Origin of the sequence: Streptomyces sp. PsTaAH-124, from assembly GCF_000373685.1 — a bacterium.
In the GTDB taxonomy this organism is placed as follows: domain Bacteria; phylum Actinomycetota; class Actinomycetes; order Streptomycetales; family Streptomycetaceae; genus Streptomyces; species Streptomyces andamanensis.
Genome location: NZ_KB892208.1, coordinates 1 through 115,343, shown reverse-complemented (window position 1 = coordinate 115,343; position 115,343 = coordinate 1). Strand labels below are relative to the sequence as shown.

The following is a 115,343-nucleotide window of genomic DNA, read 5'->3' as shown; positions in this document are numbered from 1 at the left end:
CGGAGCCTGCGGGCTCGCTGGGGACGGACGGCTTCATCGGGGCCTGCTTCTGGGGGTCGTGCGTGAGGGGGCGATCGATCGTTCCTGGGATGTTCATGCCGCAACCGGGTTCTTGCGCGGACGGCCACGGGGCCGCTTCCGGGCGACGACAACGCCCTGGACGAACAGCTCTCCACCCCAGACACCCCAGGGCTCGCGCCGCTCCTTGGCGCCCGCGAGGCAGGCTTCCATCAGCGGGCAGGTGCGGCACAGGGACTTGGCGTACTCCACGTCCGCCGGCGACTCGGCGAAGAAGACCTCCGGGTCGTAGGAGCGGCAGGGGACGGGCACGCCGAGGTTCTCGATGGCGTCGTCGAGCGCGGTGAGCGCGGTGAGGGGGATCAAGGCGGGGTCCTCCGTGAGACCAGGCTTGGGGATCGTGTCGGAAGGCGGTACGGACGGGGCGTGCGCTTCGAGTTGCACGGTTGGTGTTTCCTCGTCTGGTCGGTCCGGCCGGGTCGGCCGGGTGTCGGCTGGGTACCGGGTTCTTTTCTTGTCCCGAGGCCCCTTCGGTCCGTCGTCCCCGTTCGGGGAAAACAGAAGGGCCGCGGATCCCGGGTGGGGTTCCGCGGCCCTGAAGGCGCCGGCCTGATCGACGATCAGGCTGGATCACTCCAGGGTTCTGGCCCACGGAAGGCCCACATCTGGTGGTGGTGCGTCGTCTGCTTCCGGATACCGGCACCGGCCGCCGTAAAGGCATAGGCGCGGGCCTGTGCCACTACTGCTTCCAGTGCCTCGGTCGGTCGCTCATTGCCCTCGCGGACAGGGAGACCCGCGAGAGACAGGGAGGACGCCGGACGCGCGGCGCGAACGCCGGACACACCGGTGCCCTGGTCCGAGACGCCGAGCATGCACAGGGAAGCGACCGAGCGATCGGTCATTTTGGCGGTGCTGAAGAAGCTGCTCTTGATGCTGATCACTGGACTCGCCTCCTCTCGGCGTCTGGGGGACTGGGGTGAACCAGCCCGTACGGATATGCAAGTACAACACGGAATCAGGGCCTCAGGAAGGCCGCTGTCCCCGTGACCAAGAACCTATGGGGATTGCCGGGGCATGCGCAAACTATTTTTCCGACGAGTTCGTATCAGTTGTCGATCTCTTCGTCCGTGGGCTCCTGGCCTGCGCAGATGGCGAGAACATCGGCCCCGTGGCGGCGCAGCTTGCGCGTCCCCACACCGGGGATGCGCGCCAGCTCGCGCGCGTCCTCGGGCGCCGTCTCGGCGATCGCCATCAGCGTCCGGTCGGTGAAGACGCAGAAGGCGGGCTGCCCGCTGAGCCGCGCCTGCTCCTCCCGCCACTCGCGCAGCCGCTCGTACAGGCCCTCGTCCATGTCGGAGGGGCAGTCGTCGCAGCGCATCAGCTTCATCTCGCCGGCGTCGGTGAGGGTGCGGCCGCAGACCCGGCAGCGGGCCGGGACGCGCTGGGTGCGCCGGGGGACGGCGCCCGCCGCACGGGCCGCTCCCGCGGCCGGGGCGGTCCCGCGCTCGATCCCCCCGACGGCGCCCGCGGCGCCCTGCCCGGTCGCGCCGGCCGTGCCCGGACGCAGTCCGTCCAGGAAGCGGCTCGGGCGGCGGTTGGGGCGGCCGCCGGGAGTGCGGGTCAGCGACCAGGAGACGAACAGCCGCGCACGGGCGCGGGTGACGCCCACGTAGAGCAGGCGGCGCTCCTCCTCGATCTGCTCGTCGGTCCTGGCGTAGGTGATCGGCATCATGCCTTCGGCGACGCCGACCAGGAAGACGACGTCCCACTCCAGGCCCTTGGCCGAGTGCAGGGAGGCCAGGGTGACGCCCTCTACGGTGGGGGCGTGCTGGGCGTTGGCGCGCTCGTCCAGCTCGGCCACCAGGTCGCTCAGGGTGGCGCCGGGGCGGGCCGCGGCGAAGTCCCGCGCGAGGTTCACCAGCGCGGCCAGCGACTCCCAGCTCTCCCTGACGGCGCCCGAACCCGCCGGGGGCTGCGGGGTCCAGCCCTCCCCGGACAGCACGGCCCGCACCTGCGAGGGCAGGTCGACGGTGTCGTCGAGGAGCGCGTCGTTGCCGCCGAAGCGGGCGGCGGCCCGCAGGGCGATACCGGCCTTGCGGACCTCGGGGCGGTCGAAGAAGCGCTCGGCGCCGCGCAGCTGGTAGGGCACCCCGGCGTCCGCGAGGGCCTGCTCATAGGTCTCCGACTGGGCGTTCGTACGGAAGAGGATCGCGATCCCGCTCGCCGGGACGCCGGAGGCGATGAGGTCACGGATGCGGCGGGCCGCGCCCTCGGCCTCGGCGGGCTCGTCCGCGTACGCGGTGTACTCCGGCTCGGGGCCCGCGGGGCGCTGTGAGACCAGTTCCAGCCGGTGGTCGGCGGCGCGGCCCCGGGCCAGGGCGAGCAGTCCGTTGGCGAGGTGGACCACCTGAGGGGTGGAGCGGTAGTCGCGGACCAGCTTGACGACGGTGGCGCCGGGGTGGCGGGCACGGAAGTCGAGCAGGTGGTCGGGGGTTGCTCCCGTGAACGAATAAATCGTCTGGCTGGCGTCGCCGACGACGCACAGGCTGTCCCGCTCCCCCAGCCACAGCTCCAGCAGTCGCTGCTGGAGCGGGCTGACGTCCTGGTACTCGTCCACCACGAAGTGCTGGTACTGGGCGCGGATCTGTTCGGCGACGTCACGCCGGTCCTGGAGGATGGCGACGGTGAGCAGCAGGACGTCCTCGAAGTCGATGACCGAGCGGTCGCGCTTGAGGTCCTCGTAGACCGAGTACAGCTGGGCGAGCTCGGCGGCGTCGCGCGGGATGTCGCGGCCAGCCTTCGCGGCTGCGAGGGCGTAGTCGGCCGGGACGGTCTGGGTGACCTTGGCCCATTCGATCTCCGCGGCGGCGTCGCGCAGCTCGCCCCGGTCCAGCCGGACACGGCAGGCGGCGGCCGCGTCCGCGACGAGCTGGATCTTGCGGTCGACGAGGCGGGGCATGCTGCCGCCGACCGCTTTCGGCCAGAAGTACTGCAACTGCCGCAGGGCGGCGGAGTGGAAGGTGCGGGCCTGGACGCCCTGGGCGCCGAGCTGGCGCAGTCGGCCACGCATCTCGCCCGCGGCGCGGTTGGTGAAGGTGACGGCGAGCACGGTCGAGGGCTGGAGGATACCGGCGCGCACCCCATAGGCGATCCGGTGGGTGATCGCCCGGGTCTTTCCGGTGCCGGCGCCCGCCAGTACGCACACCGGACCGTGCAGCGCGGTGGCCACCTCGCGCTGCTCGGGGTCGAGCCCTTCGAGCACCGCGTCGGCAGAGTCCGGTACCTGCGGGAAGAGGGTGGAGTGCGTTGCTGCTGTCACACCGCCATGCTGCCAGGTCGCGGGAGACAGGTGAGCCGGTTGTCCACAGGCAGCCCCTCGCGGTCGTACTGATACGACCGGTGTCACGCCTGCGACCGGTGTCACGCTGATGCGACCCATGTCACGCCGAAGCGCTGTGCGCCCCGCCCCGATACCCCCGGTGGGAATGCCCGGTGTGCGACGCGCGTTCCCCCACTGCGACGATGACGTCCCCGACCCGCCGAAGGAGCACAAGAGACATGCCGGGCACTGTGACGATGTACAGCACCACGTGGTGCGGCTACTGCCGCCGCCTGAAGGGCCAGATGGACCGCGAAGGCATCGCGTACACCGAGATCAACATCGAGCATGACCCGGAGTCCGCGGCCTTCGTCGAGAAGGCGAACGGCGGCAACCAGACGGTGCCGACCGTGCTCTTCCAGGACGGCTCGACGCTGACGAACCCGTCGCTGGCGCAGGTCAAGCAGAAGATCGGCGTCTGAGCCCGGTCGTTGTCCCCGCGTCCGCCGGACGTGGAGCCGGACCGCGTCGGAAGGCGGCCCCCGAGTTCGCCGGGGGCCGCCTTCTCCTGTTTCCCGCGGTGCTCGCGGTGCTCGCGGTCAGACGACACTCCTGGTCGGCAAGGGCTTGCCGTACCAGAGTTCGATGAGGCGGGCCGCGATGGAGATGCCGTAGGGCGGCAGGACCTCGCCGGACTCGAAGGCCGTGCGCAGCTCCTCGCGGGAGAACCAGCGGGCCTCGTGGATCTCCTCGCCGTCGACGTCGATCTCGGTCGAGGTGGCATGGGCCATGAAGCCCAGCATGAGGCTGGAGGGGAAGGGCCACGGCTGGCTGGCGACGTACTCGACCTGGCCGACGGCGACGCCGACCTCCTCGTGGACCTCGCGGCGCACCGACTGCTCGATGGACTCGCCGGGCTCGACGAACCCGGCGAGCGTCGAGAAGCGGCCCTCGGGCCAGTGCACCTGGCGGCCGAGGAGGATGCGGTCCTCGTCGTCGGTGACCGCCATGATCACCGCCGGGTCGGTGCGCGGGTAGTGCTCGGCGCCGCAGGCCGGGCAGCGGCGGATGTGGCCGGCCGCGGCGATCACGGTGCGCTCCCCGCAGCGGGAGCAGAAGCGGTGCAGCCGCTGCCAGTTCTCCAGGGCCACGGCGTGCACCAGCAGGCCCGCGTCCCGGGGTGACAGCAGCAGGCCGGCCTCGCGCAGGCCCGCCGGGCGCGCGGACTGGTCCATGCGGCCGGGCAGCGAGTCCTTCTGGAGGGCGAAGTAGCTGACGCCGTCCTCGTCGGTGCCGAGGAAGTAGCGGTGCGCCTCGGTGAGGGGGGCCTCGAAGGACGGGGTCATCACCAGCTCGGTGCGGCCGTCGGGCGTCTCGTCGATCAGTGCCTGACCGCCGGAGACCACGAAGCAGCGGGTCGTGGGGTGGCTCCACGCCGCGGCGAGCCATGCCTCGTCGAGCCGGTGGTGGGCGGCCCGGTCGATGCCGCTGGGCGCGGTGAGCGAGACGGGTCGGTCTGCGGTGTGGTCGGTCCAGGTGGTCACGGGTGCTTCCAACTCCCCCGGTGCAACGGTTGATTCGGCGGCGGTTCAGCGGGACGGGCGGCAGGAGGGGACCGGTCCGAACGGGGTCCTCGCGGCGCGGGGCGGCGCTTCCAGTGTGCCCCGCGCGCGGCGGTGTCCCGGACGGCGGCGGCAGGTCAGGGCACCTCGCGCCAGTGCTCGGCGAGGTCGCCCCACAGATACGCGCTGGTCTCGACGCCCTTGAACAGAAGATCGAGCTCGACCTTCTCGTCGGGGGCGTGCCAGCCGTCGGAGGGGACGGAGATGCCCAGGAAGAGGACGGGTGCGCCGAGCACCTCCTGGAGGTCGGCGGCCGGTCCCGAGCCGCCCTCGCGGGTGAAGCGGACCGGGGTGCCGAAGGCCCGCTCCATGGCGCGGACGACGGACCTCAGGGCCGGGTGGTCCAGCGGGGTCAGGCAGGGACGCGTGGCCGCGCCGAACACCGTCTCGTGCCGGATCCCCTCGGGCACCTGTGCGTCGATCCAGGCGCGGACCGCCTTCTCGATGTGGTCGGGGTCCTGCCCGGCGACCAGGCGGAACGACAGCTTCACCATCGCGTCGGACGGGATGACCGTCTTGCTGCCGGGGCCCTGGTAGCCGCCGCCGATGCCGTTGACCTCGGCGGTGGGGCGGGCCCAGATGCGCTCCAGCGTGGTGTGCCCGGCCTCGCCGTGGGTGGCGTACGACTTCGCGGTGCGCAGCCACCGCTCCTCGTCGAAGGGCAGCTCGGCGAAGAGTTCGCGTTCACGGTCGGTCAGCTCGACCACGCCGTCGTAGAAGCCGGGGACGGCCACGCGCGCGTGCTCGTCGTGCAGGGCGGCCACGAGACGGGCGGCGGCGGTCGCCGGGTTCGGCACGGCGCCGCCGAAGGAGCCGGAGTGGATGTCCTGGTCCGGGCCAAACAGCCGGATCTCGCACTCGGCGAGCCCGCGCATGCCGGTGCACACCGTGGGGGTGTCCTCGGACCACATGCCGGTGTCGGAGACGATCACGGTGTCGGCGGCGAGCCGGTCTGCCCGCTCCTCGACCAGTGCCCGGAAGTGCGGGGAGCCGGACTCCTCCTCGCCCTCGATCAGCAGCTTGAGGTGGACGGCCGGCGCGGTGGCGCCGGTGGCCGCGAGGTGGGCGCGCACCCCGAGTGTGTGGAAGAACACCTGGCCCTTGTCGTCGGCCGCGCCGCGCGCGTAGAGCCGGTTGTCCCGGACGACCGGCTCGAAGGGCTCGCTGTGCCAGCCGTCCTCGCGGGCGGCGGGCTGTACGTCGTGGTGTCCGTAGACCAGGACCGTGGGGGCGGCCGGGTCGGCGGCGGGCCACTCGGCGAAGACGGCCGGGGCGCCCGGTGTCGGCCAGACCTCGGCGGTGGGGAAGCCGGTGTCCCGGAGCTTGGCGGCGAGCCAGTCGGCGCTGCGCCGTACATCGGGCGCGTGGTCGGGCTGGGCCGACACGGAGGGGATGCGCAGCCACTCGGCGAGGTCGTCGAGGAAGGCGGTGCGGTGCTGCTCGATGTACGTACGGACGACGCTGTCCGGGGTCTGGCTCATGCTCCCGAGCCTATCGGCACTCGGTGCCATCCCGTTCGGGCGGTTCGTCACACTGCGCCGGGACCTCGGTGCCGGTCCGGCTGCCCGTCCGCGGGGCCGCCGCCCGCGTACCCCTACCCGTCCTCGGGCTCGTCCAGCAGGAGTCGTTCCAGCGCGGCCCGGTCCGGCAGGTTCCGCGGTCTGACCACCTCACCGCTGCGGACGTACACGAACGCGGCTCCGACCCGCTCCAGGGGCAGTCCGTGCCGCTCGGCCCAGGCCAGCCGGTACACGGCGAGCTGGAGCGGGTCCGCGGTGTGCGAGTGGTGCGTCTTCCAGTCCACGATCTCGTACGCCGTCGCCTCGCCGTCGCCCTCCTTGTAGACGGCGTCGATCCGGCCGCGGACGACCCGGCCCGCGATCTCCAGCTGGAAGGGTGCCTCGACACGATGGGGGGTGCGGTGGGCGTACTCGGTGCGCTCGAAGGCCTCCTTGAGGGCTTCCAGGTCGCGTTCGTCGGCGATCTCGGTCTCCTCCGCGCCGGGCAGTTCCTCGGGCTCCAGCAGGGGCAGCGTGAGCGCCTCGAAGCGGGTCTCGATCCAGGCGTGGAAGCGGGTGCCCCGGCGTGCGGCGGGTTGCGGGGGGCGCGGCATGGGGCGCGCGAGTTCCGCCGCGAAGGCGTCCGGGTCGGCCGCCAGGCGCAGTAGTTGTGTGGCGGTCAGGGTGGTCGGCAGGAGGACGTCGGTGACGCTCTGCCGGGAACGCCGCAGCTCTCCGGCGAGCGCGTCGAGGTCGCGGTCCCAGGAGGTAACGGTGCGGGCCTCCTCCGGGGTGAGGCGCCGGGGCTGCGGGGGGCTCCCCTGGCCCGGGAGGGTTTCGGGGGCCGGTGCGGCGGTCGGGTGCGGGGGCGGCAGCGGTGCGGCGATGTGCTCGTCCACCGGTGTGACCTGGTGCGGGACGGTGGGGCGGTCCGTGCTCCAGGAGTCCCGGTCACCGGTGTCGCCGGTGTCACCGATTTCACCGGTGCCGCCGGGATCGCTGGGGTCCCCTGGCAGCCTGTAGCCGCCGGGGGCGTCCGCCGCGGGCACGTCCTCGTCGTAGGGCACGTCCTCGTCGTAGGGCGGTTTCTCGTCGTAGGGCGGTTCCTCGTCCTCCGGGGGCGGGGGCCAGTCCGGGTCGTCTGGGGAGTCCGGGTCGTGTACGGCGGCGGCCGGGTGGGCCGGGCCGTCCCCGTGGGCGGCGTCCGCGCGGGGGCCGTCCGCGGCGGCGGGACCGGCGAGACCGGCAAGGCTGTCCAAGTGAGCCAGTACGGTCGCCGCGGCGGCCCGGCGGCGGGCCAGGGCCGTCTCGTCCAGCGGCAGGGGCCACGCCTGGTCGGCGGCACCCTGGTGCAGCGCGGGGTTCTCCTCGTCCTCCCCCGGCTTCTCCGCCCAGACCTCGATCTCGCCGTGCCCGGCCGTGCAGTGGTCGTACAGCGCCTCCAGGAACGCGGAGGGACCGCGGGGCTTCTTCTGGCTCGGGCCCCACCAGTGGCCGGATCCGAGCAGCAGGGAGCGCGGCCGCGTGAAGGTGACGTAGCCGAGGCGCAGCTCCTCGGTGTGCTGGTGGTCCTTCATGGCCTCGTGGAAGGACTTCATGGACCGCGCGTCCCAGTCGTCCACGTCGGGCAGGGTGGCGGCGTCGCCGCGCAGGGCGTGCGGCAGCACCTTGCCCTGGCTGGTCCACTTCTCCCGGCCCTGGCTGCTGGGGAAGGCGCCGGTGACCAGGCCGGGGACCGCCACGACGTCCCACTCCAGGCCCTTGGACCGGTGGGCGGTGAGCACTTTGACGGTGTTCTCGCCGCCGGGCAGCGTGTTGTCGAGGCCCTTCTCGTACTGGGCGGCGGTGCGCAGGAAGCCGAGGAAGGCCAGCAGGGTGGCCTCGCTCTCCTGCGCGGCGAAGGAGGCGGCGACGTCCAGGAAGTTCGAGAGGGTCTCGCGGCGGCGGGCGGCCAGCGCGTGCGGGGACGCCGACAGCTCCACCTCCAGGCCGGTGACGGCCAGCACCCGGTGCAGGACGTCCATCAGCGGGTCGGACAGGGAACGGCGCAGGTCGCGCAGTTCGGCGGCGAGCCGGGCGAAGCGCACGCGCGCGTCCGGCGAGAACGGCAGCCCGTCGTCCTGGCCGTCCGGGGAGCCCTCCAGGAACGTGTCGAGCGCGTCGGCCAGGGAGACCACCTCGGCCGGGTCGACGCCTTCGACCGCCTCGGCGAGCCTGCGGTCCGGGTCGTCGTCGGCGTCCCCGCGCGCGTGGGCGACGAGCAGCCGCGCCCGGCGGCCGAGGAGGGCGAGATCGCGCGGGCCGATCCGCCAGCGCGGGCCGGTCAGCAGCCGCACCAGGGAGGCGTTGGCCCCCGGGTCCTGGAGGACTTCGCACACGGCGACGAGGTCGGCGATCTCGGGCAGGTGGAGCAGCCCGGACAGGCCGACCACCTCGACCGGGACGTCACGGGCGACCAGGGCGCCCTGGATCTCGGCGAAGTCGGTGGCCGTACGGCACAGGACGGCGATCTCGCCGGGTGCCTTCCCGGTGCGCACCAGATGGGCGATCGAGTCGGCGAGCCAGGCGATCTCCTCGGCGTGCGTGGCCAGCAGGGCGCAGCGGACCAGGCCGTCACGCTCGGCGCCGGGGGCCGGGCGGAGGGCTTCCACGCCCGCGTGCATGGCGCGCAGGGGCGCGGCGAGGCCGTTGGCGAGGTCGAGGAGGCGTCCGCCGCTGCGCCGGTTCTCGCTGAGGGCCTGCCGGGCGGCGGGCCGGCCGTCGGCGCGGGTGAAGTGCTCGGGGAAGTCGTCGAGGTTGGCGACGGAGGCTCCGCGCCAGCCGTAGATCGCCTGGCAGGGGTCGCCGACGGCGGTCACGGGGTGGCCGGTGCCCTCGCCGAACAGACCGGCCAGCAGGATGCGCTGGGCGACCGAGGTGTCCTGGTACTCGTCCAGGAGGACCACCCGGAACTCCTCGCGCAGGGCCCGGCCGACCTCCGGGAGACCGGCGAGCCGTGCGGCCAGGGCGATCTGGTCGCCGAAGTCGAGCAGGTCGCGTTCGCGTTTGGCGGCCCGGTAGCGCCCCACCAGTTCGGCCAGATCACGGCGGGCCGCGGCGGTCTCGGGCACCTTGCGCAGGTCGGCGTTGGTGAGCCTGGTGTCCTGGAGGGTGTGCAGCAGCTCCGCGTCCCAGGCGCGCAGGTCCTCGGGGCGTACGAGGTGTTCGGCCAGCTCGCCGTCGAGGGTGAGGAGGTCTCCCACCAGGTCGGGGAAGGAGCGGGTCAGGGCCGGGTAGGGGCCGGACGCCTCGCGCAGCACCCGGGCGGCGAGCTGGTAGCGGCCGGCGTCGGCGAGCAGACGTGTGGTGGGCTCCAGGCCGATGCGCAGGCCGTGGTCGGTCAGGAGGCGGCCCGCGAAGGCGTGGTACGTGGAGATCACCGGTTCGCCCGGCGGGTGGTCCGGGTCGATGGCGTCGGGATCGGTGACACCGGCGCGGACGAGTGCCTTGCGGACGCGCTCGGCCAGCTCACCGGCGGCCTTGTTGGTGAAGGTGAGGCCGAGCACCTGCTCGGGGGCGACCTGACCGGTGCCCACCAGCCAGACCACGCGGGCCGCCATCACGGTGGTCTTGCCCGATCCGGCTCCGGCCACGATCACCTGCGGGGCGGGCGGCGCCACGATGCAGGCCGTCTGCTCCGGGGTGAAGGGGATCCCGAGGAGCTCCTTGAGCTGCTCGGGATCGGTGATACGGGCGGGCACGTCGAAGAGGCTAGCGGCGACCACTGACAACCGTGGCCGCGGCCGCCCTCAGGGTCGGGGAAGCCGCAGGTCAGGCCGGGTGGTGCGATACGTCACCCGGGCACGGAGGAAGCCCCGGACCGGCGGGGTGCCGCCGAACGGGCGGAGTGCACCCGGACGGGCGGGGTGCGCCGGGCAGACGGAGCGCACCGGGCAGGCGGGCGGATCGTCCCGCTCACTCGACGACGTGCCGGCCCTCCGGGCGGGCGCTGCACGAGGCCCGGAAGGCGCAGTGCGCGCAGTGCTGGCCGGTCGTCGGGGTGAAGCGCTCGTCGAGCACCTTCCCGGCGGCGGTGGCCAGCAGGTCGCCGACCCACTCCCCCTCCAGCGGCTCCTGGGCCTGCACCTTGGGCAGGGTCTCGCCGCCGTCCCGCTTGGCCGCGCCCTGGCGGAGCTGGACCAGTTCGGCGCCGCCGGGCTCGGGCCGGGTGCCGTCGAAGGCGTCGTCCACGGCACCCTCGCGGACGGCGAGCTGGTAGACGGCGAGCTGGGGGTGGCGGGCCACCTCGGCTCCGGTGGGCGCCTGCTTGCCGGTCTTGAAGTCGACGACGTAGGCACGGCCGTCCCGGTCGGCCTCCACCCGGTCCATGGAGCCGCGGATGCGCACCTGGTGGTCGCCCGCGCCGAGCGTCACGTCGAAACCGTGCTCGCTGGCCACCGGGGTGCGTCCGGCACGGTCCAGGACGTGCCACTTCAGGAAGCGTTCGAGCGCCACGCGCGCATTGTCCCGTTCCTGCCGCGACTTCCAGGGGGCGTCGAAGGCGAGGGCGTTCCAGACGGTCTCCAGGCGTTCCATCAGGACGGCGAGGTCGGCGGGTGTCCGGCCGGAGGCCACCTCGTCGGCCAGGACGTGCACGACGTTGCCGAATCCCTGGGCGGCGCTGGCCGGTGCGTCGGCCTTCACCTCGCGGCCCAGGAACCACTGGAGGGCGCAGGTGTTGGCGAGCTGGTCGAGGGCGCTGCCGGAGAGCACGACGGGCTGGTCGCGGTCGCGCAGCGGCACCTCGCTCGCGGTCGGCTCGGCCATGCCCCACCAGCGGTAGGGGTGCGCGGAGGGGACCAGGGGGCGGCCGTCCTCGTCACTGAGGGCGGCGAGCCGGGCCAGCCGGTGCGCGGCGGCCTCCCTGAGGGCGTCGGACACGCGCGGGTCGACGGTGGTGGCGCGCAGTTCGGCGACCAGGGCCGCCACGGACAGGGGGCGGCGGGGGCGGCCGGTGACGTCCTTGGGTTCCACGCCGAGCTCGGTCAGGAAGCGCGAGGGCTGGTCGCCGTCGTCGGCGGGGGCCTTCACCGCGGTCACCACCAGCCGTTCACGCGCGCGTGTGGCGGCCACGTAGAAGAGGCGGCGCTCCTCCGCCAGCAGGGCGCCCGGGGGGAGCGGCGCGGCGAGGCCGTCGCGTCCGATGCGGTCGGCCTCCAGCAGGGAGCCGCGGCGCCGCAGGTCAGGCCACAGCCCCTCCTGGACGCCCGCGACGACGACCAGGCGCCACTGGAGGCCCTTGGAGCGGTGCGCCGTCATCAGACGCACCGCGTCGGGTCGTACGGCACGCCGGGTCAGCGTGTCGGCGGCGATGTCCTGGGCGTCGATCTCCTCCAGGAAGTTCAGCGCGCCCCGGCCGCCGGTGCGCTCCTCCGCGCGCGCGGCGGTCGCGAACAGCGCGCAGACGGCGTCCAGGTCCCGGTCGGCGTTGCGTCCCGCGGCGCCGCCGCGCCGGGCGGCCCGCTCCAGCCGCGTGGGCCACGGTGTGCCCTCCCACAGGTCCCACAGGGCCTCCTCGGCGGTGCCGCCGCCCGCGAGGCGCTCCCTGGCCTTCCTGAGCAGCGCGCCCAGGCGCTGGGCGCCACGCGCGTACGCGGGGTCGTGCGTCACCAGGCGCTCCGGTGCGGCCAGGGCGCGGGCGAGCAGTTCGTCCGAGGGCGGCGGCAGATGGTGTCCCGCGGCCCGCTCCTCGTCGCGCAGCGCGCGGCCGAGGCGGCGCAGGTCGGCGGTGTCCATACCGGCGAGCGGCGAGGCGAGCAGGGTCAGCGCGGTCTCGGTGTCCAGCCAGCAGGGCTCCGGGCCGTCCTCGTCCTGACCGCCGTCCGCCCGGCTCCGCCCGCCGTCCCGGTCCCGGCCGTGCTCCGCTGCCGAATCCGGTCCGGACTCCCGTCGGGCCGGGTCCGGGCGCGCCGCCGCTTCGGCCGCCGCCACCGCGCGCAGTGCGGTGAGCAGCGGGGCGACCGCCGGTTCATGGCGCAGCGGCAGGTCGTCGCCGTCGATGTCCAGGGGCACCCCGGCGGCCGTCAGGGCACGGCGCAGGGTCGGTATGGCGCGGGCACCGGCGCGGACCAGTACGGCCATGTCGCTCCACGGGACGCCGTCCTCCAGGTGGGCGCGGCGCAGGATGTCGGCGATGTTGTCCACCTCGGTGCCCGCGGTCGGGTACGTGTGGACCTCGACGCGCCCGCCCTCGTGGACGGGGAGCAGTTCCCGGTGGGCGCGGACCTTGTCGGCCGGGAGCCGGGTGAGGGGCATACGGCGGGTGAGCAGGCGGGTCGCGGTGAGCAGCGCGTCGGCGGAGCGGCGGGAGGTGCGCAGCACGGCGACGGGCGCCGGGCTGCCGTCCGCGCGCGGGAAGGTGTCCGGGAAGTCGAGGATGCCGTTCACGTCGGCGCCGCGGAACGCGTAGATCGACTGGTCGGGGTCGCCGAAGGCGAGCAGGGTGCGGCCGCCCCCCGCCAGGGCGTGCAGCAGCCGCACCTGGGCCGGGTCGGTGTCCTGGTACTCGTCGACGTAGACGATGTCGTACTGGCCGGCGAGCTGCCCGACGACCTCGGGGCGGGCGGCGAGGAGGACCGCGCGGTGGACGAGTTCGGCGTAGTCGAGGACGCCCTGGAGGTCGAGGACGTCGAGGTACTCGGCGAGGAAGGCGGCCGCGGCCTGCCAGTCGGGGCGGCCGGTGCGGCGCGCGAACGCCGCCAGGGCGTCGGGGCCGAGGCCCAGTTCGCGGCTGCGGGCGAGGACGGCGCGGACCTCGTCGGCGAAGCCGCGGGTGGTCAGGCAGGCGCGCAGTTCGTCGGGCCAGCGCACATGGGCCAGGCCCAGCCGCTCCAGGTCGACCTGCCCGGCCAGGAGGTCGCGGACGGTCACGTCCTGCTCGGGTCCGGACAGCAGCCGCAGCGGCTCGGCGAACAGATCGCTGTCCTGGTGGGCGCGGACGAGGGCGTAGCAGAACGAGTGGAAGGTGGTGGCCCGGGGCGCGCGGGCGGCTCCGGTGCGCTGCGCCATGCGGTCGCGCAGTTCCACGGCGGCCTTGCGGCTGAAGGTCAGGACCAGGACGCGTTCGGGGTCCTGGCCGCGGGCGATCCGCGCGGCGACGGACTCGACCAGGGTGGTGGTCTTGCCGGTGCCCGGACCGGCGAGGACGAGCAGCGGACCGCTCCGGTGGTCAACCACGGCACGCTGGGCGGCGTCCAGACGAGGGGGATCCGGTCGGGTGGGCGGGGTACGCACCAGTCGGTGAGCGCCACGGTTCCCCTGCCGCACCTGGGGGTGCGGCAGGCGCCTGGTGGAGGAAGAGGAGCTCACGTGGTTCGCCGGTCCTGGTGGGTGTGCTGGGTGGTGTCACGGACGGCGCGGGGCGCCGTGGCCGCGGGTGCGGCCCGCCGGTCGTGGCGGGCGGTGGCCTCGGGGTGAGGGGGACGCGCTGGGGCGACGCTACGCCCGCCACCGCCCTGGAGGCCGGGCTTCCGTTTCTTCCCGTACGCCTCACCGGGCACCGCGGGCACCGCCGTCACGGGTGTCCCCCACTGCACGAACGTACGGCATTGCCCGCCGGTGCCCGGATTCGCCCGTACGGGTTCCGGGCTCCCCACGGGCCCGCCGGATGGCGGAAGCTGTCAGGTGTGACCCTGCGCACGTCCACCGCTGTCGCCGTCCCAGCGGGCCCGCCTCATGTCGAGCCGGGGCAGGTGGCCCTCGGCCGCCCGGCCCGCCTCCCGCAGTGGTGTGCCCTCGGAGCGGTAGTGGGCGAGCGCGCGCAGTTCGTGGCCCGGGAGCAGGGTGCCGTCCGCGCGGACGACCCGCCACCAGGGGACGGCGCCGCCGTAGAGCGCCATGACGCGCCCCACCTGGCGGGGTCCGCCCTCCTCCAGCCACTCGGCGACGTCCCCGTACGTCATGACCCGGCCCGCCGGGATCCCCTCGGCGACCTCCAGGACCCGCTCGGCGTACTCGGGCAGCTCCTGTGGGCCGCCGGGCCCCTCGCCGCCGGGAAAGCTCACTTCGCTCATCCCAGCCATCCTGCCGCACACCACCGACAGCGCGGCGGGGTCCCCGCGAACCGGCCGCCTCGCTCGCGGGCGGCGCGTGGGGCAGACTGTCGGACCCGCATATGCACCCTGATGCCCCCGTGTGTCGGCGGGGCATGCCACCATCGTGCGGGCGGTGACCGGTGATACGAGACCAAGAAGAGACGATGAATCAGCAGGGTGTGCACCCCGACGACGCGGAGGGCACCTCTGGGGTCTCGTCGCGCCCGGACGCCGACCGTGCCGACCGTGCCGACCAAGTCAGCCGTGCCGAACATGCCGATCCCGCCGACCCCGCCGGTCACAAGGACTCCGCCGAGGACCCCGCGAAGGGAACGGACGCGGCGCAGGACCGGCCCGACGAGAGTGCCGACGTGGCCCACATCGACGAACTGGAGGGTGACGAGCCGCTGCTCCCCGCGCGCGTGCACCGTCCTTCGGACCTGATGCGGCTGCTCGTGGGCGTGCTCGCCATCGCCGTCCTGCTCGCCGTCGCCGCGTTCGCGCACGGCACCACCTCCGGCCTCGAACAGGACATCAACAAGGGCACGGGGCAGGCCCCCGACCTGCTCATCAAGATCGCCGGGCTGGTGTCCAGCATCGCGATCCTGCTGGTCCCGGTCGCCTTCGCGATCGAACGGCTGATCAAACGCGACGGACTGCGGATCGCGGACGGTGTCCTCGCGGCGGTCCTGGCACACGGGGTGACGCTCGCCACCGACCTGTGGGTGGCCAAGGCCGCCCCGGGCTCGATCCAGGACGCCCTCACCCAGCCCTCCCCCGGCAATCTGCACGCGCTGACCGACCCGGTCCACGGCTATCTCGCCCCGGTCATCGCGTACATGACGGCGGTCGGCATGTCCCGCAGGCCGCGCTGGCGTTCGGTGCTGTGGATCGTGCTGCTGCTCGACGCCTTCTCCATGCTGGTCACCGGGTACACGACACCGTTCTCGATCATCCTGACGGTGCTGATCGGCTGGTCCATCGCCTACGGCACGCTGTACGCGGTCGGCTCACCGAACGTCCGCCCCACCGGACGGACCCTGATGGCGGGGCTCCAGACCGTCGGCTTCCACCCGGTGAGCGCGGCCCGCCAGGAGGCCGCGGAGACCACCGCGGACAACGGCGACCGCGGCCGGCGCTACTTCGTCACCCTGGAGGACGGCCCGCCGCTGGACGTCACGGTCGTCGACCGCGAGCAGCAGGCGCAGGGCTTCTTCTACCGGCTGTGGCGCAACATCACCCTGCGCGGATTCGCGACCCGCAGCAGCCTCCAGTCGCTGCGCCAGGCGCTGGAGCAGGAGGCGCTCCTCGCCTACGCGGCCATCGCGGCCGGTGCCAACGCGCCCAAGCTGATCGCGACCTCCGAGCTGGGCCCCGACGCCGTGATGCTCGTCTACGAGCACACCGGCGGGCGCACCCTCGACTCGCTGCCCGACGAGAAGATCACCGACGAGCTGCTGCGCCTCGCCTGGCAGCAGGTGCGGGCCCTACAGTCCCGGCGCATCGCGCACCGCAGGCTGTCGGGTGACGCGATCGTGGTGGATCGTTCCGGCAAGGTGATCCTGACCGATCTGCGCGGCGGGGAGATCGCCGCGGGCGATCTGCTGCTGCGCATGGACGTCGCCCAGCTGGTGACGACGCTCGGCCTGCGGGTGGGCGCCGAGCGCGCCGTCGCCTCCGCGGTGGACGTCCTGGGGCCGGACGCGGTCGCCGACTGCCTGCCCATGCTCCAGCCCATCGCCCTGACCCGCTCCACCCGTGCCACCTTGCGCCGGCTCGCGCGGGAGCGCGCGCAGCGGGAGCGCGACGCGGTCCTGGAGGCGTCCCGGCAGGCCAAGCAGACCCGCCTGGAGCACGCCGCGCAGAGCGCCGACATCGGCGCCGACGCCGGGGCCCCGCCCGGTGTCGTCCTGGACAAGCCGGAGGCGGCGGACCGGAACAAGCCGGACAAGAAGCAGGACAAGCAGGGCAAGAAGGCCGAGCGTGCCGAGGCACGGGCGGAGAAGCGGGCCATCGAGGAGGCCATAGACGGGGCCCGCGAGGACGACCTGCTGACCCAGATCCGCCACCAGGTGCTGCGGATCAGGCCGCAGGCCCCGGTGGAGCCGGCCCGGCTGGAGCGCGTACGGCCGCGCACCCTGATCAGCTTCATCGCCGGTGCCATCGGCGCGTACTACCTGCTGACGCAGCTCACGCACATCGAGTTCAACACGCTCTTCGCGCACGCCCAGTGGGGCTGGCTGGCGGCGGCGGTGGCGTTCTCGGCGCTCAGCTATGTGGCGGCGGCGATGGCGCTGCTGGGGTTCGTGCCGGAGCGGGTGCCGTTCGTACGGACGGTGGCCGCCCAGGTCGCCGGGTCGTTCGTGAAGATCGTGGCACCAGCCGCGGTGGGCGGTGTGGCCCTGAACACGCGCTTCTTGCAGCGCGCGGGCGTACGCCCGGGGCTCGCGGTGGCGAGTGTGGGCGCGTCCCAGCTGTTCGGGCTCGGCTGCCACATCCTGATGCTGCTGTCCTTCGGCTATCTGACCGGTACGGAGAAGACACCGTCGCTGTCGCCGTCCCGGACGGTGATCGCCGGGCTGCTGACGGTCGCGGTGCTCGTACTGGTGGTCACCTCGGTGCCGTTCCTGCGGAAGTTCGTGGTCACGCGCGTGCGGTCGCTCTTCGCGGGGGTCGTGCCGCGCATGCTGGACGTGCTCCAGCGCCCGCAGAAGCTCGTCACCGGCATCGGCGGCATGCTGCTGCTCACCGCCTGCTTCGTGATGTGCCTGGACGCCTCCATCCGGGCGTTCGGCGACGAGTCGACCTCGCTCAGCATCGCGAGCGTGGCCGTGGTCTTCCTTGCCGGCAACGCCCTCGGCTCCGCCGCCCCGACGCCTGGCGGGGTGGGCGCGGTCGAGGCCACGCTCACCGTCGGTCTGATCGCGGTGGGGCTGCCCAAGGAGGTGGCCGCACCGGCGGTGCTGATGTTCCGGCTGCTGACGCTCTGGCTACCGGTGCTGCCGGGGTGGCTGGCCTTCAACCATCTGACGCGCAAGGGCGCCCTGTAGGGACGACACGCAGAGGCGCCCTGTAGGGACACGGCGGGCTCGCGGCCTCAGGGGTGTACGGCGGTGTGGCGGGACCCGGAGAGCGGTGTGGCGGGGCCCGGAGAAGGGTACGGCGGGGCCCGGGAGAAGTGTGGGTTCCGCCGTCACGGAAGGACTTCTTCCGGTGTGCGGGCCGCACATACCCCGGACGGCACACGCCCCGCGCGGGAGTGCGCCCGCGGCATGAGGATGGAGCCATGCCGAACCCGCGCGGGCCGCGTGCTGCCGCCCTGACCGCAACCGCCGTGCTGCTGGCCGCCCTGCTGGCGGGATGCGGCGACGAGAGACCAGGGAGCGGGGACCTGACCGCCCAGAAGCTCGACTGGACGGACTGTCCGGCCCCGGCCGTGTCCGAGGGCGGCGGCACGGCACCCTCCCCGCTGCCGGACGGCGGCACCTGGCAGTGCGCCACCATGAAGGCACCGCTGGACTGGAGCAGGCCCCGGGGGGACACGATCGGCATCGCGCTGATCCGCGCGCGGGCGGCCGGACCGGGCGAGCGCATCGGCTCACTGATCTTCAACTTCGGCGGCCCCGGCGGCTCCGGGGTGAGCACCCTGCCCTCGTTCGCGCAGGACTACGCCCCCCTGCGCACGCGATACGACCTGGTCAGCTTCGATCCGCGCGGGGTGGGGCGCAGCGCGGGTGTCCGATGCGAGAGCGACGCTCAGCTCGACCGGTACTTCCAGCAGGACGCGACACCGGACGACGCCGCCGAGCGCGCCACGTTCCTGAAGAACACCGAGCAGTTCAACGCGGCGTGCGAGAAGAACTCCGCGCGGGTCCTCCCGCATGTGCGCACGACCGACGCGGCCCGCGACATGGACCTCATGCGGCAGGTCCTGGGCGACGCCCGGCTGCACTACTTCGGCATCTCCTACGGCACCGAACTGGGCGGCGTCTACGCCCACCTCTTCCCCGGGCACGTGGGCCGGGCCGTCCTCGACGCGGTCGTCGACCCGACGCAGACGCCCGAGCAGAGTTCGCTCGGGCAGGCCAAGGGGTTCCAGCTGGCCATGGACAACTTCGCGCACGACTGCGTCACGAAGTCCAAGTGCCCCGTCGGCACCACCGCCCAGGACGTCGAGAACCGCGTCGCCGCCCTGCTCAAGAAGCTCGACGCCAAGCCGATCCCCGGCATCTTCCCGCGGCTGCTGACCCAGACGGCCGCGACCAACGGCATCGCCCAGGCCCTGTACTCCAAGGATCTGTGGGGGCCGCTCACCGAGGCCCTGGAGCAGGCCTACGCCGGTGACGGCAGGATCCTCATGCTGTTGTCCGACGCGATGAACGGCCGCACCGAGAACGGTGAGTACAGCAATCTCACCGCGGCGAACGTGGCCATCAACTGCTCCGACGAGAAGCAGCGCTACGACACGGCGTACGTGCAGCGCAAGCTGCCCGAGTTCCGGGCCGCCTCCCCGCTGTTCGGGGACTTCCTGGCCTGGGGCATGCTCAGTTGCGCCGACTGGCCGGTGCCCGGCGCCGCCGATCACCCGGACGTGAGCGCGCCCGGCTCGGCGCCGATCCTGGTCGTGGGCAACACCGGCGACCCGGCCACGCCGTACGAGGGCGCGCGGAAGATGGTGGAGGCGCTGGGGCGGGGCGTCGGCGTGGAGCTGACCTACAAGGGCCAGGGCCACGGCGCCTACAACAGCGGCGACAAGTGCGTGCAGAGCGCGGTGAACGGCTACCTGCTCGACGGCAGGGTACCGGCGGCCGGGACGGTCTGCGCCTAGCCGCCACCCTCGTCCCCGGATCGGAGAATCCCGGACCGTCAAGCCATAAAATCCCAGGTCAGAGCGTTATCCACAGGCTTCCCCCGGTTGATCTCGATCCGCCTACCATGGCCTGACTGCTTCCCGCGGGCCGATCCGCGGAAGTGCGTGGGAGCGCGTGGGTGCGCATGAGGGGGATGCGGCATGGGACGTCTGGCACGGTGGGCGGCGGCGGCCGCCGCCACGGCGCTGCTGGCCGGGTGCGGTGGACCGGACGGCGCGGGCGGGGACCCGGGCAAGGGACGGCCGGATCCACGAACCGGCGCCTCGTCAACGGCCGACGCGTCGTCACCGGGCACCTCCTCGGCAACAGGCGCGGGCGGGGCCGGGGACGCCTCGGCGCTGCCCTCCTCCCTGACGTCCCAGCAGCTCGTCTGGGGCCGCTGCGAGCCCACCGCCGGTTCCCCGGCGCCGGGCCGCGACTGGCAGTGCGCCACGCTCAGGGCGCCGCTGGACTGGTCCCGTCCCGGCGGCGAGACCATCGGCCTCGCCCTGATCCGCGCCGGGGCCACCGGCGAGCGCACCGGCTCCCTGCTGTTCAACTTCGGCGGCCCCGGCGGCTCGGGCGTACAGACGCTCCCGGCGTACGCCTCCACGGTGAGCACCCTCCGCCGACGGTACGACCTGGTGAGCTGGGACCCGCGCGGCGTCGGCGCCGACGAGGGCGTCCGCTGCCGCGACGACCGCGGGATCCAGGCCGCCGAGGCCATCGACACGACACCCGACACTCCGGCCGAGGAACAGGCGTACCTGCGGGACGCGGCCGACTTCGCCCGGGGCTGCGCCAAGGCGGCCGGAAAGCTCCTCGCGCATGTCTCGACGACCGACACGGCCCGCGACATGGACCTGATGCGCCAGGTCCTCGGCGACCGCCGGATGCACTACTTCGGCATCTCCTACGGCACCGAGCTGGGCGGCGTCTACGCCCATCTGTTCCCCGGGCACGTCGGGCGGATCGTGCTGGACGCGGTGGTCGACCCGACGGCCGACACGGTGGGCCACGCGCTGAACCAGACCCGGGGCTTCCAGCGGGCGCTGGACGACTATCTGAAGTCCACCGGCCAGGACCCCGCGCGGGGATCACGCCGGATCGCGGACCTGCTGGCGCGGATCGACGCGAAGCCGCTGCCCACCGCCTCGGGACGGAAGCTGACGCAGACGCTCGCCCTGACCGGCATCGTCCTGCCGCTGTACAGCAGGGACAGCTGGCCGAGGCTGACCGCTGCGCTCGCCGCCGCGCAGCGGGGCGACGGGACGGGACTGCTGGCGTCGGCCGACGCCTACAACGACCGCGACGCCTCGGGGCACTACGGCACGACGACCCATGCGCAACGGGTCATATCGTGCCTGGACGACAGGCAGCGGCCCACGCCGGAGGAGGCGAAGCGGCGGCTGCCCGAGTTCGAGCGGATCTCCCCCGTGTTCGGTGCCTTCATGAGCTGGGACACGGCGGGCTGGTGCCACGACTGGCCGGTGGCCGGGCAGTACGACACCCCGCGGGTCGGTGCGCCGGGCGCGGCGCCGATCCTCGTGGTCGGCAACACCGGCGACCCGGCGACCCCCTACGAGGGCGCCCGCAAGATGGCGGACGGACTCGGCAAGGGCGTCGGCGTGGAGCTGACCTGGAAGGGCGAGGGCCACGGCGCGTACGGCAGTGGCAGCGACTGCGTGGACTCGACGGTCGACGCCTATCTGCTGGAGGGCACGGTGCCGAGGGACGGCACGGTCTGCTCCTGACCGCGCTGCCCGCCGCGCGGTCCGCGGGGCGGGCGGCGGGGCGGGGAGCCGGGTGGAACGACACGAGCCCATGGCGCCCGCCGTGGGCGGGGGCCATGGGCTCGTACTGCCGGTCCGGTCGCCCGGAGTCCGGCTCAGTAGACCGGCTTGCTCGGTTCGATCTGGTTGACCCAGCCGATCACGCCGCCGCCGACGTGCACGGCGTCCGAGAAGCCCGCGGACTTCAGCACGGCGAGGACTTCCGCACTGCGGACACCCGTCTTGCAGTTCAGGACGATCTTCTTGTCCTGCGGCAGCCCCTCCAGGGCGGTGCCCATGAGGAACTCGTTCTTCGGGATCAGCCGGGCGCCGGGGATGGAGACGATCTCGAACTCGTTCGGCTCGCGCACATCGATGATCTCGATGTTCTCGCCGTCGTCGATCCACTCCTTGAGCTGCTTGGGAGTGATCGTGGAGTCGGCCGCCGCCGCCTGGGCCTCCTCGGAGACGACGCCGCAGAAGGCCTCGTAGTCGATGAGTTCCGTGACGGTCGGGTTCTCGCCGCAGACCGCGCAGTCGGGGTCCTTGCGGACCTTGACCTGGCGGTACTGCATCTCCAGGGCGTCGTAGATCATCAGTCGGCCGACCAGCGGCTCGCCGATGCCAGCGAGGAGCTTGATGGCCTCGTTGACCTGGATGGAGCCGATGGACGCGCACAGCACGCCCAGCACGCCGCCCTCGGCGCAGGAGGGGACCATGCCGGGGGGCGGGGGCTCCGGGTAGAGGCAGCGGTAGCAGGGACCGTGCTCGGACCAGAACACCGAGGCCTGGCCGTCGAAGCGGTAGATCGAACCCCACACGTACGGCTTGTTGAGCAGCACGCACGCGTCGTTGACCAGGTAGCGGGTCGCGAAGTTGTCCGTGCCGTCGACGATCAGGTCGTACTGGCTGAAGATGTCCATCACGTTGTCGGCCTCGAGCCGCTCCTGGTGAAGGACCACGTTCACGTACGGGTTGATGCCCTGGACGGTGTCACGCGCGGACTCGGCCTTGGAGCGGCCGATGTCGGCCTGGCTGTGGATGACCTGGCGTTGCAGGTTCGACTCGTCGACCTCGTCGAACTCCACGATGCCGAGCGTGCCGACGCCCGCGGCGGCCATGTACATCAGCGCCGGCGAGCCCAGGCCGCCGGCGCCCACACAGAGCACCTTGGCGTTCTTCAGCCGCTTCTGCCCGTCCATCCCCACATCGGGGATGATCAGGTGGCGGGAGTACCTGCGGACCTCGTCTACGGTGAGCTCAGGAGCTGGCTCGACCAGGGGTGGCAGCGACACGGGGACTCCGTTGGTCGGTCAATCACTACGGTTGTTCTCCCCGTAACACTGCCACGGCCTTCTTCATTCCGAGACACCTGTTCCGACCAGCGAGACAATATCGTCCCAGTAGCCGGGCAGGCCCTCCCAGGGGGCCCGTCGGCCGCCGTGGTCCGTGCGGTCGGTGAACCAGATCGTGGCCGCGCCCTGCCAGCGGGCGACGCGCAGCGCCTCGTCCAGATGACCGCGCGGAACACCGTGCACCAAGTGGCAGAACCGCTCGGGCGGATGGTCCGCGGTCCACTCGGCGGTCTGCGAGAAGCGGTAGTCGCTCCACGGCCCGTCGAAGGTCACCAACTGCTCGGCGTACTCGGCGTATCCGGGGTACGGAGGGGTGCCGTGCCCGAGGACGAGGTGGGCGTCGGCGCGCAGGGCCCGCAGCGAGGTGATCGTGCGGCGGGTCTCGGGCAGCCCCGCGCGGCTCGCGGGGCAGCGGTCCAGGAGGAAGCCGTCGACCTGGTACCACTCCAGGTACCGGTGCGCGTCGGCGATCAGTTCCCCCCGGGGCCGGGTGCCCCGGAGCAGGTCGAGGCGGCCGAGGACCCGGACGCCCGCGTTGCGCAGCCGCCCGGCCGCCTCCAGGCAGCGCGGGTCGGGCCGGACGCCGGGACCGTCGGCGACGTCGAGGACCGTCCAGTGCAGGGGCGTCCCGGGCCGGGTGAGCGCGTTCCACTCGGCGGGGGCGAGCAGGGGGTGCGCGCAGCCGGGGACACCGAGTCCTGCGCGGACCGCGGTCCGGGAGCCGCCTGCCGCAGTGCCGGTCAGATACGGCATGCGGCCTCCATCCAGATGTCGGCCAGCGACTCCTCCAGGCTGATCCGGGGGCGCCAGCCGAGCCGGTCGCGCGCGGTGCGCACATCGGCCTGCTGCCAGCCGCCGCAGCCGTCGGGGTACGGGTACGCGACCGGCGCCGGATGGTCGGGGTCGCTGCGCGGGTGGCCGATGGTGGGCCGCAGATGGCCGCCGGGCGGGCCGTCGAGTTCGTGGAGGGCGCCACCGTATCCGGCCACACGCGCCAGGACCGACGCGGCGTCCCGCAGCCGGACCGCGCGGCCGGAGCCGATGTTGATGACCCCCTGGGCGGCCGAGAGGGAGGCGGCGTGCACGGCGCGGGCCACGTCGCGGACGTCGACGAAGTCCCGCTGGGCGCCGAGGCCCGCGAGTTTGAGGTCGCCGTCGCCGGACTGCATGGCGCGGCGCATGGCCTCGGCGAGCCGGCCGAGCGGGGAGCCCGCCGGGGTACCGGGACCGGCGGGCGAGAAGACGCGGAGCACGACGGCGTCCAGGCCGGAGCCGAGGACGAGTTCGGTCGCGGCGAGTTTGCTGACCCCGTACGGGCCGCCGGGGCGGGGGACGGCGTCCTCGGCGGTGGAGGAACCGGGCTGGCTGGGGCCGTACTCGGCGCCGCAGCCGATCTGCACCAGACGGGCCCCGCACCCGCTGCGGCGCAGCGCCTCGCAGACGGTGGCGACCGCGACGGTGTTGTGCCGGGTGAGTTCGCGGGCACCGCCCCGGGTGGCACCGGCGCAGTTGACGACGACGCCCGGGTGGACGGCGTCCAGGAAGCGGGTGAGCGCTCCCGGGCTGCCCGTGGCGAGGTCGAAGCGGACGTCGGCGTCGTCGCCGCGGCCGAGTGCGGTGAGCTGGACGGCCGGGTCGGCGAGCAGGCGGTCGGCGACGAAGCGGCCGAGGTATCCGCCTGCTCCGATCAGCAGAACCCTCATCGGGCGGCTCCCGGGGTGTGCGCTCCGGTGGCTCCGGAAGCTCCGGACGCTCCGGATCGGGCGGTGGTCATCTGGTGTTCTCCTTCAGGGGGGTGGTGCGGTGGGCTCCGGCGGCGGGGCCGGACGCCCGTGGTCCGCGCGGGGCCGGATCCGCCTGCGGCTCCGGCCCGGTGCGGTCGCGTGCGGGGGTGCGCCGGTGGCGTACGGCGCCGATGTCCCGGCCACCGGGAGCGCGTCCGCCCGGGGACCGCTCGCCCGGGGACCGTGCGCCGGGCGCGGGATCGGCGGGCTTCCGCGTACCGGGCGCGGCTTCACCGGGGCTCAGGTGGCCGTGGGAGGGCGAGGCCCGCCCGGCGGTCCGTGGTCCGGGGCGGCGGGTGTCCGTCACGGCTGCTTCTCCGCCTGCGCGTGGGCCGAGGCCCTGGTCAGGGAGCGGGCCGCGTGGATGAGGAGGGCGAGGGCGGCGGCTCCGCAGGCGAGGGCCGGGATGCTGCCCGGCCCCCAGGCGGTCACGAGGGTGTCGACCGGGACGGCGAGCGGGTCGCAGCTGGGGAGGCGGCCGGCGAAGACGCTCGCCTGGGCCGTCGCCTCCGCCGTGGCCGCGGCTGCGAGGGCGGCGGCCGGGGCGTGGGTGGAGCCGTGCGTGGTGAGCAGCCGGGCGAGCAGCAGCAGGGCGCCGAGCGCGAGGGTCCGGACGATTGCGGCGGGCTCGTGCAGGACCCTGCCGCAGGCGGTGAGCAGGGCGGCGAGAGCGCCCAGGAAGAGGGTGAACACGACGAGGAGCAGGGGCCGTACGGAGGCGGCGAACTCGTGCAGGCCGCGGCTGGCCGTCAGCGCGCGCCGGGCGCGTACCGCGAAGAGGTGCGCGGCCCAGCACGCCGGTGCGCAGGCGAGCGCGAGCGCCAGCACGGGGACGGTCGCCAGCGGCCAGGGACCGGTCCGGGTGCCGTCGGGCAGTCCGTCGGGGCCGCCCGGGACCGCCGCGCCGAGCAGGCCGTCGCCGAGGACGGCGTAGGCGAGGAGCCAGTACGTCCAGGCGTGGGTGCCGGGGGTGCGCGGGCCGCCCCGGGGGTGTTCGCGCCTGCCGAGCGGGCCGCGGCGGAGCAGGACGTGCACGGCCAGGGCCAGGGCCGGCAGCCCGACCGCCGCCACCGCCGGACGGACCGGGCCCGTGGTCAGGCGCACTCCGGCGACCGTGGCCGCGCACAGGGCGCCGGGCAGCAGGGCGAGCAGGATCCAGCCGACACGCGCGCGGGGCGCGGTGTCGTCCCGGGGCGGCGCGGGTGCGGCGGTGTCGCGGGCGATACGGGCGTACATCTCCTCGGCCAGGGAGAAGACGTCGCGGTGGCGGTAGCGGGCGGCGGTGCGGTCGGTGACGCCGTGCGCCTCAAGACCGGCGGCGATCTCCAGTGGGTCGACCGCGCGTTCGCACAGTTCGCGGTGGCGGTGCAGCAGGGAGGTGACCGGGTCGGCCGCGCCTCGGCGCGGAGCGGCGGCGCGGGCCCGGTCGAGCACGGTGCCGCGTCCGCGCGCCCCGCCGCGCCCGCCGGTGCCGTCGGCCGCCGTCGGCCGCTCCGCCGGGCCCGCGCCCCAGGCGCCGGGGCTGGTCGGGGTCCTCGGGTGGTCGGATTCTCTCGGGGTGGTCATCGGGCGGCCTCCGTGGCCGGACGGCGGGTCGGGGTGCGGTCGGGGGCGGCGGCCGCCCAGCTGGGGGCGGTGCGGACCGGTGCGGCGGAGGAACCCGGGGAGGCGGCGGTGCCCGGGTGCCGGGCGGCCGGGCCGGTCCGGCGGTCGGGCGGGCCCGGGAATCCGGGCGGCCCGGCGAGGTGGGACTCGGCCGGGGCGGCGAACGGAAGGGGCTCGCCGGAGTCGTCCAGGACCACGCGCCGGACCGGGCACCGGGAGACGACCTCCAGGTAAATGCTGTGAAATGCCGCGATGTTCTGCTCGACGGTGAACAGTTCGAGCGCGCGGGCGCGGGCGGCGGCGCCCAGGCGCGCACGGCGCTCGGGGTCGCGCAGCAGCGCCACGCACGCCTCACCGAGCGCCCGCGGATTGCGCGGCGGCACGACGAGTCCCGTACCGCCGATGACCTCGACGACCGCGCCGACGTCCGTGGAGACGGTCGCGCACCCGGAGAACATCGCCTCCACCAGGCCGGACGGGAAGCCCTCGACGACGCTCGACAGGACGACCACGGCGCCCGCGGCGTAGGCGTCGGCGAGGGTCGGCGCCTCGGGGCCGCCCACCTCCTCGAAGGAGACCGGGTTCTCGCCGACGGTGTGCGGGCCCTCGGCCTCGTCCGGGAAGAGCTGGGCGGCCAGTGCCTTGCAGTGGGCCAGGTAGCCGGCGGCCTCGGGACCGTCCGGCGCCGCCGTCGTGGCCACGATCCTCAGCCGCGCCCCCGGGTGCGCCCAGCGGACCTCGGTGAAGGCGTGCAGCAGGGACACCAGGTCCTTGGCCGGTTCGACGCGGCCGGTCCACACCAGCGTGTCCGCGCCGTGCGCCCGCGTGCGAGCCCCGGCGCCGCCGCTCCCGCCGGTCGCACCGGCACCGCCGGTCGCTCCCACCCCACCCGTCTCGCCCGCCTCGGCGAACGGCGTGGCGTCCATGCCGGGAGGGACGGTGCGCAGCCTGGCGCGGTCGGCACCGCAGCGCTCCTGCCAGCGGCGGGTGTGGGCGTTGCCGTGGGTGATGACGGCGGCCTGCCGGTAGACCTCTGCGGCGAGCCGGGCGTGGAAGGCGGCGAGCAGGGACCGCACGGCCGGGGCGGTGCGGGCGGCGGTGGCGGCCAGGTGGTGCGCCCGCAGCGGCGCGCCGTACTCGGTCACCAGGAGGGGGACGTCGCAGAAGTGGCGCGCGAGCAGTCCGGGCAGGGCCGCGGTGCCGCCGCCCGCGGTGTGGCAGAGGTCGGCGGCCCCGAGGCCGTCGTCCCCGTACCAGTCCGGGGTCAGGGGGCGCAGGGCGTGTTCCACGTGCACGGCCACGCCGAGGAGATCCGGTACGCGCGCCTCACGCGCCTCGCGGTGGGCGCCGGGCGCGCGGCAGGCGCGTTCCAGCGCGCGGACAGCGCTCTCCGAGCGCAGCGCGCCCGCGAGGCCGCCGCCCGTGTCGCGGGCGAGTTCCGCGAGGCCGTACAGCGCGTAGGCGAAACGGTCCGCCTCGTCGTCCGAGCGGCTTACCGGAACCGCGCCGTCCTGCCCGGCCCACGCCGCTCGGCCGCCCTGCCCGGCCCACGCCGCTCGGCCGCCCTGCCCGCCCTGCCCGGCCCACGCGGTCTGCGCGGTCCGCCCGGCCGCCCCCGTCGCGCACAGCACGGCCGCCAGTTCCCCGTAGTACTCGGCGAAGCGGCGGCGCGCCCGGCGTCCGTGGCGCGCGCCGGTGTCCTCGGTCCCCCACAGGGGCGCCGTACGGACCCGGCCGACCTGCCGGGGCAGCGGGACCCAGCCGTCGTCCTCCTGCCGGCGGCTGCGGCTGAGCGCGTAGAGGTCGAACTCGTGCTGCCCGAGCCCGCGCACGAGCCGTTCGCACCAGAGCGTGCCGTCCCCGCTCGCATACGGGTAGCCGCCCTCCGTCACCAGTCCGATGCGCACGCGTGCACCCCCGTTCTCTCCCGTGTGGAGAGCCGCCGTCGCACCGGCGGCTCGCAGCGGGAAGAACGTATGCGGACAGACCGGTGGCGCGACGGACGGTTGTCCGTCGCGCCACCGGAAGGGGTGAACGGGCGTAACTTTCCCGGGCCGACGGCGTTCCGTCGCACCGGGAGATCACGTGGCTACGCGGCGTCAGGCCATGGCCAGCTCCCGGCGGGCGGCGCGGCGCCGGGCGGCGGCCTCCGGGTCGAGCGCCGGTACGGCGGCCAGGAGCTGCCTGGTGTAGGGGTCCCGGGGCGCGTCGTACACCTCGGCGGCCGGGCCCTCCTCGACGATCCGGCCCCGGCGCATCACCGCGACCCGGTCGCTGACCTGGCGCACCACCGCGAGGTCGTGGGCGACGAAGACCAGGGCGATACCGAGGTCCCGCTGCAACTCGCCGAGCAGGGCCACCACCTGCGCCTGCGTGGTGACGTCGAGCGCCGAGACGGGCTCGTCGCAGACGATCACCCGCGGGTCGGCGGCGAGCGCCCGCGCGATGCCCACGCGCTGACGCTGCCCGCCGCTGAACTCGTGCGGATAGCGGTCGTACTGCGCGCGTTCGAGCCCGACGCGCTCCAGCAGTCCGCCGACGCGCTCCCGGATGCGCTCCTCGCTCCGTTCGCCGCGTGCCCGCAGCGGGTCCGCGATGGACTCCCCCACGCTGCGGCGCGGGTTGAGGGAGGAGACCGGGTCCTGGAAGACCATCTGCACGGCCGGGTCCACCCCGGCCCTGGCCCGGCCCTCGAAGCGCACCTCGCCCGCGGTCGGCTCCAGCAGCCCGACGAGCATCCGGCCCAGCGTGGTCTTGCCGCTGCCGCTCTCGCCCACGATCCCCAGGGTCTCGCCGCGCCGCACGGTCAGCGAGACACCGTCCACGGCCGCCAGCGCCCGCCGGCCGCGCCCGAACTCGCGCCGCAGCCCGGACGCCTCCAGGACGACCTCGGCCCCGGCCTCGGCTCCGGCTCCGGTCCGCGAGGACCCGTGGCCCTCCGGTGCCTCCTCCCGTGCCTCCCGCGCCTCCCGCACCGGCGCCTCAGGCGCGTCCGGCACCTCAGGCGCGTCCGGCACCTCAGGCGCGTCCGGCACCTCAGGCACCTTCGGCGCGTCCCCGGACCCGTCGGTCGCCGTCCGCAGGCGTTCCAGGCGCGGCACCGCCGCCAGCAGTTCCCTGGTGTACGCCGCGCCGGGGGCACCCAGCACGTCCGCGACGGGACCGTGCTCGACAGCGCGGCCGTGCCGCATGACCAGCACCTCGTCGACGCTCTCGGCGGCGACGCCCACGTCGTGGGTGACCAGCAGCAGCCCCATCCCGGTCTCCTCCCGCAGCGTGTGCAGCAGGTCGAGGATCTGGGCCTGGACGGTCACGTCGAGCGCGGTGGTCGGCTCGTCGGCGATCAGCAGGTCGGGCGCGCACGCGAGCGCCATGGCGATCAGGGCGCGCTGGCGCATGCCGCCGCTGAACTCGTGCGGCCGGGAGCGGGAGCGCCGGGCCGCGTCGGGGATCCCGACCCGGTCCAGCACCTCCACGGCACGCGCGCGTGCCGCCCGGCGCGAGGCACGCGTGTGTGTGCGGTACACCTCGGCGATCTGGTCGCCGACCGCGTAGTACGGGTCGAGGGAGGACAGCGGGTCCTGGAAGACCATGGCGGCCGTCCCGCCGCGCAGCCGCCGCAGCTCCTCCTCGGAGGCGGACCGCACATCGGTGCCGGCCACCCGGACCGTGCCGCCCTCCCGCGCGCCGGTGCCGCGGTGCAGCCCCAGCAGGGCGGAGGCGACCGTGGACTTGCCCGAGCCGGACTCGCCGACCAGGGCGAGCGCGCCGCCGGGCGCGAGCCGGAAGGAGAGTCCGTCCACGGCGCGCAGCGCCCCGAACGCGACGGTCAGGTCCGCCACCTCGACGAGGCTCGCCGCGGCGGAACCGGTCGGATTCCTCAGGTTCTTCGGGCTCATGCGAGTACCACCCGTCGGTCGGCCACCGCGAACAGCACGTCCGCGACGGCGTTGGCGATGACCACGAAGAAGCCGATGACCAGGACCATGCCGACGACCACCGGCAGGTCCACGACGTTCACCGCGTGCACCAGTTCCTGGCCGATCCCGGGCAGGCCGAACAGGGTCTCGGTGAGGACCGCGCCGCCGACCGCCGAGCCGACGTTGTTGGCGTTCAGCGCGATGACGGGGGCGAGGGCGCCGCGCAGCGCGTGCCGCCCGACGATCGCCCGCTCCCCCACTCCGTACGCGCGGAAGGTGCGGATGTGGTCCTCGGCGAGGGTCTCCAGCATCGACGCCCTGGTCATCCGGGCGAAGGCGGCGGCCTCGATCAGGGCCAGCGAGAGCCACGGCAGGATCAGGTTCCACGCCCATTGCTCGGGGTCGTCGGTGAGGTTCACGTACTGCGGGAAGGGCAGCCACTGGAACTCGCCGCAGACGACGATCAGCAGGACCAGGCCGATGACGAACACCGGGGTGGCGGTGCCCGCGAGCGTGACGGCGGTGAGGACGCGTTCGGAGATCCGGCCGCGCCGCCAGGCGGAGAGCACGCCCGTGCCCACCCCGAGGATCAGCCAGAGCACCATCGCGCCGAACACCAGGGACAGGCTCACGGGGAGCTTGGTCAGGATGATGCTCAGGACCTGCCGACCGGACTGGTAGGAGACCCCGAGGCAGGGCGCGGAGCAGTGCTCGACGGAGGTGCCGGTCGAGTAGTCCTGGCCGGCCACGAGTCCTTCGAGGAAGTGCCAGTAGCGCACGTACAGCGGGTCGTCCAGGCGCAGTTGCTGGGCCACCTGGTGCACCTGCTCCGGCGAGCAGCGCGGGCCGCAGCTGATCTGCGCGACGTTGCCGGGGGTGGCGTAGAAGACGACGTAGACGATCACCGAGATGGCGAGGAGGGTGATCAGGGCGCCGAGGGCACGGCGCAGCACGAATCCTCCGAGTCCGCCGAAGGCGTTCACGCGGTGGCCTCCTTGTGTGCTTCCTGGGCCTGGGCCTGGTCCTGGTCCTGGGCCTGGGCCTGGGCCTGGTCCTGGGCCTGGGCCTGGGACGTCCCGTCGGCCGCCGCCGCACCGGGCTCCACCCCGGTCTTCGGACCGGCTTCCGTACCGGTCCCGGCCGCCGACTCGCGCCTGCGGCCGGTGCCGATGCGCAGGCGGGAGGCGGCGCGCGGGTCGAGGGCGGTGCGGACGCCGTCGCCGAGGACGGTCAGGGCGACCACGGTCACGAAGAGGGCACCCGCGGGCAGCATCAGGTACTGCGGCGCCGCCTGGTACCAGACGTCGGCCGCGGTGAGCATCTGCCCCCAGGACGGGGTGGGCGGCTTCACGCCGACGCCGAGGAAGGACAGCGCCGCCTCGACGGAGATGTTGGTGGGTACGAGCAGGGCGGCGTACGTGATGACGGGGGCCGCGAGGCCGGGCAGCAGTTCGCGGCGGACGATGCGCACGGTGCCCCAGCCGCTGAGCCGGGCGGCGGCGACATGGTCGAGGCCCTTGAGGGTGAGGGTCTGGGCGCGCACGATCTTGGCGATGTTGCCCCAGGCGATCAGGCCGATGACCAGGGTGACCAGCACCGGGCGCGGGAAGCTCGACGGGACGATGGCCAGCAGCGCCAGAGCCATGATCATCAGCGGCATCGAGACGATGATGTCGGTGGCCCGGCTGAGCAGCTGGTCGACCCAGCGGTTGCCGAGCGCGGCGGCGACGCCGACCGCGACCCCGATGGCGACCTGGATGAGCGTGGCGGCGAGCGCCACGCCCAGCGAGACCCGGGCGCCGTAGACCAGGCGGGCGAACAGGTCGCGGCCGGTCTGCGGTTCGACGCCCAGCCAGTGGTCGCCGCTCGCGCCGCCGAACGAGCCGATGGGCACGCCGCCGCGCGCGGAGTCGACCAGGCCGGGGTGGTAGGTGGTGGGGTCCTGGCCCTCCAGCGCGGTGAGCAGCGGCGCGGCGAGCGCGATCAGGACGAGCAGCGCGACGACGGCCGCCGCGACGAGGGCGGCGCGCTGCGCACGCAGCCGCCGCCAGAACCGGTGAGCCCCCGGGGCCACCGGGACGGGGATGTCCGTCCCGGCGGCCGGGGAGGCGGCAAGTGCCTCGCTCACGGCGTCACTTCACCGCGACCTGGGAGATGTCCAGCACACCGGTCCAGTCGCTGATCACGATGTTCTTGACGTCCTTGCCGTACAGGCGCTTGTAGACGGGGTGGAACAGCGGCACGGTCAGGGCCTGTTCGCCGATCTTCTTGTCCAGGGCGCCCCAGCGCGCGGCGGCGGCGTCGAGGTCGGTCAGCTTGTTGATCGCGTCGATCTCGTCGTTGACGGACGTGTCGTCGAGCTGGCCGCTGTTGAAGTTGGCGCCGTCCTCGACGATCTGGCGGCCGTCGAAGATCGGGGCCAGGAAGGGGCCGCCGGAGGGCCAGTCGGCACCCCAGTGGGCGAGGAAGAGGCCCGGCTCGGTCTTCACGTTCTGCGTCTTGTCGGAGTAGTCGTTCTTCTCCAGGCCCTGGAGCCTGACGGTGATGCCGGCCTTCTTGAGCGCGTCCTGGACGGCGGTGGCGATCTCCGGGCTGGTCTCGAAGTCCTTGCTGTTGGAGTGGGTGAGGGTGACGGTGATGCCGTCGGGGTGACCGGCCTGCTTCAGCAGTTCCCTGGCCTTGGCCGGGTCGCCCGAGGCGCCCGCCGGGAAGAGGTCGTAGGGGGTGTGGCCGAAGGACTTCTGGTTCGGCAGGAAGGTGGTGGCGGGCTCGGCGAGGGCGCTGCCGCCGGCCGCGTTGACGACCGAGGACCGGTCGATGGCGTAGGCGACGGCCTGGCGCACCTTGATGTCGTCGAACGGCTTCACCTTCGGGTTGAAGGCCAGGTAGTTGGTGTAACCGAAGTGGCCGGTGCCCACGCGCGCGGCCAGCGCCTTGTCACCGCTGACCTTGGCGAGTTCGGCCGGTCCGAGGTTGGTGTCCGTGGTGACGGCGGCGGCGTCGGGGCCCTGGGAGGCGGAGAGCCGCTGGTTGATGACGGACGAGTCGAGCCCGGACCGTACGTCGATCCGGTCCGGGTACGCCTTGCGCTCGGCGTCGGTGGCGGCGGACCAGTTCGGGTTGCGCTCCAGGACGAGGTGCTCGCCGTCGTTCTCGTTCTTGACGACCTTGTACGGGCCGGACGAGACCGGGTGCTCCTCGTACTTGGTGCCGGTGTCCTTGGCCTTGGGCACCGGCGTGAACTGGGTCTGCGTGGCCAGGTACGGGAACTCGCCCTCGGGCTTGTTCAGATGGAAGACGATCGTCCGGGCGTCCGGCGTCTCGATCGCGGCGAGGCCCTTCTTGTCCTTGTACGGCCCCTGGTAGCCGGCCGCGCCGACCAGCCAGTCCCGCAGGTAGGGGGCGCCGCCGGAGAGTTCGGGCGCGAAGGAGCGCTCGATGCCGTACTTGACGTCGGCCGAGGTGATCGGCGTGCCGTCCTCGTACTTCAGCCCCTCCTTGAGGGTGTACGTCCACACGGTCGCGTCCTTGCTGGGGCGCCCGGTGTCGGTGGCGAGGTCCGGGACGACCTTGGCACCGGCGGCGCCGTTCTCGCGGTTGCGGGTGGTGAGGGTGCGGAAGACGAGGGAGGGGACGTTGCCGCCGCCGGAGGTGTAGAGGCGCGCCGGGTCGAAGTCCTGCTGGGGCTGGGCGTTGAGGACGTTCAGGGTGCCGCCCTTGTGGGGCCGGGAGTCGCCGCCGGTGCTCTTGGCATCGTTGTCCTTCGGCCCGCAGGCGACGGCGCCCGCTGCCACGACCAGGCTGACGGATACCGCGGCCACGCGGCGGGCTGAGACGGACGGTTGGCGCATCGGAATGACGACCTCTCGGAAGGGATGTCCCGGACACGTCTCGGATCGCGAGACGGTCGGACGAGTAATGAGACGAATCTGAACAGACGTCTGCCTCGGCGACGGGTCGTCGGACCACCGGGGACCGTACTGCCGCGCGACGGCGCTCGGCGGGAGCGCACCAGGACGCGGAAGGTCAGGGCGAAGGGGAGAACGGGGCGACGCGCACGCCGGGGGCGGGCGTCAGCAACAGTGGATGTCGGCCACACAGAGGGCGGTCACGCCGAGGAGCGCCATCTCGATGGCGGCGCTGCTGACGGAGTGACGGGACCACATGCGCAGAAATATGAACGAACATTCGGCGCATTGTCAACATGATCGGAGGGCGGCGCGCGGCTCCTCCGCGGCCGCCCCGCACACCGTCCGTCAACTCTTCGGGTAGGGCCAGGAGTTCGGCAGGCAGTGAATTCCGTCATGGTCGAGGAACTTCGTCTGCTGCTGCATGACCGGCGCGAGCTCCCCGTCCTTCTCGCAGGTGACGTGGTTGTGGCCGAGCCGGTGGCCGACCTCGTGGTTGATCAGCATCTGCCGGTACGGGTAGATCCGGTCGCCGTAGGTCCTGGCGCCCTGCGCCCAGCGGTAGGCGTTGATCATCACGCGCGGGGTGGCGGCCGAGTCGCACGAGACGTTGTCCTCGGTGGTGTCCAGACCCGACTTCTCGCACCACACGGCGGTGGTGCCGGGGCTGGCGAGCGTGATCACGAAGTCGCTCTCGCCGGAGGAGACCCGCTCGAAGGTGCGCGCACCGCCGTGGGCCCAGCTACGGTCGTCGTTGAGCGTCTTCTGCACGGCGTCCGCGAAGAGCCGGCCGTCGAGCCCGAGGCCCTGCTCCACGTCGACCCGGTAGGTGAACTTGCGCCCGCGCCCCGGCGCCTTGGCGAAACCGGGGACCACGTCGAACCGGCCCGAACCCTTGAGCGCGGGGCTCAGCGGGTACTTCAGGTTCATCTTCTGCTCGTACGTCAGCGCGACCGTGCTGTGCGAGGGGGACGGACTCGTCTGCACGCCCCCGCCCAGCGCGGTCCGGGCGCCCTCGTCCTGGCCGCCGGCCGTCTGCGCCGCGCCCGCCTCGGAGCGGTCGTCGGCGACCTGCCCGGCCACGACGACCGCGAGCACGGTGGTGACGGCCGCGGCGGCGATACCGGTGAAGGTACGGCCCTTGCCGCCCTTGGTGCCCTTGGCGCTCTTGCCGCCGGGGGCCGCCTCGGCGGCGGGCGGCACGGAGCCGTCACCGCCGTCGCCGTCGTCACCACGGCCGCCACCGCCACCGCCACCGCTGCCCGCGCGCGGTCCGGCGCCCGCGACCGGGCTCGTGCCGGTACCGGCTGCGGTGGGTCCCGTGGGCGGGGCGAACTGGACCGGCACCGGGCGGGGCAGCGTGCCCCGGGAGGCGCCCCGGGAGGCGCCCCGGGAGGCGCCGCGGGAACGGGCGGTGGCGCCGGTCGCGCCGTCCTCGCCGCGCTCCGTACCGTCGCCGTCGCCGCTGTCGCCACCCCCTTCCGCCGCTCCGTCCCGGAACGCGTCGAGGTAGTCCTGCCGGGGTCCGGACCCCGGGGCCGACTGCCCCCGCCGCTGCCGCTGCCGCGGGATGGGGACGCCGGTGCCCGCGGCACCGGTGGGCTCCGCGGGACCCGCCGCCGAGGTCTCGCCGACGCCGGGCGCCGCGCCCGCTCCTCCGTCGCCGGAGCACCGGGCCCTCGACCTGAACTCCCCCCAGCCGCCTCCGGCTTCCCGCTGCTCGGGATGAGCACCACGAGCCTGCGGCACACCGTGAGCGGGGGTCCCGTCCGGGAAGCGGGGGACGCCATGGGCGGGCGTCCCGTCGGGCATACGCGGCACGCCGTGCGCGGGTGTCCCGTCGGGGAAACGCGGCACACCGTGAGCGGGAGTTCCATCGGGGAAGCGGGGCACGCCGCGCGCCGGTGTCCCGTCCGGCATACGCGGCACACCGTGCGCGGGCGTCCCGTTCGGCGCGGGCACGCGGGGGAACCCCTGTGCGGGAGTCCCGTCCGGAAGACGGGGTACGCCCTGCGCGGGAGTTCCGTCCGGGAAGTGCGGCGGGCCCGCCGGGCGCCTGCCCGGAGCCGGGGCCGGACCGGTGGGACCGGAGCCCGGCCAGGGAGCGGGACCGGCGGGACCGGGACCGGCGGGACCGGGACCGCGGCCCGGCGCGGCGGCCCCCGGACCCCGGCGCGGCGGCGGTGCCTGCGCCGGACCCGCTCCGGGGCCGGGCGGCGCCATCGGCGCTGCGGTCTGACCGGGGGAACCGGGCTGACCGGCCGGCCGGCCGCCGGGGACCGGTCCGCCCGGCCCCTCGGAGCCGTCCCGGTGGCCCCTGCGGTCCCGGCCCTGCCGGGCCGCGTCCGTACTCGCTGTCGTGCCCGCTGTGCCCGCGCTGTCGCCCTTCGGGGCGGGTCCGCGGCGGCTGTGGCGTCCCACCTGGTCCGTCAGCCTCCCATTTCCGCGTCGCGGGCGCCCTCGTCGGCGACCGCACCCCGGGAGCCTACGGCCTTCCCGCCCGGCGCCGCCCACGCCCCCGACTCCCGCGTTTCGGCCAGGAGTTCACGGAACGCGGTCGCCACCGTCTCCGGGTACTCCATCATCGCCACATGGCCCGCGTCGGGCAGGGTGAGCAGCCGGGAGTCGCGGAAGGCCCGTTCCGCGCGCCGGGCCATGCGGTATCCGACGAGCTGGTCCCGGCCGCCGTAGACCAGCAGGGTGGGCGCGAGGACCCGTTCGGCCTGCCGCCACAGACCGTGCTGACCACCCAGGGTGTACGCGTCGACGATCCCGCGCGCGGAACGCGCCATCGCGTCCCAGAAGTACGGCAGCCGCAGCCGCCGCTCCATCTCCTGCACGGCGGCGTGGAAACCCTCGGGGGTGACCCGGCCGGGATCGCCGTAGCAGAGGGCCATCACCCCGCGGACCCGCTGCTCGGCCGTCCACTCCCGGGTCAGCCGGGTGAAGAGCGCGCAGACGCCGGGCAGCGCGAGCAGCCCGGTCGGCAGGGCGCTGCGCTGCACCCGCAGTTCGGGCAGCGCGGGCGAGACCAGGGTGAGGGTGCGCACGAGGTCGGGGCGCAGCGCGGCCACGCGCGTGGAGACGGCACCGCCCAGGGAGTTGCCGAGAAGGTGGACCGGGCCGCGGTCCGCCGTGTCCAGGTAGCGGATCACCGCGCGCGCGTGGGCGGTGACCGAGTAGTTGCCGTCGTCCGGCGGCGGGGAGTCCCCGAAGCCCGGCAGGTCGAGCGCCTCGCCGTCCACGTCGGTGTCCAGGAGGGCCATCAGCGGCGTCCAGTTCTGCGAGGAACCGCCGAGCCCGTGCACGTACAGCGCGCGCGGCAGGCCCTCGCGCGCGGGCGGCCGGGAGCGCACCGTCAGGGTGATTCCCGGCAGTTCGACCGAGCGCAGCCGCTCCCCTTCCCCGGCCTCTCCGGCCCCGGACCCGGCGGGCGCCACCCTGGGCAGGACGTTCGCGGGCGGCACGGCGGGCAGGTCGGTCGAAGACATGCGGCAATGTTACGAGACGATCACGCCGCGATTCATGTGTTCGCCGTCACAGGATGAGGCGCGGGAGGCGGCACGGCGGACGGCGCGGAGAGCCGCCCCGGATCGCATGGCGCGGGAATCGGGTGTCTCCTACGCTCGTAGCGAGGGCACCCGCGTACAGTCCCGGCTTCCGCCGGGCAGGTACACGGACGTACATGACGTACACAAGGACATCCGCGGGGATGTCCACCGAAGGGAGCCCAGCATGGCAATCGATCCCAGCGACCCCGGGACGTTCGAGGACGCCGAGGACGACGGCGCCGCCGAGGACGGCACGGAGATCGACGTCGAGGCGCCCGAGGACGACGCGGCCGAGCAGCAGGCCGACATCGCGCCGGAGGGCGACGATCCGCTGACGGACGCGGATCCCGGCCGCGCGAACGAGGCCGATCTCGCCGAGCAGGCACGGGTCGTCTCCCTCGACGAGGACGACTACCGGTGACGGTGGCGGCGACGGACCGCCGCTGAGCAGCGGCGGCGCCCTCCTATGCCCGGACTGAGCCCGTTGGAAACCTTCTGTGCCGGTTTCCGCACCGTCCGGTCCGTGAAATTCTGCGCTCGCACCGCGCACAGTACGGTTACCGAAAAGTACGATGGCGGCGCGGCGCACACCGCACAGGGACGACTTTGGGAGGCGGCGTGACAGCCATCGAGCAGACAGAGGCAGCGCGCCCGCGGGGCACGCGCCTGCCGCGCCGTGCCCGGCGGAACCAGCTGCTGGGCGCCGCCCAGGAAGTCTTCGTGGCGCAGGGCTACCACGCGGCGGCCATGGACGACATCGCCGAGCGCGCCGGGGTCAGCAAGCCGGTGCTCTACCAGCACTTCCCCGGCAAGCTCGACCTCTATCTGGCCCTGCTCGACCAGCACTGCGAGGCGCTGATCCAGTCGGTGCGCAGCGCGCTGGCGTCGACCACCGACAACAAGCAGCGCGTCCGCGCCACCATGGACGCCTACTTCGCCTATGTCGAGGACGACGGCGGCGCCTTCCGGCTGGTCTTCGAGTCGGACCTGACCAACGAGCCCGCCGTGCGCGAGCGCGTGGACAAGGTCACCACCGAGTGCGCCGAGGCGATCTGCGAGGTCATCGCCGAGGACACCGGCCTCTCGCGCGCCGAGTCGATGCTGCTCGCCTCCGGCCTGGGCGGCCTCGCCCAGGTGGTGGCCCGCTCGTGGCTGCACAGCGACCGCAGCGTCCCGCGCGACCAGGCGGTTCAGCTGCTGACGTCGCTGGCCTGGCGCGGCATCGCCGGTTTCCCGCTGCACGGCAGCGAGCAGCACCACTGATCCGGTCAGTTGTTCCCGCGCGCCGTTCTGTTCCCGTGCGCTGTTCGCTCCTGGCGTGCACCGGCGGAGCGTGTCCGTCCCCTCACCGGGCTAATGTGTGCGGAGTACGGCGCGGAAGGTCGCGCACTTCACTGACCGTCGGAGGGACATAGCCGTGGAGGTCAAGATCGGCGTGCAGCACGCGCCCCGCGAGATCGTTCTGGAGAGCGGTCAGAGCCCCGAGGAGGTCGAGCGGGCGGTGGCCGAGGCACTGGCCGGCAAGTCGCAGCTGCTGACCCTCGTGGACGAGCACGGTCGCAAGGTGCTGGTCCCGGCCGAGCGCCTCGCGTACGTCGAGCTGGGTGAGGCGGCCCCGCGCAAGGTGGGCTTCGGGGCCCTGTAGCAGGGCACGCACGAACGAGGAGTGGGCCCGGCGGTCACCGACCGCCGGGCCCACTCTCGTGTCCGGCCCGGCCCCCGGCCATCCCACGCGCGGCCCACACCCATCGCCCGCCCGGCCCGCGCTCGAGCCCCGCTCGGCCCCTCCTCGCGCGCTTCACGCAGCGCACACAAACAGCTCACAGGGAGGGTTGCATTCCGCAGGTCAGGGGTATGACGGGGCTACGACCGTCAGCACCGGCCGCTCGTGTGGGAGGGACTGTGATGTTCTTGGAGGCCCTGGGATCCGCCGTGCTCGGCCTGCTGCTCGGCTGGGCGGTCTTCCACCGCCTGGCGCGCCGCCTGCCGTCGCGACCGCTGGTCCTGTCGACGGGGGTGGCGGGCGCCCTCCTCGGTGACTTCGTCACCCACAGCGCGCTCGGCTCGGCCCCCGTGCTCTCCAGTCTGCTCGGCGCGGCCGTCGTCTCGGCCGCCTCCGTCTCCCTGCTGCTGCGCCCGGCCGGCCGCCTGCGCCGACGATCCCTGACGGCGTAGCCGGTCGGTCCGGCCGCCGGGGCCGTCCGCCGGACCGACCGGCCGTACGGCCCGCGCGCGTCCGGCCCGACCCGGCTGACCCGGCCCCGGTGACCCGGCCCGGCCGACGACAGGGCGGCCGGGTCTCCCGCATCCGTGCTACGCGGCCAGTCCCAGCGCGGCCATCCGCTTGGTGTGCGCCTCGGTGATGCGGGTGAACATCCGGCCGACCTCGGCGAGGTCGAAGCCGTCCGCGACCCCGCCCACGAGCATCGTGGACAGCGCGTCGCGGTCGGCGACGACCCGCTGCGACTGCGACAGGGCCTCGCCCATCAGCCGCCGCGCCCACAGCGCGAGCCGCCCGCCCACGCGCGGGTCCGCGTCGATGGCCGCCCGGACCTTCTCCACCGCGAAACCGGCGTGCCCGGTGTCGTCGAGGACGGCCAGCACCAGTTCACGGGTGTCGGAGTCCAGCCGGGCCGCGACCTCCCGGTAGAAGTCACTGGCGATCGAGTCGCCGACGTACGCTTTGACGAGCCCTTCCAGCCAGTCCGAGGGCGCCGTCTGCCGGTGGAAGCCGTCGAGCGCGGCGACGAACGGGTCCATCGCCTCGGTCGGCTCGGCACCGATCTCCGTGAGCCGGTCGCGCAGCCGCTCGAAGTGGTGGAACTCGGCCGAGGCCATCTTCGCCAGCTCGGCCTTGTCCGCGAGGGTGGGCGCCAGCTTGGCGTCCTCCGCGAGCCGTTCGAACGCCGCGAGCTCCCCATAGGCGAGCGCGCCGAGCAGGTCCACGACGGCGGCGCGGTACTGCGGGTCGGCGGCGGCCGTCGCCCAGTCCTGGGCGGCGATCCCGGTGCGTTCGGCGGGGGCGTCGGGGGCCTGGTCGGGCGTGTCAGAGCTGGTCATGAAGCGCACAATAGCCCGCCCCCCGGGCCCTGGAGAGATCTTGCCGACCAGTGTGACGACGGCTACGTGACCAAATCGGCCATCGCGTGTGCACGATTCCGGGGTATGGTGGTAATGCGCCTGCTGGGTGGGCCGGGGTTCCCGGCCGTGCTTCGACAGGCCGCACGCATGAGGATGCCCGGTCGGTGGCCCGATCGGCTCCGACCCGACAGCCCTCCCTGACCGTACGGCACTGTGCGTACGACGATCGGAGGGACCCCCTCAGCGGTACGAGCGCTGGGCCCGCCCCGTGGGCAGGTCCGAGAGCGTCGGCAGAGGTCCCGCGCCACCCGGCCGGCCTGAGCGGCAAGACCGCACGGCCGCCGTCGTCCCCGGTGCGGTCCGACACGACCCCCGCACTCGCCTCGCGCCGCACACACAGAAGAGGCAGCACCCTGACTACGACGTTCCGATCCCTCGGGATCCTCCCCGAGACCGCCGAGGCCCTGGAGGCCGTCGGCATCACCACTCCCTTCCCCATCCAGGAGATGACGCTCCCCGTGGCCCTGTCGGGCACGGACGTCATCGGCCAGGCCAAGACCGGCACCGGCAAGACGCTCGGCTTCGGCCTCCCGCTCCTGGAGCGCGTCACCGTCCCCGCCGACGTGGAGGCCGGACGCGCCACCCCCGAGGCTCTCACCGACGCCCCGCAGGCGCTCGTCGTCGTCCCCACGCGCGAGCTGTGCGTCCAGGTGACCAACGACCTGCTGACCGCCGGCAAGGTGCGCAATGTGCGGGTGACCGCGATCTACGGCGGCCGGGCCTACGAGCCCCAGGTCGAGGCCCTGAAGAAGGGCGTCGACGTGATCGTCGGCACCCCGGGCCGCCTGCTGGACCTCGCGGGCCAGAAGAAGCTGAACCTCAAGCACGTCAAGGCCCTCGTCCTCGACGAGGCCGACGAGATGCTCGACCTGGGCTTCCTGCCCGACGTCGAGAAGATCATCGGCATGCTTCCGGCCCGGCGCCAGACCATGCTGTTCTCGGCCACCATGCCGGGCGCGGTCATCGGTCTCGCCCGCCGCTACATGTCGCAGCCCACGCACATCCGCGCCACCACGCCGGACGACGAGGGCGCGACGGTGGCCAACACCACCCAGTTCATCTACCGCGCGCACAACATGGACAAGCCCGAGATGGTCGCGCGCATCCTCCAGGCCGACGGCCGCGGGCTGGTGATGATCTTCTGCCGGACCAAGCGCACGGCGGCCGACCTCGCCGACCAGCTCAAGCAGCGCGGATTCGCCTCCGGCGCGGTCCACGGCGACCTCGGCCAGGGCGCCCGCGAGCAGGCGCTGCGCGCCTTCCGCAACGGCAAGGTCGACGTGCTCGTCTGCACCGACGTCGCCGCCCGCGGTATCGACGTCGAGGGCGTGACCCACGTCATCAACTACCAGTCGCCCGAAGAGGAGAAGACGTACCTGCACCGCATCGGCCGCACCGGCCGCGCGGGCGCCAAGGGTACGGCGATCACCCTCGTCGACTGGGACGACATCCCGCGCTGGCAGCTGATCAACAAGGCGCTGGAGCTGGGCTTCAACGACCCGCCGGAGACGTACTCCACCTCCCCGCACCTCTTCACCGACCTGGGCATCCCGGCGGGCACAAAGGGCATCCTGCCGCGCTCGGAGCGCACCCGCGCCGGGCTGGACGCGGAGGAGCTGGAGGACCTCGGCGAGACCGGTGGCCGCGGTGCCCGCGGGCGCGGCGGCCGGGGCGGACGCCCCGAGGGCCGCACCGCCGACCGCGACCGTGACCGTGACCGTAACCAGGATCGCGACCGCGACCGCTCGGAGCGCACTCCGCGCCGTCGCCGCCGCACGCGCGGTGGTGCGCCGGTGGAAGCGGGCGCGCAGGGCACCGGTACGGCGGCCGAGGCCGCCCCGGCCGCTTCGGCGCCCGCCGACGAGGCCGCCGCTGTCCGCACCCCGCGCCGCCGTCGGCGGACGCGCTCCGGTGCGGGCGCCCAGCAGCAGCCGGTCCAGCAGTCCGCCGCTCCCGCCGTCCCCGCGGCGGCCGAGGCGGCCGTGACGGCGTCGGAGAGCCCCGCGCTCGACACCGCCGACACGACGGACAGGCCGCGTCGCCGCCGGACCCGCCGCTCGGCGGAGTCCCCGACCGTGACGAGCACGGCCGCTCCGGCCGCCGAGGCCGTGAGCCCCGCTCCCGAGGCGCCGCAGGCCGCCGTGGCGGCGACCACCGTGGCGGAGGCCGACGCCGAGGCGAGCGCCCCGGCCCCGCGCCGCACCCGCAAGAAGGCGGCCCCGGCCGCCGAGGCCGAGGTCGTGGCGGAGGTCGTGGCGGAGGCACCGAAGGCCGAGCCGCGCCGCCGGACCCGCAAGGCCGCGCAGCCCGCACCGGCCGCCGAAGCCGTGGCCGAGGCCGCCGCGACGGCACCCGCCGAGGCCGCGCCGAAGCGCACCCGCAAGAAGGCCGTCGCCGCCGAGGCGCCGGAGGCCGTCGCGGAGACCGAGACCAAGCCGAAGCGCACCCGCGCCCGTAAGGCCGCTGTCGCCGCCGAAGCCACCGACGCGGCACCGGCCGCCGAGGCGGTCGAGGCGACGGCCACCGCGGAGGTCACGGCCGCCAAGCCGCGCCGTACCCGCAAGGCAGCGGCCCCCGCCGTGGAGACCGCCGCCGCGCCCGCCGTGGCGGAGGCCGCTCCCGCCGAGGAGAAGCCGAAGCGCACCCGGAAGAAGGCCGTCGCCGCCGAGGCACCGGAGACGGTCGCGGACACCGAGGCGAAGCCGAAGCGCACCCGCAAGAAGGCCGTCGCCGCCGAAGCGCCGGAGCCGGTCGCGGAGACCGAGGCCAAGCCGAAGCGCACCCGTAAGGCCGCCGCCAAGGCACCCGTCGACGCCCCCGAGGGCGAGACCGCCGAGGCCAAGCCCAAGCGGACCCGCAAGAAGGCCGTCGCCGCCGAGGCGCCCGAGGCCGCCACCGAGGCCGAGGCCAAGCCGAAGCGCACCCGCAAGGCCGCCGCCAAGGCACCCGCGGCGGAGGCCCCCGGGGCGGAGATCCCGGCGCAGTCGACCGGTGAGCCGGCCGCCGCTCCGCGCCGCCGTACGCGCAAGGCGGCCGCGGCCGTCGAGTCCGCGGAGCTCTGAGCGGGCACCGGCCCGCACCGGCAGTACGGCCGACGGCCCGGTCCACCTCGCGTGGGCCGGGCCGTCGGCCGTTCCCACGCCCGGCCGGGGCGCCCGGCCGCGGACCGGGCCGCACCCACCCGACCGCCCTCCCATCGCGCCCTCCACGCCCTCCGCACCCTCCGCACCGCAGGCTCCCCGATAGCCTCACCCCATGAGCAGGCCCATCTCCTTCGTCCCGCCCTCCGGTGCCCGGAGCTACCGGCTGCGCACCGCGCGCGGTGAGTTCGCCGTCGTCGACGTGCCCGCGGCGGCCGGTGCCGGGCCGAGGGGGACGGCGCTGCTGCTGCCCGGCTTCACCGGCAGCAAGGAAGACTTCAACGCGCTGCACGCACCGCTCGCGGCGCGCGGGTACCGGACCGTGGCCGTGGACGGGCGCGGGCAGTTCGAGTCGGACGGCCCCGAGCACGACGAGTCCGCGTACGCCCAGGAGCAGCTCGCGCGGGACGTGCTCGCGCAGGCCGCCGCGCTCGCCGTCCCGGTGCATCTGCTCGGGCACTCCCTCGGCGGGCAGATCGCCCGCGCGGCCGTCCTGCTCGACCGCTCCCCCTTCGTCTCGCTCACCCTGATGTCCTCGGGTCCGGCGCAGATCTCCGCCTCCCAGCAGCAGCGCGTGCAGCTGCTGCGGGACGCGCTCGCGGCACTGTCGATGGCCGAGGTGTGGGAGGCCGTCCAGGCCATGGAGGCGGCCGCGGCGACCGGGGGCGCGGACGAGGACGGCGGTCTGTCCGTCACCCTGGACTCGGGCGCCGAGGACCGCGACGACCTGCGACGGCGCTGGCTGGGCACCCGGCCCGCGCAGTTGCTGGCCACCGGGCGCCAGTTGTGCGCGGAACCGGACCGGGTCGCCGAACTGGCCGCCGTCGCGCTGCCGTTCCATGTGCTGTCGGGGGCCCGGGACGACGCCTGGCCGGTGCCGCTGCTGGACGCCATGGCCGTACGGCTCGGAGCACGGCGCACGGTCGTCGAGGGCGCCGAGCACTCGCCCAACGTGGACCGGCCGCTCGCCACCGCCCGCGCGCTCGCCGACTTCTGGGACGGGGCGGGCCGCTAGGACTGGCCGGGGTCGGCGCCTGCTCGTGGCCCCAGGCCCGCTGGCGGCGGCTGTGACCCCGCCACCTCGGCGCCGCCCTCGCCGATGAACGTGCCCGAGAGCACGGGGGTATGGCGCGACCGAGTCCGGTGCGGAGAAGATGCCCTCAGGCAGCGTGTGAGCCGGACCGGGGGAGACATCCAGGATGCGGACCAGAGAGTTACCGGCGGGCGAGTCCCCGCCGGAGGCAGCCGGTTCTGAGGTCACACGGCTGTTCTGCGCGGCGCTCTACGCGCGCCCGGTCCGGATCGGCGAGTCCGGGCCGTGGCGCGAGGCGCGGCTGCTCCAGCTGGTCAGGGAGGTGCTGCGCGACCCGGCGCGCGCGGTCCCGTCGTACGGTTTCGACCTGATCCCGGTGCTCCTGCACGGAGTGCGTGCCCGCCGGCGCAGGGTGCTCCGCCAGGCCGCCGTGTGGGTGGTGCTCGCCGCCGCCGTCGCCTGGGCGCCGTTCTCGGCCCTGGGGTGGCTGGCCGCGCTGGGCCTCGCGTGGGTGGTCGGCTCGGCCGGTCCGATCTGGGCGATGTTGCCGCTGATGGGTTTCTGGCTGTTCACGGTGGGCTCGTTGGAGAAGAACGACGACCTGCACGAGGTGTGGGTACGCAGCGCCCAGCTCCCCTTCCTGGTGGCGATCACCGTGACCCTGGTGTACGTCGTCGACGGGGTGGTCGCCCGTTCGTCGCGGCGACGGGTGACGGAAGACGGCGGCGCCGCGCCGCCGCTCCCTCCGGCTGGCTCACGGGACCGCGTGCACGTGGAGTGGCTGGGCGAGCAGCAGTACGGCATGGCCCTGCCGTACGACACCGAGGGCCGGTTCATCGGCGCGGGCCGGGTGGCCCGGGGTGCGGCGGAGATGCGCGTGCCGCTACGGACCGCACACGCGGAGCGGCCCGTCGTCGCGCTGCGCGAGACGGAGGTGCTGGACAGCATCGCCGCTGCACTGACCGCCGCCGGCCACGGTGAGGACGGCGGCCCCGGCAGCACCGAGGAGACGGCCCCCCTGCCCGGCTTCTCGGTGGCCCGGGTGCTGGCCCTGCCCGCCGGTCTCTGGCTGGAACACAACCGGAGGGGGGCCGGGGAACCGGAGACGGTGTCCGGCCTCGGGCGGCCCGAGCGGCCGTATCTGCGGGCTCAGTGCGTCAGTTGGCAAGGACAGCTCGTGGTGACCCTGTTCGTGCACGTGGCCCTGCAGGCCGGTGAACTGCGGCTCACCCTGCGGCCCCAGGTGCTGGCGCCCCTGCTGCCGCTGCCCGAACCGGCGGGCCCCGGAGCCCTGGAGGGCCTGCGCGGTGCCGCGGAGCTGGCCATCGCGGTGTGGCGGAACCTGCGGAAGACAACGGCGCGCGAGGACGAAACCATCGCGTCCGACAGCCCGTTGAGCCTGCGCGACCTCCTGTCCCTGCCGGAGGTTCCCGACCTGCACCAGAGGGGCGACGCCGCCCGTCACGTCGAACTGATGCAGGCCGCCGTCCTGCGCGCGGTGGAGGCCCTGCTCGAACGCCACGGGTTCGCGACGGACGCGCTCTCCGACCGGCGTACGGTGATCAACAGCATCCAGGTGCTCGGCGACAACAACGCGGGGATCCAGCTCGCCGGGGGCGTGACCCTGACCCAGGTGGCGCAGACGGCGCCCCTGGCCCCCGCCCCGCTCCCCTCCACCCCCGTTCCCGCCTCCATCGAAGGAGTGAACATGACCCCCGGATTTCCCCGCAGGAACCCGTCCCCCGAGCCCGCGCCGACCCCGGGGGCCGGTCTCAGCATCGGCGGCGACAACAACGGCTCCGCGCAGAACGCCACCGGCCAGAGCCTGTCCGGTATCACCCAGGTCGGCGTCGGCCAGGGCAGCGTGCCGCTCGACTCCCTCCAGACCCTCGCCGCTCAGCTGACCGCATTCCGCGCGGACATCGAACGCAACGCGTCCGGGCTGACGGACCCGGACGCCCTGCGTGACCACACGGCGGTGCTGGCGAACGTCCTGCCCGAGCCGGAGAGCGAGGGCTTCCTGCCCGCTCTGCGCAACGCGTTCCGGACCCTGCCCGGTCTGATCGCGGGAACAGCCGTCGAGCGGACAGGCGACGCCGTGGTATCGGCGATCCGGCAACTGCTGGGCTGAGCCCGGACTCCACCGGCCTCAGCCGTCCTCTTCCGCCAGGACCGTCACCTCCGAGCCGTAGGCCATGGCGAGCCGGCCGCCGGGAGCCACGACCAGGGCCCCGACCGGGGAGGTCACCACCACGCCCCACCACCGACCAGCGTCCGCCCGAGCAACAGCGGCATCGAGCCCTACCATCGGCTGGGCCGCCACCGGTGGACCGTGGAGCGGACGGTGGCGTGGCCGGCCGGGTGCCGCTGCTTGCACAGGCGGTACGAACGCAGGGCCGAACACTTCCTGGCCTTCGTCGGCATCGCGACAACCCTGATCTGCCACCGCAGGCTGACCAGGGGGCGCAACACTCACTAGAGCGCCGCCCCGGCCTTCAGTACTGCGCCTGCAAGTGGTCCCAGAAGCCGTCCCTGAGGGAGCGGCGCAGGTCGGCCTGGCCGCGCAGCGAGTACTGGAGCAGGCCCTCGGCCTCGACCAGGAGTTCCTGGTCGACGGAGCCGGGCAGATAGGGGTGGCCCGGCAGGAGTTCCATCACGCTGTCCCGGCCGCGCGCCGCCAGCCACTTGGCGGCGATCTGCGCGCCGACGAAGCGGACGTCCTCGCGGGTCGGCCGGGTGGTGGCCGTCGGGTCGTAGGTGACCGGGGTGCGCCGGGAGACGTAGGGCTTGAAGAAGTCGAGGTCGAGGGTGCGCTGGCTGTCGACCTCCCACAGCAGCGGCTCGGCCTGGTTGCGGCCCTCGGGGGCCTCGATGCCCCACAGGTGGACCCGGGCGCCGTAGCCCTGGGCGGCCTCCACGGCGGAGACCAGGTCCTCGTCGCCGCCGAGCAGGGCGGCGTCGCTGATGGCACGGTGCCGGGCGAGCGACTCCAGGTCCGAGCGGATCAGGGAGTCGACGCCCTTCTGCTGGTTGTTGGCGTTGAGGTTGCCGAGGCGGACCTTCACGTCGGGCAGTTCGGCGATGGTCTGCTGCTCGGCGGTGTGGATTCGGCGCCGGGCGCCGTCGTACCAGTAGACGCGCAGCAGCCTGCTGTCGGCGAAGACCGTCCGGGCCCGGTCGATGAGCGCGTCGATGAGGCCCTCGGCGTCCAGGTCGAAGGCGCGGCGGTCCTCGGTGCCGGCGACGAGGCGGCCCGCGGCGGCGTAGAGATAACCGGCGTCTACGAAGATCGCGTGGGTCGAGGGCGTCTTGGCCACCTCGGCGAGCATGCGCTCCAGCAGCTCGTTCGTGTGGTCGATGCGGGCGGCGAGCGCCGCGCGGTCTTCGTTCATGGCCTCGTTCATCACCTCCATTGTCCCGGTGGTCACGCAGCGAACACAACCGGTCCCGATCGGTCGACGGAGAGACCGTGACGCATCAGTAATTAGACGTGCGAAAAATTTCCTTAGCGTAGGGAATGTTCGTGGCAGGTGAACCGTTGACCAGATACGGAGCACGGGGCACCGACGCCGCGAGCACCATCCATCTCCAGTAATTCTCCGCAGGAGGATGACCAGACGAAGGGAGAAGCCTGTGCGCTTCGAGATCATGCGACTCGACGAGGTCGACGGCACCACCGTGGACAGCACCGTCGTGGACGCCGCCTCCGTCAATCGGATCGTTCAGCAGGCCGCCGCCATAGGGCAGCGCCTCTGGATCCGCCCGGCCGACACCCCGGCCTCGTAACAGCAGGGGCTGTTTACACACTTCGGAGCCCCCGCACGGCCCGCGTGAGCGTGGCCGGGCGGGGGCTCCGTGCGTCGTCCGGGGACTCCCCGGGCGCGCGTCGTCCGGGGACCCCCGGGCTCCGGGGCTCAGGCGCCGCCCCGCACCACCTGGGTGATGCCGTTGATGATCTGCTGCACGGCGATGGCGGAGAGCATCATGCCCGCCAGCCGGGTCACCAGGACCACGCCGCCGTCCTTGATGACGCGGATGATCAGCAGCGAGTAGCGCATGACGAGCCAGAGCACCACGTGGATCGCGACGATCGCCGACCAGACGGAGACCTGGGTGGCCACGCTGTCGGCCTTCTGCACGGCCAGGATGACGGACACGATCGCGCCGGGTCCGGCCAGCAGCGGCATGCCCAGCGGGACCAGGGCGACATTGACGTCCTTGGTCGCCTTGGGCTCGTCGGTCTTGCCGGTGAGCAGGTCCAGGGCGATCAGCAGCAGGAGCAGCCCGCCCGCGATCATCAGCGCGGGGACCGAGACATGCAGGTAGTCGAGGATCTGGTGGCCGAGGACACCGAACACGGCGATCACGCCGCCCGCCACGCAGACGGCCTGGAAGGCCATCCGCTTCTGGATCTTGGCGGGCCGTCCGGCGGTCAGCGCCAGGAAGATCGGGGTGATCCCGGGGGGATCCATGATCACGAAGAGAGTGAGGAAGAGGGAGCCGAAAACGGCAGCGTCGAACATCGTCTGAACTGGCCTTGCGTACGGGTGAAGGGGAGGGGAAGGAAGGCGGGGGCGGGTGCGGGCGCGCGCGGGAAGGGGCAGGGGCCTCAGGCCGGGCCCGCGACCGCGCCGTCTCCGCCGGCGCCCGGCACCGGGAACGCTCCGGTCGCCCGCCGCGTGATCTCCCCGTACACGTCGGGGTGCGTGGTGAACTCGCCCAGTGCGACGGCCTTGCGGTCGCCGTGGTAGTCGCTGGAGCCGGTGACCAGCAGGCCCAGCTCCCCGGCCAGGCCGCGCAGCCGGGCCCGGGTCGGCGCGTCGTGGTCCATGTGGTCGACCTCGATGCCGTCGAGTCCTGCGGCGGCCAGCTCGGCGATCGTGGACTCCGGGACCGTACGCCCGCGCTTGGCGGCGGCCGGGTGGGCGAAGACGCAGACCCCGCCCGCGCCCTTGACCAGCCGGATCGCCTCGAACGGGTCGGTCTCGTGCTTGGCGACCCAGGCCCGGCCGCCGTCGGCCAGCCACTGGTCGGTGAAGGCGTCACTCACGGTCGGTACGACGCCCAGCTCCACGAGGGCGGAGGCGACGTGCGGGCGGCCGACCGAGCCGTCGCCCGCGATCCGCGCGACCTGTTCCCAGGTGACGGGCACACCGAGCGCGTTGAGCCGGGCGACCATGCCCTGGGCCCGGGGCACCCGGTCGTCGCGGACCAGCTCCCGCTCGGCGAGCAGGGCGGGCTCCTCGGGGTCGAAGAGGTAGGCCAGCATGTGCATGCTGACGCCGTCGACCCGGCACGACAGCTCGGCGCCGGTGACGAGGGTCAGCCCCTCGGGCAGCGCGGCGGTCGCCTCGGCGTGGCCGCGGGTGGTGTCGTGGTCGGTCAGCGCGACGACGTCCAGTCCGGCCGCGGCGGCGTTCCGCACCAGTTCGGCCGGGGTGTCCGTGCCGTCGGACGCGTCGGAGTGGGTGTGCAGGTCGATACGCACGACACGGACTCCAGACGGTGACGGGACGGAAAGGGACACTCAAGGATAACGGGAGACAAGGGGTGCCTTGTCACCCCCGCACACCCGCCTCGCCCCCTACACGCGCCCGCGACACACCCGCAACACACCCGGACGGGCGGGCCTACGGCTGCAACAGCCGCGGGGACAGCGCCCCGCACGGCACCAGCTCGGCCTCGGCGCCCGCGTCCCGCAGGTCGGCCAGGACCAGTTCGTCGTACATCAGCAGGCCGGACTGCTCGGGCCAGACCACCGCCCACAGCCACAGCCCGAGGGCCTCGCCCGCGAAGACGGCGCGGTCGACCGGGGCGCCGCCGACGTGCCACAGGGGGGTCGGGCGGCCCGCGGCCAGCACCTTCGCGTCCGGCGGCTTCTCCACGTTCAGACAGGGGCCGGGGTCGGGGCCCTCGATTCCGGCGTAGCGGGCGCCGAGGCCGACGCCCAGTTCCTCGGCGACGAGGATCAGCTCGCCCATGCCGCCGAGCGGTCCGGGGCCCGAGCAGGCCACGGCGGTCGCCCGGCCGCCGCTGCGGTCGTCGCCCGCGGCGGCCACGCCGGTGAACAGCCACCCCACGGGCAGCGGCCACGGCATCCACACGGGCACCTGGGTGCGGCTGACGACGACGCCGATTCCTTCGACGCTCGGCGGGGTCACGGGCTGCACCGGATGCACCGTCCCGTGCTCAGCGCACTGCCAGGTGTCGCTGAAGAGGCCGGGAGCCCTGACCCGGCCACCGCACTTCGGGCAACTGGGTTCGCCCCTCATAGAGCCCCACGGTCCTACCCGGACAGCGCCGCGTCAAGGACGATCACCCGTCCGGAGGGAAGTCGTCCGCTCCGGACCAAATAGATGTACCTTGCATTAGTTAGCTGATCTAACTTACTATGTGCATAAGCCAACCATCGTTCGAGCATCAACCGTCCGGATTGGAGCACGCATGGCCGCGGACCCCTTCGACGCGGGCGCCGGCAGCATCCTGCGGCAGCCGAAGGCCGTCTGGGCGACGGCGGGAGCATCCGTCGTCGCCTTCATGGGCATCGGTCTGGTCGACCCGATCCTGCCCTCCATCGCCAAGGGCCTGGACGCCACCGCCAGCCAGGTCTCCCTGCTCTTCACCTCCTACTTCCTGATCACCGCCGTGGCCATGCTGGTCACCGGCTTCGTCTCCAGCCGCATCGGCGGCAAGAAGACGCTGCTGCTCGGCCTCGCCTTCGTGGTGGTCTTCGCCGGACTCGCCGGCACCTCGGGATCCGTCGCCCAACTGGTCGGCTTCCGGGCCGGCTGGGGCCTCGGCAACGCGCTCTTCGTCTCCACCGCGCTCGCGGTCATCGTCGGCGCGGCGGCGGGCGGCAGCGCGGCGGCCATCCTGCTCTACGAGTCCGCGCTCGGCCTCGGCATGGCCTGCGGCCCGCTGGTGGGCGCCCTCCTCGGCAACGCGAGCTGGCGCTACCCGTTCTTCGGCACCGCGTTCCTGATGGCCGTCGGGTTCCTGTGCATCACCGCGTTCCTGAAGGAACAGCCGCGGCCCGCCCGCAAGACCTCACTGCTCGACCCGCTCAAGGCACTCGGCCACGGCGGTCTCGCCTCGGCGGCGGTCTCGGCCTTCTTCTACAACTACACGTTCTTCACCGTGCTGGCCTTCACGCCGTTCGTGCTGGACATGACGCCGTACAAGTCCGGCGCGGTGTTCTTCGTCTGGGGCCTGCTGCTCGCCGTGTTCTCCGTGCTGGTGGCGCCCCGCATGCAGGCGCGGTTCGGCTCGCTGAAGGTGCTCGGCGGCTCCCTGGTGCTGCTCGCCGCCGACGTGGTCGTCCTCGGCTACGGCGACCACACCACCGCGATCGTCTGCACCGTGCTGTCCGGCGCGTTCATCGGCGTGAACAACACCGTCTACACCGAGTTGGCGCTCGGGGTGTCGGACGCGCCGCGTCCGGTGGCGAGCGCCGGCTACAACTTCGTGCGCTGGTTCGCCGCCGCCGCGGCCCCCTATCTCGCCCCGAAGATCGAGGAGTGGAGCGACCTGCACATCCCGTTCGTGGTCGCGGGCGCCACCGCGCTGCTGGGCGCCCTGGTGGTCCTGGTGCGGCGCCGGTCCCTCACGCACGAGGCCGAGGAGCTGGAACCGCGTCACGCGACCGAGGACAGCGTCACGGTTTTCGCCAACTGACGTACACGCCCCGCGGCTTGGGTGAGATCGCTCACTTCGGAGGTCACTCCAGCGGGACGGACCGGCGGGCCGGGTCCCGCAGGTCCGTCCCGAGCGTCAGCCAGCGCTCCTGGAGCGCCTGCGCGCCGTGCACGCGTTTGAACGCGGCCTCGTTCGGCGTCATCGGCAGCAGCGGCAGGAACCGCACCGGGTCCAGCGGCGCGTCGAGTTCCAGGTCCTCCACCAGACCGCCCGGCTCGGCCACCAGGACCGAGGTGAAGGGCGCGCCCGGCCACAGCGCCTCCCCCACGTCGAGCGAGGCACCCGGCGCCACGACCACACCCTCGACCTGCGGGGACGCGCCGAGGACGGCGAGCGGACGGAGCACCTTGTCGGTGTCGGCGCGGCCGGTGCGCACCGAGAGGACCAGTTCGGCGCGCGGCCCGGCGACCGGGTCGGCGACCATCGCCGTGGGGTCCGCCATGGGGTGGGCCGACATGCCGAGCGTGGCGTACCGGACGATGTCCCCCTCCTGGAAGCGCAGCACCTCGATCCGGTCCGTGCCGAGGAAGGTGACCGCCGCGCGCGCGTCCGGCTCGCCCAGCGCGGAGCGCAACCGGGCCTCGACCAGAGGAAGAACATCTGCCATGTCGCGAGCATAGAACTCGTCAGTACCCGGCAAAGCGGCACCTTGACACGTCGGCCGACTGATACTCTGACTCGGTGGTTCGGGGCAGCACGCAGAAGCGTCGCGATCAAGCCCCGACGCCGATGGGACTCCCTCACGAGGGACCGGCCGGAGGAGGTGGGGCTGTCATGGATCGAAGTCGACCGTGCAGTAGCACCCGCTCTTCCCGCCGCTGATGTAGCTGTTCCGGCTCCGGCTGACCGCCACCTCTCGCCTTCGTGCCCCTGTGCGCGTCGTACGGAAGAGCACTTCGTTTCGTTTGCCTGATCGTCCGATCTGACCGATCGAAATCAGTGACGAAGCCCGCTCACCGCGTCGGTGCGGTGCTCCCCGCTTTGTGGACGTGCGAAACATCCGCACGCCGGACGTCCTCATTCCGGGCAGTTCCGACCGCCGTAGGCGCTCTTCGTCGCTCGTCACGAAGGAGTCCCGCCATGTCGATGATCCGTGACCTGCGCGCCGTGGTCCGCCCGTCCCGCCCGGCGCAGCGCAAGGACAACGGCACCTACGACACCACCCGCGACCCGGCGACGCCCTCGGCCGTCGTCGACTGCGCCGTCTACCGCGACGGCGCCCGCGTCGAGACCCGCGCCCCGCTCACCCCGCAGGAGGCGATGCGCCTGGTGCGGCGCGACGGCGGCTTCGTGTGGATCGGGCTGCACGAGCCCACCGAGGCCGAATTCGCGGGCATCGCCTCGGAGTTCGGACTGCACCCGCTGGCCGTGGAGGACGCGGTCCAGGCCCACCAGCGGCCCAAGCTGGAGCGCTACGACGACTCGCTGTTCACCGTCTTCAAGACGATCCACTACGTCGACCACGACCAGCTCACCGCCAACAGCGAGGTCGTCGAGACCGGCGAGGTGATGTGCTTCACCGGGCGGGACTTCTTCATCACCGTCCGGCACGGCGGCCAGGGTTCGCTGCGCGCGCTGCGCCACCGGCTCCAGGACGACCCCGAGTTGCTGGTCAAGGGCCCCTCGGCGGTGCTGCACGCCATCGCCGACCATGTGGTCGACGGCTACATCGCGGTCGCCTCCGCCCTCCAGGACGACGTGGACGAGGTCGAGACCGAGGTGTTCTCGCCGGGCCGCGGCCGCACCCCGCGCGGCACCGACGCCGGGCGGATCTACCAGCTCAAGCGCGAGGTCATGGAGTTCAAGCGCGCGGTGTCGCCGCTGCTGCGGCCCATGCAGCTGCTGAGCGAGCGGCCGATGCGGCTGATCGACCCGGACATCCAGAAGTACTTCCGCGACGTGGCCGACCACCTGGCCCGCGCCCAGGAGCAGGTCATCGGCTTCGACGAACTGCTCAACTCCATCCTCCAGGCCAACCTCGCCCAGGCGTCCGTCGCGCAGAACGAGGACATGCGGAAGATCACCGCGTGGGCCGCGATCATCGCCGTACCGACCATGGTCTGCGGGGTCTACGGCATGAACTTCAAGTACATGCCCGAGACCCACTGGAAGTACGGCTACCCGGTGGTCATGGCGGTCACGGCCGCGATCTGCCTCGGCATCCACCGCACGCTCAAGCGCAACGGCTGGCTGTGAGCGCCGCCGGTGCCCGGCCGGGTCTCGTTACGCTGCTGTCATGACAAGCGCACCGCTCGACCGGGCCCTCGTCGAGGAGGCCACGAAGAAGTCCGGGCTCGTCTGGGTCGCGGGCCCCGGCACACCGGCCCGCCCCCTGTGGCACGTCTGGCACGAGGGCGCGGTCTGCCTGGTCGGTGACGGCCCCGGCGAGCAGCCGCTGCCCGGCCTGGCCGACGGCGTCACCGCCGAGGTGACGGTGCGCAGCAAGGACAAGGGCGGCCGTCTGGTCACCTGGGCGGCGCGCGTCGTGGAACTCGCGCCCGGCTCGCAGGCGTGGCAGGAGACGGTGGCCGAACTGAAGGGCAAGCGCCTGAACGCGCCGGACGCGGAGACCATGACCGAGCGGTGGGCCCGCGAGTGCCGGGTGCTGCGCCTGGAGCCGACCGGCACCCTGGAGCCGCTGCCCGACACCTCGCTGGCAGCGGCGCCGCTGCCCAGCCCGGCGACGACCCGTCAGCCGGTCCCGGCGGGGCTGCCCCGGCTGCTGCTGAGGAAGAAGCGGCGGCGGTAGCGGTGGCGGGGCGGCCCGTCAGGACGTCGGGAGCTGCTTGCCGTAGTCGACGGTGTCGTCCGCTTCCGGCTCGGCCAGCGGGAAGTCCTTGCCCCACTCGGTGAAGGTCAGGGTGCCCGCGTCGCCCGCGCGGGCCAGCCGCAGCGGATAGGGGGTGCCCTCCAGGGAGACGTCCAGGGTGCCGCCGGTGCCCTGGCCGCCCGTGATGCGGAGGGTGCGGACGCCGGACTGCTCGTGGCGGCCGTCCGCCGCCAACGCGCCGTGCAGTGTCAGCAGACTGTCGAGGAGCACGCCCTTGTCCGTGAAACCGCTGAACCGCTTGTACGCGGGGTCGCGCTGGGGCACCTTCACGTACTTGCCGTCGAGCTTGCCCGCCGCCCCGCCGTTCGTGCTGCCCTTCCCGTCCTTGCCGTCGTCGTCCGCGTTGCTCCAGAACTGGGCGTCCGCCTTCAGATACAGCTGCGCGCCGACCCGCAGCAGCCCGAACGTCACCCCCTGCGAGGTGACCGAGCCCGTGCCGCCGTCGGACTTCAGCCGCATGTCGAGCCGGTACGTACGGCCGTTGCTGACCACGTCGCCGGCCAGGTGCACCGCCCCGGCGGACGCGGCGGCGGCCTTGGTCCGCGCCTGGACCTGGTCGGCCGGCAGCTTGCCGACGCCGTTGGTGCCCGCGTCCGGATCGTCCCCGGAACAGCCCGTCAGGCCCGCGCCGGTGACGACGGCCAGCGCGCACAGCGCACTCGTCAGCATGGCCCGGCGGGTACGGCGGCCCTGGGGAATCGCAGTCACAGGCGGCACTGCCTTTCAGCTCGCGAGCGGCGGGTGCGGTGCGGCCGCGGGCGCCGCGCGGCATGACGGCGTACAGGGGAGGCACGGCACGCGGACGGCACCACGGGCTGGGGAACCCGTAGCGGCGTACGGCAGCGTACCGGGGGCGGCGCGGCCCGGCGGAGCCAGTCCGTCCGCTCCGCTCACCAGGGCGTATCCGAACGGGACGGGCTAGCCTGAAGCCCACTTGAGCGGGCAGGCGAGAAGACACCGGACACACCGGGCACACCCGGCACGACAGCAACGGCACGACAGGAAGACGCCAGGAAGGAGGCACGGTCATGGCAGCGGGCGCCCCCCGGATCTTCGTGTCGCACCTCGCCGGTGTCGCCGCCTTCGACCCGTCGGGCGACCAGGTGGGACGCGTACGCGATCTGGTCGTCATGCTGCGGGTCGGCCGCAAGCCGCCCCGGGTGCTCGGCCTGGTCGTCGAACTCTCCACCCGGCGCCGCATCTTCCTGCCCATGACCCGGATCACCAGCATCGAGTCCGGCCAGGTCATCACCACCGGCGTGCTCAACGTCCGGCGCTTCGAGCAGCGGCCCACCGAGCGGCTCGTCTTCGGCGAGCTGCTGGACCGCCGCGTCACGCTCGTGGAGAGCGGCGAGGAGGCCACCGTGCTGGACCTGTCGGTGCACCAGCTGCCCGCCCGGCGGGACTGGGAGATCGACCGGATCTTCGTGCGCAAGGGCCGCAAGGGCGGCGCCTTCCGGCGCAGCAGGGGCGAGACGCTGACCGTGGAGTGGTCGGCGGTCACCGGCTTCTCCCTGGAGGAGCACGGGCAGGGCGCCGAGAACCTGCTCGCCACCTTCGAGCAGCTGCGCCCCGCCGACCTCGCCAACGTGCTCCACCACCTGTCCCCCAAGCGGCGCGCTGAGGTCGCCGCCGCCCTGGACGACGACCGGCTCGCCGACGTCCTGGAGGAGCTGCCGGAGGACGACCAGATCGAGATCCTGGGCAAGCTGAAGGGCGAGCGCGCCGCCGACGTGCTGGAGGCGATGGACCCCGACGACGCCGCCGACCTGCTCGCCGAACTGCCCGAGGCGGAGCAGGAGCGGCTGCTCGGTCTGATGCAGCCGGCCGACGCCGCCGAGATGCGGCGCCTGATGTCGTACGAGGAGCACACCGCGGGCGGCCTGATGACGACCGAGCCGATCGTGCTGCGGCCGGACGCGACCGTCGCCGACGCGCTCGCCCGGGTCCGCAACCCGGACCTGTCCCCCGCGCTCGCCGCCCAGGTGTACGTCTGCCGGCCGCCCGACGAGACGCCGACCGGCAAGTACCTGGGCACGGTCCACTTCCAGCGGCTGCTGCGCGACCCGCCGTACACGCTCGTCAGCTCGATCCTGGACGACGACCTCCAGGCGCTCTCCCCGGACGCCGAGCTGCCGGTGGTGGCCGGGTTCTTCGCGACCTACGACATGGTCGCGGCGCCCGTGGTGGACGAGGCCGGGTCGCTGCTGGGCGCGGTCACCGTGGACGACGTGCTGGACCACATGCTGCCGGACGACTGGCGGGAGACGGAGTTCCACCTGGACGACGGGACCGGGGCGGCGGCCGGGACCGCCGGGGGCACGGACGAGGGCGTGGGGGCAGGCGGGCATGGCGGCTGAGCGAGAGAGCACCCGCGAGCGGCCCCCGGCCGGGGCCACCGCCGCCGGCCGGGCGCGGGCCCGGCTCGACCAGCCGCGCCCGCTGCGGCGGCGGCTGCTGCCCGAGTGGGACCCGGACGCCTTCGGCCGCCTGTCCGAGCGCATCGCGCGGTTCCTGGGCACCGGACGGTTCATCGTCTGGATGACGGTGGTGATCATCCTCTGGGTGGTCTGGAACGTGTCCGTGCCGCACCGGCTGCGCTTCGACGAGTATCCGTTCATCTTCCTGACGCTGGCGCTGTCCCTCCAGGCGTCCTACGCCGCCCCGCTGATCCTGCTGGCGCAGAACCGGCAGGACGACCGGGACCGGGTCAACCTCGAACAGGACCGCAAGCAGAACGAGCGGTCGATCGCCGACACCGAGTATCTGACCCGGGAGATCGCCGCGCTGCGGATGGGTCTGGGCGAGGTGGCGACCCGCGACTGGATCCGCTCCGAGCTCCAGGACCTCGGCAAGGAACTGGAGGAGAGACTGGTCAGGGAACTGGACCGCGGCGGCGCCGGGGACGGGCCGGAACGGCCCGGGGTATTCCCGGCGGATCACCCGCGCGGACGTGACATGGACGACCGCTGACGGGGGTCCCTGGGCCGCGGCCGGGCGCCGTACCATCGTCCTTATGGCTACGGAAGACGCGGTGCGCGCCGCGCTGGCGACGGTTGACGACCCCGAGATCCACCGACCCATCACCGAACTGGGCATGGTCAAATCGGTGGAGATCGGCGCGGACGGCGCGGTCGCGGTCACCGTGTACCTGACGGTCTCCGGCTGCCCGATGCGCGAGACGATCACCCAGCGCGTGACCGACGCGGTCGCGCGGGTCGAGGGGGTCACCCGGGTCGACGTGTCGCTGGACGTGATGAGCGACGAGCAGCGCAAGGAGCTGGCGAGCGCCCTGCGCGGCGGCCAGACCGAGCGCGAGGTCCCCTTCGCCAGGCCCGGCAATCTGACCCGGGTCTACGCGGTCGCCTCCGGCAAGGGCGGCGTCGGCAAGTCCTCGGTGACGGTGAACCTGGCGGCGTCGATGGCCGCCGACGGCCTGAAGGTGGGCGTGGTCGACGCCGACATCTACGGCCACAGCGTGCCGCGCATGCTGGGTGCGGACGGCCGTCCCACCCAGGTCGAGAACATGATCATGCCGCCGTCGGCGAACGGCGTGAAGGTCATCTCCATCGGCATGTTCACCCCGGGCAACGCGCCGGTCGTCTGGCGCGGCCCGATGCTGCACCGCGCGCTCCAGCAGTTCCTGGCGGACGTGTACTGGGGCGACCTGGACGTGCTGCTGCTCGATCTGCCGCCCGGCACCGGCGACATCGCTATCTCCGTCGCCCAGCTCGTGCCGAACGCCGAGATCCTGGTGGTGACGACGCCTCAGCAGGCCGCCGCCGAGGTGGCCGAGCGGGCGGGCTCGATCGCCGTGCAGACCCACCAGAAGATCGTCGGTGTCGTCGAGAACATGTCGGGGCTGCCCTGCCCGCACTGCGGCGAGATGGTCGACGTGTTCGGCACCGGCGGCGGTCAGCTCGTCGCCGACGGCCTGACCCGCACCACCGGCGCCACGGTGCCGGTGCTCGGCTCCATCCCGATCGACGTCCGGCTGCGCGAGGGCGGCGACGAGGGCAAGCCGGTCGTCCTGACCGACCCGGACTCCCCGGCGGGCTCGGCCCTGCGCGCCATCGCGGGCAAGCTCGGCGGCCGCCAGCGGGGCCTGTCGGGGCTCTCCCTGGGCATCACGCCGAAGAACAAGTTCTGAGGCACCGCCGCACTCCTGTACGGCGATCCCGTACGCCGATCTGGTACGACGACGAGGGGCGCCGTCCGCGCGGACGGCGCCCCTCGTCGTCGTACCCGGCGTACCCGGCGCACCCGGCCCGGCACGGATGCGCGGCGGGCGGGCGGGTCAGGCGTACGCGGTGATGTCCTGGACCACGGAGAAGCCCAGCCCGTAGGCGCTCATCCCCCGGCCGTACGCCCCCACGTGCACGCCCTGCGGGGCCGATCCGGCGAGCACCCAGCCGAACTCGGACTCGCGGTAGTGGAACGAGGTCGGCACGCCGTCCACGGGCAGCGACAGCGTCGACCAGTCCGGCCCGGACAGGTCGTCGGCGAGCTCCCACGCCGTCTCGGTCTGCTGGTCCAGCCAGTCGTCGCGCAGCGCGTGGTCCATCTGCATGGGCCAGGTGACCGACAGCAGGCCGACCCCGGCGAGCCAGGCCGCCGAGGAGACGGAGGTGGCCTCCAGCTGGCCGGTGCCGTCGGCGAGCCGCCGCTCGGGGCTGGCGGCGACGGTGACGACGACCGCGAACTTCTCCCGGGGGTCGTCCGGAGAGCCGGACACGAACTCGTTGCGCACCGAGGGTTCGTCACCGTGCCCGAGGGAACCGTGTTCCACCGAGCCGTCGGCCGAGGTGCCGACCTGAAGCAGCCAGCGCTGTCCCGTGAAGGCCTCGTCGAGGCCGTACCACGGGAAGGGCGCCAGCAGGTAGCCGTCGACCGTGCGCCGGGCGGAGGGCAGTGGTCTTCCGCCCTCCGCGGCCGGTGCCTGCGCGACCGCCCTACTTGTCGTCTCCATGTGCCCGGACGCCTCCTCGCTCTCGTCGGACCGGCGCGGCCCGCCCCCCTTCGGGCGTACTCGTCCGGTCCGCACAACAACTCGGCAGCATATCCACCCCGCACCGGGGCGCCGGGAACGCGCCCGGGGCGTGGCCCGCGCAGGCGGCGGGATCGGGCCGCCTGGCGCAGACGGGATCACTGAGAAGGAGTGACGCGCGCGGCGGACGCGGCGGGACGGTACGCGGCAGGACGGTGGCGCTCAGGTGGCGTCGGCGTCGAAGGGCGGGCGGTCGTCCCGCTCGGCGCTCTCCGGCTTCTTGGTCATGTCGATCCGGCCGCCGGACGCCCCCGCGGAGGAGGGGGCGGACGAGGACGCCGCCGGTACGGAGACCGCCTCGTCGTCGGAGTCGCGGCCGTTCACCGCGTCCGTGACCTCGGCCATCTCCTTCTTCAGGTCGAAGCCGTTGCGGATCTCCTTGAGCCCCAGGTCGTCGTTGTCCAGCTGCTTGCGGATGAACGTCTTGGGGTTGAGGTCCTCGAACTCGAAGTCCTTGAACTCCGGGCCCAGCTCCTTGCGGATGTCCTGCTTGGCGCTCTCCGAGAACTCCCGGATCTTCCGGATCGTGCGCACCACGTCCTGGATCATCTTCGGGAGCTTGTCCGGACCGAACACGAGCATGGCCAGGACGATGAGCGTCGCCAGCTCGGGCAGTCCTATGTCGTTGAACACCTGAAGCTCCTTGCGATGTCCGTGGTCCTCGGCCCTCGGGTGGTCCGGTCTGAGCGGGTCTATCCGGGGTCCGGGCCGGATCCACGGTACCCGGCCGAGGTGTCCGACCGGTACTGCCCCGAGGTGTCGGGGCCCGTGTACACGGCCAGTTTTCCGGCTTGTCCGCCTTCTGGAACGTCCGCGTCGCCTCGGGGCGCGGCGGGCGGCGCGCTCCGGGGGCGCGGCGCGGGCCGTGCGGGCCGCCGGTGAGGGCCCGTCACCCACTGTCCGAGGAGCCGAGCACCAGGGAGATCCTGCGCTGCTTGCCGCCCCGCTCGACGGTCAGCTCCAGCCGGTCGCCGGGGCGGTGGGCGCGGGTGCGGACGATCAGTTCCTCACCCGAGTGGACGCGCACGCCGTCCACCGCGGTGACGACGTCACCGGCCCGGATGCCCGCCGCGGCGCCGGGGCCGCCCGGGGTGACCGGGGAACCGCCGCCGCTCGCCCGCTCGCCGACCTTGGCGCCGTCGCCCTCGTAGGCCATGTCCAGCGTGACGCCGATCACCGGGTGGCTGGCCCGGCCGGTGTTGATCAGTTCCTCGGCCACCCGCTTGGCCTGGTTGACCGGTATGGCGAAGCCGAGCCCGATGGATCCGGCCTGGCCCGTCTGCGCATCGGACCCGGAGTCGGCGGAGCGAATGGCCGAATTGATGCCCACCACCCGGCCCCGGGAGTCCAGCAGCGGGCCGCCGGAGTTGCCGGGGTTGATGGGCGCGTCGGTCTGGAGCGCGTCGACGTACGACACGTCGCTCCCGTCGCCCTTCTCGCCACCGGCCGTGATGGGCCGCTCCTTGGCGCTGATGATGCCGGAGGTGACCGTGTTGGCCAGGTCGAACGGGGCGCCGATCGCGACGACCGGGTCGCCCACCCGTACGTTGTCGGAGTTGCCCAGCGGCATCGGGGTCAGCCCGCGCACTCCGCGCACCCGCACCACGGCGAGGTCGTAGCCGGTGTCGCGGCCGACGATCGTGCCGCGCGCGGTCTGGCCGCCGCTGAAGGTCACCGATATCTCACCGCCGGCGGCCGCGGGCCCGACGACGTGGTTGTTGGTGAGGATGTGGCCGCGGCCGTCGAGCACGAAGCCGGTGCCGGTGCCCTGCTCGTCCGAGCCGGACACGTGCAGTGTCACGACGCCGGGCAGGGCGCGGGCGGCGATCCCGGCGACGCTGTCCGGGGCGCGGCCGGCGGGCTCCTTCCCGGCCTGCGGCAGCGTCACGGTCCCGATGCCGCCGTTGCGTTCCAGGTACGCCCCCACGACGCCGCCGATCCCGCCGGCCACGAGCGCCAGCGCCACGGCCCCGCCGACCAGCGCCCGCCGGACCCGCCTGCGCCGCTGCTCGGCGCCGACGACCCCGGCCCCGCTCTCCTGGAGCGGTCCGGCGAGGGGCCGCGCGGCCCAGGGGTCGTAACGCTGCCAGGGGTCCAGGGGAACGACGGGAGCGGCGGGGGCAGGGAGGTGCGCGGGGGCGTGCGGGGGCGGGGGCGGCGGCGGGAACGCCTGGGCCGGGAATGGCGGGGGGTCCCCGGCGCCGGGCAGGGGGGCGCCGCCGTGGGCTGCCAGGGGTGCCGGGGCGGGGGCGGCCGGTGCGGCGCCGGGCTCGGCGGGCTGCTCGCCGGACGCCATGGGCGCGGGCGGTACGGGTGCCGCTGCCGGGGGGCCGAGCGGGTCGGCGGGGGCCGGAGCGGGCGCCGCACCCGAGGCGGCCGGTGCCACGGCGGGGTGCTGGAACGGGGGCGCGGGCGCCCAGGGTCCGGGCTGGCCGTACGGCGGGGTGCCGTAGGGGTCGGGGGCGTGCAGCGGCCTGCGCCGCTCGGCGTCGAGCGCCGCCGCCACGGGCCCGGCGGAGCCGGACACGGACGCGGAACCGTCGGCGGAGCCGGGCCCCGAAGCGGGCAGGGAGCCGTACTCGGGAGCGGGAGCGGGAGCGGCAGCGGGAGCGGCAGCGGGAGCGGCAGCGGGAGCGGCAGCGGCTTCCGGGGCAGGCCCAGGGCCGGGCGCAGAGGCGCGCTCGGGACCACCGGCGAGGGCATCCCGGGGAACGGGCACCGGGGCGTACCCAGCAGCGGCTGCGGGCGCAGCCGCGTCCGTGTGGCCCCCGGGCCGGTCCCCGGGCTGGTCCTCGGGCTGGTCCTCATGCCGGTCCTCGGGCCGGTCCCCCGGCTGTGGTGTGCTCCGGTTCTGCGGATCCGGGGACCGGGCGGGGCGGGCGAGGTGGAAGTCGCCCTCGTCGTCCGTGGTGGTGTCCGGGACGGGCGCAGTGCCGACCGTGTCGTCCGTGGGCGCGGGCGGCCGGGGGCGGCTCCACCATCTCGGGCGGGTGGGTCTGGTGGGCTTGCCCTCGTTCATGTGCTCCCCGGCAGGTGCCCGCGGCCCGGCTCGTCGGCGGTGGCCGCGCTTCGTCGACTGCGCGCCCCGACGGATGTCAGGGGCGCGCCCTCCTGGATTCAACCAGGTTCACGGGCCACCGCGCAGTGCCCGGCCGGCGCCGGTCAGGGCGCCAGATGGGAGGTGGCGGCCGACGGTGGTTCGGGCGTCGGGCCGGGGGAGGGCGCGGTGAGCAGACCGGCTGTCGTGAGCTGCGGGTCCGCCGACCACGTCAGGGAGATCAGCGGCCGGGTGCCGAGCGGGCGTATCAGCGGGGACATCAGCGCGGCCCCGGCGGCGACCACCGGTGTCGGCGGCAGCGGGCGCGCCGCCGCGTCCGCCGCCGGTGCGGCGGCCGGGGTGGGCACGCCGGGCAGCAGCGGCGCGGACAGCGAGGTCGGCGCCGGCGGTGCCGTGCCGGTCGAGCGCTGCACGGGCAGGGCCCCGGCCGTGTTCCGGCGCCGGGACGCCTCGGACGCCGTGGCGATGCCCGTGCCCGCCGAGCGCGCCGGGGTGACATTGCTGCCCGCTCCCGCGCCGCCGCGGGTCTCCGCCGCCGTGTCGCCCGCCGCTCCGGTGGTCACACCGCCGAGGGCGACCGCGGCCAGCGACACCGCCCCGGCGGCGACGAACGCGAACCGGCGTCCGCGCGAGGCCGACCGCTCGTTGTCGGGACGGTTGACGTGATGGATCCGGAAGCCTTCCGACCGCTCCGGCACGGGCTCGACCGGATACGGTCCGGCCGGTCCATACCCGAACGCGAACTGCTCGCCGCGCCGGGCGCCGAACATGCCGGGGTCCCCGGTGCCCCCGGTGCCGCCGGTGTCCCCTGAGCCTGCGGGGAACGCCGGGAAGCCGCCCGGGAACCCCGCACCGCCCAGCGGTGAGCCGGAGCCGGGGTCGCCGCCGGGCAGCCCCTGGAGGCGGGCCAGGAAGCTCTCGGAGGGCGGCGGCGGGGCCGACTCCGCGAAGACGTTCTTCAGACGGCGCTGTGCGTCGACCTCCGCCTTGCACTTCGGGCAGGTGGCCACGTGCGCCAGGACGCGCTCACGCGTCTCATGACCGAGCTCTCCGTCCACCAGGGCGGAGAGTCGGTCTCCCAGATGCTGTTCCGCGAGCCCCCTCGCGGCGGGGTTGGATCGGGAACCACTCACGCGGTCGCGCCCCCTCCTCCCAGCGCGGCGACGCGGGGCACGAAGCGGCGCCGCTCGGCCTGCCGGGCCTCGGGCGAACGGTGCGCCAGGGCCTTGCGGAGCTGTGAACGGCCGCGGTGGATACGGGAGCGCACCGTGCCGAGCTTGACGCCGAGGGTCGCGGCGATCTCCTCGTAGGACAGCCCCTCGATGTCGCACAGGACGACCGCGGCGCGGAACTCGGGCGCCAGCGTGTCCAGGGCCTGCTGGACGTCGGCGTCGAAGTGCGCGTCGTTGAAGAGCTGCTGCGGGGTGGGCTCCTTGCTGGCCAGGCGCTCGGCCGCGTCGTCGCCGAGCGCGTCGAAGCGGATGCGCTGCTTGCGGCGGACCATGTCCAGGAAGAGGTTGGTCGTGATGCGGTGCAGCCAGCCCTCGAAGGTGCCCGGCGTGTAGGTCGACAGGGAGCGGAAGACGCGGACGAAGACCTCCTGGGTGAGGTCCTCGGCGTCGTGCTGGTTGCCGGTGAGGCGGTAGGCCAGGCGGTAGACACGACCGCTGTGGGTGCTGACGATCTCCTCCCAGGTGGGCGGAGTCCACGCCTGCCCGTCCGCGTCGCTGGAGAAGGTCGCGGTCGCGGCCGGGGCGGTGCCCTCGGCGTGGGTACGGTCAGCTGCGGTGTCGTTCACGGATTTCGGCCTGCCCGCCGATCCGAGAAAGCGCCGGAGCACTCCTCCCCGATCCACAGGCGAAGCCGCACCTCCCCTGTCGGCTCTGGTGGTGTCCAGTGGAGCCCCTACCATAACCACCTCGCCCGTTAGCTCCGGATAAGCGGTTTTACTTGAATTTGACACGCACTGCCACGGCTGATGCGGCTGCGTCAGCACTTGCTCGCCGTCCCGTTCCATCCCATACCCCCCGTCCGGACTCCGGTCACGTCCCCCGGTGCTTCCCCACCCCTTCAAACGACCGGTCCCATCTGCGGGTTCCCGGCCCCAACGGATACAGTCACGCCCAGGCATCCAGGGGACAGGAGAGGGTCATTACCGGCAACCGGCAGACGAGCTGGGCGTTCGCCGACGCCTATGTCGCCGAGGACGACGCTCTGCGCTGGGCCCGGGAGCGGGCAGGCGAGGCAGGAGTGCGCTCGGTGACCCCCGCCGCGGGCGCGGCGCTGCGGTTGCTCGCCGCCACCGTGGACGCGAAGGCGGTCGCGGAGATCGGGACCGGCACCGGCGTCTCCGGCATCCACCTCCTGTACGGCATGCGCCCGGACGGGGTGCTGACCACGGTCGACCCCGAGCCGGAGCTCCAGCAGTTCGCCCGGCAGGCGTTCCGCGCCGCCGGCTTCGCCAGCAACCGCGCCCGCTTCATCCCTGGCCGCGCCCTGGAGGTCCTGCCGCGGCTCGCGGACGCCGGGTACGACCTGGTCTTCTGCGACGGCGACCGGCAGGAGTTCCCCGACTATCTCGCCGAATCGTTGCGGCTGCTGCGGCCGGGCGGACTGGTCGTCTTCGAAGGCGTGTTCGCACACGGCCGGACGGTGGACTCGGGGCCGCAGCCCGCCGAGGTCGTACGGCTGCGCGAACTGCTGCGCACCGTGCGCGAGAGCGCCGACCTGGTGCCGTCGCTGCTGCCGGTGGGCGACGGCCTGCTGTGCGCGGTCAAACGCTGAAGCGTCCGCCGGGCCACCGCGCCGGACGGGAGCACGCCGGGCGGCAGAACCCGGAGAACAGCGACCCCGGTACCGCGTGCGGTACCGGGGTCACCGAAAAGGCTGTGATCCGCTCGCGCGTCAGCCGACGACCTTCTTGAGGGCGTCGCCGAGCGCGTCGGCCTCGTCAGGGGTCAGCTCGACGACGAGCCGACCGCCGCCTTCGAGCGGAACTCGCATGACGATGCCCCGCCCCTCCTTGGTCACCTCGAGCGGGCCATCACCCGTCCGCGGCTTCATGGCCGCCATGCTCGTTCCCCTTCCTGAAACCCAGCTCATCGTCAAAGCCGACGGCGCACCGAAGGGCACGCGCGCGGTCCACTCCCGGAACGGTGCAGCACACACGGCACCGGCATCGAACACATTGCTTCCCAGCCATTATCCCGCATCTCAGGACCCGATGACCAACATCAGTCGGCATCGCTTGGGCAACGCGCGCGAGCAAAACCACTCAATTCGGGGATGTGGCTGCGATACTGCGCTCCCTCTCCCGGGTCTCCCGGCGGCCCGGCCGCCGGATTTCTTTGACGCAGGTCACACGTCCACCGCCCGCTCCGGCCGGTGATCTCCGTCATGCTGTCCCTCGGACACAGGACGTACCGAACGGTACGTCGGAGCCGACACCGGAGGGGAAGTCCCATGGCCGACACCGTGCTCTACACAGTGAGCGACGGACTCGCGACGATCACCCTGAACCGCCCCGAGGCGATGAACGCGCTCGACATCGCCACCAAGGTCGCCCTCCGGGAGGCCGCCGAGTCCGCCGCGGCCGACGACGCCGTACGGGCGGTGCTGCTGACCGCGGCCGGGGACCGGGCGTTCTGCGTGGGCCAGGACCTCAAGGAGCACATCGGGCTGCTGAACGCCGACCGGGAGAGCGGGTCGGGGCGGACGATGAGCACCGTAGGGGAGCACTACAACCCGATCGTGCGGGCGCTGGCCGGTGCCGCCAAGCCCGTCGTCGCCGCGGTGAACGGCGTCGCCGCCGGGGCGGGCTTCGGCTTCGCGCTCGCCGCCGACCACCGGATCGTGGCCGACACGGCGTCCTTCAACACGTCCTTCGCGGGCGTCGCGCTCAGCGCGGACTCCGGCCTCTCCTGGACGCTGCCGCGCGCGGTGGGCGCGAGCCGCGCCACCGACCTGCTGCTCTTCCCGCGCACCCTCACCGCCCAGGAGGCCGCCGAACTGGGCATCGCCCACCGGGTCGTCCCGGCGGCCGAGCTGCGCGCCGAGGCCGAGAAGACCGCGCGGAAGCTGGCCGCCGGGCCGACGCTGGCGTACGCGGCGATCAAGGAGTCGGTGGCCTTCGGCCTGACGCACTCCCTGGCGCAGACCCTGGAGAAGGAGGACGAGCTCCAGACGCGCGCGGGACAGTCCGAGGACCACGCCATCGCCGTACGGGCGTTCGTCGCCAAGGAGAAGCCGGTGTACCTGGGCCGCTGACCGGGCACGGCGCGCCGCCGCCCGCCGCCCCTCCCCCGGCCGCCGGCCGCGAGCCGGGGGGCGGGGCGGAAGGGCGGCAGAGTCGGTCAGGGGCGGCGGGCCACGCAGTCCGCGAGGTGGTCGTCGACCAGTCCGCACGCCTGCATCAGGGCATAGGCCGTCGTCGGGCCCACGAAGCGCAGGCCGCGCTTCTTCAGCGCCTTGGACAGGGCCGTGGACTCGGGGGTGACGGCCGGGACGTCGGCGAGGGTCCCCGGGGCCGTACGGGCGGCCTGGGCGGGGGCGTGGGACCAGATGAGGGCGTCCAGCTCGCCCGGGGACCACGCGGCCAGCTCGCGCGCGTTGGCGAGGGTCGCGTCGATCTTGGCGCGGTTGCGGATGATCCCGGCGTCGGCGAGCAGGCGCTCGCGGTCGGCGTCGGTGAACTCCGCCACCGCGGAGATCCTGAAGCCGGCGAAGGCCGCGCGGAAGCCGGGACGGCGGCGCAGGATGGTGATCCACGACAGGCCGGACTGGAAGGCCTCCAGGCTGAGGCGTTCGAAGAGGGCGTCGTCGCCGTGGACGGGCCGGCCCCACTCCTCGTCGTGGTACGCCACGTACTCGGGCGCCGACAGCGCCCACGGGCAGCGCCGGGCGCCGTCCGGACCCGCGACGGCGGCGCCGGCCGTCGCCGCCTCGGCCACCGGGCTCTCCGGCACCGGGCTCCCGGCCGCCGGGCTCTCCACCGCTTCCTCGGTCACTGCTCGTCCTCCGGTCCGGGCTTGGTCAGGTGCACCCGCGCCCCGGTGTCGCGGACCCCGGTGTCGCGGGCCCCGGCCAGGGCGGTCTCCAGGGCCGACTCCAGGTCGGCGATCCGGGCGTCGCGCTCGGCGATCTCGGCGCCGAGCCGGTCGAGCGCGTCGTCCACGTCGGCCATCCGGTAGCCGCGCACGGCGAGCGGCAGGCGCAGCTGCTCCACATCGGCCGGGCCCACCGGGCGGTCCTCCGGCAGCGGGTCGTGCAGCCGGTCGGGGACGGCCTCGGGCAGCGGGCCGGTGCCCCCGCCGCCCACCACCGCGAGGGTCACCGCGGCGACCACGACCGCCAGCGCGACGACGAGGAACAAGAACATAACCATCGCTGAGGTCCCCACGGAGTCCGGAGTCTGGGTCTGGAGCTGGATCTGGTGCCATCTGGAGTCTGGCGTTCGTGCCAGGGTCCGATCGTGCCATGCGACGCCGACAGTTAGGGTCGCAGGCGGCCGAAGACCGCGACGTGGGAGAAGAGGTCACAGGGGATGCTCAGGCTGGGCAGGCGTGAATTCGACACGCACGAGCCGGTGATCATGGCGATCGTCAACCGTACCCCGGACTCCTTCTACGACCAGGGGGCGACGTTCCGCGACGAGCCCGCCCTCGCGCGCGTGGAACAGGCCGTGGCCGAGGGCGCGGCGATCGTCGACATCGGCGGGGTGAAGGCGGGCCCCGGCGAGGAGGTGACGGCCGAGGAGGAGGCGCGGCGCACCGTCGGCTTCGTCGCCGAGGTGCGGCGGCGCTTCCCGGACGTGGTCATCAGCGTGGACACCTGGCGGGCCGAGGTCGGCGAGGCGGTGTGCGAGGCGGGCGCGGACCTGCTGAACGACGCGTGGGGCGGGGTGGACCCGCGGCTCGCGGAGGTCGCCGCGCGCCACCGGGTGGGCCTGGTGTGCACGCACGCGGGCGGCGCCCGGCCGCGGACCCGGCCGCACCGGGTGGAGTACGACGACGTGATGGCCGACATCCTGGAGGTGACCGTGGGGCTGGCCGAGCGCGCGGTGGCGCTCGGGGTGCCGCGGGAGTCGGTGCTGATCGATCCCGGGCACGACTTCGGGAAGAACACGCGGCACAGCCTGGAGGCGACGCGTCGGCTGGGCGAGATGGTCGCCACCGGGTGGCCGGTGCTGGTGTCGCTGTCCAACAAGGACTTCGTCGGGGAGACGCTGGACCGGCCGGTCAAGGAGCGGGTGGTGGGCACGCTGGCCACCACGGCGGTCTCGGCGTGGCTCGGGGCGCAGGTCTACCGGGTGCACGAGGTCGCCGAGACGCGGCAGGTGGTGGACATGGTGGCGGCCGTCGCGGGGCACCGGGAGCCCGCCGTGGCCCGGCGGGGACTGGCGTAGGACCGGTCCTTCCCGCGCCCGCGCCGCCCTCCGCACGGCCCGCTGCCCGCCGCCGGGCCGCCTCGCCGCCTCGCTACTTGCCCGCTTCCTTCGACATCAGGGCCACGGCCTCCTCCACGTCGTCCGTGACGTGGAAGAGGGTCAGGTCCGCCTCGGCGGCCTTGCCCTCGGCGATGAGGGTGTGGGTCAGCCAGTCGACCAGGCCGCCCCAGTAGGCGGTGCCGAACAGGACGATGGGGAAGCGGGTGACCTTCTGGGTCTGGACGAGGGTGAGCGCCTCGAAGAGCTCGTCCAGGGTGCCGAGGCCGCCGGGCAGGACCACGAAGCCCTGCGCGTACTTCACGAACATCATCTTGCGGACGAAGAAGTAGCGGAAGTTGAGGCCGATGTCGACGTAGGGGTTGAGCCCCTGCTCGAAGGGCAGCTCGATGCCCAGGCCGACCGAGGTGCCCCCGGCCTCGCAGGCGCCCTTGTTCGCCGCCTCCATCGCGCCGGGACCGCCGCCGGTGATCACCGCGAAGCCCGCCTCGACCAGGCCGCGCCCCAGCCGCACCCCGGCCTCGTACTCCGGCGAGTCCACCCGGGTGCGGGCCGAGCCGAAGACGCTGATCGCGGGCGGGAGCTCGGCCAGGGTGCCGAAGCCCTCGATGAACTCCGACTGGATGCGCAGCACCCGCCACGGGTCCGTGTGCACCCAGTCGGTGGGGGCGCGCTCGTCCAGCAGCCGCTGGTCCGTGGTGCCGGCCTGGACCTGCCCCCGGCGCCGGAGCACCGGTCCCAGGCGCTGCTCCTCCGGTGGCACCTTCTTGCCCTCGGGGTTGCCTGTAGGCATATGCGCTCCCTCCGCGTGCGGTCGTTCCACCCCAGCCTAGATCTCGCCCACCCTAGATCTCGGCGGGTTACGGGCGGGGGACCTCGGCGGGTCCGGACCGTGGCCGCGAGGTCAGCTCGTCAGCCAGGCGCGCAGCCGCTCCTCGCCGGTGAGGATCTTCGCGGTCTCCACCCGCTCGTCCCGCTTGTGCGCCAGGTGCGGGTTGCCGGGGCCGTAGTTGACGGCGGGGACGCCGAGCGCGGAGAAGCGGGAGACGTCGGTCCAGCCGTACTTGGGCAGCGGGATGCCGCCGACCGCCTCGATGAAGGCGGCGGCGGCCGGGTGGTCGAGACCGGGCAGCGCGCCGCCGCTGTGGTCGTCGATCACGAACTCCTCGACGCCGCAGTCCGCGAAGACCTCGCGGACATGGGCGACGGCCTCCTCCTCGCTGCGGTCGGGCGCGTAGCGGAAGTTGACGGTGACGACGCACTCGTCGGGGATCACGTTGCCCGCGACTCCGCCCGAGATGCCGACCGCGTTGAGGCCCTCGCGGTACTCCAGGCCGTCGATGACCGGGTAACGGGGCCGGTACTCGGCGAGCTTGCGCAGGATGGGCGCGGCGGCGTGGACGGCGTTGGCGCCCATCCAGCCGCGCGCGGAGTGCGCCCGCTCGCCCTTGGTCTTCAGCAGGACGCGCAGGGTGCCCTGGCAGCCGCCCTCGACCTGGCCGTCGGACGGCTCCAGGAGGATCGCGAAGTCGCCCGCCAGCCAGTCCGGATGGGCCTCGGCGACATGCTTGAGGCCGTTCAGGTCGGCGGCGACCTCCTCGTTGTCGTAGAAGACGAAGGTGAGGTCGCGGTTGGGGGCCGGGACGGTGGCGGCGATGCGCAGTTGCACGGCCACGCCCGCCTTCATGTCGCAGGTGCCGCAGCCCCAGAGCACGCCGTCCTCGTCCAGCCGGGACGGCACGTTGTCCGCGATCGGGACGGTGTCGATGTGTCCGGCCAGGATCACCCGCTGGTCGTGCCCGAGGTGCGTGCGGGCGACGACGTTGTTGCCCATGCGGTCCACCGTCAGGTGCGGCAGGGCGCGCAGCGCGGCCTCGATCGCGTCGGCGAGCGGCTTCTCGGTGCCGCTCTCCGAGGGGAAGTCGACGAGCTGCGCGGTGAGTCGCGCGGCGTCCAGCGTGAGGTCAAGCGGGGTATCGGCCATGCCTGCGACCTTAGCGCCCGGCTCCGGCCACGCGCCGTCGTGTCCGCCGTCACCGGCTCCTGCGGCGGTGTCCGTCTCCAGTACCTTGTACGCGTGCCAGAGCCGTCCCCCACTCCGAAGCGTCGTGGCCGCCTCCTCAGGTCGGGGGCGGCCCTCTGCGTCCTGCTCGCGGTCGCGGGCTATCTCACGGTGCAGTATCTGACCGGCGGTACGGGCCCCGGCTGCGAGGTCGTGGCGGCCGGACGGGACGGCGGGTCCTACGAGTTCACCCCGGAGCAGGCGGTGAACGCGGCGACCATCGCGGCCGTCGGCACCGGGCGCGGCATGCCCGAGCGGGCCGTGACGATCGCGCTGGCGACCGCCCTCCAGGAGTCGGACCTGCGCAATCTGGACCACGGTGACCGGGACTCGCTCGGCCTGTTCCAGCAACGGCCCTCGCAGGGCTGGGGGACGGCGAAGGAGATCATGGACCCGGCCTACTCGGCGGGGGTGTTCTACCGGCACCTGGACAAGGTGGACGGCTATCAGCGGCTGCCGGTGACCGTGGCGGCGCAGCGCGTGCAGCGCAGCGGCTTCCCGGAGGCGTACGCCCGGCACGAGCCGGACGCGGCGCTGCTCTCGGCCGCCCTGACCGGGCGGGCCGCGGCCACGCTGACCTGCCAGGGCAGGCCGGGCATCAGCCCGACGACGGGTCCGGACGCGGTACGGGCGGCGCTGGTACGGGACTTCGGCCGCGAGGTGGTGCAGGTGGCCGGGGCCGAGGCGGGCGGCGGCCGCGGCGCGTCGCCCGCGCCCACGGCACCGGCCGCAGGGGCGGCCGCGGACGGGCGCACGGTGACGCTGCCGGTGCGGACCGGCTCCGGCGACGGGCGCAGCACCGCCGAGCGCGGCTGGCAACTGGCGCACTGGGCGGTGGCCAACGCCTCCGCGCTGCACATCGAGCGGGTGGCGTACGCCGGGCGGGAGTGGACCGCCGGGGTGACCGAGGGCGAGTGGCGCGCGGTGGACGGGAAGAACGGCGACCGGTCCGAGGGCTCGGCGGGCTCGGCGGCCACGGTCCGCATCACGACGGGCCGTTAGCGCCTCCCGTCCGGCGCGCGGGCCCGTGCGCAGTGGTGGGGAGCCGCGTGGATCTTCACTCTCCCGGGTGGTGGGCGAGGCGTCGGGGCGACGGCCGGGGCGGTTTTTCACGGGGTCGGCGGGCGGATCGCCACAGCCCTTGGAGAGACGGTGCCGGAAGGATTCAGCAGCCGTTCCGGGCAGTCGGCCTTTGCCCGTTTTTATCCACACCTGATAATGCGACGCATTACCAACTCTTTACGTTGTTCCGCCGCAACCTTCGCGCGCTTCGAGCGGTAGTCACTGCGTCCGAGCCCGGCCCGCCGGGGGCTTCACGGCCTCCGGGAACCGCCCGGCCCGGTCCGACACCTCAAGGTTCCCCTCCCGTCGAAGGAGCAACATGTCCCTCCCCCTGACCCGCCGTATCGCCCGCGCCGCGCTGCTCGTCGCCGCCGGGGCGGCTGCCGGGGTCGGTGCGGCCGGCTCCGCCGGTGCCGCGCCCCAGCTGCCGGCCACCCCGAACCTGGGCGGCCTCACCGCCCTGGACGCGGCGAGCGTCGGCAACACCGTGGACGGCGCGGCGCAGCACGTCACCGGGGTCGCGGGCGACACCGGCGGCAAGGTGGTCAAGCAGGCGGTGCCCGCCGCGGGCAGGACCGGCGGCGGCCTGGTGAAGAAGACGACGCCGGTGGCGCAGAAGGCGGCGGGCGACGCGGCCGGGACCACGGGCGGCCTCCTCGGCGACACCGCGAAGACCGCGACCCAGGGCGGGCTGCCCACCCAGGGCCTGCCGGTGCAGGGCCTGCCGCTGGGCGGCTGAGCACCGGCCGCAGCGCCCGCTCCCACGTCATGCACCAGCCGTGCGTGCACACGGCGACGGCGAAGGGGCCCGGGAATCCTCCCGGGCCCCTTCGCCGTCGTACGCCGCCGTCCCTGGCCTTCGTACGCGCCTGCGGGCGGGTCAGAGGCGGGCGACGGCCGCCGCCACCCGCTCGTCGGTCGCCGTGAAGGCCACCCGGACGAAGCGGTCGCCGGCCGGGCCGTAGAAGTCCCCGGGGGCGACCAGGATGCCGAGACCGGCCAGGTGCGCCACCGTGTCCCAGCAGGACTCGTCGCGGGTCGCCCACAGGTACAGGCTGGCCTCGCTGTGCTCGATGCGGAAGCCGTGGCCGAGCAGGGCCGTGCGCAGGGCGGCGCGGCGGGCGGCGTAGCGCTCGCGCTGCCGGTGGACGTGGACGTCGTCGCCCAGCGCCGCCACGACCGCCGCCTGGGTCGGCGCCGAGGTCATCATGCCGCCGTGCTTGCGGATCTCCAGCAGCGGGCCGAGGACCGCCGGGTCGCCCGCGAGGAACGCGGCGCGGTAGCCCGCCAGGTTGGAGCGCTTGGAAAGGGAGTGGACGGCGACGATGCCGTCGTGGGAGCCGCCGTTCACCTCGGGGTGCAGCACCGAGACCGGCTCGGCCTCCCAGCCCAGCTCCAGGTAGCACTCGTCGGAGACGACCAGGATGCCGTGCTCGCGGGCCCAGGCGAGGGTCCGGGTCAGCTCCTCCTTGCCCAGCACCTTGCCGGTGGGGTTGGAGGGCGAGTTCAGCCACAGCAGCTTCAGGCCCGCCGGGTCCAGCTCGGTCGGCTCGTCGTAGGCCACGTACTCCGCGCGGGCCAGCCGGGCGCCGACCTCGTACGTCGGGTAGGCCAGGCGCGGGAAGGCGACCTTGTCGCCGGGGCCGAGGCCCAGCTGGGTGGGGAGCCAGGCGACCAGTTCCTTGGAGCCGACGATCGGCAGCACGTGCCGGTGGGTGATCCCGCGCGCGCCGAGGCGGCGCTCGACCCAGCCGGTGATCGCGTCGCGCAGTTCGGGCGTGCCCCAGACCGTCGGATAGCCCGGCGAGTCGGCCGCGGCGACAAGCGCCTTCTGGATCAGCTCGGGGACCGGGTCGACCGGGGTGCCGACCGACAGGTCGACGATGCCGTCCGGGTGGGCGGCGGCCGTCTTCTTGTACGGCTCCAGCTTGTCCCAGGGGAAGGCCGGAAGGCGGTCGGAGACTGCGGACACGGGATCAGGCTCGCTTTCTGGTGCGGGAAACGCCGCGGTCCCGCACGGCCGCCGACACGCTCGGGGCGGTCAGACCGTACGGGACCGGGGCGGCAGGGCCACCGGACGGTTACTCGGCCTGCGGCGGCAGCGCGGCGACGAACGGGTGGTCACGCTCGATCAGGCCCAGCTTGCTGGCGCCGCCGGGGGAGCCCAGCTCGTCGAAGAACTCGACGTTGGCCTTGTAGTAGTCCTTCCACTCCTCCGGAACGTCGTCCTCGTAGAAGATCGCCTCGACCGGGCAGACCGGCTCACAGGCACCACAGTCGACGCATTCGTCCGGGTGGATGTACAAGGACCGCTGGCCCTCGTAGATGCAGTCGACCGGGCACTCCTCGATGCACGCCTTGTCCTTCACGTCGACACAAGGCTGCGCGATGACGTAGGTCACGCTGTCGTTCCTCCTCGATAGGGCGCTGGCGGGCCTCCACAGGCTCCGCCGCCTGGCGCGCGGGAGCGCGGCGTCGTCGATGCCCGCCCCTAGTATCTCCGTTCCGGGGCATGATCCATACAGGAGGGGTGAACTGACCTGTGGAAATCTGGGCGACAGGGCCGCCGGTGGTCCGTATCACCGCTGCTGACGTGGGCAAACGGGTCTCCGTGCGGCGCTTGAGCGAACCTCGGGGAACGGGTGAGAAGTTCACCGACACGGTCGGAGTTCTCACATCATGGGACAATGGTGTGCTGCTGATCACACGCAAGAGCGGTGAAACCGTGCGTGTCGCGGAGTCCTCCATGGTGGCCGGGAAGGTGGTTCCCCCGGCCCCGGCCCGCCGCCGGGGACCCGCCGCCTCCTACCCCGAGCTGGCGCGCGCCGCGGCCCGCGCCTGGCAGCCGGTGGAGAGCGAGCCGCTCGGCGACTGGGAGCTGCGGGCGGCCTCCGGCTTCACCCGCCGCGCCAATTCCGTGCTGCCGCTGGGCGATCCCGGCCTTCCGCTCGACGCGGCCCTGGCCGCCGTACGACGCTGGTACCGGGAGCGCGGCCTGCCCGCGTACGTGCAGACCGCCACCGGTGCCGAGGGCACGCAGGAACTGCTGGGCGCGGAGCTGGAGCGGCGCGGCTGGACGCGCGAGGTGAGCGCCGAGCTGTGGACCGGGGCGCTCGCGCCGGTCGCCGACCGGGCGGACCCGGCCGCGGCCGCGGCGGTACGGCTGTCGCGCACGGCCGACGAGGCGTGGCTCGCGCGCTACCAGCGCAAAGGGGTGAGCGAGGTGGCCCTGAAGGTCCTGGGCGGCGGGCCCTCGGTGTGGTTCGCGACGGTCCCGGGAGCGCACGCCGGGGACGCGCCCGCCGCGATCGGGCGGTGCGTCGTGGACGGCCGGTGGGCCTCCTTCGCCGCCGTCGAGGTGGATCCGGCGCTGCGCCGCCGGGGCCTGGCCGGCGCCGTCCTGGCCGCGCTCGCCCGGCGCGCCCTCGACGAGGGCGCCTCGGCCGCCTGGCTCCAGGTGGAGACCGACAACACCGCCGCGCGGGCGCTGTACGCCGGACTCGGCTTCACGGCCCACCACGCCTACCACCACTATCGCGAGCCGGAACCGGGGGCGGACGGGGGCGCCGCCGGGCCGCCGTCCTCGCCCGCGTCGCCGTGAGGGAGCACTGGCCCGCCATGCGCCATCCCGCTCCCCCGCCGCCCGGCCGGTCCGCCGAACTGCGCCGGCGGTTCGCCGAGGAGGCGCGCGCCGAGCGGCCCGACCTGGCGGCACTGTGCCTGCTGACCGGCGCGGTGGGCGACGGCACGCTGGACGAGGACGGGCTGGACGCGGCCCAGCTCGAACTGGACCGGCTGGCCGGACAGCTGCCCTACCGGCCCGGCACCCCGCTCGCCTGGGCGCGGGCCGCGGGCGCCCTGCTGGGCGAGCGGTACGGGTTCCGCGGCGCGGCGGCGGACTACCAGCGGCTGGACTCCTCGCTGCTGCACGCGGTGCTGCGGCGGCGGCGCGGGCTGCCCATCCTGCTGTCCGTGGTGTGGCTGGAGGTGGCGCGCCGGGCCGGGGCGCCGGTGTACGGGGTGGCGCTGCCGGGGCACTTCGTGGTCGGTTTCGGCGAGGCGGCCGGACAGGTGCTCGCCGATCCGTTCGACGGCGGCCGGGTGCTCACCGGGGCGGACGCGGAGCTGCTGGTGACCGGGGCGACGGGCGCCCGGCTGGACCCGTCGATGACAGCACCGGCCGAGCCGCTGGACGTCGTGCTGCGGATCCTGAACAACATCCGCGCCTGGGCGGCCCTGCGGCCCGAGCGCTCCGATGTGGCGCTGTGGGCCCTCGACCTGTCGCTGCTGCTGCCCGCGCACCCGGCGCGGCTGCGCCACGAGCGGGCCCGGCTGCTGGTGGAGCGGGGCGAGTTCACCGAGGGCGCGCAAGCCCTGGAGGAGTACGCGGACCTGGTGGCCGCCGTGGACGAGGACGCCGCCGGGCAGGTGCGCGCCCAGGCGCGGGCGGCGCGGGCCCGGCTGAACTGAGCCCGCGGCGCTACAGCCAGCCCTTCTCCCGGGCGATGCGGACCGCTTCCGTCCTGTTGCGGACGGCGAGCTTCTGGATGGCCGTGGAGAGGTAGTTGCGGACGGTGCCCTGGGACAGGTGCAGGGCGGCGGCCAGCTCGGCGTTGGTGGAGCCGTCGGCGGCGGCGCGCAGCACCTCGCGCTCGCGGTCGGTGAGCGGGTTGGCCCCCTCGGCGAGGGCGGCGGCGGCCAGCGTGGGGTCGATGACCCGCTCCCCGGCCAGCACCTTGCGCACGGCCGCGGCGAGCTGGGCGGCCGGGGCGTCCTTGACGAGGAAGGCGTCGGCGCCCGCCTCCATGGCGCTGCGCAGATAGCCGGGGCGGCCGAAGGTGGTGAGCACCACCAGCCTGACGTCCGGCAGCTCCCGGTGGAGCCGGGCGGCGGCCTCGATGCCGGTGCAGCCGGGCATCTCGATGTCGAGCAGGGCCACGTCGATCCCGTGGGCGTGCGCGGCGGCCACGACCTCGTCGCCGCGGGCCACCTGCGCGACGACCTCGATGTCGTCCTCCAGGCCGAGCAGGGCGGCCAGCGCCTCGCGGACCATCGACTGGTCCTCGGCGAGGAGGACCTTGATCGTGCGGCTCATGCCCGGGATCCTACGTTCCCCCCGGCGGCGGCCGGCACCCGGGCGACCAGCCGGAATCCGCGCTTGAGACGGCCCGCCTCCAGCATGCCGCCCGCCTTCTCCAGGCGTTCGACGAGGCCGGTCAGGCCGTTCCCGGGACCGCTGCCGGAGCCGCCCGTGCCGTCGTCCTCCACGGTCAGTTCGAGCAACGGCCCGTCCAGGGTCTGGCGGCGCACCACCTCGACCGCGCAGCGCCGGGCACCGCTGTGCCGTACGACGTTGGTGACGGCCTCGCGCAGCGCCCAGGCGAGCGCGGACTCGCTCTCCTCGGGGACGCCGTCGAGGGCGGGCTCGGCGGGCAGTTCGCAGCTCACCCCGGCCGCGGTCAGGGCGACCCGGGCACCGGCCAGCTCGGCGGCCAGGCGCGGGCGCCGGTAGCCGGTGACGGCCTCGCGCACGTCGACCAGGGCCTGTCGGCTGACCTGCTCGATGTCGGCGACCTGCTGGGCGGCCTTGTCCGGCTGGCCGGGCAGCATCCGCCCGGCCAGCTCGCTCTTCAGCGTGATCAGGGAGAGCGAGTGGCCGAGCAGGTCGTGCAGGTCGCGGGCGAGGCGCAGCCGCTCCTCGTTGGCGGCGAGCTGGGCGACGGTGGCACGGGCCTGGCGCAGCTCGACCGTGGTGCGCACCAGTTGCCGTACGCCCGTCATGGCGAACCCGACGAGCAGCACCAGCAGGACCAGCGTCCACATCGCCTCCGCGCCGACGACCTGGCCGACGAGCACCATCGCCACGGTGGTCGCCGGAATGGCCGCGTAGGCCACACGCAGCGGGAACGTCGTGCCGCAGACCACCGAGACGTACACGAACAGGCCGATCCAGGCCCCGCCGAGGGTCAGCGTCAGGACGACGGCGAGGACGCCCAGGACGCCGACCATGCAGGCGACGACCGGTTCGGAGAAGGGGCGGCCCATGTTCCGGAAGACCAGCGCCAGATAGATCCCGGTGAAGGCGGCGAGCCCGGCCCAGCCGGCCGCGGTGGCCGCCGGCTGGTGGGCACCGGCGGCCAGGTCGTGCACCGGCGAGCTGAGGAAGACCAGCCAGGGCAGGATCCACACCAGCTTGCGCCACGCCTCCCCCAGGGTGCGCGGCGGCTCGCCCATGCGCAGCAGCCGGTCCTCGCGGGCCCCCTGGGTGCGGTCGTCCGTCATGGTGCTCACGCCTTCAGCGTGTCCTTCCGGTACAGCCAGGCCGCGCCGCCCGCGAACAGGGCGAAGAAGACGACCAGGACGGCGATGTCCTTGGCGTGCGGGGCCTGGCTCTGTTCGATGGCCTGCCCCAGAGCAGCGTACGCGTGCGTGGGCAGCCACCTGGCGATGTCCTGGAGCCATTGCGGGAAGGTGGTCGCGGGCATCCACAGGCCGCCCAGCAGGGAGAGGCCGAAGTAGACGATCATGGTGATGGGGCGGACCGCGTCGCCGGTGGCGAGGTAGCCGAGGGCGACGCCGAGCGCCGCGAAGACCAGGCTGCCGGCCCAGATCGCGCCGGTCAGGGCGAGCCACTGCCAGGCGTCCAGGCGGACCTGCTTGACGACGGCGGCGACCACGAAGACGACCACGATGGACGGCAGGCTGACCACGGCCGCGCTGGCGGTCTTCGCGAAGACGTAGCCGCGCCCCGGCAGCGTGGTCAGCCGCAGCTGCCGCACCCAGCCGCTCTCGCGCTCCTTGGCGATCCGCTCGCTGTTGCCCATGAGCACGGCGGTCAGCGCGCCGAAGGAGGCCATGGAGACCATCATGTACGTCGGCAGGGTCAGCCCGGTGCCGTCGACCTTCGTCGTGCCGTCGGCCTGCCCCGCGATGATCAGGAACAGGATCGAGGGGTAGAGCACGGAGAAGAAGAGGAACTTGCGGTTGCGCAGGGCGCGGGCGAGCTCCAGCTTGATCAGGCCCCGCGAAGCAAAGGTGTTCAGCACGACTGCTTGGCCTCCTCGGCCTCGGTGATGGCGACGAACGCCTGCTCGAGACCGAGCCCGGCGACTTCGAGATTGCGGGGGTAGACGCCGAGCCCGTACAGGGCGTGGACGGTCGCGTCGGCGTCGGTGGACTGGGCGCGCACGGTCTGCCCCGACACGGTCAGCGAGGTGAGGAAGGGCAGGCCGTGCAGCGCCGCCTCGTCGATCACACCCTCCAGGTCGAAGGCGATCCGGCGGGCACCCGCCTTGGCCTTGATCTCGGCGGCGGTGCCGTCGGCCAGCAGCCGGCCCCGGTGCAGCACGAGCACCCGGTCGGCGATGGCGTCGGCCTCCTCCAGGTAGTGCGTGGCGAACAGGACCGTACGGCCCTGGTCGGCCTGCTCGCGCATGGTGGCCCAGAACGCCTGCCGGGCGGAGACGTCCATGCCGGTCGTCGGCTCGTCCAGGACGATCAGGTCGCTGTCACCGGCCGTGGCGAGGGCGAAGCGCACCCGCTGCTCCTGGCCGCCGGAGAGTTTGTTGACCTTGCGGTCGGCGATCTGCGTGACCCCGGCGCGGGCCAGCACGTCGGCCGGCCTGTACGGCCGGGGGTGCAGGCCGCAGGCGAGCTTGACCAGCTCGGCGACGGTGACCTCGTCCATCAGCCCGCCGCTCTGGAGCATGGCGCCGACGCGCCCGGCGACGATCGCCTCGCGCGGGCCGGTCCCGAAGACGGACAGGGAGCCGCTGTCGGGCTGCTTGAGCCCGAGCAGCAGATCGAGGGTGGTCGACTTGCCCGCCCCGTTCGGGCCGAGCAGGGCCACGGTCTCCCCCGGGTACAGGGCGAGGCTCAGCCCGTCCACGGCCCGTACGGTCCCGTAGCTCTTGGTCACCTGGTCGAACGCCACCACCGCGGTCGCGTGCGCGGTGGTGGTCTCCGCTGTCGTCGTCATGCCTCCATGGTGGCCGGAGGCGGGGGCCGCGCGGCAGTGTCGGCGGTCCTGGGCGCGGGATGACAGATGTCATGTGCCGGGGGTGACATGGCGAGGGGCCCCGGAACGCGCGCGGGCGGCGCGGTCCGGGGCCCCTGTCGGCCGGTTCGGGTGTCGGCCGGCCGGTGTCGACCGGCTCGGGTGCGGCTGGTTCGGGTGCGGCTAGTTCGGGTTGGTGTCGATGACCCCGACGCGGTCGGTCTTGCTGACCAGCGCCGGACGCAGCGCGGAGATCACGTCCGTGACGGTGACGGGGGTCTTCTGCCCGTTGCCGCGGGTGATCAGCACTCCGTCGAAGATGCCGCCGTAGAGGTCCTTCAGCTTCGCCTGGTCGTAGTACTCGACCAGCTTGCCGTCGACCGCCTTGACCCCGAGGAACTTCCAGAGGGACTTCTCCGGGCTCATCAGGAGCGCGTGCCCCGGTCCCGCGCTCACGGTCACCTTGGCCGACATCGCCGGCTCGGCGAACGCCTTCATCATCCGGTCGACCTCGGCGTTGGAGACGGTCGGCTGCCGGACGGTGGTCGGGACCTGGACGGGCGCGCTGCCGCCCGTCTCCACCTGGGCGCGGTACGCCTGCTCGACGGCCTGCACGGAGCGGGCGGCGTCGATGCCCTTGCCCGCCTTGCCGTACACGGCGACGGCCTTGCCCGATTCGAAGCGGATGGAGCCGTCGGTGGCGGAGCCCGCGCCGCCCGCCGCGTTCTGGAGGGCGGCCTGGAGCTTCTCCTCGTCGACGGGCATCTGCGGCTCGACCACCCGGTGGTTGCCGAACAGGGAGCCGATCACGGAGACCGGGTTGTAGTCGCTCTGCGCCGCGGCGCTCGCCGTCGCCTGGGTGTCGAGCTGGAGCCCGGCCTGGTCGGGCCTGAGGCTGACCGTCCTGCCGTCGACGCTCAGCTTCAGCGGCTGCTTCTCCCGCTTGCCGAAGGCGTCGTCGAGCTTCTTGACGGCGTCGTCGCGGCTGCCGCCGCCGACGTCGACGCCGAGCACGGTGGTGCCCTTGGGCACCTCGGAGTGGTTCATCAGCAGTCCGGCACCGTAGGCGACACCGGCGGCCACGACCACCAGACCGCCGAGCAGCGTGATCTTGCTGCGGCCCTTCTTCTTGGGCTTGGCGGCCTTGGCGGACTTCCCGGCGGGCGGGGCGCTGCGCTGCTCCGGCTCGGGCGCCGGGGCGGCCGGGTCCGTACGGGGGCCGCCCGCGCCGTCGGGGGAGATCACCGGCATGCCGCTGGTGACGGTGTGCCCGGAGACGTTGTCCGGCCGCGGGCCGTGGCCCGGGGCGCCCGGCTCCGGGGTGAAGTTCTGCGGGGTGAGGATCGCGGTGTCGTCGCTCAGCCCGCCGCCGGGGAGGGAGGTGCCCGCGCCCGGGTGCGCGGAGAGCGCGCCGGGAGCGCCGGGCATGCCGGGAGCACCGGGTACGCCGGACGTACCGGGTGCGCCGCCGGTGCCCGCGCGGGGCGCGCCCGGTACGCCGCCGTGCGGCAGCAGGGACGCGTCGCCGGTCATCGGGCCGCTGGTCGGTCCGGCGGGACCCGGCGAGCCACCCGGTCCGCCGAGGCCGCCGGGGACACCCGCGCCGTCGAAGCCGCCGGGACCACCGGGGCCGCCGGGACCACTGGGACCACCGGGTGCGCCCTGGCCGCCCTGGACGCCGTGGCCGCCCTGGGCCGGGTAGTCGGCGGGTGCGCCCTGGCCGTTGCCGGTGAAGTAGGGCAGGTCGTCCCGGCGGGGCTCGCCGCCGCCGGAACCGGAGCCGGGGCCACCGGGCCGCGAACCGCCGGACAGCGGTCCTGCGGCCAGCGCCTCGGTGACGTCGAAGGACCCCGTGCCGCCGCCGTGGCCCGGGGCGACCGGGCCGCCGGTGGCACCGGGCAGCCCGGAGCCGCCAGCGGAACGGGAGGAGCCGGTGGGGGCCCGCATGGAGCCGACCACACCGCCGGGGCGTCCGCCGCCGCCCGACGACGTGCCGCCGGGGACGTCCGAGCCGGGCGCGGCGCCACCGGGTCCGCCCGGGGCCGTACCGCTCGCGGAGCCGCCCGCGTCCGAACCGCCCGGCAGGCCCGCGCCGTTGGTACCGCCGCCGCCCTGACCGCCCTTGGCCGCAGAGGACTTGCGGGGCGCGAACCAGTCGCTGGTCGGCTTGTCCTCACCGGACGCGCCGGACGCGCCGGACGCGGCGTTCTCGGCACCGGAGTTCGCGGCGCCGCCGCCCGGGGACCGCAGGTCGCCGGTGTCTCCGGAGGGACCGGTGGAACCGGCAGGACCGGCGGGACCGGCCGCCGGGACGCTGCCGCCGCCCGGCCGGGACCCTTCGGCGGCCGTCCGGCCGTCCGCGCCCTCGGTCCGCGTCCCGGCCGTGTCGGCGTCGCCTTCGGCGACGGGCTTGCGCACGACGACCGGCGGAATCGGCCGGGAGCCGGGGATGTTGATCCGGATCCGGGTCGTCAGCGTGGTCTCGGTCTTGCGTTCCTCCGGCTGCGCGGCCGAACGGCCCGCGTCCGCACCGTCGTCGGAGACCGCCGGCACACCGTACGGCGGGGTCCCCGAGGGGTAGGCGGTACCCCCGCGCCCGTTGGGCCCGGAGGACGGAGTGTCAGTTTCACGGCTCAAGGCAGGTTCTCCCGGTTGGCTCCGCCGCCCGACACGACCTCACTTCGCGTGGGGGTCCCCCCTGCGCGAGCGGAGTCGAGCGTTTGGGGGAGGCTCGGCGGCGCGCACCACCATACTGGCCACGTCCCGCCCTCATCCCGGGACCGCCGGGGAAACCCCCACCGGACCCACACCGGGACGTCGGGAAGAAGTGGTACGTCACTCGCCAAGTCGGGCGTCACGGCCGTCCGGTTGCCCGACCGGCGCCCCAGGTGGCACAGATCACAGCCACGGCCATGCCGCCGAGCAGGAAGAGATAGGAGCCGCCGCCCGCCGCGAAGAAGAAGTCGCCCTCCGGGCGGCTGGTGGTGAGCAGCACGACGGCGACCAGCCAGCCGACCACGCCCGCGACGGCACCGCCCCGGCCGCGCAGCGCTCGCGCCCCGCCCAGGAAGAGCCCGGCCGCACCGGCGAGGGCGAGCAGCAGCCCGCCCGGGAACCAGGCCGACTGCACCAGCGACCCGGCGATGCCGACCACCGCGCCGAGCACGAACAGCACGAGGTAGGCGGCGGCCCGCCCGGCGGACGGCGGCCGGAGGGGCTGCGCCAGCATCGACCCGCCGGCGGCGCCGCCCCCACCGCCTCCGCCGCTCCCGCTGCGCGCGGTCCCGCGTCCGGACGTACTCATCGCGCCCCCGCCTCTTCTGCGTCTTCTTCGCCGATGCCGATCCCGGCGAACAGGTCGGTCGAGGCGCCCTCGGCGTCCGCACCGGCCCCTTCCCCTTCCCCGTCCCCGCGCACCAGCTCGTAGTACTCGGTGGTGAACAGGGGCTGGGCGAGCTGGTTGGAGAGCGCGAAGTACGGCTCGGCCACCTCGATCTGGGTGGCGTGGGCGCGCATCGCGGCGGCCTTGGCGGCGGCGTGCTCGGGACCGCCCTCGATCCGTACGGTGATCCGCTCGTCGTCGACGACACCGGGGACGTCGTCGATGCCCGCCGCCTTCTCGAACGGCAGGCCGGGCAGCTCCCCCTCCAGCCGCGCGAAGGCGGCCTCGGCGACGGAGCGCGGCACCCGGTTCCAGTACGTCCTGCCGATCTCCCAGGGCGCGCCCAGGTCGGGGCGCACGGCGGGGTCGGCGGCGAGGTCGCGGGCGCGCAGGGCGACGCGGTGGGCCTGGATGTGGTCGGGGTGGCCGTAGCCGCCGTTGTCGTCGTAGGTGACGAGGACCTGCGGGCGCACCTCGCGGATCACGGCGACGAGGTGGGCCGCCGCCGCGTCGAGTCCGGCCTGCCAGAAGCAGTCCGGGTCGTCGTTGTCGGGGAGGCCCATCATCCCGGAGTCCTGGTAGCGCCCGGCGCCGCCCAGCAGCCGGAAGTCCGCGACCCCCAGCTCGCCCATCGCGGCGGCCAGCTCCCGCCTGCGGTACGCCCCGAGCGCGGCCCCGGTCAGATGCCCCAGCTCCGGCGGGATGACCTCACCCCGCTCCCCCAGCGTGCAGGTCACGAGCGTCACCAGCGCACCCTCGGCCGCGTAGCGGGCCATGGTCGCGCCGTTGTTGATCGACTCGTCGTCGGGATGCGCGTGCACCAGCAGCAGACGCCGGTCGGGCAGTTCCGTCATACCCCCACCCTACGAGGCCGGGCCCTGCGCCCCGCCGTCCTGGTAGCGGGGCAGGCCCTCGGTGAGGATGGTCCAGTCTCCGATGGTGACCTCCTCGCCGTAGACGAAGTCCTTGCGGGTGGCGTAGCGGGGGCCGTCGGGAGTCGGGGGGATGTCGGTGAGCACGGCACCCGTGCCGGTACGCGGATCGAAGACGGCGTAGACGGGGATGCCGAGGAGGGGATAGTCGCGCATCTTGCCGATCCAGTCGTTCTCCGGGTTGGAACGGGAGACGATCTCGATGGCGGCGATCACCGTACGGGGATCGAAGGAGCCCGGGACGTCCATGTCCTCCAGGGCGATCACCATGACGTCCGGGCGGCGCATGATGCCCCGGGACTCGTCCTCGACGTCGGGTTCCCCGGTGTGCGCCACGATCTCGTCCGGCATGAGCTTTTCGAGGCGTCTGCGCAGGTGCACGGCGGTCAGTTCGTGCGGACCGATCGGCGCCGTGACGTCGTGGGCGACTCCGTTCTCGGTGATCTCGAATTTTCCCGGGACGGTGCCGTCCATGGCGCGCACGAGGTCGCGCATGGCCCGGTAGACGTGGGAGGAACCGTGCCGCGCGTTGTCGGGAACGACGGTGTTCATGCTAGGCGGCCCTCTCCTGGTCGGTGCGGCAGTCGCGGCAGCGGCCCGGGGCCGGGGCGCGGAAGGCCCGTTCGCAGCCGTCGCAGGTCCGGAGCGGGAGGCGTACGGGCGGCGGCGGGGCGGCCGGGGGACGAAACGGCGGCGGGGGCGGCAGCTGGGCGGACAGCCGGTGCGCCAGGAGGGCGGCGGGCCTTCGCAGTCCCTCGGCCGGCAGACCGGTGGTCAGGGCGTGGCGTACGGCGGCCGCCGTGACGTCACGCTCCAGCCAGGCGGCGACGCCCGGGGCCAGATGGGCGGTGTCGCGGGCGGAGAGGAGCAGGCGGGGGTCGTGGCGGCGGAGGCCCGCGAGGAGGTCGGCGGCGGCTTGGAGGAGCGGGGGTGCGGGGTACGCGGGGCGCGGGACGGCGGGGAGGGGCTTGTGGGGGGCGCGTTGCTGTGGCTCGGGCATGGGCTCGGGCTCGGGCCTGGGCTCGGGTGGGGCGGCCGCGGCAACGGCTGTGCCTGTGCCTGTGCCTGTGGCGGTCGCCGCCGCAGCGGGCTGGTTGCAGGAGACCGTGCGGGTGACGATACGGCCGCCGGGGACGCGTTCGCGGACGCGGCGCAGATATCCGTGCGCCTCCAGCTCGCGCAGCGCGGCGGCGATCCGGGTCGTCCCCTCGGGGAAACGGGCGGCGAGGCTCTTGATGTCGGCGCGGGCGCCCCGGGGCAGCGACTGGAGGTGCACGCCGAGCCCGATCGCGAGCAGGGACAGCTCGCTGTGCTGGGCGAGGTGGTTGCCGATCACCGTGAAGCGGGTGGTGTGGCGGGTGTTGTCGTGCACCAGGCCGCCGCCGGTGCGGGGACGACGCCGGTTCGGGTGCTTGTCGCCCGCAGTGCGGGACGGGGCGTGCGGGCGCACGCTAGGGTTCTGGATACCCACGGGAAGCTCGATTCTTCCTCGGTGGTCAGGCCCTCGCACTGGGATTGCCGTCCCGGCGGGGGCCGTCTCATGTCTGCGGTTGTGTCGCGCTGAGCGTAGAGCCGCGTGGGGCTCCGAAATCCAGCCGATCCGGGGATGTTCACCCGCCCGGGTGAGCGCACCCGGGGTCGTGCGCGGACGCGGCGGGCAGCCTACGGCGAGGCGGGGTTCGGCGGAATTCCTTTCCCCCGCACGTCCTTTGTCTGTCAGCCACCGGCCGCACCGGAGCACGGTGTCCCGGGTTCCGGTGTCCCGGGTTCCGGTGTCCCGGGTTCCGGTGTCCCGGGTTCCGGTGTCCCGGGTTCCGGTGTCCCGGGTTGACAAGTAGCTCTCTGTAGCCGATGTGACGGCGTGTTGTCCCGGGTTTCGGTGTTCCCGTCCCGGCCCGGTCGGTCGTCGGCATCTTGATCACGTCGGATTGGTCGATGCAGAAGGGAAGGGCCCTGGTCGTGCGGCAGGAGTGGGAGCCGGAGGAGCTGATCTCCGTCTGGACGCTGCTTGAAGAGGACATGGGGCGGCTGCGGAACAAGTCCGGGGCGAATCGCATTCGGGTTCGCGCTGCTGCTGAAGTTTTTTCGCAGCGCGCTGCGCCCGGACCTCTCTGCGCGTCGATGACGGGTCACGGCGCCCGGCCCGGCGGGTTGCGGCCGGTCGGTTGTGCAGTTCGGAAGGAGCGTCACGTGACGATTCCCGGGCAGGCCTGTGGTCTGTTGAGGAAGAACCGGTCCCGGTGCCCGCCTGCCGCTTTGCTGGGCGGGCGGGCACCGGGACCGGTGTCGAAGGTCAGGTGGCTGTACCAGGAGAAGGCTTCTGGCCGGCCTTGTCGACGACGGCGCGTTCGGTCACGGCGGTGCTGACGAGGATGCGTCCGGCTTTGCCACCGGCGCTGTCGTCGTTGATGAGGACGGTCCGCTCGCCGAGGTAGGTGAGTTTGTCCTTGTCGAAGATCCATTCGGTGCGCTGGTTGCCGTGGTCCTGGCTGACGGCCACGCCGTGCCGGCCGGACGCGTCCACGGCGTCGTCCACGACGTTCACCCCGGGGATCTTGGCCGCGGCCTTGTAGAGTGCCGCCGCGATCTGCGGGGGCATCAGGGACTCGCGCAGCGCGTCACCGATCGTCTGGAACGCTTCCTGGTCGGGGTTGAGGTTCTTGTCCACGCCGGTGTTCTGGGCGTAGACGGCTGTCAGCAGGGCGTCGGGGTCGGTGGGCAGGGAGGCCAGGTACGTGTAGGTGGGCAGCTGGAGGGAGGGCTCGGTGTTCTTGCCGAGGTTGACGCCTCCCTCACCGGGCCGGAAGCCCGAGCTGAGGGGCTCGGTGAGGAGACCGTCGCGGCTGCCGTTGACGGAGAACCATGCCTGTCGGGGGTGGGTGGTCCCGGTGCCGTCGTCGTTGTACTGGGCCTTGGCGCCGTCGCCGTCGGCGCCGATCTTCTTGCTCACGCCGTAGACCTGGCTGGCGATGTAGATGTACTGGTCGTCACGGACCTGCGGGGCAGAGGTGCTGGCGGCGACGGCGGCGATGCGGGTCAGCAGCTGGACGGCCTGGGGTGACGCGCCGCCGGGCCCGCGCTCGCTGACCGAGCCGCCCGGAGCACTGGCCGCCTGAGGGACCGTGGTCGGGGCATTGGAACCGACGGCGGTCACCGCGATGACCGCAGCCATCGCCCCCGCGGCCAGCGACGCCCCAAGGACCAGTCGGCGCCGGGGACGGCCGGGGGCGGCCGCGTCGACCAAGCGCCGGCGCAGTCCGCCTGGCTGGTGGGAGGTGTGGGTGGTGTCCTGGTCGATCTGTCGCATGAGGAGTTCCTTGTGGTGGAGGTGGCGGCCCGGCGGCAGGTCCCGTTCGGCCGGGACCGGCAGCAGCCGGGCCGTCTCCTCGCGCTCGGCCTGTGCGGGCCGGTACGGGGTGGCGTTCATCGGGTTCCCTCCTGGACGGACAGGGCTGCGAACGCGGCCTCACTCTCTACCTCTCCGCGCCCCGGGCGCGGTTCCCGCTTTTCTTCGGCCAGTTGCCGGTCGGTCAGGTCCCGCAGCCTGACCCGGGCGCGCGACAGGCGTGAGCGCACAGTGCCCACCGGTACCCCCAGCGCGTCAGCGGTCTGCTGGTAGTCCAACCCCGACCACACGCACAGCGCCAGCACCTCCCTCTCCTGACGGCGCAGGCCCCGTACCGCCCGGTGAACCGCGTCCAGGCGACGGACGTCGTCGATCCGCCCGGCCGCCTCGTCCGCGAAGTCCTCCACCGGCTCCGGGGCGGGCACCCGGGCCAGGAAGGCGAAACGCCGACGGACACCGCGTCTGGCGTTGTGCGCCTTGTTCGTCGCGATCCCCAGCAGCCACGGCCGCAGCGATCCCCCCTCCTCTGCGACCTTCTCCCTCGTCCGCCAGGCGTCCAGGAACGTCGCCGACATGACGTCCTCGGCCACCGACCAGTCGCCGGTCAGCCGGAAGGCATGGTTGTACACCGCCTTCGCATACTGCTCATAGAGCTCGCCGAACGCCTCGCGATCGCCCGCGCGTATCCGCTCCCGCATCCCATCTCCTCACTCACGCCCGCACCGGGCCGTATCACCTTCTCTCTCCGCACACCCAGGAAGGTTCCCAGAACGGCACCAAGAAGAATTCCGGGCATGAGCGTGCCACTTGAACCCGACCCGTTCGAACTCCTGACCGCCGAGCCCGCGATGCGGACCGAGATCCTCATCGGCTACGCCCGGGTCTCCACCGGCGGACAGAAGCTCGACCGCCAGATCGACGCCCTCACCGCCACCGGCTGCCGGCGCATCTTCGCCGACAAGAAGTCCGGCAAGGACGACCTGCGCCCCGAGCTCAAGGCCTGCCACGCCTTCCTACAGCGCGGCGACACCCTGGTGGTGCCCACACTCGACCGCTACGGCCGCTCACTGAAGGACCTGGTCAACATGGTCGGCGAACTCCGCCAGCGCGAGATCGGCTTCTCCTCGCTCCACGAGCGCCTGGACACCACCACCCCGGGCGGCCGGCCCACCGTCGCCACCCCCGAGATCATCCGGGCCGCCATCCCCGCCCAGGCCGAGACGGGGAGCGAGCGGTGATCCCCTCCGACTGGCGGCGCAAGGGCGGCGCGCTGCTGCTCGGCGCCCAGCACGGCGAGCCGGGCCCCTTCGGCACCTTCGCCGAAGACGACGACCATGAGCACGGCGTCCATGAGGACGAGGACGGCGTCCCGTATTGCTGACCGGCCGGCCGACCCGCGCACTCAGCAGGTTGCAGAAGGTCACATCGACTACAGAGAGCTACTTGTCACTTCGCCGTAGCCATGCGAGCTCAGGGCCGAGGAGGCGATCGGCATGGGGAAGAGCAGCGGCAGGAGCAGCGGCACCGGCGCCCGGCGTACGTCCATGACCCCGCAGGCGGGCTCCCGGGTGCAGTCCGCCGACGCCAAGAACCCCGGCGGCCGGACCGCGCAGACCGGTTTCCCGGCCCGCGCGCAGTCCGCCGCGGCGAAGGGCTCGCGCGCCGCCGGGAAGTGACCCCCGCCCCACGCCCCCGGCGGCGGTGCGAGCACGGCTCACTCGTCGTCGGCGGCGTGCTTGTCGCGTAGGGGCCGCAGCCCGCCGGGCAGGTCGGGGAGCTGGGGGGCGTAGGCGAACCCCGCCAGGGTCAGCAGCCCGAACACGATGTCGCTGTAGGAGGCGGTGTCGGTGACGATCATCTCCGGACGGCGGCCGCCGTCGCGGTCGTAGAGGACGTCCAGCACGTACAGGGAGTCGCGCGGGGTGCCGGCCACGACCTTCCCGCCCAGCCCCGCCGCCTGGTCGTTGATCATGTTCAGCCACGTGGCGCCGCCCCGGCGGCCGAAGTACTTCAGGCTCGGCCGCGCGTACACGCTGGGGACGGGGACGACGAACCGCATCCCGTCGACCGAGGCGACCAGGCCCCCGCCCCACGCCTGGGCGAGCGGAATGGACGCCTGGTGCTCGATGAGGGCCGCGTTCGCGGCCCGGTAGGTCGCCGGCCGCAGGTACGTCTGGTCCACGCGAGCAGGGCCTTGCCCGTCTCCTTGACCGCCCGGCGCGAGTCACGCAGCCAGGCCGGGAGCTGGTCGTCGGAGGCCGTCCAGTAGGCGGCCGGGGCGACCACGGTGAGGGCGACGCCCGTCAGCAGTTGCCCCAGGCCCTTCCACGCCTGTCCGGCCGCGTCCCAGCCGTCCACGCCGACGAGGGTGCCCAGGCCCCGGACGGTGCCCCAGACACCGTCCACGAAGAAGCCCTTGGCGAAGTTCCAGACGTGCTGGTCGATCCGGTACCAGGGGGTCTCCTCGTCCACCGGGTCGCCCCACGGCAGGCCCCGCGCCTGGTCGAGGTCCTCGGCCCGGTAGCCGTACATGCCCTTCTGGTGCGATCCGTCGTCGACCGTCAGCGGAGCGCCGCCGACCAGCCTCACGATCTTGTCGTGGCAGGTGCGTTCGGCGGCCTGGAAGGCGGCCCAGGCCGCGTTGACCTGGCGGCGGCGTTCGTTGTTCTCGTCGACCTTGTCGCCGTCCTCCTGCCAGTCGTCGTCGTGGGCGACCGAGGCGCGGAAGGTGCGGGCCTCGCCGCGCAGCCGGTCCAGCGTGGCCACCAGCGGCCGTATCTCCTGCGCGTAGGCGGCGAGCGCGCCCGCGATCTTCTCCAGTTCGCCGCGGAGTTCGTCGCCCGCCGCGGCCACCGGCTTCGTGGTGGCGAACAGCTGCTCCGCCTCGGGCGCCTTGTAGTACGCCGAGAGCGAGTTGAAGGCGGAGTCGATCCGTGAGCCCACGTCCCACAGGGACGCCGCGTCGGCGCCGATGGCCGACACGTCCTTGTCCAGTTGCCCGGGGTCGCCGGTGAACTCGGGTATCTCCTCGGGGTCCAGGGCGGCCTGCCCGCTCACGCCCCGCCGCCGTTCTTCCCGCCGGTCCCCGGCATGTCGATCTTCGGTGGCTTCAGCGCGTTGCGCTGGGCCTCGGCGGCCATCTCCAGGTCCCCGTGGAGATAGGCGCGGGTCGCCTCGGCGGCTCCCTGGACCGACTCGGCGGTACGGCGGGCCATGAACGCCAGCTTCTTCTGCCGTTCGGAGAGGTACTGCGCGAGCGCCGCCGCCACCGGTCCGGTCGGCACCCGCGACCGGCCCGGCGCCACGGGTCCGACCAGCGGACCGCTGAACTGCCCGCCCGGGACGACGGTGCCGCCGAACTCGCCGCGCTCATCAGGTCGTTCAGGAGAGTGGTGGCCGCCCGGTCCAGGTCGCCACCCGCCTCACCGGTCGTCGTGAGGGCCGCCTGCACGCCCACAGGACTGATGTCCCACCCCGTCATCCCCGAGCCCCCGCTCCCCGCGCCGATACGTTTCGCCAGGCACCTTTGCATCAATCGAGATGGGTACAATTCCATCCGAAACAGGCCGAGTCACGGCATAGTGGCACAACGGCACAGGGGTACAACGGCACGGCGGCACGCCGGGCGGACGGATCGCCGGCCGAAGTCCTCCGGCGCGCACAGGAACGCATGCACGCCGGTACACGGGGAACACGGGGCCAGGGGAGAGTGGCCCGGCCTCAGAACTTGAGGCTGCCGATCATCCCCGCGATGTTCGTGGTCAGTTCGCTGATCGTGGGAGCGACTGTCGAAGAGGCCAGGTAGAAGCCCAGGAGGACGCACACGACCGCATGGCCTCCCTTCAACCCTGACTTCTTGATCAGCAAGAAGACGACGATCGCCAGCAGCACCACCGCCGAAATCGAGAGTGCCACGGCGGCTCACCTCCAAAGATCCCAGGACGCGGGGGGTGTCGGGGGGTCGGACTATGGGGGCAGATAAATCCACACAACAGGCAGCAGGTTCATACCCACTATGCGCTAACGATCATAACTATCCGCACGCGCGCATCGGTCGGCGCACGGCCGCACAAGGGGGCGCATGGCCAATATGGTCTTGCCATGACGACCGAGCCTGACTCCTTCCCCCGACAGCACGCGCGCACCCAGCGGTTCACGCTCGGCGCGCCGCGTGCCTTCACTGTCGCTCCCGACGCCTCACGTGTGGTTTTCCTGCGCTCCGACTCCGGTACGGACCGCGCCAGTTCGCTGCGGGTCCTGGACCTGGACGGGTCCGGGGAGCGGGTGGCCGCCGACCCCCGCGCCCTCCTCGGCGGTGCCCTGGAGCACCTCTCGCCCGAGGAACGCGCCCGCCGTGAGCGCACCCGCGAGGGCGGCGCCGGCATCGTCGGATATGCCACCGACAAGGCCGTGGAGCTGGCCTCCTTCGCCCTGTCGGGACGGCTGTTCACCGCCGGGCTGCGCACGGGCACGGTGCGTGAACTGACCGTTCCGGGACCGGTGATCGACCCCCGTCACGCGCCGGACGGACGGCACGTCGCCTACGTCGCCGGGGGCGCGCTGCGCGTGGTGGGCGCCGGGGGCGAGGACGACCGGGCGCTCGCCGAGCCCGAGTCGGAGACGGTGTCCTACGGCCTGGCGGAGTTCGCCGCGGCCGAGGAGATGGGCCGCCACCGGGGCTTCTGGTGGTCCCCGGAGTCGGACCGGCTGCTGGTGGCGCGCGCCGACGACGCGCCGGTGCAGCAGTGGTGGATCTCCGACCCGGCCCACCCCGGCCGGGAGCCCGCCCGGGTCCGCTACCCGGCGGCGGGCACCCCCAACGCTGACGTACGGTTGTTCGTGATCACCCTGGACGGGTCCCGCACGGAGATCTCCTGGGACCGCTCCCGCTACCCGTACCTGGCACGTGTGCACTGGTCAGCGGCGGGAGCGCCGCTGCTGCTCGTGCAGGCGCGGGACCAGCGCGACCAGGTCTGCCTGGCCGTCGACCCGGAGTCCGGCTCGACCCGGATGGTGCACGCGGACGAGGACCCAAGTTGGCTTGATCTTTTCCCCGGTGTGCCGTGCTGGAGCCCCTCCGGGCAGCTCGTGCGGATCGCGGACGAGGGGGGCGCGCGGTTGCTCGCGGTCGGCGAACGCCCGCTCACCGGGGCTCAGTTGCACGTACGTGCGGTTCTCGACGTCACCGCGGACGACGTGCTCGTCTCCGCCTCGGCGGGCGAGGAGGCCGCCGAGCCGGAGATCGGCGAGACCCATGTCTACCGGGTCAACGAGCTGGGCGTGGAGCGCGTCAGCCGGGAGCCCGGCGTGCACACGGCCGTGCGCTCGGGGGACGTGACCGTGCTGGTGTCGGCGGAGCTGCACCGGCCGGGCTCGCGGGTCCGGGTGCTGCGGGGCGGCGAACAGGTCGCCGAGATCGCCTCGTACGCCGAGACGCCCGGTATCTCCCCGCGCGTGACCCTCACCGAGGGGGGCGCACGCCGAATTCCGTGCGCCGTGCTTATGCCTACGGACTACCCCCGTGACACTGCCGCGGCCGCCCCCCTGCCCGTCCTCCTCGACCCCTACGGCGGCCCGCACGGGCAGCGGGTGATGGCGGCGCACAACGCCTACCTCACCTCCCAGTGGTTCGCCGACCAGGGCTTCGCGGTGGTCGTCGCCGACGGCCGCGGCACCCCCGGCCGCTCCCCCGGCTGGGAGAAGGCGATCCACCACGACTTCACCGTCACCCTGGACGACCAGATCGAGGCTCTCCAGGACCTCGCGAAGACCCATCCGCTCGACCTGGACCGGGTGGCCGTCCGCGGCTGGTCCTACGGCGGTTACCTCTCCGCGCTGGCCGTGCTGCGCCGCCCGGACGTCTTCCACGCGGGCATCGCGGGCGCCCCGGTCACCGACTGGCGCCTCTACGACACCCACTACACCGAGCGGTACCTCGGCGACCCGGCCGCGGACCCGGCGTCGTACGCGCACTCGTCCCTCGTCACCGACGACGGCCTGACCGAGCCCGCCGAACAGCACCGGCCGCTGATGATCGTGCACGGCCTCGCCGACGACAACGTGGTGGTCGCCCACGCCCTGCGGCTCTCCTCCGCCCTGCTCGCCGCCGGCCGCCCGCACGAGGTGCTGCCGCTGTCCGGGGTCACCCACATGACTCCGCAGGAACAGGTCGCGGAGAACCTGCTGCTGCTCCAGGTCGACTTCCTCAAGCGGTCGCTCGGCCTGGACTGACCCGGCAGGGCGGCGGGCCGGGCGCGCCTCCCCCGCAGGGGACGGCGCACCCGGCCCGCCCACGGCACCCGCACGGCCGTACCCCGGCAGCCTCCCGCACCCGTGTGTCGGCCCCGGGTCGGCCGTGTTGCCACCGCGTCAACGCCACCGCCGCTCACCCCCTGCCCCTCTCACCCCTCACCCCCTCACCCCCTGCCGCTCCGCCGCGAAGTGGCAGGCCGAGTCGTGGGCGGCCGGGCCGGTGGTGTGCCGGAACTCGGCGGGGACCGCGAGCAGCGGGACCTCCAGGGCGCAGCGCTCGCGGGCCTTGAAGCAGCGGGTGCGGAAGCGGCAGCCGGAGGGGACGGCCGCCGGGGACGGCACGTCGCCGGTGAGGATGATCCGCTCGCGGCGCTCGCGGGCCTCCGGGTCGGGCACCGGGACCGCCGACAGCAGCGCCTGGGTGTACGGATGCGTCGCGTGGTCGTAGATCTGCTCGTCCGTGCCGGTCTCCACGATCCGGCCCAGGTACATGACCCCGACCCGGTCGGAGATGTGCCGGACGATGGACAGGTCGTGCGCGATGAAGACGTAGGAGAGGTCGAACTCCGCCTGGAGGCGTTCCAGCAGGTTGATCACCTGGGCCTGCACGGAGACGTCCAGCGCGGAGACCGGTTCGTCGGCGACGATGACCTCCGGGCGCAGGGCCAGGCCGCGGGCGATGCCGATGCGCTGGCGCTGACCGCCGGAGAACTGGTGCGGATAGCGGTTGATGTACTCCGGGTTGAGCCCGACGACGTCCAGCAGCTCCTGCACCTTGCGCCGCCGGTCCCCCTTCGGGGCCACCTCGGGGTGGATGTCGTACGGCTCGCCGATGATGTCACCGACCGTCATCCGCGGGTTCAGCGAGGTGTACGGGTCCTGGAACACCATCTGGATGTTGCGGCGCACCGCCTTCAGCGCGCGCCCGGACAGCCTGGTGATGTCCTCGCCCCGGAAGCGGATCGCCCCGGCCGTGGGCCGCTCCAGCTGGCACAGCAGCTTGGCCACGGTGGACTTGCCGCAGCCGGACTCCCCCACGATGCCCAGCGTCTCGCCCCGGCCGAGGGCGAAGTCGACGCCGTCGACGGCCTTGACCGCGCCGATCTGCTTCTTGAACAGGATCCCCTGGGTGAGCGGATAGTGCTTGACCAGCCCGGCGACCTCCAGCAGCGGTTCAGGCATCCAGGCACTCCCTCCAGAAGTGGCAGGCGGACCCGCGCCGGGCACCGGCCTCGTGGAGCGGCGGTACGTCGGTGCGGCACACGTCCCGGGCCATCGGGCAGCGCGGGTGGAAGGCGCAACCGGCGGGGATCCGGGTGAGGTTGGGCGGCAGACCCTTGATCGCGTACAGCTCGCGGCCCTTCTGGTCCAAGCGCGGGATGGACTCCAGCAGACCCCGCGTGTACGGGTGCGCGGGCCGCTTGTACAGCTCGTGCACCGGCGCCCGCTCCACGATCCGGCCGGCGTACATCACCGCGATCTCGTCCGCGACGTCCGCCACCACCCCGAGATCGTGGGTGATCAGGATGAGGCCCATGCCGAACTCGCGCCGCAGCTCCGCGAGCAGGTCCATGACCTGGGCCTGGACGGTCACGTCGAGCGCGGTGGTCGGCTCGTCCGCGATGATCAGGTCCGGCTCCAGGGCCAGCGCCATCGCGATCATGATGCGCTGGCGCATACCGCCCGAGAACTGGTGCGGATAGTCGCGTACGCGCTGCGCTGCGGCCGGGATGCGCACCCGGTCCATCAGCTCCACCGCCCTGGCCCGCGCCTCCCTGCGGGACAGGCCCCGGTGCACGGTGAACATCTCGGCGAGCTGGTCGCCCACGGTGAGCACCGGGTTCAGCGAGGACAGCGCGTCCTGGAAGATCATCGCGATCCTGGCGCCGCGGACCGCGCGCCGCTCCTCCTCCGGGAGCTTCAGCAGGTCGCGGCCCTGGAAGAGGATCTCGCCGCCGGTGATCCGGCCGGGCGGCATGTCGAGGATGCCCATGATCGCCTGCGCGGTCACCGACTTGCCGGAGCCGGACTCGCCGAGCACGGCCAGGGTCCGGCCCGCGTCCACCTCGTAGCTGACCCCGTTGACGGCGTGCGCGATCCCGTCCCGGGTGCGGAACTCCACGTGCAGATCACGGACTTCGAGCAGCACGGCGGCCGTCACCTCAGCTTCGGGTCGAGGGCGTCGCGGACCGCGTCGCCGAGCATGATGAACGCCAGGACGGTCACGGCCAGCGCACCGGCGGGCCACAGCAGGGCGTGCGGGGCGTTGCGGACGTAGGGGGAGGCGGCGGAGATCTCGATGCCCCAGGACACACTGGGCGGCTTCAGGCCGACGCCCAGGTAGGACAGGGTGGCCTCCAGGGCGATGTACGTGCCCAGCGCGATGGTGGCGACCACGATCACCGGGGCGACGGCGTTGGGCGCGATGTGCCGCAGCAGGATCCGCGTGTCGGAGGCGCCCAGCGCGCGGGCGGCCTGCACGTAGTCGTGCTGTTTGGCGGTGATGACGGAGCCGCGGGCGATGCGGTAGATCTGCGGCCAGCCCAGCAGCACGATGAAGCCGACGACCGGCCAGACGGTGTTGCTGGTGACCACGGACAGCAGGACCAGCCCGCCGAGCACGACCGGGATGGCGAAGAAGATGTCGGTGACGCGGGAGAGCACCGCGTCCCAGGCACCGCCGAAGTAGCCGCCGAGGGCGCCGAGCACCGAGCCGAGCAGGGCGACACCGAGGGTGGCGCAGACGCCGACGGTGACGGAGGCGCGGGCGCCGTGCACGGTGCGCGTGTAGACGTCGCAGCCCTGGCCGTCGAAGCCGAAGGGGTGTCCGGCCGAGGGACCGTCCTGGGCCTTGGCCAGATCGCAGACGAGGGGGTTGCCGGGGGCGATCAGCGAGGGCCAGACCGCGATGACGACCAGGAAGCAGATCACCAGCGCGGAGACCAGGAAGACCGGGTTGCGGCGCAGGTCGCGCCAGGCGTCGGACCACAGCGAGCGGGGCCGCTCCGTCGGTCCGGCGCCGTCCGCGCCGCCGTCCGGGCCCGGTGCCAGGGTGGCCGCCTCGCTCGCCGCGAGGTCCATCCCGCCGCCCATGCCGGTCCCCGCGACGGCGCCCTCGGGCTCGAACGGCTGCGGCTGCGGCGGCTGCTCAGGCATAGCGGATCCTCGGGTCGAGTACGGCGTACAGCAGGTCCACGAGCAGGTTGGCGACCAGGAAGACCAGGACCAGGACGGTGACGAAGCCGACCACGGTCTGGGTGTTCTGCCGCAGGATGCCCTGGTAGAGCTGGTAGCCCACGCCGTGGATGTTGAAGATGCGCTCGGTGACGATGGCGCCGCCCATCAGCGCCCCGATGTCGGTGCCGATGAAGGTGACCACGGGGATCAGCGAGTTGCGCAGCAGGTGCCGTACGACGACCCGGCGGCGGGGCAGGCCCTTGGCGACGGCGGTGCGGACATAGTCGGCGCGCCGGTTCTCCGCGATGGAGGTGCGGGTCAGCCGGGTGACGTAGGCCAGCGAGACGGAGGCCAGGACCAGGCCGGGCACGATCAGTTCGTCGAAGGACGCCTCGGGCGGCACGGACGGCCGGATCCACCCCCACTTGACGCCGAGCAGCAGTTGCAGGAGCAGACCGGTGACGAAGGTGGGCACGGAGATCACGACGAGGGTGAGCAGCAGCACGCCGGTGTCGACGGGACGGCCGCGCCGCAGCCCGGTGACCACGCCCAGGGTGATGCCGATGACGATCTCGAAGACGATGGCGACGATCGTCAGGCGGATCGTCACCGGGAAGGCGGCGCCCATCAGTTCGGTGACGGGCTGGCCGTTGAAGGCGGTGCCGAAGTCGCCGGTGAAGACGTTGCCCATGTAGGTCGCGTACTGCTGCCACAGCGGCTTGTCGAGGCCGAACTCCCGCTTGAGCTGGGCGGCCGTGGCGGTGTCGCAGGCGCGTTCGCCGCACAGCCCGGCGACCGGGTCGCCCATCACGTTGACCATGAGGAAGATCAGCAGGGTGGCCCCGATGAAGACGGGGATCATCTGGAGCAGGCGTCTGACGACATAGCGTCCCATGGCGGCTCAGCCGACCTTGATCTCGTTGTAGACGGGCACGCTGAACGGGTTGAGCGCCACGTCGTGCAGCCGCTCCGAGTAGCCGGCGCTGCCGTTCTGGTACCAGAGCGGGATGGCGGCCATGTTGTCCCGGACGACGCCCTCGGCCTGCTGGAAGAGCTTGATCGCGGCGCCCTTGCCGCTCTCCGCGTTGGCCCGGTCGACGAGTCGGTCGAACTGCTTGTTCGACCACTTCCCGTCGTTGGAGGAGGCGTCGGTGTAGTACAGCGGCTGGAGGAAGTTCTGGATGAGCGGGTAGTCCATCTGCCAGCCGGCCCGGAAGGGGCCCGGCATCCGGTGCTGGGAGATCTGGTTGCGGAAGTCGGCGAAGGTGCCGACCGGGTTGCCGACGCACGCGCGGTCGTTGCCGAGCGCGTTGTTGATGGAGTTGCACACGGCGTCCACCCATTCCTTGTGCGAGCCCGTGTCCGCGTTGTACGTGATGCGCACCTGGCCGCCCGGCAGTCCGCCGCCCTCCTTGACCAGCCTGCGGGCCGTGGCCGGGTCGTACGCGCACGCCCGGCCGCACAGCCCCGCCTGGAAGCCTCCTTCGGTGCCGAGCACCGGTGAGGTCCAGTCGGTGGCGGGGGTGCGGGTGCCGCGGAAGAGGGTCTTGGTGATCTGCGCGCGGTCGATGGCCATGGACAGGCCGGTGCGGACCTTGCGGGCGCCCTCGGTGTTCCACGCCTTGTCGTAGAAGGGGAAGGCGAGGGTCTGGATGATGCCGGCCGGGGTGTTGATGTAGCGGCCGTCCAGGTCCTTGGTGACGTTCTTGAGCTGGCTGGCGGGGATGTCGTCGACCAGGTCGAGGTTGCCGGCCAGCACATCGGTGTACGCGGTGTTGTTGTCGGTGTAGACGAGCAGCGTCACGCCCTCGTTCAGCGCCTTGTCGGGCCCCGGGTAGGCGGCCCACTTCTTCAGGTACATCTGCGCGCCCTTGGTGTAGGACTCGATGGTGTACGGGCCGTTGCCGACGGGCTTGGCGAGCCAGCCCTTGTGGTCGGTGAAGAAGGTGCGGGGCAGCGGGGCGAAGGCGGCGTAGCCGAGGGTGTCGGGGAAGGTGGAGAACTTCTGGTTGAGGCGCACGGTGAAGGTCCGCGGCCCGGTCACCTTCAGCCCGGACAGGGTGTCGGCGCGCTGGCCGCCGCTGTCGGGGTGGACCTGGTCGTAGCCGTCGATGTAGCCGAAGAAGTACGCGTTCTTCTGGTTGTTGCGCAGGCTCGCGCCGTAGTTCCAGGCGTCGACGAAGGAGCGGGCGGTGACCGGCTCGCCGTCGCTGAACGTCCAGCCGGGTCTGATGGTGACCGTGTAGTTCTGCGAGTCGGTGGTCTCGATCCGCTCGGCGAGCATGTTCTCGGCCTTGCCGGTGCGCGGGTTGTACCGCTTCAGCCCGCGGAAGACCATGTCGAGGACCTTGCCGCCCTGCACCTCGTTGGTGTTGGCGGGCTCCAGCGGGTTCTGCGGGTCGCCCCAGGAGGAGCTGAGCACCCCGGCCCCGGCCCCCGTCGTGCTGCCGCACCCGGCGGCCAGCAGCAGCGCCGCCCCCGCCAGCGCCGCACCGGCCCACCGCACACGGGTGCCTGCACGCATGGGCGCCTCCTCGGATACGGGACACGGCTCGGTCCGGCCGACGACTCGGCACACATATCAGCACATAAGCCGCATATATCCGGGATGCCTCACCGCGAGCGGCCCGACTCCAGCCGGATGCACGCCCGTCGAAGCGCGGAAACGCCGGATCCCGGCACCCTGGAGGGGGTACCGGGATCCGGTGGTGGTGCCGTGGTGGGAGCTACGCCGCGTGGACGATGTCCTTCTCCTCGGCGAAGTGGCAGGCCGACTCGTGGGCCGCCAGGCTGTCCGCGCCCTTGAAACGCTCGGGGATCGCCAGCAGCGGGACCTCCTCGGCGCACTTGTCCTGGGCCTTCCAGCAGCGGGTGCGGAAGCGGCAGCCCGAGGGCGGGTTGGCCGGGGACGGCACATCGCCGGTGAGGATGATCCGCTCGCGGTGCTCACGGGCGTCCGGGTCCGGGACGGGGACCGCCGACAGCAGCGCCTGGGTGTACGGGTGCGTCGGGTGGTCGTAGATCTGCTCGTCCGAGCCGATCTCGGCCATCTTGCCCAGGTACATCACGCCCACGCGGTCCGAGATGTGCCGGACGATGGACAGGTCGTGCGCGATGAAGATGTAGGACAGGTTGAACTCGTCCTGGAGGCGCTCCATCAGGTTGATGACCTGTGCCTGCACCGACACGTCCAGCGCCGAGACGGGCTCGTCGCAGATGATGATCTCGGGGTTGAGCGCGAGGCCGCGGGCGATGCCGATGCGCTGGCGCTGACCGCCGGAGAACTGGTGCGGATAGCGGTTGATGTACTCCGGGTTGAGCCCGACGACGTCCAGCAGCTCCTGCACCTTGCGCCGCCGGTCACCCTTCGGGGCCACCTCGGGGTGGATGTCGAAGGGCTCGCCGATGATGTCACCGACCGTCATCCGCGGGTTCAGCGAGGTGTACGGGTCCTGGAACACCATCTGGATGTTGCGGCGCACCGCCTTCAGCGCACGCCCGGACAGCTTGGTGATGTCCTGGCCCTTGTAGAAGATCTCGCCCGCGGTCGCCCGCTCCAGGTTCATCAGGAGCTTGGCCACCGTCGACTTGCCGCAGCCGGACTCGCCCACGATGCCCAGGGTCTCGCCCTGGTACAGGTCGAAGGAGATGCCGTCGACGGCCTTGACCGCGCCGACCTGCTTCTTGAACAGGATGCCCTGGGTGAGCGGGAAGTGCTTCACCAGGTTGCGCACCTGGAGGATCGGCTCGCCGCGCTGGACCGGCGCCTCGATGGCGTCGACCGCCTCGTCCTCGCTGCGGGCCTCGACGACGTCCACCTCGGAGACGTTCGGCGTGGCGTCCGGCTGCCCGTCGTTCTTTCTGAGCTCAGCCATGGATCGTCTCCTTCCAGAAGTGGCAGGCCGAGGCACGGCCCGGCAGCTCGCCGCCGTCGCGCTCGGTGACCGCCAGCAGCTCCGGGATATCCGTACGGCAGATGTCCTGGGCCTTGGGGCAGCGCGGGTTGAAGGCGCAGCCGGTCGGTACGCGCAGCAGGTTGGGCGGCAGGCCCTTGATCGCGTACAGCTCCTGGCCCTTCTGGTCCAGGCGCGGGATCGAGTCCAGCAGACCCCGCGTGTACGGGTGCGCGGGCCGCTTGTACAGCTCGTGCACCGGCGCCTGCTCGACGATCCGGCCCGCGTACATCACCGCGATCTTGTCCGCGACGTCGGCGACCACACCGAGGTCGTGGGTGATCAGGATGAGGCCCATGTTGTACTCGCGCTGGAGCTCCGCGAGCAGGTCCATGACCTGGGCCTGGACGGTCACGTCGAGCGCGGTGGTCGGCTCGTCCGCGATGATCAGGTCCGGCTCCAGGGCCAGCGCCATCGCGATCATGATGCGCTGGCGCATACCGCCCGAGAACTGGTGCGGATAGTCGTTGACGCGCGCGGCGGCGGCCGGGATCTTCACCCGGTCCATCAGGTCGATGGCCTTGGCCTTGGCGTCCTTCTTGGACAGGCCCTGGTGGACGCGGAACATCTCGCCGAGCTGGTAGCCGACGGTCAGCACCGGGTTCAGCGAGGACAGCGCGTCCTGGAAGATCATCGCGATCCGGCGGCCGCGGATCTTGCGGCGCTCCTCGGCGGCCATGGTCAGCATGTCCTGGCCGCGGAAGCGGATCTCGCCCTGCGGGATCTTCGCCGGCGGCATGTCCAGGATGCCCATGATCGCCTGCGCGGTCACCGACTTGCCGGAACCGGACTCGCCGAGCACGGCCAGCGTCTCACCGGCGCTCACGCTGTAGTTGACGCCGTTGACGGCCCGCACGACACCCTCACGGGTGTGGAACTCGACGTGCAGGTCGCGCACGTCGAGCAGTGGCCCGCCGTCCGCCCCGCCGTCGCGCGGCGACGGCACCGGGGTGACTTCTTCGATGGTGGTCACGTACGCCTCCCTCAGCGCGTCTTCGGGTCGAGGGCGTTGCGGACGGCCTCACCGAGCATGATGAACGCCAGCACCGTGATGCTGAGCAGGATCGACGGGTAGAGCATGATCCACTGGGCCACGCGGATCGAGTTGCCGCCGTCGGAGATGTCGTTGCCCCACGAGGCGCCGTTCAGGCCGAGGCCCAGGAACGACAGCGTGGCCTCGGCGCCGATGTAGACACCGAGCGAGATGGTGGCGACGACGATCACCGGAGCCACCGCGTTGGGCAGCACATGACGGAAGAGGATGCGGTTGGTCCCGGCGCCGAGCGCCTTGGCCGCCTGCACGTAGTCCGTCGACTTGACGGTGATGACCGCACCGCGCATCACACGGGCCGTCTGCGTCCAGCCGAGGAAGGCCAGCGCCAGGATGACGACCGGGATGGTGCGGTCGGTGAAGGCGTTCAGCAGGACGAGCGCGCCGAGCAGGAACGGGATGCCCATGAACATGTCGGTGACCCGGGACAGCACCGCGTCGATCCAGCCGCCGAAGTAACCGGCGAGCATACCGATCAGACCGCCGAGCACGGTCACCGCGAAGGTGGTGCCGCCGCCGACCAGCAGCGAGGCGCGGGCGCCGTAGATGGCGCGGGCGTAGACACTGCGGCCCTGGGCGTCGTAGCCCAGCCAGTCGGCCGAGAAGACCTTCCCGTACTGCGGGTGCGCCAGGTAGTGCCCGGCCAGGTCCTTGTTGTTCGGGTCCCCGTCGGTGAACAGGCCCGGCCAGGCGGCCATCAGGAGCAGCAGCAGGATCAGCAGGGCCGAGACGATGAACACCCAGTTGGTGCGCAGGTCCTGCCAGGCGTCGCCCCACAGGCTGCGGGTCTTCTCCGCCTTGGGCTGCGGCAGTTCGCCGCCCGCGGCTGCGGTCGCGGTGGCGCCGGCGGCTTCGTCCGCGGACTTGGTCAGCTCAGGCATAACGGATCCTCGGGTCCAGAACCGCGTAGAGCAGGTCGACGATCAGGCTGCAGAAGAGGTACACGAGGACCAGGATGGTGACCAGTCCGACGAGCGTGGTGCCCTCTCGGCGCACGATCGAGTCGTAGATGGTGCCGCCCACGCCGTGGATGTTGAAAATGCCCTCCGTGACGATCGCGCCGCCCATCAGGGCACCGAGGTCGGTGCCGAGGAAGGTGACGACCGGGATGAGCGAGTTGCGCATCAGGTGCACGCCGATGACCCGGCGCTTGGGCAGGCCCTTGGCGATGGCGGTGCGCATGTAGTCGGCGCGCAGGTTCTCCGCGACCGAGGTGCGGCTCAGCCGTGCCACATAGGCGAGCGAGGCGCTGGCCAGCACGATGGCGGGCAGGATGAACTGGTTGAGGTCGGTCTCGTCGGTGACCGACGGTTCCAGCCAGCCCAGGTTGATCGCGAACACCGTCTGGAGGATGTAGCCGAGCACGAAGACCGGCACCGAGATCAGCAGCAGCGTCACGAAGAGGATGACGGTGTCGGCGGCCTTGCCCGCGCGCATGCCGGCGACGACGCCGAGCACGATGCCGACGACGGCCTCGATGGCGAAGGCCAGACCGGCCAGCCGCAGCGTCACCGGGAACGCCTCACCGAGGATGTCGGTGACCGGGCGGCCGCTGGCGATCTGGTCACCGAAGTCGGCGTGCAGGATGATGCCCCGCATGTAGTCCCAGTACTGGACCAGGACCGGCTTGTCGAGACCGTACTCGTGCCGCAGCGAGTTGATCACCTGCGGCGTGGTGGCCTTGTCCCCGAAGAGCCCGCGCACGGGGTCGCCGGGCAGAGCGTAGACCATCAGGAAGATCAGCAGGGTTGTCCCGATGAAGACCGGGATCATCTGGAGCAGTCGTCGTGCGACATAGCGCCCCATGGTGCCTCCATGTCAGTCACAGCGGCAGGCCCTTTTCGCCCCATACGAGCGGCTTCCCAGCGGAATTCCGTACGTACGCGGTGAAAAGGGCCCCCCGGCCGTTCGTCGGCCGCTGCCGTGCCGCACCCTGTCGAAAGGGTGCGGCACGGCACACGCTGTCGTCGTCAGCGGTTACTTCTTGACCTCAACGCCAGTCAGGATCGGGTCACCCTGCTGGTCGTACTTGACGTCGTTGACCTTCTCCGAGTAGCCCGCGTTGACCTTGTAGTACCAGAGCGGGATGCTCGGCATGTAGTTCGGCAGCTGCTTCTCGACCTGCTGGTAGAGCTTCTCCGACTCGTCCAGCGTCTTGGCGGCGTCGGCCTTGGCGATCAGGTCGTCGACCTCCTTGCTCTTGAACCCACCCTGGTTGCCGTCGGCCTTGGAGCCGAACAGGTCGCGGATGAAGTTCGAGATGAAGGGGTAGTCGAGCACCCAGCCGGAGCGGTAGAGCGACTTGACCTGGTGGTTGTCACGCGCGTTGGTGTCGGCCTGGAAGTCGGCCTTCGAGTCGCCCGTGCACGCCACGCCGGTGGCCTTGGTGATGGAGCCGCAGACGGCCTCCACCCACTCCTTGTGACCGCCGTCCGCGTTGTACTGGATGGAGATCTTGTTGCCCGGGACGCCGCCGCCGTCCGCGATGAGCTGCTTCGCCTTGGCCGGGTCGTACTTGGTGATGTCACCGACGGCGTTCGGCTGGTAGCCCAGGACGCCCTTGGCGACCCAGCCGGTGGCCGGCTCACGGGTGCCCTGGAGGACGGTCTTGGTGATGGTGTCGCGGTCGATCGCCATCGACAGGCCCTGGAGGACCTTGACGTTGACGTTCTTCCACTGCGGCGCGTAGAAGGCCACGGCGATGGTCTGGATCGCCGAGTACGACTGGTCCACCGCGCGGTCGCCGAGGTCCTGCTTGTAGACCGGGAGGTCACGCGGGGCGACCTGGCGCATCACGTCGAGGTTGCCGGACTTGAGGTCCTGGTAGGCCGTCTCGAGCTTGGCGTAGTTCTTGAAGACCACACCGCCGTTCTTCGCGGCGTTCGGACCCTTGTAGTCGTCGTACTTGGCGACCTCGATCGACTGCTTGTGGCGCCAGCTGACGAACTTGTAGGGGCCGTTGCCGATCGGGTGCTCGCCGGCCGCCTTCGGGTCCTTGTAGAAGGACTCCGGCAGCGGGTCGAAGACCTCGTAGCCGAGCTTGTACGTGTAGTACGGGATCGGCTTCGACAGGGTGATCGTGAAGGTGTTGTCGTCGACGACCTTCAGACCGGACATCTTGTCGGCCTTCGGCTTGCCGCTGGCCGGGGCGACGTCGTCGTAGCCCTGGATGTCGGCGAACCACGCGCTGTTGGTCTGCTTGTTGGCCGGGTTCGCGGCCCAGTTCCACGCCTTGACGTAGGACGTGGAGGTGACGGGGGTGCCGTCGTGGAACTTCCAGCCCGGCTTCAGCTTGACCGTGAAGGTCTTGTTGTCCGTGGTGTCGACCGACTGGGCGTTCACCATGACGATCTTGCCGCTGGAGTCGTAGTCGACGAGCCCGGAGAAAATGGACTTGATGACGATGCTGCCGTTGGACTCCATGGTGTTCGCGGGCTGCAGCGGGTGCTGCGGCTCGCCCACCTCGACGGAGAACTTCCCGTTGGGGTCGGCCGCGGCCTTGCTGTCGCCGCCCTTGTCACCACCGCCGCCACAGGCCGTCGCGCCCAGCGCCACAACCGCGGCTATCGCAACCCACTTGGCGCTCTTGGCACCACGCATGGGGCTCCTCCTCATGAGTCCATTGGTTCACCGCATGGAGGGGCACTTGACGCATCACCGTTACCGGTGCCTGAAATGCTCAGGTGCCCCCTGGCTCGTGAGTCGGCGCCTCCATCAGCGCGTGACCCGTTGATCCGAGCTCTACGCGCCTAACTATCTGCCATCCGAACCGTACCGAACCACACCTTCCAGGTCTCGGTTCGATCACACCTGCCGTGTACTTCTTCCAAAATCCGGACAAAGGGTTTGGTGAAAGATCCCTGCGAAACGGACTTGTTACACAACTATCGGGCGAGACTGTCCGCATAGCGGACAAGGTGTGGTGGAAAACCGGTTGCACCGGAGGGCGGGGCGAGCACGCCTGCGGCCCGGCTCGACCGGGGGCCGAGGACAGACCGGCGCGATGACTCGGCAAGCCGTAGATTCCGGTCACTCTAACAATGGCGCGAACCGCCGCAGGCGACACCGGAAAGACCGGCCCCGGTTGTAGGGAAAACCCTGTACGGACCTGACACCCGGCCCCGCGAGGACGGACGCGGCGGGCCCGCCCGGCGTGCTGCCGGGCGGGCCCTGGGTGCCGTGGGCGGCCGGCCGTCGGGGACCGGCCGCGGCTCAGCCGTGCTTGGCCCGGCTGGCGGCGCGGGCGCGGTCGCGCGCGTCCAGGCTCACCTTGCGGATACGGACCGCCTCCGGGGTCACCTCGACGCACTCGTCGTCGCGGCAGAACTCCAGGGACTGCTCAAGAGAGAGCTTGCGCGGCGGGACGATGGACTCGGCCACATCGGCGGTCGAGGACCGCATGTTGGTGAGCTTCTTCTCCTTGGTGATGTTGACGTCCATGTCGTCGGCGCGGGAGTTCTCACCGACGATCATGCCCTCGTACACCTCGGTGCCCGGCTCCACGAAGAGCACACCGCGCTCCTGGAGGTTGGTCATCGCGAAGGCGGTGACGGCACCGGAGCGGTCGGCGACCAGCGAACCGTTGTTGCGGGTGGTCAGCGTGCCGAACCAGGGCTCGAAGCCCTCGTGGATGGAGTGGCCGATGCCGGTGCCGCGGGTCTGGGTCAGGAACTCCGTACGGAAGCCGATCAGACCGCGCGAGGGCACCACGAACTCCATGCGGACCCAGCCCGAGCCGTGGTTGGACATGTTGTCCATCCGGCCCTTGCGCACACCCATGAGCTGCGTGACCGCGCCCATGTGCTCCTCGGGCACGTCGACCGTCATGCGCTCGACCGGCTCGTACGTCTTGCCGTCGACGTCCTTGGTGACGACCTGCGGCTTGCCGACGGTCAGCTCGTAGCCCTCGCGGCGCATGGTCTCCACCAGGATGGCCAGCGCCAGCTCACCGCGGCCCTGCACCTCCCAGGCGTCCGGGCGCTCGGTCTCCAGCACGCGCAGCGAGACGTTGCCGATCAGCTCACGGTCCAGGCGGTCCTTGACCTGGCGGGCGGTGACCTTGCGGTCCTTGACGGCCGCCTTCGCGTCGGCGCCCTTGCCGGTGCCGCCGCGGCCGACCAGCGGCGAGGTGTTGGTGCCGATGGTCATGGAGATCGCCGGCTCGTCGACCGTGATCAGCGGCAGCGGGACCGGGTTCTCCGGGTCCGCCAGCGTCTCGCCGATCATGATGTCGGGGATACCGGCGACGGCGCAGATGTCACCGGGGCCCGCCTTCTCGGCGGGCTTGCGGGTGAGCGCCTCGGTCATCATCAGCTCGGAGATGCGCACGTTCGACACGGAGCCGTCGCGCTTGATCCACGCGACCGTCTGGCCCTTGCGCAGCTCGCCCTGCTCCACGCGCAGCAGCGCGATACGGCCGAGGAAGTTGTCCGCGTCCAGGTTGGTGACGTGCGCCTGGAGCGGCAGCTCCTCGTCGTAGGTCGGGGCCGGGATGTGCTCCAGGATGGTGGAGAAGAACGGCTCCAGGCTGTCGGAGTCGCCCGGGACCGTGCCGTCGGCCGGCTTGGTCAGCGAGGCGACGCCGTCCCGGCCGCAGGCGTAGACGATCGGGAACTCGATCTGCTCCTCGTCGGCGTCCAGGTCGAGGAAGAGGTCGTACGTCTCGTTGACGACCTCGTCGATCCGGGAGTCCGGGCGGTCCGTCTTGTTGATGCACAGGATGACGGGCAGGCGCTGCTGGAGCGCCTTGCGCAGCACGAAGCGGGTCTGCGGCAGCGGGCCCTCGGAGGCGTCGACGAGCAGCACGACACCGTCGACCATCGACAGACCGCGCTCGACCTCGCCGCCGAAGTCGGCGTGGCCGGGGGTGTCGATGATGTTGATCGTGATGGGGTCCCCGCCGTCCTTGGGGTGATACTTCACCGCCGTGTTCTTGGCGAGGATCGTGATGCCCTTCTCACGCTCCAGGTCGTTCGAGTCCATCATGCGGTCGTCGACGGAGTCGAGCTGATGGGCGGCGAAGGCACCGGCCTGCTTCAGCATGCCGTCGACGATGGTCGTCTTGCCGTGGTCGACGTGGGCGACGATGGCGACGTTTCGAATGTCGTGACGTGTTGCGGACACGGCCATAGTGAGGCGTACTCCCGGAGTGTGCGGACGGCTGCGCGTACGTCCTCGGTACACGCGCCCTGCCGGGCTGAACACGCCACGGCCTCACCCCATCGTACGGGTGCGCCGCCCCGGGGGCCTGCGCGGCCGGGTGCGGGACGCTCCCGGCCGGCCCCCGCGCCCCGCTACGAGGACGCTCCGGACGGCCCCTTCGCGCCCTTCCTCAGGTAGCCCATGTCCTCGTAGACGGGGGTCTGGAAGCCGAAGGCGCCCACGTTGGCCAGGGTGTCGCGGACCGCGACGAGCTGGGGCCGCTGGTAGAGCGGGATGGACCCGGCGCTCGCCCAGATCCGGGCGTCGGCCTTGCGCACCAGGTCGCGCTCCCGGCCCTCGTCCAGGGTGGCCAGGGCCTGGTCGAAGAGCTGGTCGACCTGGTCGGTGCCGACCCGGGTGTAGTTCTGCTGCACGTTCAGGGAGCCGTCGGCGGCCGGGACGGGCTTGGCGTACACCGGGCGGGCGTCGGTGGCCGGGTAGGCGGAGGCCGGCCAGGAGTACAGGGCCAGGTCGTACTGGCCGGCGGCGATGTGGTCGCGGAAGTAGCTCTCGTCCGGGACCTTGGTCACGTCCGTGGCGATGCCCACCTTCTCCAGCATGGCCGTGATCCGGTCGGCGACCTTGCGCAGCGTCTCCGAGCCCGGCCCGGAGGGCAGGACGAAGCGGAGCGTGAGCGGCTTGCCGTCCTTGGCCAGCGGCCCGGCCACCGTGCCGGCCGGGGCGGCGGTGCCCCGGGGGGCATACGCGCCGGGGGCGCCGTCCTGGGCGAGCTGGCGCGTCCTGGTGCCGTTCTCGGCGCTCTCCTCGTCGCGGGGCCTGCCCTTGCCGTCGCCGTTGTGCTCGATGTCGTCGTTCACCCCGACGATGTACGTGCCCTCGCCGTCACCGTCCGCTTCCTTGTGCCCCTGGGCACCGGCCGCCTTCTCGCCCTTCTTCTGCTTGTCCTGCTCCTTGCCCGTCCCGGCCACCCAGCCGGCGTCGGCGAGCAGCGCCTTGGCCTGGGCGGTGTCCTGGCCGCCGAGCGCGTCGCTGCTGTCGGCGTAGGCGGCCTGCCCGGACAGGGCGAGGTGGCTGCCGACCGGGGTGGCGGGCAGGCCCAGCGGCTTGAGGACGATCTCGGCGAGCTCCTTGCGGTCCAGGGCGTGCGCCACGGCGTGCCGGACGCGCTCGTCGGCGAGCGGGCCGCCGGCGCCGTTCAGCGCGAGCTGGGTGAAGGCGGGCTCCAGGGATTTACGCACCTTCACCCCGCGCAGCGCGTCCTGCTGGCGGAGATAGGTCGTGAGCGCGCCGCGGCCCTCGGCCAGGGCGCGGCGCTCGCGCCCGGCGGCCTTCTCGTCGGAGCCGTGCACCAGCGCCCAGGAGCGCAGCGCCTTGGCGGCGGTGCGCCCGCCGGCCGGGCCCTGGAAGGGCGAGCTGCCCTGGGCGCCGTCGGCGAGGGTGATCCGGTCGGCGTCGGCCGGGTCGATGTCGGCCACGTCCACGGTGCCGTCGGCGAGCGCGGCGGCCCGCTTGTCGCGCGCCACCTGGTGCAGCACGATCTCGTTCAGCTTGGCCGGGTGGCCCCACCAGCGCGGGCTGCGGGCGAGGACCACCTCCTTCTCCGCGGTGTCGATCTTCTGCACCGTGAAGGGCCCGGCGCTGACCTTGAGCTTCTTGCGCGCCCCGTCGTTGAAGTCGTTGGCGGTGCCGGTGACGTCCTTGGGGTACAGCGGCGAGAACAGCGACTGCCAGTCCGCGTAGGGCCGGGCGAAGGTGACCCGGACCTCCAGGTCGTTGGCGCCGCGCTCGACCTTCTCGATGCGGTCGTAGCCGGCGTTGCGCGCGGTCCAGTACGCGGAGTCCTTGCCGGACAGGGCGCGCCACTGGGCGGCGAAGTCGGCGGCGCCGATCTCCCGGCCGTCGCTCCAGACGGCCTGCTGGTTGAGCCGGTAGACGACGACCTGCCTGGGCTCGGTCTCGACCACCCGCGCGGAGTCGAGGTAGTCCGCGTCGCGCTGCGGCCGGCCGCTGGCGTCGAGGCGGAACATGGCCGGCAGGACCGCCTGGGCGATCCGGGTGGTGCTCGCGTCGGCGTCCGCCTGGAAGGTGTTCAGCGTCTCCGGCATCGTGTCCACCGCCCAGCGCAGCGTGCCGCCGTCGGTGACCTGGGCGCGGGCCGCGGGGGCGATGTCCTGCCCGGCCAGCGGTCTGCTGCCCTCGTCGTCCGAGCCGCAGCCCGCCAGCAGGGGCACCGCCAGGGCGCCCGCGGTCAGGAAGGCGACCGAGCGCATGACCGCGCGGGGCCCGACACCGTCGTACGACATCTGTGCTACCTCCGGGGAGCCGCTCCCGCCGGTGGGCACGGGCCGCGTGCTGCTCGTGCCCGGTGAGGCCCTGTCCTGCTGGCCCTGTCCTGCTTGTGCGCATTCGGCGGTATAGGTGGCGTAGGGCATATTTGGAACTGATCAGATCTATGGCCCCACTGAAGAGGAAAGCGTCCGCCCCCGGGCGGCGACACGGCGGGAGGCGGGCGAAGGTCACTCGGGTGGAGCAGTGCGGGCCCAGCCCTCGCGGTAGGCGGTCCAGTCCGCCTCCGTCGCCGCGAAGTCGACGTACAGCGCGACACCGAAGCGCACGCGGTCCGCGTCCGTGCGGGACAGGCCGAGGCGGACGCCCCGGACGGCGGCGGGCACGGTCTCGGCGTGGTCCCAGTGGCCGAACCGGTTCTCGTGGAAGAAGGGCAGGCCCATCAGCAGATCGGTGGTGGGCGGGGTGGCCTCCAGGGCGAGCGAGGTCTGCTGGGCGACATAACCGCCGTACAGGCTCTGCAACGGCTGCATGGTGTCGTACGACATCACCGCGATCTGGTCGACCCGGCGCGCGACCTCGCCGAAGTACGCCTGCGACCACCATTTGGGGTGGCCGGTGAGGGTGCCCCACACGGAGTGGAAGGCCGGGAGCGGGTCGATCTGGTGCGCGGCCACCGACAGGACGGCGCCGCGGGCGTGGGTCAGGGCGCGCAGGTCGTCGAGGAGGCCGAGGTAGTCGCGGTCGCCGGAGTGCAGCGGCTCCAGGTCGAAGTGGGCGCCCTCGAAACCGGCGGCCAGCACCGCCCGGGTGGACTCGACCACCGCCGCGCGCGTCGCCGCCCGCTCCAGCCGCAGCCCGTCCGGGCTCTCGGTGGCCAGCACGTCCCCCAGCCACGCCTGCACCCGCACCCCGGGCAGCGCCCGGTGCACGGCCGGTATCAGGCGGGCCGCGCCCCGGTACGCCGACGCGGGCAGCGTCCCGTCGTGCTCCAGCGGGCCCGCGTGCACGTACAGGTCGCGGATGCCGGTCCCGCGCAGCCGCGCGGCCAGCGCCTCGATGTCGGCGTCCTTCTTCCGCCCGTCCACCCAGGCGTGCCCCAGCCAGATCGCGTCCTGGCCCCGGGTGCGGGTGCCCTCGGCCGGGTCGCCCGTGTAGTTCACCCGCAGGGCGGTCTCGGCGGCGAGGAGCGGGAGGAGAAGGACGAGGGCGACGGCGAGGAGGGTGCGGCGGGCGCGGCGGAGGGTGCGGGAGCGGGGGGTCTGCTTGTGGGGGGACTTCTTGTCGGGGGTGGGGTCGGAGGTGGGCTTGTCGGGGGCAGGCTCGTCGGGGGTGGGGGCGGGGGCGGGGGTGTCCGTGGCGGTGTCCGTCGTCTCCTCCGGCTGGGCGGCCGTCCTGTTGCCGCCGTCGTCTCTGCCGCCGTCTCTCCCGTCGTCTCTGCCGCCGTCTCTCCCGTCGTCTCTGCCGCCGTCGCTGCCGTCCGTGGTGCGGTCCGTGCTGTTCTCCATGGCGCTGTTCCGAGCCCTTCCGCGTTGCCGTGTCCGCCCGCCCGCCTCCGTCCCCACCGGTGCCGCGGCCCCGGTCGCGGGCCCGCGTCGGCGGTCATACGCTCCCGAACGTGACGTCATCCCCGGCCCGCGGGGTCCTGCCCCGCCGCGCGATCCCGCACCGGTGCGGGCGGGCGGCGCGGGCCGTGCTGGGCAGCGTGGCGGGGCTGGTGTGGCTGGCGCTTCCGGTGATGACGATCAACAACGGCACCGCGGTTGCGGCGGCACCGCGCTCCGGGCCCGGCCCGGCCGCGACCGCCACCGCCGCACCCGGGCAGGACGAGACGTCGGGCGCCGACCTCGTCCTGCCGCTCGCCGCGGTGGGCGCGGTGGCGGTGGGCGCCGGGTACGGGTACGTACGGCGCACCCGACGGGCCCGGACCCGTACGACACCGGGCGGCGGCCACGGCGAACCCGCCGAGGCCCGGGGACTCGACGAACTCCCCGAGGCCGAGGAGCGGGCGCGGCGGTCGCTCGTCATGGCCGACGACTGCGTACGCACGAGCCGTGAGGAACTCGCCTTCGCCGAGGCGCGGTTCGGCGGCGCGGCCGTGGCGCCGTTCGCCGCGGCCGTGCGGGAGGCCGGGACGGAGCTGGCGGCGGCCTTCGCCCTGCGACGGCCGCACGGCGACCGGACCGCTGCGACCGCTGCGACCGCTGCGACGGACCCGGCCGGGCCGCCGCAGGTGTGGGCCGGGGTGATCGGGCACTGCGAGGAGGCCGGCCGGGTGCTGGACGCGGCGGCGGGCGACTTCGACGACCTGCGGGGCCTGGACCGGGGGGTCGGCGGGGCGGTGCAGGTGGCGGAGACCCGCTTCCGTGAGCTGGCGGGCCGCACGGCGGCGGCGGAGTCCGTACGGGCCGGTCTCGCACACCGCTACGCCCCCTCCGCGTCGGACCAGGTGACGGGCCACGCCGAACAGGCGAAGGACCGCCTGATGTTCGCCACCGTCCATCTCAACCAGGCACGCCAGGCCGCCGATCGGGACGAACGCGGCGCCGCCATCGCCCATCTGCGCGCAGCCGAGGGCGCGGTGGCGCAGGCGGCGGTGTTCCTCGACGGCATCGAGCGTCTCGCCGCCGCGCTGGACGAGGCAGCGGCCCTGGTCCCGGCCGCGCTGAGCGGGGCGGAGGCGGAACGGGCGGCGGAGGCGGGGACCGCTCTGCCGGGTGTACCGGCCGGTGAGACGCGCTCCCGCGTGCTGCACCTGGACGGCGTACTGGCCTCCGTACGGCAGGAGTTGGCGTCCGGGCGGCCGTACGATCCGCTCGACGCCCTGCGCCGGATCGTCGCGGCGGCGGCTCCGCTGGGGGCGGGGCGTACGGGCGTCCTGTCGGCCGCCGCGCTGCTCGTGGCCCGCAGCGCCGTCGCCGCAGCGGCCGACGTCGTCACGACGCACCGGGGCGTGGTGGGGCCGGAGGCCCGTACGACGCTGGCCGAGGCGGAACGCCTGCTCGCCGCCCCCGGATCCACCGTCGGCCTGCTGTCCGCCGACGCCCTCGCCCGCGCGGCGCGCGAACGTGCCGAACAGGACGTCCGCTTCCACGGAAACCCCTGCGCCGACACGGACGTTGGCGCCGCCGGTACCGCCGGTGCCGCCGGTGCCGCCGGTGCCGTCCTCGGCGGCATCCTGCTCGGGCCCTCCCCTACGGCCCCGCCCGCGAGTTTCGGCGGTCCGCGTACACGGGCGCGTCACGGCGGCGGCCGCAGCTCCTGACACCCCGTGACCCTTATTTGTATGATGATGAGATCTTGACGCGAGTCGGCCTGCTCGGACGGGGCCGACGAACGGGGGGCAGTGCATCGTGATCAAGCCTGAGGAGATTCCGCAGTTCACGGGTGATCTGGGGCTGCTGGAGAAGGCGTACGGGAACCTGAAGGCGGACGCGGGCCATTTCCGCTCGACCGGCCAGGACGTCCATACGAAGTTCCAGGGACTGTCGGCGTATTACACGGCTCCGGAGGCGGAGCAGTTGTTCGCGTCGACGAAGCCGGTGCAGGACCGTGCGGACACGTTCGCGACCGGTCTGGAGTCCGTGTCGGGAGCGTTGTCGGGGTACGCGACGGAGATCCGTCCTCTCGTCAAGAAGCTGGAGGACCTGAAGGACGAGGCGACGACGTTCGTCAATTCGGTGAAGGATGACGACGACTGGCAGTACGACGGTGACAAGGTCGACCGTCACAACCGGATCCGGGACGAGATCACGCGGACGGTCGCGGCGTTCTGGGCGGCGGAACGCACCTGCCACAACAAGATCACCGCGCTCTTCCCCGGCGGCACCCAGATGGTCGCNGGGGACGGNTCNGACCGCGAGAACCAGTACGGGTTCNACGCNGANGACCTGAAGAACGCGAAACTCCCCTGGGGCGACCCGGTCGAGGAGAAGCACCACGTGTGGGAGGTCGGCCACTGGATCAAGTCGTTCGTGTGGGACGGCCTGATCGTGGACGGTGTGTGGGGCACGATCAAGGG

At 73.1% G+C, this 115,343-nt stretch carries 95 protein-coding genes and 5 pseudogenes (1 of these 100 running past the window's edge); 32 read left to right on the top strand and 68 right to left on the bottom strand.

The features are described from left to right. The 4 genes from B086_RS0136045 to B086_RS0136030 form a co-directional block, all read right to left on the bottom strand. Positions 1–97, bottom strand: partial view of a hypothetical protein gene (locus B086_RS0136045; RefSeq protein WP_018571304.1) — the 5' end (the start) only. 230 nt of this gene lie to the left of the window's left edge; the window shows 97 of its 327 coding nt (coding positions 1–97); its start codon is at positions 95–97; the stop codon falls past the left edge of the window. Further along, positions 94–462, bottom strand: a complete 369-nt coding sequence (locus B086_RS0136040) for a WhiB family transcriptional regulator (RefSeq protein ID WP_026253134.1) — start codon at positions 460–462, stop codon at positions 94–96. Before B086_RS0136040 ends, B086_RS0136045 begins: the two co-directional genes overlap by 4 nt. A gap of 176 nt (positions 463–638) precedes the next feature. Continuing rightward, a complete protein-coding gene (locus B086_RS0136035; protein ID WP_018571302.1) occupies positions 639–959 on the bottom strand; it encodes a hypothetical protein in 321 nt (106 codons plus the stop codon). A gap of 164 nt (positions 960–1,123) precedes the next feature. Beyond that, complete coding sequence (locus B086_RS0136030; protein ID WP_234029432.1) at positions 1,124–3,337, bottom strand: ATP-dependent DNA helicase UvrD2; 2,214 nt, start codon at positions 3,335–3,337, stop codon at positions 1,124–1,126. 239 nt (positions 3,338–3,576) lie between these two features. Between B086_RS0136030 and B086_RS0136025 the strand changes: the two genes are divergently transcribed. Continuing rightward, positions 3,577–3,819 carry a mycoredoxin gene (locus tag B086_RS0136025; RefSeq protein WP_018571300.1) on the top strand — a complete coding sequence of 81 codons (243 nt, stop codon included), beginning with the start codon at positions 3,577–3,579 and terminating at the stop codon, positions 3,817–3,819. Positions 3,820–3,936: 117 nt separating this feature from the next. Here B086_RS0136025 and nudC read toward each other — a convergent pair whose 3' ends face one another. The 5 genes from nudC to B086_RS0136000 all read right to left on the bottom strand — a co-directional run bounded on the left by nudC (position 3,937) and on the right by B086_RS0136000 (position 14,509). After that, positions 3,937–4,881 carry an NAD(+) diphosphatase gene (nudC, locus tag B086_RS0136020; RefSeq protein ID WP_018571299.1) on the bottom strand — a complete coding sequence of 315 codons (945 nt, stop codon included), beginning with the start codon at positions 4,879–4,881 and terminating at the stop codon, positions 3,937–3,939. Positions 4,882–5,036: 155 nt separating this feature from the next. Next, positions 5,037–6,440: a dipeptidase gene (locus tag B086_RS0136015; RefSeq protein ID WP_018571298.1), complete on the bottom strand. Its 1,404-nt coding sequence runs from the start codon at positions 6,438–6,440 to the stop codon at positions 5,037–5,039. 113 nt (positions 6,441–6,553) lie between these two features. Continuing rightward, entirely contained in the window at positions 6,554–10,198 is a 3,645-nt protein-coding gene (locus tag B086_RS0136010; RefSeq protein WP_018571297.1) for an ATP-dependent DNA helicase, read from the bottom strand. Positions 10,199–10,412: 214 nt separating this feature from the next. Continuing rightward, positions 10,413–13,805 (bottom strand): ATP-dependent helicase, encoded by a 3,393-nt coding sequence (locus B086_RS0136005; RefSeq protein ID WP_078531307.1) that lies wholly within the window; start codon positions 13,803–13,805, stop codon positions 10,413–10,415. A gap of 311 nt (positions 13,806–14,116) precedes the next feature. Beyond that, entirely contained in the window at positions 14,117–14,509 is a 393-nt protein-coding gene (locus tag B086_RS0136000; RefSeq protein ID WP_018571295.1) for an MGMT family protein, read from the bottom strand. Positions 14,510–14,694: 185 nt separating this feature from the next. On the opposite strand from B086_RS0136000, the gene B086_RS0135995 reads away from it, so the two are divergent. The 3 genes from B086_RS0135995 to B086_RS0135985 all read left to right on the top strand — a co-directional run bounded on the left by B086_RS0135995 (position 14,695) and on the right by B086_RS0135985 (position 21,134). Continuing rightward, positions 14,695–17,580: a lysylphosphatidylglycerol synthase transmembrane domain-containing protein gene (locus tag B086_RS0135995; RefSeq protein WP_018571294.1), complete on the top strand. Its 2,886-nt coding sequence runs from the start codon at positions 14,695–14,697 to the stop codon at positions 17,578–17,580. Between the two features lie 236 nt (positions 17,581–17,816). Further along, positions 17,817–19,358, top strand: coding sequence for an alpha/beta hydrolase (locus tag B086_RS0135990; RefSeq protein WP_018571293.1), 1,542 nt, complete (start codon positions 17,817–17,819; stop codon positions 19,356–19,358). Between the two features lie 183 nt (positions 19,359–19,541). After that, a complete protein-coding gene (locus B086_RS0135985; protein WP_018571292.1) occupies positions 19,542–21,134 on the top strand; it encodes an alpha/beta hydrolase in 1,593 nt (530 codons plus the stop codon). Positions 21,135–21,268: 134 nt separating this feature from the next. On the opposite strand, the gene moeZ is transcribed toward B086_RS0135985, so the two are convergent. The 12 genes from moeZ to B086_RS0135925 form a co-directional block, all read right to left on the bottom strand. Then, positions 21,269–22,447 carry an adenylyltransferase/sulfurtransferase MoeZ gene (gene moeZ / locus B086_RS0135980; RefSeq protein ID WP_026253133.1) on the bottom strand — a complete coding sequence of 393 codons (1,179 nt, stop codon included), beginning with the start codon at positions 22,445–22,447 and terminating at the stop codon, positions 21,269–21,271. Positions 22,448–22,510: 63 nt separating this feature from the next. Continuing rightward, on the bottom strand, positions 22,511–23,260 hold the full coding sequence (locus tag B086_RS0135975; RefSeq protein ID WP_018571290.1) for a spherulation-specific family 4 protein: 750 nt from the start codon (positions 23,258–23,260) through the stop codon (positions 22,511–22,513). Then, positions 23,248–24,210: an NAD-dependent epimerase/dehydratase family protein gene (locus tag B086_RS0135970; protein ID WP_018571289.1), complete on the bottom strand. Its 963-nt coding sequence runs from the start codon at positions 24,208–24,210 to the stop codon at positions 23,248–23,250. Before B086_RS0135970 ends, B086_RS0135975 begins: the two co-directional genes overlap by 13 nt. 384 nt (positions 24,211–24,594) lie before the next feature. Beyond that, positions 24,595–25,857 (bottom strand): hypothetical protein, encoded by a 1,263-nt coding sequence (locus B086_RS0135960; RefSeq protein WP_018571288.1) that lies wholly within the window; start codon positions 25,855–25,857, stop codon positions 24,595–24,597. Next, positions 25,854–27,803, bottom strand: a complete 1,950-nt coding sequence (locus tag B086_RS0135955) for a DUF3492 domain-containing protein (RefSeq protein ID WP_018571287.1) — start codon at positions 27,801–27,803, stop codon at positions 25,854–25,856. Before B086_RS0135955 ends, B086_RS0135960 begins: the two co-directional genes overlap by 4 nt. Before the next feature lie 192 nt (positions 27,804–27,995). After that, on the bottom strand, positions 27,996–29,795 hold the full coding sequence (locus B086_RS0135950) for a dipeptide ABC transporter ATP-binding protein (protein ID WP_018571286.1): 1,800 nt from the start codon (positions 29,793–29,795) through the stop codon (positions 27,996–27,998). Next, positions 29,792–30,799: an ABC transporter permease gene (locus tag B086_RS0135945; protein ID WP_018571285.1), complete on the bottom strand. Its 1,008-nt coding sequence runs from the start codon at positions 30,797–30,799 to the stop codon at positions 29,792–29,794. Before B086_RS0135945 ends, B086_RS0135950 begins: the two co-directional genes overlap by 4 nt. Beyond that, on the bottom strand, positions 30,796–31,944 hold the full coding sequence (locus tag B086_RS0135940; protein WP_018571284.1) for an ABC transporter permease: 1,149 nt from the start codon (positions 31,942–31,944) through the stop codon (positions 30,796–30,798). The genes B086_RS0135945 and B086_RS0135940 overlap by 4 nt, the downstream gene beginning before the upstream one ends. Positions 31,945–31,948: 4 nt before the next feature. Beyond that, the gene (locus B086_RS0135935; protein ID WP_018571283.1) at positions 31,949–33,667 is read right to left on the bottom strand and encodes an ABC transporter substrate-binding protein; all 1,719 of its coding nucleotides are present in this window, start codon (positions 33,665–33,667) and stop codon (positions 31,949–31,951) included. Positions 33,668–33,889: 222 nt separating this feature from the next. Beyond that, entirely contained in the window at positions 33,890–33,982 is a 93-nt protein-coding gene (locus tag B086_RS46155) for an Ms4533A family Cys-rich leader peptide (protein WP_018571282.1), read from the bottom strand. A gap of 90 nt (positions 33,983–34,072) precedes the next feature. Beyond that, complete coding sequence (locus B086_RS0135930; RefSeq protein WP_018571281.1) at positions 34,073–35,473, bottom strand: DUF3152 domain-containing protein; 1,401 nt, start codon at positions 35,471–35,473, stop codon at positions 34,073–34,075. 680 nt (positions 35,474–36,153) lie between these two features. Further along, positions 36,154–37,215, bottom strand: coding sequence for an alpha/beta fold hydrolase (locus B086_RS0135925; protein ID WP_018571280.1), 1,062 nt, complete (start codon positions 37,213–37,215; stop codon positions 36,154–36,156). Between the two features lie 244 nt (positions 37,216–37,459). Here B086_RS0135925 and B086_RS0135920 point away from each other — a divergent pair, with 244 nt between their 5' ends. From B086_RS0135920 to B086_RS0135905, 4 genes are all read left to right on the top strand, one after another. Continuing rightward, positions 37,460–37,696 (top strand): hypothetical protein, encoded by a 237-nt coding sequence (locus B086_RS0135920; RefSeq protein WP_018571279.1) that lies wholly within the window; start codon positions 37,460–37,462, stop codon positions 37,694–37,696. A 197-nt stretch (positions 37,697–37,893) separates the two neighbouring features. Next, on the top strand, positions 37,894–38,538 hold the full coding sequence (locus B086_RS0135915) for a TetR/AcrR family transcriptional regulator (RefSeq protein ID WP_018571278.1): 645 nt from the start codon (positions 37,894–37,896) through the stop codon (positions 38,536–38,538). 154 nt (positions 38,539–38,692) lie between these two features. Then, positions 38,693–38,920, top strand: a complete 228-nt coding sequence (locus B086_RS0135910; protein ID WP_018571277.1) for a DUF3107 domain-containing protein — start codon at positions 38,693–38,695, stop codon at positions 38,918–38,920. Positions 38,921–39,180: 260 nt separating this feature from the next. Further along, positions 39,181–39,450 (top strand): hypothetical protein, encoded by a 270-nt coding sequence (locus B086_RS0135905; protein ID WP_018571276.1) that lies wholly within the window; start codon positions 39,181–39,183, stop codon positions 39,448–39,450. 138 nt (positions 39,451–39,588) lie between these two features. Here the strand turns inward: B086_RS0135905 and B086_RS0135900 are convergent, their stop codons facing one another. Beyond that, positions 39,589–40,335, bottom strand: a complete 747-nt coding sequence (locus B086_RS0135900; protein ID WP_018571275.1) for a ferritin-like fold-containing protein — start codon at positions 40,333–40,335, stop codon at positions 39,589–39,591. A gap of 527 nt (positions 40,336–40,862) precedes the next feature. On the opposite strand from B086_RS0135900, the gene B086_RS0135895 reads away from it, so the two are divergent. The 4 genes and pseudogenes from B086_RS0135895 to B086_RS41600 all read left to right on the top strand — a co-directional run. Continuing rightward, positions 40,863–43,478: a DEAD/DEAH box helicase gene (locus B086_RS0135895; protein WP_199790808.1), complete on the top strand. Its 2,616-nt coding sequence runs from the start codon at positions 40,863–40,865 to the stop codon at positions 43,476–43,478. A 193-nt stretch (positions 43,479–43,671) separates the two neighbouring features. Further along, a complete protein-coding gene (locus B086_RS0135890) occupies positions 43,672–44,571 on the top strand; it encodes an alpha/beta fold hydrolase (RefSeq protein ID WP_018571273.1) in 900 nt (299 codons plus the stop codon). 184 nt (positions 44,572–44,755) lie between these two features. Then, positions 44,756–46,720: a hypothetical protein gene (locus B086_RS0135885; protein ID WP_018571272.1), complete on the top strand. Its 1,965-nt coding sequence runs from the start codon at positions 44,756–44,758 to the stop codon at positions 46,718–46,720. Positions 46,721–46,897: 177 nt separating this feature from the next. Continuing rightward, positions 46,898–47,068, top strand: a pseudogene (locus tag B086_RS41600) (IS5/IS1182 family transposase); the annotation flags it as partial. Positions 47,069–47,084: 16 nt separating this feature from the next. Here the strand turns inward: B086_RS41600 and B086_RS0135875 are convergent. Continuing rightward, positions 47,085–47,993, bottom strand: a complete 909-nt coding sequence (locus B086_RS0135875; RefSeq protein ID WP_018571270.1) for an NYN domain-containing protein — start codon at positions 47,991–47,993, stop codon at positions 47,085–47,087. Positions 47,994–48,222: 229 nt separating this feature from the next. Here B086_RS0135875 and B086_RS45205 point away from each other — a divergent pair, with 229 nt between their 5' ends. Beyond that, positions 48,223–48,375, top strand: a complete 153-nt coding sequence (locus tag B086_RS45205) for a hypothetical protein (protein ID WP_018571269.1) — start codon at positions 48,223–48,225, stop codon at positions 48,373–48,375. A gap of 128 nt (positions 48,376–48,503) precedes the next feature. Here B086_RS45205 and B086_RS0135865 read toward each other — a convergent pair whose 3' ends face one another. From B086_RS0135865 to B086_RS0135855, 3 genes are all read right to left on the bottom strand, one after another. After that, positions 48,504–49,112, bottom strand: coding sequence for a MarC family protein (locus tag B086_RS0135865; protein ID WP_018571268.1), 609 nt, complete (start codon positions 49,110–49,112; stop codon positions 48,504–48,506). A gap of 86 nt (positions 49,113–49,198) precedes the next feature. Beyond that, positions 49,199–50,077 (bottom strand): PHP domain-containing protein, encoded by an 879-nt coding sequence (locus tag B086_RS0135860; protein ID WP_018571267.1) that lies wholly within the window; start codon positions 50,075–50,077, stop codon positions 49,199–49,201. 142 nt (positions 50,078–50,219) lie between these two features. Next, complete coding sequence (locus tag B086_RS0135855) at positions 50,220–50,861, bottom strand: DUF6758 family protein (protein ID WP_026253129.1); 642 nt, start codon at positions 50,859–50,861, stop codon at positions 50,220–50,222. Between the two features lie 172 nt (positions 50,862–51,033). On the opposite strand from B086_RS0135855, the gene B086_RS0135850 reads away from it, so the two are divergent. Next, entirely contained in the window at positions 51,034–52,263 is a 1,230-nt protein-coding gene (locus tag B086_RS0135850; RefSeq protein ID WP_018571265.1) for an MFS transporter, read from the top strand. 43 nt (positions 52,264–52,306) lie between these two features. On the opposite strand, the gene B086_RS0135845 is transcribed toward B086_RS0135850, so the two are convergent. After that, positions 52,307–52,891, bottom strand: coding sequence for a suppressor of fused domain protein (locus B086_RS0135845; RefSeq protein ID WP_026253128.1), 585 nt, complete (start codon positions 52,889–52,891; stop codon positions 52,307–52,309). A 473-nt stretch (positions 52,892–53,364) separates the two neighbouring features. Between B086_RS0135845 and B086_RS0135840 the strand changes: the two genes are divergently transcribed. Next, complete coding sequence (locus B086_RS0135840) at positions 53,365–54,480, top strand: magnesium and cobalt transport protein CorA (protein WP_018571263.1); 1,116 nt, start codon at positions 53,365–53,367, stop codon at positions 54,478–54,480. A gap of 40 nt (positions 54,481–54,520) precedes the next feature. Next, entirely contained in the window at positions 54,521–55,033 is a 513-nt protein-coding gene (locus B086_RS0135835) for a hypothetical protein (RefSeq protein ID WP_018571262.1), read from the top strand. 18 nt (positions 55,034–55,051) lie between these two features. On the opposite strand, the gene B086_RS0135830 is transcribed toward B086_RS0135835, so the two are convergent. Next, entirely contained in the window at positions 55,052–55,783 is a 732-nt protein-coding gene (locus tag B086_RS0135830) for a hypothetical protein (RefSeq protein ID WP_018571261.1), read from the bottom strand. Between the two features lie 359 nt (positions 55,784–56,142). Between B086_RS0135830 and B086_RS0135825 the strand changes: the two genes are divergently transcribed. The 3 genes from B086_RS0135825 to B086_RS0135815 are packed head-to-tail and all read left to right on the top strand — an operon-like array spanning position 56,143 to position 59,264. After that, complete coding sequence (locus B086_RS0135825) at positions 56,143–57,474, top strand: magnesium transporter MgtE N-terminal domain-containing protein (RefSeq protein WP_018571260.1); 1,332 nt, start codon at positions 56,143–56,145, stop codon at positions 57,472–57,474. After that, the gene (locus B086_RS0135820) at positions 57,464–58,087 is read left to right on the top strand and encodes a DUF1003 domain-containing protein (RefSeq protein ID WP_018571259.1); all 624 of its coding nucleotides are present in this window, start codon (positions 57,464–57,466) and stop codon (positions 58,085–58,087) included. Before B086_RS0135825 ends, B086_RS0135820 begins: the two co-directional genes overlap by 11 nt. A 43-nt stretch (positions 58,088–58,130) precedes the next feature. Continuing rightward, positions 58,131–59,264, top strand: a complete 1,134-nt coding sequence (locus B086_RS0135815; protein WP_026253126.1) for an Mrp/NBP35 family ATP-binding protein — start codon at positions 58,131–58,133, stop codon at positions 59,262–59,264. A 147-nt stretch (positions 59,265–59,411) separates the two neighbouring features. On the opposite strand, the gene B086_RS0135810 is transcribed toward B086_RS0135815, so the two are convergent. The 5 genes from B086_RS0135810 to sigE all read right to left on the bottom strand — a co-directional run bounded on the left by B086_RS0135810 (position 59,412) and on the right by sigE (position 65,059). Continuing rightward, positions 59,412–60,083 carry a hypothetical protein gene (locus B086_RS0135810; RefSeq protein WP_018571257.1) on the bottom strand — a complete coding sequence of 224 codons (672 nt, stop codon included), beginning with the start codon at positions 60,081–60,083 and terminating at the stop codon, positions 59,412–59,414. A 240-nt stretch (positions 60,084–60,323) separates the two neighbouring features. Continuing rightward, a complete protein-coding gene (locus B086_RS0135805) occupies positions 60,324–60,794 on the bottom strand; it encodes a sec-independent translocase (protein ID WP_018571256.1) in 471 nt (156 codons plus the stop codon). Positions 60,795–61,050: 256 nt separating this feature from the next. Continuing rightward, positions 61,051–62,688 carry a trypsin-like peptidase domain-containing protein gene (locus B086_RS0135800; protein WP_018571255.1) on the bottom strand — a complete coding sequence of 546 codons (1,638 nt, stop codon included), beginning with the start codon at positions 62,686–62,688 and terminating at the stop codon, positions 61,051–61,053. Positions 62,689–63,323: 635 nt separating this feature from the next. Next, positions 63,324–64,352: an anti-sigma factor family protein gene (locus B086_RS0135795; RefSeq protein WP_026253124.1), complete on the bottom strand. Its 1,029-nt coding sequence runs from the start codon at positions 64,350–64,352 to the stop codon at positions 63,324–63,326. Beyond that, on the bottom strand, positions 64,349–65,059 hold the full coding sequence (sigE, locus tag B086_RS0135790) for an RNA polymerase sigma factor SigE (RefSeq protein ID WP_078509683.1): 711 nt from the start codon (positions 65,057–65,059) through the stop codon (positions 64,349–64,351). Before sigE ends, B086_RS0135795 begins: the two co-directional genes overlap by 4 nt. A gap of 248 nt (positions 65,060–65,307) precedes the next feature. Here sigE and B086_RS0135785 point away from each other — a divergent pair, with 248 nt between their 5' ends. After that, complete coding sequence (locus B086_RS0135785) at positions 65,308–66,003, top strand: O-methyltransferase (protein ID WP_078509682.1); 696 nt, start codon at positions 65,308–65,310, stop codon at positions 66,001–66,003. A gap of 120 nt (positions 66,004–66,123) precedes the next feature. Here the strand turns inward: B086_RS0135785 and B086_RS43470 are convergent, their stop codons facing one another. Continuing rightward, on the bottom strand, positions 66,124–66,291 hold the full coding sequence (locus B086_RS43470; protein WP_003966491.1) for a DUF3117 domain-containing protein: 168 nt from the start codon (positions 66,289–66,291) through the stop codon (positions 66,124–66,126). 390 nt (positions 66,292–66,681) lie between these two features. Between B086_RS43470 and B086_RS0135775 the strand changes: the two genes are divergently transcribed. Beyond that, on the top strand, positions 66,682–67,485 hold the full coding sequence (locus tag B086_RS0135775; RefSeq protein ID WP_018571251.1) for an enoyl-CoA hydratase/isomerase family protein: 804 nt from the start codon (positions 66,682–66,684) through the stop codon (positions 67,483–67,485). Positions 67,486–67,571: 86 nt separating this feature from the next. Here B086_RS0135775 and B086_RS0135770 read toward each other — a convergent pair whose 3' ends face one another. Further along, positions 67,572–68,168: a DNA-3-methyladenine glycosylase I gene (locus tag B086_RS0135770; protein WP_026253123.1), complete on the bottom strand. Its 597-nt coding sequence runs from the start codon at positions 68,166–68,168 to the stop codon at positions 67,572–67,574. Positions 68,169–68,221: 53 nt separating this feature from the next. After that, the gene (locus tag B086_RS0135765) at positions 68,222–68,602 is read right to left on the bottom strand and encodes a DivIVA domain-containing protein (RefSeq protein WP_026253122.1); all 381 of its coding nucleotides are present in this window, start codon (positions 68,600–68,602) and stop codon (positions 68,222–68,224) included. 159 nt (positions 68,603–68,761) lie between these two features. On the opposite strand from B086_RS0135765, the gene folP reads away from it, so the two are divergent. Further along, positions 68,762–69,622: a dihydropteroate synthase gene (gene folP / locus B086_RS0135760; protein ID WP_018571248.1), complete on the top strand. Its 861-nt coding sequence runs from the start codon at positions 68,762–68,764 to the stop codon at positions 69,620–69,622. 73 nt (positions 69,623–69,695) lie between these two features. Here folP and B086_RS0135755 read toward each other — a convergent pair whose 3' ends face one another. Together B086_RS0135755 and dapE are read right to left on the bottom strand one after the other, a co-directional pair. Beyond that, on the bottom strand, positions 69,696–70,454 hold the full coding sequence (locus B086_RS0135755) for a TIGR00730 family Rossman fold protein (RefSeq protein ID WP_018571247.1): 759 nt from the start codon (positions 70,452–70,454) through the stop codon (positions 69,696–69,698). Between the two features lie 111 nt (positions 70,455–70,565). Further along, positions 70,566–71,645, bottom strand: coding sequence for a succinyl-diaminopimelate desuccinylase (gene dapE, locus B086_RS0135750; protein WP_018571246.1), 1,080 nt, complete (start codon positions 71,643–71,645; stop codon positions 70,566–70,568). Between the two features lie 93 nt (positions 71,646–71,738). Here dapE and B086_RS0135745 point away from each other — a divergent pair, with 93 nt between their 5' ends. After that, the gene (locus B086_RS0135745; protein WP_078531316.1) at positions 71,739–72,725 is read left to right on the top strand and encodes a heavy metal transporter; all 987 of its coding nucleotides are present in this window, start codon (positions 71,739–71,741) and stop codon (positions 72,723–72,725) included. A gap of 379 nt (positions 72,726–73,104) precedes the next feature. Next, positions 73,105–73,524, top strand: a complete 420-nt coding sequence (locus B086_RS0135740; protein ID WP_018571244.1) for a hypothetical protein — start codon at positions 73,105–73,107, stop codon at positions 73,522–73,524. A gap of 141 nt (positions 73,525–73,665) precedes the next feature. Here the strand turns inward: B086_RS0135740 and B086_RS0135735 are convergent, their stop codons facing one another. Continuing rightward, entirely contained in the window at positions 73,666–74,757 is a 1,092-nt protein-coding gene (locus B086_RS0135735; protein WP_018571243.1) for a bifunctional succinyldiaminopimelate transaminase/glutamate-prephenate aminotransferase, read from the bottom strand. Positions 74,758–74,866: 109 nt separating this feature from the next. Next, the gene (gene fdxA, locus B086_RS0135730) at positions 74,867–75,187 is read right to left on the bottom strand and encodes a ferredoxin (protein ID WP_018571242.1); all 321 of its coding nucleotides are present in this window, start codon (positions 75,185–75,187) and stop codon (positions 74,867–74,869) included. 140 nt (positions 75,188–75,327) lie between these two features. Here fdxA and B086_RS0135725 point away from each other — a divergent pair, with 140 nt between their 5' ends. Together B086_RS0135725 and B086_RS0135720 are read left to right on the top strand one after the other, a co-directional pair. Continuing rightward, positions 75,328–76,386 carry a GNAT family N-acetyltransferase gene (locus tag B086_RS0135725; protein WP_078531304.1) on the top strand — a complete coding sequence of 353 codons (1,059 nt, stop codon included), beginning with the start codon at positions 75,328–75,330 and terminating at the stop codon, positions 76,384–76,386. A 17-nt stretch (positions 76,387–76,403) separates the two neighbouring features. Further along, positions 76,404–77,255, top strand: coding sequence for a transglutaminase-like domain-containing protein (locus tag B086_RS0135720; RefSeq protein ID WP_018571240.1), 852 nt, complete (start codon positions 76,404–76,406; stop codon positions 77,253–77,255). Positions 77,256–77,265: 10 nt separating this feature from the next. Here the strand turns inward: B086_RS0135720 and B086_RS0135715 are convergent, their stop codons facing one another. The 11 genes and pseudogenes from B086_RS0135715 to B086_RS0135665 form a co-directional block, all read right to left on the bottom strand. After that, positions 77,266–77,880 carry a response regulator transcription factor gene (locus tag B086_RS0135715; protein ID WP_018571239.1) on the bottom strand — a complete coding sequence of 205 codons (615 nt, stop codon included), beginning with the start codon at positions 77,878–77,880 and terminating at the stop codon, positions 77,266–77,268. Continuing rightward, positions 77,877–79,067: a sensor histidine kinase gene (locus tag B086_RS0135710; protein WP_037874567.1), complete on the bottom strand. Its 1,191-nt coding sequence runs from the start codon at positions 79,065–79,067 to the stop codon at positions 77,877–77,879. The genes B086_RS0135715 and B086_RS0135710 overlap by 4 nt, the downstream gene beginning before the upstream one ends. 5 nt (positions 79,068–79,072) lie before the next feature. Beyond that, positions 79,073–79,831 (bottom strand): ABC transporter permease, encoded by a 759-nt coding sequence (locus B086_RS0135705; RefSeq protein WP_018571237.1) that lies wholly within the window; start codon positions 79,829–79,831, stop codon positions 79,073–79,075. Then, on the bottom strand, positions 79,825–80,763 hold the full coding sequence (locus tag B086_RS0135700; protein ID WP_018571236.1) for an ABC transporter ATP-binding protein: 939 nt from the start codon (positions 80,761–80,763) through the stop codon (positions 79,825–79,827). Before B086_RS0135700 ends, B086_RS0135705 begins: the two co-directional genes overlap by 7 nt. Before the next feature lie 201 nt (positions 80,764–80,964). Then, positions 80,965–83,418 (bottom strand): hypothetical protein, encoded by a 2,454-nt coding sequence (locus B086_RS43465; protein ID WP_026253121.1) that lies wholly within the window; start codon positions 83,416–83,418, stop codon positions 80,965–80,967. A 198-nt stretch (positions 83,419–83,616) separates the two neighbouring features. After that, positions 83,617–84,085, bottom strand: a pseudogene (locus B086_RS41595) (DUF6113 family protein). Next, positions 84,082–85,017, bottom strand: a complete 936-nt coding sequence (mshB, locus tag B086_RS0135685; protein ID WP_018571233.1) for an N-acetyl-1-D-myo-inositol-2-amino-2-deoxy-alpha-D-glucopyranoside deacetylase — start codon at positions 85,015–85,017, stop codon at positions 84,082–84,084. Before mshB ends, B086_RS41595 begins: the two are co-directional and overlap by 4 nt. Positions 85,018–85,026: 9 nt before the next feature. Then, the gene (locus tag B086_RS41590) at positions 85,027–85,647 is read right to left on the bottom strand and encodes a Uma2 family endonuclease (protein ID WP_018571232.1); all 621 of its coding nucleotides are present in this window, start codon (positions 85,645–85,647) and stop codon (positions 85,027–85,029) included. Between the two features lies 1 nt (position 85,648). Continuing rightward, positions 85,649–86,545, bottom strand: a complete 897-nt coding sequence (locus tag B086_RS0135675; RefSeq protein ID WP_018571231.1) for a hypothetical protein — start codon at positions 86,543–86,545, stop codon at positions 85,649–85,651. 843 nt (positions 86,546–87,388) lie between these two features. Further along, positions 87,389–88,522: a CU044_5270 family protein gene (locus B086_RS0135670; protein WP_018571229.1), complete on the bottom strand. Its 1,134-nt coding sequence runs from the start codon at positions 88,520–88,522 to the stop codon at positions 87,389–87,391. Beyond that, positions 88,519–89,139 carry an RNA polymerase sigma factor gene (locus B086_RS0135665; protein ID WP_018571228.1) on the bottom strand — a complete coding sequence of 207 codons (621 nt, stop codon included), beginning with the start codon at positions 89,137–89,139 and terminating at the stop codon, positions 88,519–88,521. Before B086_RS0135665 ends, B086_RS0135670 begins: the two co-directional genes overlap by 4 nt. A 96-nt stretch (positions 89,140–89,235) precedes the next feature. On the opposite strand from B086_RS0135665, the gene B086_RS0135660 reads away from it, so the two are divergent. From B086_RS0135660 to B086_RS0135650, 3 genes are all read left to right on the top strand, one after another. Then, positions 89,236–89,679 (top strand): recombinase family protein, encoded by a 444-nt coding sequence (locus tag B086_RS0135660; RefSeq protein ID WP_018571227.1) that lies wholly within the window; start codon positions 89,236–89,238, stop codon positions 89,677–89,679. Next, complete coding sequence (locus B086_RS45200; protein ID WP_003952955.1) at positions 89,676–89,822, top strand: hypothetical protein; 147 nt, start codon at positions 89,676–89,678, stop codon at positions 89,820–89,822. The genes B086_RS0135660 and B086_RS45200 overlap by 4 nt, the downstream gene beginning before the upstream one ends. Before the next feature lie 112 nt (positions 89,823–89,934). Further along, entirely contained in the window at positions 89,935–90,117 is a 183-nt protein-coding gene (locus B086_RS0135650; protein WP_018571226.1) for a hypothetical protein, read from the top strand. Between the two features lie 89 nt (positions 90,118–90,206). Here the strand turns inward: B086_RS0135650 and B086_RS43445 are convergent. From B086_RS43445 to B086_RS0135630, 4 genes and pseudogenes are all read right to left on the bottom strand, one after another. Continuing rightward, positions 90,207–90,623 (bottom strand): annotated as a pseudogene (locus B086_RS43445) (Tn3 family transposase); the annotation flags it as partial. Positions 90,624–91,494: 871 nt separating this feature from the next. Further along, a complete protein-coding gene (locus B086_RS46025; protein ID WP_267880903.1) occupies positions 91,495–91,725 on the bottom strand; it encodes a DUF6507 family protein in 231 nt (76 codons plus the stop codon). Positions 91,726–91,847: 122 nt separating this feature from the next. Continuing rightward, positions 91,848–91,922 (bottom strand): annotated as a pseudogene (locus B086_RS46020) (DUF6507 family protein); the annotation flags it as partial. Positions 91,923–92,161: 239 nt separating this feature from the next. Beyond that, the gene (locus B086_RS0135630; protein WP_018571223.1) at positions 92,162–92,356 is read right to left on the bottom strand and encodes a hypothetical protein; all 195 of its coding nucleotides are present in this window, start codon (positions 92,354–92,356) and stop codon (positions 92,162–92,164) included. Between the two features lie 186 nt (positions 92,357–92,542). Between B086_RS0135630 and B086_RS0135625 the strand changes: the two genes are divergently transcribed. After that, complete coding sequence (locus tag B086_RS0135625) at positions 92,543–94,672, top strand: S9 family peptidase (protein WP_018571222.1); 2,130 nt, start codon at positions 92,543–92,545, stop codon at positions 94,670–94,672. Positions 94,673–94,849: 177 nt separating this feature from the next. Here B086_RS0135625 and B086_RS0135620 read toward each other — a convergent pair whose 3' ends face one another. The 13 genes from B086_RS0135620 to B086_RS0135560 all read right to left on the bottom strand — a co-directional run bounded on the left by B086_RS0135620 (position 94,850) and on the right by B086_RS0135560 (position 112,830). After that, positions 94,850–95,875: an ABC transporter ATP-binding protein gene (locus tag B086_RS0135620; RefSeq protein WP_018571221.1), complete on the bottom strand. Its 1,026-nt coding sequence runs from the start codon at positions 95,873–95,875 to the stop codon at positions 94,850–94,852. Next, on the bottom strand, positions 95,868–96,842 hold the full coding sequence (locus B086_RS0135615) for an ABC transporter ATP-binding protein (RefSeq protein ID WP_026253119.1): 975 nt from the start codon (positions 96,840–96,842) through the stop codon (positions 95,868–95,870). The genes B086_RS0135620 and B086_RS0135615 overlap by 8 nt, the downstream gene beginning before the upstream one ends. Positions 96,843–96,850: 8 nt before the next feature. After that, the gene (locus B086_RS0135610) at positions 96,851–97,849 is read right to left on the bottom strand and encodes an ABC transporter permease (RefSeq protein WP_018571219.1); all 999 of its coding nucleotides are present in this window, start codon (positions 97,847–97,849) and stop codon (positions 96,851–96,853) included. Next, positions 97,842–98,765 carry an ABC transporter permease gene (locus B086_RS0135605; RefSeq protein WP_018571218.1) on the bottom strand — a complete coding sequence of 308 codons (924 nt, stop codon included), beginning with the start codon at positions 98,763–98,765 and terminating at the stop codon, positions 97,842–97,844. The genes B086_RS0135610 and B086_RS0135605 overlap by 8 nt, the downstream gene beginning before the upstream one ends. Before the next feature lie 6 nt (positions 98,766–98,771). Then, positions 98,772–100,394, bottom strand: coding sequence for a peptide ABC transporter substrate-binding protein (locus B086_RS0135600; RefSeq protein WP_018571217.1), 1,623 nt, complete (start codon positions 100,392–100,394; stop codon positions 98,772–98,774). Positions 100,395–100,596: 202 nt separating this feature from the next. Then, positions 100,597–101,745, bottom strand: coding sequence for an ABC transporter ATP-binding protein (locus B086_RS0135595; protein ID WP_018571216.1), 1,149 nt, complete (start codon positions 101,743–101,745; stop codon positions 100,597–100,599). Then, a complete protein-coding gene (locus tag B086_RS0135590) occupies positions 101,738–102,796 on the bottom strand; it encodes an ABC transporter ATP-binding protein (protein ID WP_018571215.1) in 1,059 nt (352 codons plus the stop codon). Before B086_RS0135590 ends, B086_RS0135595 begins: the two co-directional genes overlap by 8 nt. A gap of 11 nt (positions 102,797–102,807) precedes the next feature. Further along, positions 102,808–103,755 (bottom strand): ABC transporter permease, encoded by a 948-nt coding sequence (locus B086_RS0135585; protein ID WP_018571214.1) that lies wholly within the window; start codon positions 103,753–103,755, stop codon positions 102,808–102,810. After that, complete coding sequence (locus B086_RS0135580; RefSeq protein ID WP_026253118.1) at positions 103,748–104,680, bottom strand: ABC transporter permease; 933 nt, start codon at positions 104,678–104,680, stop codon at positions 103,748–103,750. The genes B086_RS0135585 and B086_RS0135580 overlap by 8 nt, the downstream gene beginning before the upstream one ends. Before the next feature lie 171 nt (positions 104,681–104,851). Beyond that, positions 104,852–106,474: a peptide ABC transporter substrate-binding protein gene (locus B086_RS0135575; RefSeq protein ID WP_026253117.1), complete on the bottom strand. Its 1,623-nt coding sequence runs from the start codon at positions 106,472–106,474 to the stop codon at positions 104,852–104,854. A 612-nt stretch (positions 106,475–107,086) separates the two neighbouring features. Beyond that, positions 107,087–109,003, bottom strand: coding sequence for a translational GTPase TypA (gene typA, locus B086_RS0135570; RefSeq protein ID WP_018571211.1), 1,917 nt, complete (start codon positions 109,001–109,003; stop codon positions 107,087–107,089). A 164-nt stretch (positions 109,004–109,167) separates the two neighbouring features. Then, the gene (locus B086_RS0135565; RefSeq protein WP_018571210.1) at positions 109,168–111,339 is read right to left on the bottom strand and encodes an ABC transporter family substrate-binding protein; all 2,172 of its coding nucleotides are present in this window, start codon (positions 111,337–111,339) and stop codon (positions 109,168–109,170) included. A gap of 213 nt (positions 111,340–111,552) precedes the next feature. Then, entirely contained in the window at positions 111,553–112,830 is a 1,278-nt protein-coding gene (locus B086_RS0135560; protein WP_018571209.1) for a hypothetical protein, read from the bottom strand. Between the two features lie 230 nt (positions 112,831–113,060). On the opposite strand from B086_RS0135560, the gene B086_RS0135555 reads away from it, so the two are divergent. Both B086_RS0135555 and B086_RS41580 read left to right on the top strand, forming a co-directional pair. Then, a complete protein-coding gene (locus B086_RS0135555) occupies positions 113,061–114,587 on the top strand; it encodes a hypothetical protein (RefSeq protein ID WP_199790812.1) in 1,527 nt (508 codons plus the stop codon). An 88-nt stretch (positions 114,588–114,675) separates the two neighbouring features. Further along, positions 114,676–115,343 (top strand): annotated as a pseudogene (locus tag B086_RS41580) (protein phosphatase); the annotation flags it as partial.

Bases quoted from the DNA above. Each gene is read 5' to 3' on its own strand.
- B086_RS0135565 (WP_018571210.1), bottom strand. From the start codon at position 111,339: ATGTCGTACGACGGTGTCGGGCCCCGCGCGGTCATGCGCTCGGTCGCC.
- dapE (WP_018571246.1), bottom strand. From the start codon at position 71,645: ATGGCCGATACCCCGCTTGACCTCACGCTGGACGCCGCGCGACTCACC.
- B086_RS46155 (WP_018571282.1), bottom strand. From the start codon at position 33,982: ATGTGGTCCCGTCACTCCGTCAGCAGCGCCGCCATCGAGATGGCGCTC.
- B086_RS0135985 (WP_018571292.1), top strand. From the start codon at position 19,542: ATGGGACGTCTGGCACGGTGGGCGGCGGCGGCCGCCGCCACGGCGCTG.
- B086_RS0136025 (WP_018571300.1), top strand. From the start codon at position 3,577: ATGCCGGGCACTGTGACGATGTACAGCACCACGTGGTGCGGCTACTGC.
- B086_RS0135665 (WP_018571228.1), bottom strand. From the start codon at position 89,139: ATGCGGGAGCGGATACGCGCGGGCGATCGCGAGGCGTTCGGCGAGCTC.
- B086_RS0135835 (WP_018571262.1), top strand. From the start codon at position 54,521: ATGACAAGCGCACCGCTCGACCGGGCCCTCGTCGAGGAGGCCACGAAG.
- B086_RS0135670 (WP_018571229.1), bottom strand. From the start codon at position 88,522: ATGAACGCCACCCCGTACCGGCCCGCACAGGCCGAGCGCGAGGAGACG.
- B086_RS0135885 (WP_018571272.1), top strand. From the start codon at position 44,756: ATGCGGACCAGAGAGTTACCGGCGGGCGAGTCCCCGCCGGAGGCAGCC.
- B086_RS0135740 (WP_018571244.1), top strand. From the start codon at position 73,105: ATGTCCCTCCCCCTGACCCGCCGTATCGCCCGCGCCGCGCTGCTCGTC.
- B086_RS0136000 (WP_018571295.1), bottom strand. From the start codon at position 14,509: ATGAGCGAAGTGAGCTTTCCCGGCGGCGAGGGGCCCGGCGGCCCACAG.
- B086_RS0135825 (WP_018571260.1), top strand. From the start codon at position 56,143: ATGGCAGCGGGCGCCCCCCGGATCTTCGTGTCGCACCTCGCCGGTGTC.
- B086_RS0135895 (WP_199790808.1), top strand. From the start codon at position 40,863: ATGACGCTCCCCGTGGCCCTGTCGGGCACGGACGTCATCGGCCAGGCC.
- B086_RS41590 (WP_018571232.1), bottom strand. From the start codon at position 85,647: ATGAACACCGTCGTTCCCGACAACGCGCGGCACGGTTCCTCCCACGTC.
- B086_RS0135970 (WP_018571289.1), bottom strand. From the start codon at position 24,210: ATGAGGGTTCTGCTGATCGGAGCAGGCGGATACCTCGGCCGCTTCGTC.
- B086_RS0135580 (WP_026253118.1), bottom strand. From the start codon at position 104,680: ATGGGGCGCTATGTCGCACGACGACTGCTCCAGATGATCCCGGTCTTC.
- B086_RS0135855 (WP_026253129.1), bottom strand. From the start codon at position 50,861: ATGAGGGGCGAACCCAGTTGCCCGAAGTGCGGTGGCCGGGTCAGGGCT.
- B086_RS0135585 (WP_018571214.1), bottom strand. From the start codon at position 103,755: ATGCCTGAGCTGACCAAGTCCGCGGACGAAGCCGCCGGCGCCACCGCG.
- B086_RS0135995 (WP_018571294.1), top strand. From the start codon at position 14,695: ATGAATCAGCAGGGTGTGCACCCCGACGACGCGGAGGGCACCTCTGGG.
- B086_RS0135715 (WP_018571239.1), bottom strand. From the start codon at position 77,880: ATGAGCCGCACGATCAAGGTCCTCCTCGCCGAGGACCAGTCGATGGTC.
- B086_RS0135810 (WP_018571257.1), bottom strand. From the start codon at position 60,083: ATGGAGACGACAAGTAGGGCGGTCGCGCAGGCACCGGCCGCGGAGGGC.
- B086_RS0135950 (WP_018571286.1), bottom strand. From the start codon at position 29,795: ATGAGCCCGAAGAACCTGAGGAATCCGACCGGTTCCGCCGCGGCGAGC.
- B086_RS0135815 (WP_026253126.1), top strand. From the start codon at position 58,131: ATGGCTACGGAAGACGCGGTGCGCGCCGCGCTGGCGACGGTTGACGAC.
- mshB (WP_018571233.1), bottom strand. From the start codon at position 85,017: ATGACGGAACTGCCCGACCGGCGTCTGCTGCTGGTGCACGCGCATCCC.
- B086_RS0135595 (WP_018571216.1), bottom strand. From the start codon at position 101,745: ATGGCTGAGCTCAGAAAGAACGACGGGCAGCCGGACGCCACGCCGAAC.
- B086_RS0135605 (WP_018571218.1), bottom strand. From the start codon at position 98,765: ATGGGACGCTATGTCGTCAGACGCCTGCTCCAGATGATCCCCGTCTTC.
- B086_RS0135875 (WP_018571270.1), bottom strand. From the start codon at position 47,993: ATGAACGAGGCCATGAACGAAGACCGCGCGGCGCTCGCCGCCCGCATC.
- B086_RS0135720 (WP_018571240.1), top strand. From the start codon at position 76,404: ATGCGCCATCCCGCTCCCCCGCCGCCCGGCCGGTCCGCCGAACTGCGC.
- B086_RS0135925 (WP_018571280.1), bottom strand. From the start codon at position 37,215: ATGTCTTCGACCGACCTGCCCGCCGTGCCGCCCGCGAACGTCCTGCCC.
- B086_RS0135890 (WP_018571273.1), top strand. From the start codon at position 43,672: ATGAGCAGGCCCATCTCCTTCGTCCCGCCCTCCGGTGCCCGGAGCTAC.
- B086_RS0135935 (WP_018571283.1), bottom strand. From the start codon at position 33,667: ATGCGCCAACCGTCCGTCTCAGCCCGCCGCGTGGCCGCGGTATCCGTC.
- typA (WP_018571211.1), bottom strand. From the start codon at position 109,003: ATGGCCGTGTCCGCAACACGTCACGACATTCGAAACGTCGCCATCGTC.
- B086_RS0135560 (WP_018571209.1), bottom strand. From the start codon at position 112,830: ATGGAGAACAGCACGGACCGCACCACGGACGGCAGCGACGGCGGCAGA.
- B086_RS0135905 (WP_018571276.1), top strand. From the start codon at position 39,181: ATGTTCTTGGAGGCCCTGGGATCCGCCGTGCTCGGCCTGCTGCTCGGC.
- B086_RS43470 (WP_003966491.1), bottom strand. From the start codon at position 66,291: ATGGCGGCCATGAAGCCGCGGACGGGTGATGGCCCGCTCGAGGTGACC.
- B086_RS0135660 (WP_018571227.1), top strand. From the start codon at position 89,236: ATGAGCGTGCCACTTGAACCCGACCCGTTCGAACTCCTGACCGCCGAG.
- B086_RS0135555 (WP_199790812.1), top strand. From the start codon at position 113,061: ATGACGATCAACAACGGCACCGCGGTTGCGGCGGCACCGCGCTCCGGG.
- B086_RS0135575 (WP_026253117.1), bottom strand. From the start codon at position 106,474: ATGCGTGGTGCCAAGAGCGCCAAGTGGGTTGCGATAGCCGCGGTTGTG.
- B086_RS0135830 (WP_018571261.1), bottom strand. From the start codon at position 55,783: ATGCTGACGAGTGCGCTGTGCGCGCTGGCCGTCGTCACCGGCGCGGGC.
- B086_RS0135865 (WP_018571268.1), bottom strand. From the start codon at position 49,112: ATGTTCGACGCTGCCGTTTTCGGCTCCCTCTTCCTCACTCTCTTCGTG.
- B086_RS0135755 (WP_018571247.1), bottom strand. From the start codon at position 70,454: ATGCCTACAGGCAACCCCGAGGGCAAGAAGGTGCCACCGGAGGAGCAG.
- B086_RS0135990 (WP_018571293.1), top strand. From the start codon at position 17,817: ATGCCGAACCCGCGCGGGCCGCGTGCTGCCGCCCTGACCGCAACCGCC.
- B086_RS0135625 (WP_018571222.1), top strand. From the start codon at position 92,543: ATGACGACCGAGCCTGACTCCTTCCCCCGACAGCACGCGCGCACCCAG.
- B086_RS0135900 (WP_018571275.1), bottom strand. From the start codon at position 40,335: ATGACCAGCTCTGACACGCCCGACCAGGCCCCCGACGCCCCCGCCGAA.
- B086_RS0135820 (WP_018571259.1), top strand. From the start codon at position 57,464: ATGGCGGCTGAGCGAGAGAGCACCCGCGAGCGGCCCCCGGCCGGGGCC.
- B086_RS0135610 (WP_018571219.1), bottom strand. From the start codon at position 97,849: ATGCCTGAGCAGCCGCCGCAGCCGCAGCCGTTCGAGCCCGAGGGCGCC.
- B086_RS0135975 (WP_018571290.1), bottom strand. From the start codon at position 23,260: ATGCCGTATCTGACCGGCACTGCGGCAGGCGGCTCCCGGACCGCGGTC.
- B086_RS0136015 (WP_018571298.1), bottom strand. From the start codon at position 6,440: ATGAGCCAGACCCCGGACAGCGTCGTCCGTACGTACATCGAGCAGCAC.
- B086_RS0135710 (WP_037874567.1), bottom strand. From the start codon at position 79,067: ATGACGGACGACCGCACCCAGGGGGCCCGCGAGGACCGGCTGCTGCGC.
- B086_RS0135850 (WP_018571265.1), top strand. From the start codon at position 51,034: ATGGCCGCGGACCCCTTCGACGCGGGCGCCGGCAGCATCCTGCGGCAG.
- B086_RS0135650 (WP_018571226.1), top strand. From the start codon at position 89,935: ATGGGGAAGAGCAGCGGCAGGAGCAGCGGCACCGGCGCCCGGCGTACG.
- B086_RS0135840 (WP_018571263.1), top strand. From the start codon at position 53,365: ATGTCGATGATCCGTGACCTGCGCGCCGTGGTCCGCCCGTCCCGCCCG.
- B086_RS0135960 (WP_018571288.1), bottom strand. From the start codon at position 25,857: ATGACCACCCCGAGAGAATCCGACCACCCGAGGACCCCGACCAGCCCC.
- B086_RS0135765 (WP_026253122.1), bottom strand. From the start codon at position 68,602: ATGGTTATGTTCTTGTTCCTCGTCGTCGCGCTGGCGGTCGTGGTCGCC.
- B086_RS0135920 (WP_018571279.1), top strand. From the start codon at position 37,460: ATGGCAATCGATCCCAGCGACCCCGGGACGTTCGAGGACGCCGAGGAC.
- B086_RS0135775 (WP_018571251.1), top strand. From the start codon at position 66,682: ATGGCCGACACCGTGCTCTACACAGTGAGCGACGGACTCGCGACGATC.
- B086_RS0135620 (WP_018571221.1), bottom strand. From the start codon at position 95,875: ATGCCTGAACCGCTGCTGGAGGTCGCCGGGCTGGTCAAGCACTATCCG.
- folP (WP_018571248.1), top strand. From the start codon at position 68,762: ATGCTCAGGCTGGGCAGGCGTGAATTCGACACGCACGAGCCGGTGATC.
- B086_RS0135845 (WP_026253128.1), bottom strand. From the start codon at position 52,891: ATGGCAGATGTTCTTCCTCTGGTCGAGGCCCGGTTGCGCTCCGCGCTG.
- B086_RS0135700 (WP_018571236.1), bottom strand. From the start codon at position 80,763: ATGACGACGACAGCGGAGACCACCACCGCGCACGCGACCGCGGTGGTG.
- B086_RS0135600 (WP_018571217.1), bottom strand. From the start codon at position 100,394: ATGCGTGCAGGCACCCGTGTGCGGTGGGCCGGTGCGGCGCTGGCGGGG.